Consider the following 115,343-nt stretch of genomic DNA (forward strand, 5'->3'; position numbering starts at 1 on the left):
ACTTTGGCGTGGACCGGGTATTTCACAATTGGTCAGACTTTTCGCTTCCCGATGGGCCGCGCGGCCCTCTGGCCTGATCGCACCTGCCTCGGTAAACGTATTGCTGGAAACAGGACGCCGAGTCCGCCCGCCGTCATCGTTTCAGGAGGTGTTCAATGAAGCCCGTCGCACTCGTCTTTGGCGCCAACAGCGCCATCGCCCAGGCGCTGATCCCCCATTTTTCCGAACATCATCGGGTGGTCGCGGTCACCCGCTCGGGGGATCACGACTTGCCCCGGGTAGAACAACAGCTTGCCTGTGATTACAGCGAAACGGCACTGGCCGAACTGGCGCAGACCATCGAGGATGAGTACGGGGAAGTTGAGCTGTTGTTCTGCGCGGTGGGAGTGCTGCACCGGAGCGATCCCGGTTCGGATAAACCGCAGATGCCGGAAAAGAAACTGTCGGAGTTGAGCGCCGAGCAACTGACGCACTATTTTACCGTCAACAGCATCGTCCCGGCGATGATTCTCAAACACCTGGTTCCGTTGATGCCCCGGGCGCGCGCCTCACGCGTGGTGCTGCTCAGCGCCAAAATTGCCGGCATCAGCGATAATCGCCTGGGTGGCTGGTATGGCTACCGCGCCTCCAAGGCCGCGCTCAATATGCTGGCAAAAACCGCCTCGGTGGAGTTGGCCCGCTCTCATCGCCAACTGTGCCTGGTGGCGCTGCACCCCGGCACCACCGATACCCCGCTCTCGCAACCCTTTACCCGCTCCCTGCCGGAGGATCGGTTGTTCAGCCCCGAGCTGACCGCCGAGCGTCTCTGGGGGGTGATGGAGCGCCTCCGCCCCGAGGATACCGGGCGTTTTCTGCACTGGGACGGGACCGATCTGCCCTGGTAAATTAGGCCATCTAAGTCAGCCCATCAGTTCGCGCAGATAACGCAAGAGCTTGCGCTGGGCACTGGCGGGTTTTTGTGCCTGTAGTTCTTTCTGTGTCTGGCGCAGCAGCTGGCGCAGGTGCTGAATATCGGTGGCCGGGTGGTCGTCGATGAACGCCTGGAGCGCGTCCGGCTCCTGTAGCAGGCGGTCGCGCCACTGCTCGGCCTGCTGCTGACGCTGAACCTGGACCCGACTGTTCTGGTTGAACTGTTCCATGGCCGTTTCCAGCGCGGGTTGATCGGCTTCGCGCATCAGCCGGCCGATAAACTGCATCTGCCTTCGACGGGCCTCTCGGTGGCGCAGGCGGCGCATTTCCAGCAGTGCCGCGTGCAGACGGGGCTCGAGCGGCAGGCGATTGAGCTGCTCTTCGCTCAGCTCCGTCAGGGCCTTGCCCAGATCCTGCAGTGCGTGCATTTCCCGTTTGAGCTGGGATTTGCTTTTGAAATCCTCGTCCTGTTCAAAATCGTCGTGGTTCATCGTCTCTGGTACTCGGTGCGGGACTGATGGTTGGCGTGATGTGGATGCCCGCCTGAGTGGCGGCGGTCCTGCTCTGGCAATGGCTCGACCAAAGGCATACCGGGCGCGGCGTGCACGCCAATGGCGGCGGGACTCAGGTTGGCGCACCACCCGAGGCCCTCTGTCAGTGGTTCGGGGTCGGGCAGGTTGGCCAGGTGGGTCTGCACATCGTTCTGATCGAGCAGTAATTGCAGGGCCAGAGTGGCTCGCGGCTTCAGTGAATCGTGCCCAACGCGGCCTCTCTGCCCCCAGCGAACGGTAAAGTCATTGCAACTGGCGTTATCACTGTCGGGACGGTCGGTAAAAGCCAGTTCGCGGGTCACGTCGAAGTGGTACTGCATCATGACCTCTTCAAACAGCATGGCGGTATCTTCCAGAAACAGCGTCCGGCTGGCGGTGACGTAGGAGTAAGAGTCGCTGGCCGTGTCTTGCGAAAAGTTCAGGCCGACTTCCTGCGCGGTCAGTTGTTGTTCCTGCTCAGTGGCATCGCGCCCCTGATACATGACTTCGGCCAGATCCATCATCAATTCGGAACTGAGCGGATAATCCCGGGCCAGGGCGGCGGAAATGCTCGCCGATTGCACCCGGCTCGCGGCCTGGGCCGGCGTGAGGCTCATGTCCAGGTTTGGTTGTTCGCTCGGGGGCAAGTAGTCGTTGGCGTGCGCCAGTTCGTGAAACAGCAGGGCGGCCAAAGGCGCGAGAATCTGTTCCAGCTCCCGGGACTGTCCCGGGCCGCTCAATGGCGCGTTGCGCCAGGCGTAATCGCCGTCGCGGACATAGCGCCAGAGCACATCGAAATCCAGTTCGCGATCAAAGTCACTGCGATAATCGGGAGCTTCGGATATGGTGTCGCGCTCGGCGATATTCAGCCAGAGTCGGGCCGGATCCAGGTAAATGGCCCCGGTGGACAGCCAGTAGTAGGAAGGACGGATGTCGGCGCCGATCACCACGGCGGTGACCCCCTTGAAGAGCTGGAGCAGCTCGTCAGGCTGGGCGCGCAGGGCCTGTTCAAAGCGTTGCGCCATCCAGTCGTCACTGACCAGCGTGCGCTCAAGTACCGCCTCCGGAGTCAGCGTCTCACGCTCCTGCCCCAGCAATGGCAGCCGCTCCAGAGTGCAGAAAGCGTGGTTGTTGTTGCCCCCGCGATTGAACACCCGGGCGCAGTCGATCAGCTCGGAAGCGTAAGTGGAGCCGGGGCGGGCAGGCCGCAATTCAGCTTGGGGGGCGACCACATCCAGCCGCCCCGGGCCGCCATCGCCCCCGCAGGCCTGCAGGATCAAAAGCAGCAGTGCCAGTGCGATCAGCGAACCCGAACGCGCCAGGGCAGGGCGCAAATCCTCAATCGGCATCGTTTACTCGCCTTCTTCAAAACGATTGGCAATCAGCTCGCGAATGGCTTCCAGTGCGTTGGATTCATCTTCGCCTTCGGCGTGGATTTCCAGTTCCGAGCCATGACCGGCGGCGAGCAGCATGAGCGACATGACACTCTTGCCATCCACCCACTGTTGACTGCCGGGGCAGCGCGCCTGCACCTGGCAGCCAAAATTGGCGGCGGTGGTCGCAAACTTGGCGGCAGCCCGGGCATGCAGGCCCTTCTTGTTGACGATCTTGACGGTGGTCGACGGCATGGTGATTAGGGTTCTTCCCGTTGACTCAGTTCCCGGTGGCGCACCTGGACATTGTCGTAGTGTTGGACAAAGTGGCTCTGCAGTTTTTCGGCCAGGTAAACCGACCGGTGCTGGCCCCCGGTACAACCGATGGCCACGGTAATGTAGCTGCGACTGTTGGCTTTGTAGTGGGGCAACCAGCGCGTCAGGAAGTGTTCAATGTCCCCGTACATCTGTCGGACTTTCTCTTCCTGCTCGAGAAACTCCACCACGGCCTGATCCTGGCCGGTCTGGGAGCGCAGATTGGGCTTCCAGTGCGGGTTGGGCAGACAGCGGGCGTCGAACACCAGGTCGGCGTTGACCGGTACCCCGTGCTTGAAACCGAACGACTCGAATTGGATGGCCATGCTTGCCTCGTGCCGGCCGACCACGCGCTCTTTGACCAGATCGCGCAGCTCGTGCAGGTTGAGGTGACTGGTGTCCAGCACCTGATCGGCGGTATCGCGAATCGGCTCGAGCAGCGTCTGTTCCTTGGTGATGGCCTCCTGAAGATTGGTGTCCAGATCGCTCAGAGGATGTTTGCGCCGGGTTTCGCTGAAACGCTGCATCAGTACCGGGATGCGGGTGTCGAGAAACATCACATGGAAGGGAATGTGGGCGTCTTTCAGGGTGCTGATCATATCCGGGAAGATACTCAGGTCCTGCCAGGCGTTGCGCACGTCGATGCCGATCGCGAACTTCTGGTCGTCGGTGTCCCGGTGAATCTGGATCTGGGCCACCAGGGCGGGCAGCAGGCTGACCGGCAGATTGTCGATACAGTTGTACCCCACGTCTTCCAGGACGTGCAGGGCGGTACTTTTACCGGAGCCGGAGAGGCCACTGACAATGATCAAATGCATGGAGTTTCAATTCCTGGGGTGCTGCCGTTCGAATGACGCTGACGTTGTTTGATCCCGGCCGTGCGGAGGCGCCGGGCCTGGTCCTACTGCCCGTCGACGGCGACCTGATACAGGTCCCGGTCGCTTTGTGCCTGACGCAGGCTGTCCCGGTAGTTGGCGTCGTTGAGCATGCTGGCCAGGGAGGCGAGCGTCTGCAGATGCTCATCCTGGGCGTGCTCGGGTACCAACATGGCAAAGAGTACGTCCACCGGCTCGGAATCGATCGCGTCGAACTCGATTGGCTCTTTCAGGGTGATCAGGGCCCCCAGAGTGCCATCGCAGTTGCTCACCCGGCAGTGGGGGATGGCAATGCCATGGCCGATGCCGGTTGAGCCCAGGCGCTCACGGGCGATCAGACGGCGAAACAGATCGTCGGCATCAATGGCCGGGACGTCTTCAGCGATGGTGGTGGCCAGAATCTCCAACGCCCGTTTCTTGCTGACACCCTCAATGCCGCACAGGGTGCGGCTGGGGCTGATAATTGACTGAATATCCATAGGTTATCTGTGGCTGCGTAGCTTTTCTTTGTGTTTGATCAGCTGTCGATCCAACTTGTCGGTGAGCTGATCGATAGCGGCGTACATGTCCAGGTCCACGGCGTCGGCGAACAGGTCTTTGCCACTGACATGCAGCATGGCTTCGGCTTTCTGTTCGAGCTTTTCAACCGTCAGAGTGACATTGGTAGTGGTGATTTTATCGTGATGGTGAGTCAAGCGCTCCAGTTTATTGTTCACGTAATCCTTGAGTGCGTCGGTCAGATCCAGGTGGTGCCCGCTGATATTGATTTGCATAGCAACTTCCTCTTGCGCATGGCGATAGCCTGACAACATACCGGGCCCGCACCAACGGCGGCACTGTCCCTGTACCTGGGCGGGCCCGCCCTTCAAATTCGGCGCTCTCAACCGGTGCCAGAGACCAGCATAGCAGCGCTGGTACCCGGCGTCATCCAGCGCCGCGTCGGGTTTAAGCCGGCCCCAGCGTTTTGCGCTCGTTCGACGGCGGTATCCCCAGCGATTCGCGGTACTTGGCGATGGTCCGGCGGGCCACTTTGATGCCCTGATCGGCCAGCAAGGCGGTAATTTTGCTGTCACTGAGCGGCTTTTTGGGCGACTCCGAGGCCACCAGCTTCTTGATGATCGCCCGAATGGCCGTGGAGGAACACTCGCCCCCGGATTCGGTGCTGACATGGCTGGAGAAAAAGTACTTGAGCTCGAAGATGCCCTGGGGCGTATGCATGTATTTCTGGGTGGTGACCCGGGAGATGGTGGATTCGTGCATGTCCACCAGTTCGGCGATATCGTGCAGCACCAGAGGGCGCATGGCCTCGGCGCCGTGATCCAGGAAGCCGCGCTGTTTGTCGACGATACAGCTGGCGACCTTGAGCAGGGTTTCGTTGCGACTCTGCAGGCTTTTCAGAAACCAGCGGGCCTCCTGCAGATTGTCTTTCAGGAAGGTGTTGTCGGTGCTCGAATCGGCACGCTTGACCATGGAGGCATAGTCCGGGTTGATGCGCAGTCGCGGAGCGATGTCGGGGTTGAGCTCCACGGTCCAGCGGCCCTCACGCTTTTCCACAAACACGTCGGGCACTACGTACTCCACGTCACCGCTGGCGATCTGGTCGCCTGGGCGGGGGTTCAGGCTCTGGATCAGCTCAATGGCCTGACGCAGCTCCGGCTCCTTGAGTCGGGTGCGGCGCATCAACTGGCGGTAGTCGCGGCTACCCAGCTGGGGCAGGTAGCTGCGTACGATGGTTTTGGCTCCCTCCAGGCAGGGCGTGCTGGCGGGCAACTGCTGCAATTGCACCAGCAGGCATTCGGACAGATTCTGGCTGGCGACGCCGGAGGGGTCGAATTGCTGCAGCCGGTGCTGCACCGCCTCGACCTCGTCGAGCTCCAGCTCCTCCCAGTCCGCTTTCAGTCCCTCGTGGATTTCCTCCAGACTGCTGGAGAGCATGCCGCTGGGCTCGACCGCATCAATGATGGTCATGGCGATCACGCGGTCGCGGTCGGACATGGGGGTGAGGTTCAGTTGCCACATCAGGTGATCGTAGAGCGAGTCGGTGGTGCCGCGGCGGCTGTCGTAGTCGCTGTTCTCATCGCCCTCGAAATTGCTGGTGCCGGAGGAGGCCGGGGCGGACTGGTAGACATCGTCCCAGCTGGTGTCGACCGGAAGGTCGTTGGGGATGGATTCGTTCCAGTCGCCGTCGGGTTCGGCCACATCGCTGCTGGTACCGGTATCGTCCCGGCTTTCCCGGTTGTCGGTGCTGCCGTGCTTGCCGTCGTCGCTCTGGTCGCGGTTGTCGTTGGTTTTCTCTTCCGGGGCGTCCTGGGGCTCTTCCACGTCGAGCATGGGGTTGGAGTCCAGTGCCTCCTGGATTTCCTGTTGCAGGTCCAGAGTCGACAGCTGCAGCAGACGGATTGCCTGCTGCAGCTGAGGCGTCATGGTCAGCTGTTGGCCGAGTTTCAGTTGTAGTGATTGTTTCATGGGCAGACGGCGTTTAACCCCGTTAGAAACGACATTGACGGAATACCCAGAGTTTAGTCAGCCTGAGGCCGAGAGGCAATAACCTGACGCAAATTAATAAGCAATCTTTGTGCCTATTGTGCGTCCTGTTACGCACAATCGCGCAATTGTCAAGGGGTGTCGCGCAGATCGCGAGGAGGTGGCGGGCGCTTTACAACCTGAAATGCTCGCCCAGGTAGACTTCCCGCACCCGCTCGTTGCTCAGAACGGATTGAGCGTCGCCTTCGGCAATGATATGGCCCTCACTGACGATGTAGGCATTCTCGCAGATGTCCAGAGTCTCTCGCACATTGTGGTCGGTAATCAAGACGCCAATGCCCCGATCTTTCAGGTGGCGGACGATCTGTTTGATATCCGTGACCGAAATCGGATCCACCCCGGCGAAAGGCTCGTCCAGCAGGATGAATTGTGGCTCGGTGGCCAGTGCCCGGGCAATTTCAACCCGCCGGCGCTCGCCGCCCGAGAGCGACATGCCCAGGCTGTCCTTTATGTGGGTGATGTGAAACTCGCGCAGCAGCGAGTCCAGCTTGCCCAGCCGCTGCTTGCGGTTGAGCTCCTTGCGCGTTTCCAGGATGGCCATGATGTTGTCGGCCACGGTCAGCTTGCGGAACACCGAGGCTTCCTGGGGCAGATAGCCGATGCCGGCGCGCGCCCGGCCGTGGATGGGCAGGTGGGTGATGTCCCGGTCATCGATCAGGACGCGACCCTGATCGGCCCCCACCAGGCCCGCGATCATGTAGAAGCAGGTGGTCTTGCCCGCGCCATTGGGGCCGAGCAGGCCGACAATCTGTCCGCTGGTGACCGACAGCGATACGTCGATGACCACTTTGCGGGTCTTGTAGCTTTTGGCCAGGTTGAGAGCGTGCAGGCTGGGCATGGATCAATCCTGTTCCGGGCGTTCGTTCTTGGGCGGTAAGACCATTCTGATCCGGGGACTGTCGGTTTCGGCGTCGCCCTCCGCTTTCACCAGTTCTTTGGCGATGTCGTAGTCGATGCGGTTGCCCCGCATGCTGGCATCACCCTGTTCCAGCAGAGCGCTGGTGGTCAGCTCGAGCATCTGCTGGTCGATCTGGTAATGGATACGGTAGGCTTCGGCGCTTACCGGCGGCCCGTCCGCCTCCGGTTGTTGCTCGAAATGGGCGGGAGATCCCTCCGCCAGGACCCGCTGGACCTCGTCGTTCTCGTCGGTGTGAACGGTAATCCGCTCGGCCTCAATGCGCAGGCTGCCCTGGCGCAGGCGGACATCCCCCTCGTAGGTGGTGATGCCCTGGCGCCCGTCACGCTCGGCCCGGTCGGATTCAATGTAGATCGGCTGCTCCCGGTCCTCCGGTAGCGCCAGTGCCGGCAGAGCGGTGAAGCACAGCAGTGCGGTCAGCAGAAGGGGCCAGACGGCCCGAGCGTCAGGGTTCCCGGCTTTGAGCGTCATAGGTGCCTCGCACCTCCGAAAGTAGTTCAATGTGATCTTTTCCCAAGTCAGCGCGCATGCCCACAGCCCGGTTTCGGCCCTGAGGGGAGCGCATGTTAACAGCTTTATCGGTTTCCGCGAATTGGCGGTCCGGTTCAATGATGAGCTCGCTCGTGGTCAGCTCGGTGAGCCCCTCTTCACTCTGCTGCCAGACCCGCACTTGCTCCCGCAGATGGATGCGCGTGGCATTGGCATCGCTTCGTCCCTGCTCGGCTCTGACGCGCCAGGGAGCCTCGATCCCGGCTTCCGGTGAGCTTTCATCCTCCTGCTCCTCCCGGCCGTACAGAGTGATGTCCGGTTTTTGAATCAATGAGTAGTCCCGTTCGCTAGAGCGTTTGGGAAGGTACTGGAAGTGGTCGGCACGCTCGCTGACCATGTGGTGGTACAGCCGTCCTTCGGTGTCAAACCGGCGGGTTTCGGACCCGATCAGGTAGGCGTGGGGAAATTCAGCCTCGCGCTCGGGTACGGGGCGCAGAAGATCGTCGGGATTGAAGTCCCAGATGGCGACCAGCCCGATCAGCACGACCAGTCCCAGCCAAGCCAGCGGGTTCTTAAGCATGGCGTTCGTCTCCGGACGTGCTCGGCAGATACTCATTCAGCAGGCGGTCGAAATCGCCCCGGGCCTTGAGCAGCAGGTCGCAGGCCTCGCGCACCGCGCCGTCGCCACCGCAGCGATGGCTCTGCCAGTGGGCCCGCTCACTCACACTGGTGTGCGCATTGGCGACGGTCAACGCCAGGCCGACGCGGGTCATGATGGTCAGGTCGGGCCAGTCGTCGCCCATGAAAGCAATGCGATCGAGCGCCACCGGGTTTTCCCGACGCCAATCGGCCAGAGCCTGCCATTTGTCTTCCCGGCCCTGAATCACAAGATCCAGGCCCAGGTCGAGCGCGCGCCGGGCCACCAGGTCGGTGCGCCGGCCGCTGATGATGCCGACCTTCACCCCGCAGCGGCGCAGCAGTTTGATGCCCAGTCCGTCGAGGGTGCTGAACGCCTTGAGTTCGTCGCCGGTTTCGCTGAAGTACAGTCGACCGTCGGTGAGCACGCCGTCCACATCGAGCAGAAGCAGTTCGATGCGCTGGGCGCGCTCGTTCAAGCTGGTTGCCATAGTCTATCGCTCTACCGGTTGCGGGGTCAGATGATGCCGGCGCGCAGGATATCATGCATATGCAGGATCCCGTGGGGCTGGCGCTGCTCATCGAGCACCACGAGCGCCGTAATCTTGTTGTCTTCCATCACTTTGAGTGCCTCGGCTGCCAGCGTGTGGGCGCTCACGGTCTTGGGGTGGCGATTCATCAACTGGCTCATCAAAGTGGTGGTCAGATCGGTACCCAGATCGATGCTGCGGCGCAAGTCGCCATCCGTGTAGACACCCAATAACCCGCCTTGTTCATCCACCACTGTGGTCATTCCGAAGCCCTTGCGGGTCATCTCCAGGAGCGCATCGCTCAGAGGCGTGTCGGCCCCCACCCGGGGCACACTCTCGCCGCGGTGCATGATGTCATCGACTCTGAGCAGCAGCTTGCGCCCGAGCGTCCCCCCCGGGTGGGAGAACGCAAAGTCCTCGGCGGTAAAGCCGCGCGCCTCGAGCAGGGCGATGGCCAGTGCGTCCCCCATCACCAGGGTGGCGGTGGTGCTGGCCGTGGGAGCCAGCGCCAGAGGGCAGGCCTCGCAGGCGACACTGATGTCCAGATTGACTTCCGCCTCCTGGGCCAGCGGCGAGCGTGGCTTGCCGGTCATGCTGATGATGGGCACACCCAGGCGCTTGATCAGAGGCACAAGCGTCATGATCTCGTCGGAGTTACCCGAATAGGAGATGGCAATGACCGCATCGTCGCGGGTGATCATGCCCAGGTCGCCATGGTTGGCCTCACCCGGGTGGACAAAAAAGGCCGGTGTCCCGGTACTGGCCAGGGTCGCCGCTATTTTTTTGCCGATGTGGCCGGATTTGCCCATGCCGGTCACGATGACCCGGCCCGGGCTGTTCAGTAAGATTGAACAGGCCCGGTTGAAGCTCTCATCGATGCGCGTGCGCAGGGCATCCACCGCCTGCGCTTCGATTTCAACGGTGCGGCGCCCGGACTGAATGTAGTCAAATTGAGTCATGCTCGGTTCCGTTCAGGGTGCTGGTCAGGTTTCGGGTCAGAGCCCCCCTGGAGTTTTACACGCTGATAAACAGCCACACATAGTAACCAGCGTAGCTTAGCAGGAGAAGGGAGCCGATCCGGCGTCCCAGGTGCCCTTTGTGAGGGCTCCCGTCAGGCGTGTCATTGCGCCGGAGATGGTAATCCACCCAGATGGCCACGACCAGAATCGCGGTGATCAGCGCCATTGAAGCGTAGTCCCGGAAGAAGACGGCCGCCTCCATGGGCGGTTGCTGGATCAGGGCCGGAACGGCCATCACGGCCAGGATATTGAACAGATTGGAGCCGATGATGTTGCCCAGGGCGATATCCTGGTGACCTTTCAGGGCGCTCATGACCGAGGCCGCCAGCTCGGGCAGGCTGGTACCCACGGCAATGACGGTCAGGCCGACGACCAGCGGCGTCACGCCCATGGCCAGTGCCAGTTGCTCGGCGCCCCACACCAGTACCTCGGAGCTGCCGACCAGCACAACCAGGCCGATGACAAACCACAGCGAGGAGGCCAACCGTCCCATGGCCGGGATTTCGGGGTCAATTTCTTCGGGATCGTGCCGTTTGCTCCAGATCAACAGCCACATGACGGCGGGCAATACCAGCAGCAACACCCAGCCCTCCCAGGCTTGCAGCTGGCTATCGTACAGAAATACGCCCGCCAGAGCGGTAATAACGACCAGTGCGGGCACTTCTCGGATCAACAGGTGTCTCTGGATGGGAAGGGGCGCGATCAGAGCGGTGATGGCCAGCACCAGGCCGACATTGGCCAGGTTGGAGCCCAGCGCGTTACCCACCGCCAGTTCGCCCGCCTGGCGCAACGAGGCGCTGATGGACACGACCACTTCCGGCGCCGAAGTGCCGAAGGCCACGATGGTGAGGCCGATGATCAGCTTGGGAATACCGAACGTATTGGCCAGGGCGGCGCTGCCGGCCACAAACCGGTCGGCGCTCCAGATCAGCCCGATAAAGCCGGCGATGACACCCAGGATGGGCAGCCAGATTTGAGTCATAGGGATAGTGGCTTCATTAAGAGGTTGAAAGGGTCGGTTCCAGGCCGGCAATAACAATCTTTTACGCACGGCCATTAGGCCCGCTGTGGGTGCTAATGTTATAGTGTACCAGTTGCGTTGTCAGCCGCCGTGTGCTGGCGCCGGCAGAGTGTAACAAAGGTCGCTGGCCAATGTCGGTACTGTGATGAGTACCCGTGTTCTGGATGGCCACCCTGAGTGAAAACCGATTTTAAACCCTAAGGAATCTTGATTATGACCAGTGTGTTGAAGTTGAAATCCCGTCCGGTACGTTGGCTCGCGGCCGCTTTTGCGTGCTTGCTGGGCACAGCGGCGGTCGCAGCGGATGAGCCGGTGGACCCGAAGCAGGAAACGCCCCATGAGCTGGTAGAGGAAGTGACCGAGGTCATGTTCGATATCGTCAAGGAGTACGATGGCGGTGAAGATGATACGCAGGCCTATTACCAGGCAATTGAAGAGGTGCTGGACCCGGTGGTGGATTTCTCCTTCATCGCCCGTGCGGTCATGGGATCTCACCGAAAGGACGCAACGGATGAGCAGGTGGAGGAATTTACCAAGATTTTCAGGCGTGGTCTGGTTGAAACCTACGCCAAGGGGATCGCCAGCTACACTGACAGTGAAATCAGTATTGCGCCTCCCAAAGAGGGCGACAAAGACAGCCGGCGTGTCAGTGTCGATCAGGAGGTCAAGCACGACGGCTCAACCTACAAGCTCTCCTACACCATGGCGCAGAACCGCTCAGGGGAGTGGAAGCTGATCAACCTGGTGCTGGACGGCGTGAACCTGGGCCGGTCATTCCGCAGTCAGTTCAGTCAGGCGGCCAAGAAGTATGATGGCGATGTGGACAAGGTGATCGACAACTGGCTGGACGAGGTGTAACGACGCCAGACCGGCCCGGAGCGAATGCCGCCCTTGAAAGAGGGCGGCATTTTTGTCTGTAAAGGCCTTACAAAGTCCTTAACGGGTGCTTGTTGGGAGGCATTCAGGTAAGATTCGCCCCTGATAAATCCGTGTCCCAACCGGGGAGATAGTATGCAGCCCGATCAGATCAAAGCGTTGATTCAAGCCAACATACCCGAGAGCGAAGTCCAGGTGGGCGTTGACGGTAGTCACATCAACCTGGTGGTCGTCAGTGACGCCTTCCGGGGCATCACGCCCGTGAAAAAGCAGCAGATGGTGTATGCCGCCCTGTCCGAGCAGATTGCCGATGGCAGCATCCACGCGGTGCACATGAAAACCCTGACGCCGGAACAGTGGCAACAACAGCAGTGAATTCCGGTTCGCCGACAAGAAGACAGTGACGATCTATGGATAAATTAATGATTCAGGGCGGGCCGCCGCTCAATGGTGAGATCCGGATTTCCGGCTCCAAGAACTCGGCCCTGCCGATTCTGGCAGCGACCCTGCTGGCCGATGGCCCAGTGCGTGTCGGTAACATGCCGCACTTGAATGACATCACCACCATGTTGGCGCTTTTGCGGTGCATGGGGGTGGGTGTCACCATCGATGAAAAAATGTGTGTGGAGATTGATCCGACGTCCATTGATGACCTCACGGCGCCTTACGAGCTGGTCAAGACCATGCGCGCCTCCATTCTGGTGCTGGGGCCCCTGTTGGCCCGCTATGGCGAGGCCAATGTGTCCTTTCCCGGAGGTTGTGCCATTGGTAGCCGGCCGGTCGACATTCACCTGCGCGGCCTGGAAGCCATGGGGGCCGAGATTGAGGTGGACGAGGGCTACATCCGCGCCCGCAGCAAGGGGCGCCTCAAGGGGGCGCATATCCTGATGGATACCGTCACTGTGGGCGGTACCGAAAACCTGCTGATGGCGGCGGTTCTGGCCGAGGGCGTTACCGTCCTGGAGAACGCGGCGCGCGAGCCGGAAGTGGTGGATCTGGCGCACTGCCTGGTGGCGATGGGGGCCGACATCGAGGGCATCGGCACCGCCACCATGACCATTCGCGGGGTGGAGAAACTCCACTCATGCGCTTACGACGTCATGCCCGATCGTATCGAAACCGGCACCTATCTGGTGGCCGCCGCGGCCACCCGGGGTAAAGTCCGGCTCAAGGATACCCGCGCGGACATTCTCGAGGCGGTACTGTTGAAGCTGGGTGAAGCCGGCGCCGAGATCGAGATTGGCGATGACTGGATATCGCTGGACATGAAAGGGAAACGGCCCAAGGCCGTCAACCTGCGCACCGCGCCCTATCCGGCCTTTCCGACCGATATGCAGGCCCAGTTTACCGCCATGAACGCGGTGGCCGAAGGCTCGAGCTCGGTGACCGAAACCATTTTCGAGAACCGCCTGATTCAGGTGCACGAACTCAACCGCATGGGCGCCCGTATTACCCTGGAGAGCAACACCGCCCTGATTACCGGGGTGGAAAAGCTCAAAGGTGCCCCGGTAATGGCCACCGATCTGCGCGCTTCGGCCAGTCTGGTGATCGCGGGCCTGGTGGCCGAGGGAACCACTCTGGTCGACCGCATCTATCACATTGATCGCGGTTACGAGTGTATCGAGGAAAAACTGCAAATGCTGGGCGCCAATATTCGCCGCGTGCCCAACTGATTAGATGAGACCCATGAGCCAGACACTGACCATTGCCCTGACCAAGGGCCGGATTTTGGAAGAAACTCTGCCCCTGCTCTCGGCAGCGGGTATCGAACCGGCGGAAGACATCAGCAAGAGTCGCAAGCTGGTGTTCGAAACCAATCGCCCGGAGGTGCGCCTGCTGGTGCTGCGCGGGGCCGATGTGCCCACTTATGTGCAGTTCGGCGCGGCCGACATGGGGATTTCCGGCAAGGATACCCTGATGGAAAACGGGGCCGAGGGGTTGTACGAGCCGCTGGATCTGAACATCGCCCGCTGCCGCCTGATGACCGCGGCCATCAAGGGCGAGGCGCCGCGTCAGGGCCGCCTGCGGGTGGCGACCAAGTACGTCAATATTGCCAAACAGTATTACGCCACCTGCGGCCGGCAGACCGATATCATCAAGCTCTACGGAGCCATGGAGCTGGCGCCGATCATGCAGCTGGCCGATGAAATCGTGGATATTGTCGATACCGGCAACACCCTGCGGGCCAATGGCCTGGAGCCGCGCGAGCACATCGCCGATATCAGCTCCCGGCTGATCGTCAACAAGGCTTCCATGAAAATGAAGCACGTTTTGATTCAGGCCGTGATTGACGCCATCGGCGAAGCGGTAGAGGCCAAAGCCTGAACGGCCTTGAGCGGCTAAAGAGCAGCCCTGAGCGGCTAATAAATAGCCCTTGAGCGGTTAACGAAGCCCTGCGGAACTATTGAACCGAGACTGAGACTATGCCCGACCCAACCCCGTTGATTGCCCGTTTGAACGCCTCCGACAGCGATTTCAATGCGCGCCTGGACGCCCTGCTGGAATGGGACAGTGTCTCCGACAGCAAGGTCGGCGGCATCGTGGATGAGATCCTGCATGCGGTCAAAACCCGGGGCGATGCGGCGGTGGTGGAGTACACCAACCGTCTCGACCGGCGCGATGTCCGGGAGGCGAGCGAGCTGCTGGTACCGGTCTCCGAGCTCGATCGGGCGCTCAAGGCCATTCCCGCTGACCAGCGCCAGGCGCTGGAGACAGCCGCCGAGCGTATTCGCGGATACCACGCCCGACAGCGCCAGGAGTCCTGGGAGTACACCGAAGCCGACGGCACCCGCCTGGGCCAGAAGATCACCGCCATGAACCGCGTCGGTCTCTATGTCCCGGGGGGCAAGGCTTCCTACCCCTCCTCGGTATTGATGAACGCCATTCCCGCCAAGGTGGCCGGGGTCGCCGAACTGGTGATGGTGGTGCCGGCGCCCGATGGTCAGCTCAACGATATGGTCCTGGCGGCGGCGGCCGTGGCCGGAGTGGACAAGGTCATTACCATTGGCGGCGCTCAGGCGGTGGCGGCGCTGGCCTACGGCACCGAAACTCTCCCCAAGGTGGACAAAATCGTCGGGCCGGGCAATATCTTTGTGGCGACCGCCAAGCGGGCCGTTTTTGGTCTGGTGGATATCGACATGATCGCCGGGCCCTCGGAAATTCTGGTCATCTGCGATGGCCAGACAGATCCGGACTGGATCGCCATGGACCTGTTCAGTCAGGCCGAACACGACGAGCAGGCGCAGTCCATCCTGATCAGCCCCGACGCCGAGTTTCTGGGTAAGGTCGAAGCCGCCATGGAGCGCCTGCTGCCGACCCTGGAGCGGGCCGATATTGCCAGAACCTCGCTGGCCAATCGCGGCGCATTGATTCAGGTGGCGGACATGAAACAGGCGTTGGCGGTCAGCAACCGGGTGGCTCCCGAGCACCTGGAGCTGTCCGTGGCGGACCCGGAGGCACTGCTTCCCGAGGTGCAGCACGCCGGGGCGATTTTCATGGGGCGCTACACCCCCGAGGCGCTGGGCGACTACTGCGCCGGGCCCAATCACGTCCTGCCCACCTCCGGCACCGCGCGCTTTTCATCGCCCCTGGGCGTCTATGATTTCCAGAAGCGCAGCTCGATCATTCACTGCTCGGCGCAGGGAGCCTCGGAGTTGGCGCGCACGGCGTCGGTACTCGCGCGCGGAGAAGCGCTGGAGGCCCACGCCCGCTCGGCCGAGTATCGAATATTGAAAGACTGATATAGAGAGACGTGCCGACGGGCGATCTAGCTATTCGGGGCAGGGCGCTCGCCGATGGTGGTGGTCAGCTCCAGGCGCCGGCCGTCGCGCAGCACGCGCAGGGTGACTTCACTGCCGGGGGGCGTAGTGGCGATCTGATTCATGCCCTGCCGCCCCTGGCCCACCGACTGGTTGTCGATATGCGTCAACACATCGCCCGCCACCAGTCCGGCCTGCTCGGCCGGGCTGTCTTCAATGATGTTGGTGATGATCACGCCCTCGGTGGACTCCAGCTCCAGTGAGCTGGCCAGCTCGGGGGTCATGGGCCTCGCATCCAGCCCCAGCCAGCCGCGTACCACCCGCCCGTGCTCGATGATTTCCCGCAACGAGCGCATGGCCGAATCGGCGGGGATGGCAAAGCTCACACCCACGGAGGTATCGCCCTCGCCCAGAATGGCGGTGTTGATGCCCAGCAGCCGGCCCTGAATATCCACCAGAGCTCCCCCGGAGTTGCCGACATTGACCGCCGCGTCGGTCTGCAGGAAGTTCTCGTATTCGCTGATCCGCAGGTTGTAGCGACCGGTGGCGCTCAGGATGCCCTGAGTCACCGTCTGACCGACCCCGAAAGGATTGCCGATCGCCAGTACAATGTCACCCACCCGGGCCAGGGAGGGATCGGCCACTTCGATGGCGGTGAGCCCCTCCATGTCGATTTTCAGGACCGCCAGATCGCTCTCTGGGTCGGTTCCCACCAGCTCGGCCTGGGTTTCACGGCCATCCTGAAGCCAGACCAGAATTTCCTCGGCGCCCTTGATGACATGTTCGTTGGTCAGCAGGTAGCCCCGCTCGTCGATGATCACGCCTGAACCCAGTGCCGACTGCATGCGCTCCTGTTGCGGTGAGTCGGACTGGCGGAAAAAGCGTCGATAGAAGGGGTGATCGGCCAGGGGGTGGCGCTGGCGCTCCAGCGGTTTGCGGGTATAGATGTTGGCCACGGCGGGCGCGGCCCGCTCCACGGCGTTGGCGTAGGACAGGGAGCGGCCATCGGCTGGCGCTGGCTGTGAGAACATGGCCTCCGGGCGAAGGTCGGGGAATACCAGTAGAGCCAGCAGTGCAATCAGCAGGCCCGCTGCTATGGGCCAACCCAGAGACTGTAGCTGGCTCACCACTCGCTCTCTGACCATCAGGGTCTCCGGGTGCCGGCGTCTTGCACGTGCTCGGCCGTGCTGTCGGGCTCGAACTGCACCTGGGATTGCTCGGTATAATCGTAGGGGTTGTCGGGCAGGTCATTCTCCTCATGCAGCCCATACTCCTCGCTCAATTGGCCGGCCCCTTTCTTGGGCGCCCAATCGCGCGGTGCTTCGACCTGTTCCTCACTGAGGTAGGTGCGCTCGGTCCCTAGCATCTGGGTATTGGCCGACTCCAGAATCTGTCGGCTGATGGCGGGGGTGGTCAGTTTGAGAGCACTGTTGGCGAGGTACTCGTAGACTTCGCGGTAATTCTGGGTCAGGTTGTTGACCAGCTCCGAGGTCTTGGCGAAGTGCTCGGCGACATCCTGCTGGTAGCGCTTGAGCTCGTCTTCCGCCTTGAACAGCCGCTCTTCCAGCTCGCGGTTCGGGCCGCCGGGGCCGGCCAGGCGGTCGATCACGGCGCCCACCGCGGCGCCGGCCAGCAGGCAGAGCAGGCCAACAATGATTAGGGTACCCAGTGAAATCACAAACTTCTCCTCATCAATGATGCGATGCAAACTAATGGATTCTCGCGCTATTATACGGTCTTTTGCTCAATGCGGGCCGCTTCAGCGTGTCCGATGTCGAATTTTCTCGCTCCGTCTTTGCACGGGGCCAACCTCAAGAGGTCGTAGTGTCATTATTTTCTCAAACCGGGGACGCAATTACCATCCATGGGCCCGCCGGCATGCTCCAGGCCGCCGGAGTCGATGGTCGGGCTGATGGCCTCCTGGCCGACCGGTCGCGTGTCGCCGTGGTCTGTCATCCCCACCCGCAGCACGGTGGGAGCATGAACAACAAGGTCGTGACCTCCCTGGTGCGCACCTATCGGGATCTGGGCGTGCCCAGCCTGCGGTTCAACTTTCGCGGCGTCGAGAAGAGTGAAGGCGAGTACGGTCACGCAGTCGGTGAGGTGGAGGACCTGCTGGCGGTGCTCGACTGGCTCAAAGAGCGGGCGGGTGAGGCCGAGCTGCTGTTGGCGGGGTTTTCGTTTGGCTCGGCCATCGCCGCCCAGGTTACCCATCGCTCCCCCTGGCCGGTGCAGCAGCTGACCCTGGTGGCGCCACCGGTTGAGCGCTACGACTATGACCGGGATGGGCACTTTCCCTGTCCGGTCGCGGTAGCCCAGGGTGGCCGGGACGAGATCGTGGTGGCCGAAGGAGTCCATGACTGGTGCGAAAGCCGGTTGCAGTCGACCTGCGAGCTGCTCAGGTACGAGGATGCCGGCCACTTTTTTCACGGTCGGCTGACCGAACTCAAGGCGGATCTGTCCGCCGTCATTCCCCGGCAGCTGGGGGTCATCTCCTGATGAGTCAAGCGCTTGCCGACGACAGTCCCCAGGCCCGTTATGAGCGCGACCTGGGCCGGGAGGGGTTCACCCACGACGCCGCCCAGGCGCGGGCCGTGGCGCACCTGCAGGCGCTGTACGAGCAGCTCCTGGCCAGAGAGCGGAGCGACACCCGCTGGAAGCGGTGGTGGCGCCGGTTGTTCAGGCGCCCAACCGAACCGGTGACCGGACTCTATTTCTGGGGTGGTGTCGGGCGCGGCAAGACCTACCTGATGGACAACTTCTACGAGGCGCTGCCGTTCGAGCGCAAACTGCGGACCCACTTTCATCGGTTCATGCGCCGGGTGCACGCCGATCTGCGGCGGCTGGATCGGCAGAAGAACCCGCTCGAGCAGGTGGCTGATCAGATTGCCCGCGAGGCGCGGGTCATCTGCTTTGACGAGTTCTTCGTCTCGGACATCACCGACGCCATGATTCTGGGAACCCTGATGCGGGCGCTGTTTGCACGCGGAGTGACGCTGGTGGCCACCTCCAACATCCCCCCGGATGACCTCTACCGCGACGGCCTGCAGCGGGCGCGCTTTCTGCCGGCCATTGCCGAGCTGAAAAAGCACACGCGGGTGGTGGAAGTTGACGGCGGCCACGACTACCGGCTTCGTGCGCTGGAGCAGGCGGAGCTATACCACTCGCCCCTGGATGCGGCGGCCGACGAGAGCCTGATGGCGAGCTTTCGCAGTCTGGTGCCGGCTGAAGACGAGATCAGCGCCAATGAAACCCTGGAGGTGGAGGGGCGGAACCTACAGGCCCGCTATCTGGCCGAGGATGTGGTCTGGTTCGAGTTTGTCGCGCTGTGCGACGGCCCCCGTTCCCAGAATGACTACATCGAGCTCGCCCGGGAGTACCACGCCGTGGTGTTGAGCAACGTTCCGGCGCTGGGGCGCCACAATGACGACCAGGCCCGGCGCTTCATCAATCTGGTGGATGAGTTTTACGACCGGCGGGTCAAGCTGGTAGTCTCCGCCGCACGGCCGTTGACCGAGCTGTACGGGGAGGGACGCCTGGGGTTCGAGTTCCAGCGCACGGTGAGCCGTCTGCTGGAGATGCAGAGCCACGACTACCTCGCTCAGCCTCATAAGCCTTGAGCGGAACGTCAGTCTGGAGCGGAATGTCGGCCCCGGCCGCCGCCCGGCACGCCCCCGAGCCGTCGCCCCCGCCAAACGGGGCAAAAAACCCATGGGGCCTCTTGAAATAGGGGGCCATTTTCTATAGTATTCGCGCTCTTTTGTGGGAAGCACCTCCTGAGGCAGGAAATAACATGAAGACTTACAGTGCTAAACCTGAAACCGTCACGCGCGACTGGTTCGTCGTTGACGCCGAAGGCAAAACTCTGGGCCGTATGGCCACCGAGATTGCCCGGCGCCTGCGCGGCAAGCATAAGCCCGAGTACACGCCCCACGTGGACACGGGTGATTATATTGTCGTCATCAACGCTGAAAAAGTGCATGTGACCGGTAAGAAGGCGAGTGACAAGATCTATTATCATCACACCGGTTATATTGGTGGCATCAAATCCATCAGTTTCGAGAAGCTGATTGCGAAGGCCCCCGAGCGTACCATCCAGAGCGCCGTCAAGGGCATGCTGCCCCGCGGACCCCTGGGTCGTGCGATGTTCAAAAAACTGAAAGTTTATGCCGGCACTGAGCATCCGCACACCGCTCAGCAGCCGAAAGAACTGACTCTTTAACCGGGAAGCTGATTATGCCAGTCACTCAATATTACGGTACCGGTCGCCGCAAGACCTCCACCGCTCGGGTGTTCATCTCCTCGGGCAGCGGTGTCATCACAGTCAATGATCGTCCACTGAACGAGTATTTTGGTCGTGAAGTGGCGCAGATGATTGTGCGTCAGCCGCTTGAAAATGTGGAAATGACCGACAAGTTCGATGTCAACGTCACCGTTAAAGGCGGTGGCAGCTTTGGCCAGGCCGGCGCGATTCGCCACGGTCTGACCCGGGCTCTGATGGAATACGACGAGACCCTTCGTGGCTCACTGCGTGAAGCAGGTTACGTGACCCGTGACTCGCGCGCCGTTGAGCGTAAGAAGATTGGTCTGCGCAAAGCTCGTAAGCGGCCGCAATACTCCAAGCGTTAATGGGAGTGGTCTGCGCCATCTTCGGGTGGTGCGGGCACGGCATCTCCAAGCAAAAACGCCCAGGCCGGCTCTGGCCCGGGCGTTTTTTTATGCGCGCTCGGCACGCAAATTCGCATCGCCCCCGGGCGACGCCGGCGCTTGTTGTTGTAAGCAGCGCGCAATTTCTTTAAGATTGGCCAATTTTTGAATGTTCTAAAACTATCCTAAATCGTTGAATTTCAGTGATTTACTGGCCGTCGGAAGCTGTTAGGGGAGAAATTCGTCATGACCGATGACGTTGTAAACAAGACGCGTCGCCGCGTCCTGACCGCCGCCACCTCCGTTGTCGGAGCCGTGGGTGTGGTCGGGGCCGCTGTGCCGTTTGTGGGTTCCTGGAACCCGAGTGCCAAGGCCAAGGCGGCCGGGGCACCTGTTCGGGCCAATATCGGCAAAATGGATCCCGGACAGATGATCACCGTTGAGTGGCGCGGTAAACCGGTGTACATCGTTCGACGTACTCAAGAGACCATCGACAATCTCGACAAGGTCGACGATCTGGTCAGCGACCCGAACTCCGAGGATCCCCAGCAACCTGAATACGTGAGCAGCAAAACCCGCTCCATCAAGGATGAGTATCTGGTTCTGATCGGACTTTGCACCCATTTGGGTTGTGCCCCGCTGTTTCGCCCGGAAGTGGGTGCATCTGACCTGGGTGGCGATGAGTGGCAGGGCGGTTTTTTCTGCCCTTGTCACGGTTCAAAGTTCGATATGGCTGGCCGAGTCTACAAGGGGGTGCCGGCACCGACTAACCTGGAAGTTCCCCCATACCGTTACGAGACCGACACGCTGCTCGTGGTGGGTGAGGATCAGGAGGCATAAGAATGAGCAGACTGACTGGATTGTGGCATTGGATCGACGAGCGTCTCCCCGTTCAGCGTGCGTGGGATACGCACATGGGGAAGTATTACGCGCCAAAGAACTTTAATTTCTGGTACTTCTTCGGGGTGCTGTCCCTGCTGGTGCTGGTGAATCAGCTGATCACCGGTATCTGGCTCACCATGAACTATACCCCCACCGCCGAGGGCGCCTTCGCGTCGGTCGAATACATCATGCGCGATGTGGAGTATGGCTGGCTGTTGCGCTATATGCACTCTACGGGCGCTTCCGCGTTCTTTGTGGTGATCTACCTGCACATGTTCCGGGGCCTGATGTATGGCTCCTACAAGGCGCCGCGCGAGCTGGTGTGGATTTTCGGCATGACCATCTACCTGGTGCTGATGGCCGAAGCCTTCATGGGCTATGTGCTGCCCTGGGGCCAGATGTCCTATTGGGGGGCGCAGGTCATTGTTTCGCTGTTCGGGGCCATTCCCGGCATTGGCGATGAGCTGGTGCAGTGGATTCGCGGCGACTACCTGATCTCTGGTATCACGCTCAACCGCTTCTTTGCCCTGCACGTCGTGGCCATGCCCATTGTGCTGCTGGCACTGGTGGTGTTGCATATTCTGGCGCTGCATGAAGTGGGGTCCAACAACCCCGACGGTATCGACATCAAGAAGAACAAGGACGAGAACGGCATCCCCAAAGACGGGGTCGAGTTCCATCCCTATTACACGGTCCACGACCTGGTGGGCATCACCGTCTTCCTGTTTGTATTCTGTTTTGTGATGTTCTTCATGCCCGAGATGGGTGGCTTTTTCCTCGAGTACGCCAACTTTGAGGAAGCCAACAACCTGAAGACACCGGAGCATATTGCCCCGGTGTGGTACTTCACCCCGTTCTACGCCATCCTGCGGGCGGTGACCATCGAGATCGGGCCGCTGAATGCCAAATTCCTGGGTCTGATTGCCATGGGCTCGGCCATTGCCATCCTGTTTGTGCTGCCCTGGCTGGATCGAGCCAAGGCCCGGTCCATGCGCTACAAGGGCTGGATCCCTCGGGTAATGCTGATGGTGTTTGCCGCCATGTTTGTGGTGCTGGGTTACTTGGGGGTGCAATCACCCACCACGGGACGCACGCTTTTGTCTCAGATAGCGACCGTGTTCTACTTCGGTTACTTCATTACTATGCCCATCTGGACCAGCTATCGGCCCCGGGAAGCCCGTTCATCGATTGCGCGGATCATCTCCATTGTGATCTGCGCGATCTTTGCCCTGATTTTCCTGCGGCTGGCGCTGATTGGTATCACCGAGGGCGGTAGCGATGTTCCGGTATTCCTGCGGTTGTTCGGTCTGGTGCTCGCGGGTCTGTTCGCGGCGCTGCCCTGGCTGGCTGATCGGGATGGCGAGCGTCCGGTGCCCGAGCGGGTACAGATGAAAGGCCTGCCGCTGCGTATGGTGCTGGGCGGACTGGCGCTGTTTGCCGTACTGGTCGTGATTCCCATCAAGGCTGTGGGCGCCGGAGCCGCCGGTTGTGGCTCCATCCCCTGCGATGTCATGGAGCCTGACCTGAGCAACGAGGAATCCCTGCAGCGCGGTGCGAAGTATTTCGTCAACTACTGCATGGGCTGCCACTCCGCCAAGTTTTCCCGCTTCGAGCGCGTGGCGGACGACCTGGGCATTCCCCACGACGTGGCCCGGGAGACGCTGATTTTTGGTGACCAGGAGATCGGCTCACTGATGACCAACGCCATGACCGCCGATCAGGGTAAGCAGTGGTTCGGTGTTCAACCACCCGACCTGACACTGGTGGCGCGCTCGCGCAATCCCGAGTGGCTCTACACCTACCTGCGCAACTTTTACAAAGACGAGAGTCGCCCCTTTGGCGTCAATAACCGGGTGTTCGAGAATGTGGGCATGCCCCACGTGATGACCGATCTTCAGGGGTTGCCCGTGTGCGCTCCGGGACCCGAGAAGCGGGACGATGGCACCATCGTGCGCGATGGGGCCGGGAATCCGGTGATCGATGAAGAGTGTGGTAGTCTGGAGCCCGGTGAACTTGAAGGCAGCATGTCGGAAGAAGAGTTTGATCAGGCGATGTACGACCTGGTGAACTTCCTGGAGTACCTGGGCGAGCCCGCAGCGCTGGACCGCAAGCGGATGGGCGTGTTCGTTCTGTTGTTCCTGTCGGTGCTGTTTGTCTTTACTTACCTGCTCAATCGTGAGTACTGGAAAGGAATTCACTAAAATTTTAGGCAACTGAGGGGCGGGTTTTTACACCCGCCTCAGTTTGATAACTGGGTAAATTGAGGTAATGCTAATGGGTGTGGTGACTAAACGCTCATCCATGACTCTGTTTTCCGATGGCCAGGATCACTACAGTCATCGGGTACGTATTGTCTTGTCTGAAAAAGGCGTCACAGCGGATTTGGTGGATGTCGACCCAAAGCACAAGCCGGGAGAGCTGGCCGACCTCAACCCCTACAACAGTCTGCCGACGCTGGTGGATCGCGACCTGGCGTTGTACGAATCCAAGGTGATCATGGAGTACCTGGATGAGCGCTTTCCGCATCCGCCGCTGTTGCCGGTGTATCCGGTGGCGCGTGCCCAGAGTCGGCTCTGGATGTACCGACTGGAACGCGACTGGGCGCCACTGGTTGATACGGTTCTGCACAGTAAAAGCAAGGACTCGGTCGCCAAGGCCCGCAAGTCTCTGAAAGACAGCCTGCTGGCGATTGGCCCGATTTTTACTGAGATGCCGTATTTCATGAGCGAGGAGTTCACCATTGTGGACTGTTGTCTCGCTCCTATTCTCTGGCGCTTGCCCATGATGGAGATCGATCTGGGTAAGGGCCGACAGGTAGAGCCTCTGCTGAGCTACCAGAAACGGTTGTTCGAACGCGACGGTTTCCGCAAAAGCCTCACGGAAATAGAGCGGGATATGTCGTCCCACGTTTAGTGGGTCGACCTTCCGCCGTTCTCTTCACCGGGTTTCACCCCCCTTACCTCGCACAACGGGAGACAGTGTCTATGGCTATGTCGTCCAGCCGACCTTACATGATCCGGGCTCTGTACGAGTGGATTGTGGACAACGGTTGTACCCCCTATATTCTTGTCGACGCCCAGGGCCCCGGTGTGGAAGTCCCCCAGCAGCACGTCAACAAAGACGGTCAGATTGTTCTGAATATCAATCCGACCGCCGTCAAGGACCTGTATATAGGTCTGGATCAGATCAACTTCAACGCCCGGTTCGGTGGTATTCCCACGGATCTGGTCATTCCCTGTGGTTCGGTGCTGGGTATTTATGCGCGCGAGAACGGGCAGGGAATGGTCTTTGAGCCGGACCCCAACCCGGAGCCGCCCAAGCCGGATCCCGAGCCGGAGAAGAAGGACGGTCCCAAGCGTCCCAACCTTAAAGTCGTCAAGTAAGGCTATATCTTTACGTTAGCAAAAACTTTATTTTTAGATGCATTTCTTCTTTGCGACTGAACGTTGACTGCAGGATACTGGTCCCAAACCGGTTAATGGCACGTCCGCTAATAACAAATCCGCTAATAACAATCCTCTTATAACAGAGAGCATTCAGGAGTCACCTATGGCCATGTTGCAGCACACACTGGGGATTTTCATCAATCCCCATCGCGAGTGGGAGCGCATTCGCAGCGACAAAGAGTCTTTTCTGCGCGTTTACCTGCGACATATTCCACTGCTGGCGTTAATCCCGGTGGTGGCCGCCTATTTCGGTGTCACCCAGGTGGGCTGGAGCATCGGTAGCGGTGGTGTGGTCCGTCTGACCAGCGAAAGTGCTCTGCTGATGTGCGTGGCCGCTTATTTTGCGCAATTGGTGGCCGTCTATATGCTGGGTGAGTACATCAACTGGATGTCGCGCAGTTTTGGTGTCGAAGACGGAGCCGATGAGCGCCACTTCGAGGGTACGGCGTTGGCCGTCTATTCGGCCATACCGATCATGCTGGCCGGCGCTGTGCTGGTCTATCCTGAGCTGTGGCTGGTGGTGTCGGTCTATATTTTGGCTGGCGGCTACGGGGTCTACCTGATTTACGAGGGAATACCGATCCTGATGAATATCCCCAAGGAGCGTGGCTTTATCTACGCCAGCTCCGTGATCACGGTGGCCCTGGTGCTGGCGGTGGTGGTCATGGTGACTACGGTGATTGTCTGGAGTTCGGGTGCCGGGCCCGTCTACACCAATTAGACGTACGCATTTCGCTGGAGAACACCTGAAAAAAGCAGCCGTGAGGGCTGCTTTTCTGTATTTGTTACAAATTTCTGACAGATTGACCCTGTTCGTCACATAACTGTCATATTTCATCGTTAGAGTGCCGTCCAGGTAGAGATGATTCTGTTAAGGACATTTCACTTTCTCTGGTCATTTTCTCTGAAACGGTCATCAGACCTAAAGGAGCGCTCAATGAACGCAATCAAGCTTTTCAAGGGGCTGGCACTGGCCGGCTCTGTCATCTGTGCCACCGCCCAGGCCGATGTCGATCCCAATCTGCCCGAGTATGAAGCAGTGTCCGGTGTGTCGGGCAATATCAACAGCATCGGTTCCGATACCCTGAATAATCTGATGACGCTTTGGGCGGAAGAATTCGCCAAGTATTACCCCAATGTGAACATTCAGATCCAGGGTATGGGCTCCTCGACGGCGCCTCCCGCTCTGACTCAGGGAACCGCCAACTTCGGCCCCATGAGCCGGGAAATGAAAGGCTCCGAAATCCGCACCTTCGAAAAAGAGCAGGGCTACAAGCCCACCAAGGTACCGGTTGCCGTGGATGTTCTGGCGGTTTACGTCAACAAGGACAACCCGATTGAAGGCCTGACGCTGCCGCAGGTCGACGCGATGTACTCCGTGACCCGTCGCTGTGGCTATCCGGAAGGCATTACACGCTGGGGGCAATTGGGCCTGGAAGGTGACTGGGAGAATCGTGATATCGCGATGTACAGCCGCAACGCGGTTTCCGGTACCTACGGTTACTTCAAAGATAACGCCCTGTGTGGCGGTGACTACAAGCCGGGCATCAACGAGCAGCCGGGCTCCGCTTCAGTCGTGCAGGGCGTGAGTGAGTCGCGCAACGCCATCGGCTACTCCGGCATTGGCTACAACACCTCGGGCGTGCGCGCTGTACCTCTGGCGCGTGAAGAAGGCGGTGAGTTTGCCGAAGCCAACTCGGAGAACGCGTCCGACGGCTCCTACCCGCTGGCTCGGTTCCTTTATGTCTACGTCAACAAGCATCCCAATCGTCCGCTGGACCCCATGCAGGCGGAGTTCCTGAAAATGGTCATGTCCAAGCAGGGCCAGGAAGTGGTGGTGCGCGATGGTTATATTCCTCTACCGGCGTCGGTCTCCAAGCGCGTGATGGAAGAGCTCGACCTGTAATACCGCGCCGGTGGTCAATTTGACCGCCAGAGAAACACGGACGTTGAGGGATGTACCGCCCCATTGGGTTTGGGGGAGGTACATCCCTTTGTCATATTACTGTAACAAAAATGTCATATAACCTTGTTAGGATGCTCGCGCTTGCGCCCTACAGGGTTTTTTAACATCCGCGGTTGCGATTATCCGGCTCAGGATCCATGCATTATGTCAGAGCGACGTTCATCCCCGGGATCCCGGGACAGTTTGATGCCCAACGCCGAGCAGCGCGCTCGTCTGCGCAAAATCCGGCGATTCAAAGACGGTCTTTCGCGCTATGGTGTCGGTACGGCCGGCATGATGGTGGTCGGTGCGCTGGCTTTGATCTTCCTTTATCTGTTTTCCGAGGTGGCACCCCTGCTGCGAAGCAGCAGCCTGGATGTCACTACCGAGTATCACTCTCCCGTCACCAGCCCCGCTAACCCCTCTGAGCACTTGGTGCTTGAACGTTATGAAGAAATGGGCGCCAGCTTCAATCGATCGGGGCTGGTGTCATTTTTCAACGCCGATACGGGTCTTCTGATCGATAGCGTCAAGGTCCCCTCTCCGGAAGGTGCGGAGTTCTCTTCCCTGGCCACCAGTGTTCCCAGTGAGCAGCTGGTGGCTTATGGCTTCAGCGATGGCTCGGTCAGCCTGGTGCAGGAAGATTATAAGCTCAGTTATCCTGATGACACGCGTTTGGTGACGCCGGGACTGACCTTTCCTCTGGGAGAAGAGCCGATCGTACTCGACGAGGAGGGACAGGCACTGCGCAAGCTGGCCGTCCAGGAAGCCGACGCGGGTATCATGATGGCGGGCGTTGCCGAAGATGGCCGCTTGCTTCTGGGACGATTCAATTCCCGGGAGAACCTGTTTGGCGGCAATGCCGAGGTCACTGTTGATCGCTATGAGCTGCCCGGGTTGCCTGCGGGAGCGCAGGTTGAAGAACTTCTGGTGGATGATGTCGGTCGTTTTTTGATCGTGGCAGACGACCGGGAACAGTTGCATTTCTACAATATAGAGACACCGGCAAATGCCCGCTTGCTCGAAACGATACCTACCGAGCGCGGTCAGGTGACGTCCATGGAGTTTCTGGTGGGCACCAGTTCGGTGATCATCGGAACTGACACGGGCTCTGTCAGCCAATGGTACTTGATCCGGGATGACAACAATCGTTTTCATCTGACGCCGGTCAGGGATTTTGAGTCATTAGAGGGTCCGGTCACGGAGATCGCGCCGGAATACAGCCGCAAAGGCTTTGCGGCGGGCGACACACAGGGCAATGTGGGCCTGTTTTACGGCACCTCATCCCAGACACTGCTGATCAAGTCGGTGAGTGACAGTGCGATCAAGCAACTGGCGCTGTCCCCCATCAACGGTCGACTTCTGGCCCTGGATGAAAGCGGTCAGATATACGTTGCGTCAATCTGGAACGAACACCCGGAAATTTCGTTCAGCTCGCTCTGGCAGAAAGTCTGGTACGAGGGGCGCCAGCAACCGGAATACGTCTGGCAGGCATCATCCGGCCAGGACGCTTCCGAGGCCAAAATGAGTCTTGTGCCCCTGTCGATTGGTACCCTCAAAGCCGCGTTTTACGCCATGTTGTTTGCGATCCCTCTGGGCATTATGGGCGCGATCTACACCGCCTACTTCATGACGCCCAAGCTGCGCGGGGTAGTAAAGCCGACCATTGAAATCATGGAGGCGCTGCCTACCGTAATTCTGGGCTTTCTTGCCGGGCTCTGGCTGGCCCCTTTTCTGGAAAACCATCTGCCGGCGGTCTTCAGTATTCTGATCTTCCTGCCGGTCATGATGTTGCTGGTGGGATTGATCTGGAGCCGATTGCCCTCGTCGATCCGCGACGAGGTGCCCGAAGGCTGGGAGGCGGCGATACTGGTCCTGCCGATCATTCTGACCGCCTGGGCCTGTGTGGCGGCGAGCCCCCATGTGGAGGTGCTGTTCTTCGACGGCAGCATGCGCCAGTGGCTGACCAACAACAATATCGATTATGACCAGCGCAACGCCTTGGTCGTGGGGATTGCCATGGGCTTCGCCGTCATTCCCACCATCTTCTCCATTGCCGAAGATGCGGTGTTCAACGTGCCGCGTCACCTGACTCAGGGGTCACTGGCACTGGGGGCGACCCGCTGGCAGACGGTAATGGGTGTGGTGCTGCCCACGGCCAGCCCGGGCATCTTCTCGGCGGTGATGATGGGCTTTGGCCGCGCCGTGGGTGAAACCATGATCGTACTCATGGCCACCGGCAACAGCCCGGTTCTCAATTTCAATATCTTTGAGGGTATGCGCACCCTGTCGGCCAACGTGGCGGTGGAGCTGCCGGAGACAGCGATTGGCAGCAGTCACTTCCGGGTCCTGTTCCTGGCGGCCCTGGTGCTGCTGGCCATGACCTTCCTGGTCAATACCCTGGCCGAAGTCGTTCGCCAGCGTTTGCGCAAACGCTACAGCAACCTGTAAAAAGTGGGAGCCTGATTGATGAAATCCTGGTTTAAAAGTGGTGCCCCCTGGGTCTGGTTGAACGGCGGAGCGGTGGCATTGTGCATGATCATGGTGGTGGGCCTTCTGGGGCTGATCGCGGTTCGGGGCTTCAGCCATTTCTGGCCGTCCGACATACTGCAGACCACCGCCGTCGATCGCACCGGCGAGACCCAGCAGGTGCTGGGCGAGCTGATGCGCAAAGAAGTGATTCCCTCGCGGGTCGCGCGCACCAACGGTTACGTGGTGGGCGAGGATGTGCCTCTGGTTACCCGCTACCTGATTAAAGAGGGCAATAGGGACCTGGGCAGTGACTTTAACTGGTACCTGGATGTCGGCATGGGGGAGTGGACTTATCCCGACGATGCGGTTCAGATTGAACGGCGGGAATGGGGTAATTTCTATGGCTTCCCGGTTGCGTTGCGTGAAGATGGTGAGGTAATCAGCGAGTTGGGTGACGAGGACTTCTGGTCTGAGTTGCAGCAGCGAGTCGATCGCAGCGTCGAGTTGCACCACGAAATTCAGCACAAGGAGGCGGTGGAAATCGGCAGCATCAACCATAGCATGGAACGCCTGCGGCTGGATCGTCGCCGACTGGAGTTGAGGGGTGTCAGTGGCCAGGAGTTGGCCGAAGCTCAAGCCGAGCTGGATGCCAAGCGAGAAGAACTCAACGCCGATTATCGCGCCATCAAGGCGGAGCGGGATGCCATCTATGAGCAGAACACCCGAGATAGCCTGGACGTGCGCACGGTTGAAGGTCTGGAAAAAACCATTGGGCTGAACAACATCGTCCGGGTAACCCGCCCCAACGCGATGGGAGTGTGGGGTAAGTCGGTGCAGTACGTGGACCGTCTGTGGGAGTTCCTGACGGAAAAGCCACGCGAGGCCAACACCGAAGGCGGGATTTTCCCGGCGATTTTCGGCACGGTGACCATGGTGATGGTCATGTCGATCATGGTCACGCCGCTGGGTGTGCTGGCCGCCATCTATCTGCGCGAATACGCGCGGCAGGGCACCCTGCTGCGGCTGATACGGATCTCGGTGTACAACCTCGCCGGTGTTCCCTCCATTGTTTACGGGGTGTTTGGCCTGGGCTTTTTTGTCTACTTTCTCGGTGGCAATATCGATGAGCTGTTTTTCAAGGCCTCCATGCCGGCCCCCACGTTCGGGACGCCGGGCCTGTTCTGGGCCTCGCTGACGTTGGCTCTGCTCACCCTGCCGGTGGTGATTGTGTCTACCGAAGAGGGGCTGGCGCGCATTCCCAGCACCGTGCGTCAGGGCAGTCTGGCGCTGGGGGCGACCAAGTCGGAGACCCTGTGGAAGGTGGTCGTGCCCCTGGCAACGCCGGGGATGATGACCGGCCTGATTCTGGCGATCGCCCGGGCCGCGGGTGAAGTGGCCCCGCTGATGCTGGTGGGCGTGGTCAAGCTGGCCCCCAGTCTGCCCATCGACGGCAACTACCCCTATATTCACCTGGATCAGAAGATCATGCACCTGGGTTTTCATATTTACGATGTGGGCTTCCAGAGCCCCAACGTTGAGGCCGCACGGCCGCTGGTCTATGCCACGGCGTTGACCCTGGTGCTGTTGATCATTGTACTGAACCTGACAGCCATCAAAATTCGCAACAGCCTGCGGGAGAAGTACCGCAGTGCCTCCGATTGATCGCGGGAGCTCAACCATGCTAGAAGACACTACCATGCGCAACGGTGAGTCGGCGCGAGCGGCGTCTGCCGACCCGGGTCCGTCCGGGGCGGTCGGCTCAACTCCCCGTCCTCAAACACAGGGTAACAACATGACAATGGCCGATGAGTCCATCAAGCTCGAAGTGAATGACCTGAACCTTTTCTACGGTCAGGATCAGGCGTTGAAGAACATCAACCTGAAAATTCCCGAAAAGAAGGTGACGGCCTTCATCGGGCCATCCGGTTGCGGTAAGTCGACCTTGCTCCGTTGTTTCAACCGTATGAATGATCTGGTGGACATCTGCCGCATTCAGGGCAATATCTTGATGGACGGCAAAAACATCTACGACAAAAAGGTGGATGTGGCCGAGCTCCGCCGCCAGGTGGGCATGGTCTTCCAGAAGCCCAACCCCTTTCCCAAAAGCATTTATGAAAATGTGGCCTACGGGTTGCGCTTGCAGGGGGTGAAATCCCGGCGTACGTTGGACGAAGTGGTGGAAAGGTCGCTTCGTGGCGCCGCGCTTTGGGATGAGGTCAAGGATCGTCTGCACGACAATGCCTTCGGCCTGTCTGGTGGTCAGCAGCAGCGGTTGGTAATTGCCCGTGCCATTGCCATTGAGCCTGAGGTGATTCTGCTGGATGAGCCGGCCTCGGCATTGGATCCGATTTCCACGCTCAAAATTGAGGAACTGATTTACGAGCTGAAAAATCAGTATACGATTGTCATTGTGACCCACAATATGCAGCAAGCCGCCCGGGTTTCGGACTATACTGCTTTTATGTATATGGGGGATCTGGTCGAATATGATGATACCGATTCGCTGTTCACCAATCCGACCAACAAGCAGACCGAAGATTACATTACGGGTCGTTACGGTTAAGAGGAGATTGTTCCATGGTAATGGACATCAAGAGTCACACGCACCATATTTCCCAGCAGTACAACCTTGAGTTGGATGAAATCAAAACCAAGCTCTCGGAAATGGGCGGTCTGGCCCAGCGTCAGGTCAACGATGCGATTCAGGCACTGATTGACGCCGATGCAGAAACGGCGGAGCGCGTCGTCAGAGACGATGAGGAAGTCAATGCCATGGAAGTGGACATCGATGAAGAGTGCATTCACATCCTGGCGCGCCGCCAGCCGGCCGCCAGTGACCTGCGCTTGGTGATCGCTGTGACCAAGGCGATCACCGACCTGGAGCGGGTGGGGGATGAAGCCAGCAAGATCGCGCGCCAGGCCATTGCCCTGAGTCAGGAGGGAACGGCGTTGCACGGTTATGTGGAAGTTCGGCATATCGGCGGGCAGGTGTCGCGGATGCTGAACGACTCGCTGGACGCCTTTGCCCGTCTGGACCTGGATCTCGCCCTGCGCGTGGTCCAGACGGACGACAATGTGGACCTGGAGTACGCCTCGGCCATGCGCGAAATGATCACCTTCATGATGGAGGATCCCCGTCGCATCTCCCGGGCGCTGAATATCATGTGGACCCTGCGCTCGCTCGAGCGTATCGGTGATCACGCCCGTAACCTGGCCCAGTATGTGGTCTATCTGGTCAAGGGCGCCGACGTTCGCCATGAATCCTACAATGATATTCAGGAGCAGATTCAGGAAGACGGAGAGGCTTGATCAGAGGACGCAATGCTTACGCCGGGTGGTTGTCCTCGCGCCACCCGGCTCATTGCACACGGTGCGTCAAGCGCCGGTCATTGAACCATTGCCTGTAGCAGCCAGAGTCCCAGGGTCACGGTCACCAGCCCGAACAGAGTCGATTGCACCACCATGTTGGCCGCCAGTTGGGCATTGCCTCCCAGCCCCCGGACCATGACATAGCTGACTGTCGCCGTGGGCGCCGCCGACAGCAGGAACACCACGCCCAGTGCCTCCCCCGACAGCCCCAGCCACCCGGCCAGTCCCACGGCTATCAGCGGGCAGAGCAGCAGTTTCCACCCGCTGGCCACCAGGGCGCCGCCCCCGAGCTCCCGCAGAGAGGACAGTTTCAGGCTGCCGCCGACACACAGCAGTGCCAGAGGCAGGCTCATGTTGCCCAGATAACTGCCGGCCTTGCGCACTGGATCCGCCAATGGCAGGTTCAGCGAACCGTAGAGCAGTCCCGCCCCGATGCCCAGAATCAGGGGGTTGCGCGCCAGCCCCCGAAACAGTCCGTGAAAGCCGCGCCCGCTCTCCAGGTCGCGATTGAGCACATACACGGACAGGACGTTGTACAGCAGGATGGTCATGGCAATGGGCAGGGCCGCCATGGCGACACCGCTCTCGCCATAGGCATTGCTGCAGTAGGCCAGGCCGACAATCACCAGGTTGCCCCTGAAGGCGGCCTGGACCAGGACGCCCCGATCCCGACGGTCTCTGACAAAGTGCCCGGCGCTGAGCAGGCTCAGGGTAAAAATGAGCAGGGTCGCGCCCAGCACCGCCAGAAGGATCCGGGCATCGGCCGCCGCGCCGTAATCGGTGGTGGCACTGCCGATAAACAGCAGCACCGGCAGCCCGACATTGAACACCAGGCGCGAGGCGGTGTTGATGAAGGCCTCGTCGATCATTCCCAGGCGCCGCAACAGGGTCCCCAGCGCCACCATCAGAAAAATGGGGGTGGTGACGGACAGGGAAAAAATGAAGGTGGAGAGCAGCGCCGTGTCGCTCATGTGAAAATCCTGGTGTCGGCCGTTTTCGGCCCGCCGTTGTCATGGTTTGCGCGTGAATGTGCATAAAAAAGCCCGGCATTGGCCGGGCTTTCGCAAGTGCCGTGGGAGGCCGTCCCTACTTGGGCACGTCAAACGGGAAGTAGTCCCGCGCGTTGTTGAAGGCCACATCCTGCATCATGGAGCCGACCATGGCCAGGTCATCGGGTACCGTCCCCTTGGCCATGTCGTTCCCGAGGATACGGCACAGCAGGCGGCGGAAGTACTCGTGGCGGGAGTAGCTCAGGAAGCTGCGGCTATCGGTCAGCATCCCCACAAACCGGCTCAACAGGCCCAGCTGGCTGAGGGACTCGATCTGCCGGGTCATGCCATCGAGCTGATCCAGAAACCACCAGCCGCTGCCGAACTGCATCTTACCGGCCGCCGACCCGTCCTGGAAATTACCGATCATGGTGCCGATCATTTCATTGTCGCGCGGGTTCAGGTTGTACAGAATGGTCTTGGCCAGGCGGTCGTCATTGTCCAGTCGGCCCAGGAACTTCGCCAGCGGTTTGGCGTAGTTGTGGTCACCGATGGAGTCAAACCCGGTATCCGGCCCCAGTGACCGGAACAGGCGAGGGTTGTTATTGCGGATGGCGCCAATGTGGTACTGCTGAACCCAGCCCTTCTCGTGGTCCTGCCGGGCAAACTCCACCAGCATGGCCGAGTAGAACTTCTCCAGCTCCTCTTCCGACAGGTCGGTGCCACCGCGCACCTTGGTGAAAATCGCCTTGATCTCCGCCTCGGTGTAATCTTCCGCATGTACGGTTTCCAGACCGTGGTCGGACAGCCGGCAGCCCTGTTCGTGGAAGAAGTTGTGGCGCTTCTGCAGAGCACTCATCAGATCGTCAAAGGTGCTGATCTGGGTGTCGCTTACTTCCGCCAGACGGTCCAGGTACTGGTTGTAGGCCTGGGTGTCTTCGGCCGCCATGGCCTTGTCCGGACGCCAGGTGGGCAGCACGTTGGTATTGAATTGAGAGTTGGCGGCGATGCTCTGGTGGTGGCGCAGATCGTGGGTCGGGTCATCGGTGGTGCAGATGACCTTCACGTTGGCCTGGGTGATCAGCCCCTGGGTGCTGAACTCCGGGGTCGCCAGCAGCTCGTTGCACTGATCCCACACCTCTCTGGCATTGTTGCCATCGAGCAGTTTGTCGGTAATGCCGAAGGGCTTCTTCAGCTCCAGGTGGGTCCAGTGGTAGAGGGGGTTGCGCAGAGTGAAGGGGACCGTCTCCGCCCAGGCCTGGAATTTTTCCCAATCGCTGGCATCGCCGGTGCAGTAATGCTCTTTCACACCGTTGGAGCGCATCGCGCGCCATTTGTAGTGGTCGCCCGCCAGCCACACCTCGGACAGGTTCTTGAACTGCCGGTTTTCGGCAATCTGATCCGGGGGAAGGTGGCAATGGTAATCAATGATCGGCATGTCTTTGGCGTAGTCGTGGTACAACGCCTTGGCCTGCTCGGTGTCGAGCAAAAAATCGTCATGTATAAAAGTCATGCTCACAGTTCCTCTCAACGCACGAATGCCGCCACAGGGTGCGGAGCGCACCGAATGCCGGTTGTGCGACTGGTTTTGGGCAGCGCTCACAGCCGGCGCGCCGGGTGGTCCAGGCGCACTTGAAAACGAGCGTGTACATCTAACTGCCAGGGTTGATTATTGTGCAACGGCCGCCGTCTTCTGCGAGTCAGCTGGTACCGCCGCCTTTTGGTTCCCGGTTATTTTGTTGTGGCCGGGAGCCGCTTATAATGCGGCTTGCCAGCAGTTTAACCCCTGGGTGCGTAAATATAAACCGTTGTTCACGCGGCATCAGGCAGGCTGTAAGTGCTTGCTTACTTGGAGGCTCAATAATAACAGAGATATAGTCATAATGAAATAAAGGCAGCCTATTGCAGCGATAGTCTTTTATTTCGGCTCCTGCCTACTGCTTGATGTGCCTGTCACGGAATGAGAGGAGTGCTGGCAGCGACTCCGGCGTGGGATACCCGGTTTAACCGGGACCTCCCGCGGGTATACAATTGACAGTTCTACAGTTGCTCCAATGCCCTGATGGCTTTCACTGTCGGTGAGGGCCACACATTTCAACAGGAGGCGTTCCACCATGGCCCGCACACCATCCAACATGCTACCTCTGGGTACTCCGCTGCCCGATGCCACTCTGCCGGACCCGGCCGGTGAGACCTGGAAACTGTCGCAGCGTATGGGAGACAAGGGCTTACTGGTCATGTTCATCTGCAACCACTGTCCTTTTGTATTGCACATTGCCCCATTTCTGGAAGAGCTGAACGACAAACTCAATGCGCTGGGTATACGCTGTATTGCCATCAGTTCGAACGATGTCAACGAATACCCGGACGACTCCCCCGAAAAAATGGCGCAATTTGCCGCCACTTATAAACTGGCCTTCCCCTACCTGTACGACGAAAGCCAGAAGGTGGCCAGATCATTCGATGCGGCCTGTACGCCCGATTTCTTTCTTTTTGACCATGCCCGAAAACTCGCCTATCGCGGACAGCTGGACGAAAGCCGGCCTGGCAACGACATCCCCGTGACCGGCGAGGACCTTCTGGCCGCCGCCGAGCGGGTGGCCAAAGGTGAGCCCGTTCCAGAGGACAGCCAGAAACCGAGCATGGGCTGCAATATCAAATGGAAATAAAATGGGAGTAACGCCGCGCTTTTAAATACAAAAATTAATAGCATTTTTAAAAGTGGTCGATTTTTTCAAGCGTTTCACAAGGTCCCGGCCGGTGTTTCCAGCCAAGAGCGCTGGTCTGCCGGCCCGTTCACAAGTCGAGAATTACGCCACTTCTCATAGCCTACTGTCGTTACCGTTTTTTCCCTCCTCTCCATCGATCCAAAGTACCCCTGTCGCGTTATTCGTTTCGCCGGTACGTTCTTGCGCTGAAAACGCTATCCACATGAAAAATTTGTGACCGCTCTCTCGTTCTAATTTCGGTGAAGCATTTTTCCCCAACGAGGCAGGGATATAATTTTTCAAGGTTCGCCGGTCCTGTCAATGGCGCAAGCCGCCGGGGACGCCACGGGCCTGAAGTACAGGAATTGCGTTTCGCATTGCTTTGTCAAAGTGGTCAACAATAACGTTTTATCGCAAGGGTGTGGAGCGCTCCATAAATCGTAAATCATACCGTTAATAAACAACGATTGGAGAGCTTATCTCATGACGATTTCAACAGTAAAAAAATTCGGCTGGGCCTTTCTGCTCAGTGCGGGGCTTGTTTCGGCGCAGGGAGCGAGCGCGCAATCGGCAAGTTGTGAATACACCATCCAGAATGATTGGGGTGGCGGCGCGACGGCGGCGATTGAGATCACCAACACCGGTGACAGTGCACTCAATGGCTGGGACGTCAGCTGGAGCTACGAGGACAGTACCATTACCAACAGCTGGAATGCCGAGGTCAGTGGCGACAATCCCTATACGGCGACCGACATGGGGTGGAACGGAAACGTCGAACCGGGCCAGAGCGTGTCCTTTGGGGTGCAAGTGGATTCCGCCGCGGGCACTGAAACGCCGGAGGTGACGGGTGACATCTGTGGCGATGAGCCACGGGTAAGCTCGAGCTCGAGCTCGAGCTCCAGCTCTGAGGCATCCAGCAGCACCGAGTCATCGGCCAGCAGCGTGGCCTCCTCCGTATCGTCAAGCCGCTGCGCCGGGCAGGGAGAGGTCTGCAACTGGTATGGCTCTCACTATCCTCTGTGCAACGATTCCAACACTGGTTGGGGCTACGAAAATGGGCAAAGCTGCATTGGTGCCACTACCTGCAGTAATCAGCCGGCCGTTTACGGAATTGAGGAGAGCGGCTCCTGCCCGGACTCTTCGAGCAGCTCCAGTGTCGGGGAATCGTCCAGTTCGAGCGTCGCGGTTTCTTCCAGCTCGTCCGTCAGTTCCAGTGTCAGCTCCAGCGGTTCAAGCTCCAGCGCTTCCGCTCCGGATGGTCTGACCAGCGTCGAGCTCACCGAATTGATGGGTGTCGGTTGGAACCTCGGCAATTCGTTGGAAGCCGTCGGTGGTGAAACGGCCTGGGGCAACCCCGAAGTCACACAGGAGCTGATCGACGCGGTAAAAGCCGCCGGGTTCGATACCGTGCGTATCCCCGTTGCCTGGAGCAAATTCTCCGATGAAGAGAACTTCATCATTGAAAGCAGCTGGATGAACCGGGTCGAGGAAGTGGTGAATTATGCGCTCGATGCGGAACTGTACGTGATCATGAACATTCATTGGGACAACGGCTGGATGCAACCCACCTATGACCAGCAGGAGTATGTGAACAACCGCCTGGCCATCATGTGGGAGCAGATTGCCGGGCATTTCCAGGACTACGATCATGAGCTGCTGTTTGCCGGTACCAACGAAGTGATGGTGGAAGGTGAGTACGGTACGCCCACCGAAGAAAACTACACCGTGCAGAACAGCTTCAACCAGACCTTTGTCGACACGGTGCGTGCTACTGGCGGGCAGAACGACACCCGGCACCTGGTCGTACAGGGGTACAACACCAATATCGATCACACCCTGAACTTTGTCGAGATTCCGGATGATACCGTCAGCGACCGGTTGATGATGGAAGTGCATTACTACGATCCCTATAACTTCACCCTGAATGAGTCCAGCAACATCACTCAGTGGGGCTCCATTGCCACCGATCCCAATGCCACGGAAACCTGGGCCAACGAATCCTATGTGGACTCCCAGTTCCAGAGTATGCAGGCGGAGTTTGTTGAGCAGGGCATCGGTGTGATTCTGGGTGAGTATGGCGTGATTTCACGCGATAACGTCGAGGGCCACGATGTGTACCGTCGCTATTGGAACGAGTACATCACTGAATCGGCCATCGAGCATGACCTGGTGCCGGTCTATTGGGATAATGGCTATGCCGGTAACGGCGGCTTTGCCCTGTTTGACCGCTACAATGGCAGTGAGATCGAGCCCGAACTGATCGATATTCTGGTCGGTGCGGACGACTGATCACCGAGGCCAGATGCAAGCATAAAAAAGGCTCCCCGGGTGGGAGCCTTTTTTTATCATTTGGCAATGAGAGCGTTCTTGCTCAGCAGAACCTGTCAATTACAGATGTTATAGGATCCATTCTGTACGTTGACGTTGTTCCAGCTGATGTTGTTGCCGCAGGGGCTTTCGCGCACGCTGGTATCGAAAACGTTCAGGTTGCTGATGGTGATATCGCTGTTGTTGGGGAACTCGCTGCGGGCGGCCAGCCGGAATTCGCCTCCGCCGTTGATCTCGCCCCCGTTGATCTGGATGTTGTGGCAATTTTCAATGAGTACCGAATTGTTGCCATTGTTGGCCAGGTCGATCTCGTTGATTTGGGCTCCGCCGGAATTGGATACGCAGAAAAAGCCGCGACCGCCGCCCCGGGAGATGACCCGGTCCACATAGATGTTGGTGGGATAACTACCGCCGATGCGTCCATTTTCGTTGGCGAAGCGCAGGGTGGCGTAGCCGGTGCCGCTGCCGGTCCCTTCGCCATCAATCAGCCCGATGGTGGCATTGCGGGTGTTGTTGAGCAAAAGCCCCGCGTAGGCTGTGTTGCGAGCGATGACAGTGCCGATCTCGAGGCCATCCACATTCCAGGTCTCCACCCCGTGGTTGCCGGTGCCGGAGACATAGATATCGTCCATGCGCACGTTGGTGCTGCCGGGCATGTCGCGCTCAAAGCGAATCCCGATGCCGGAGCCCAGGCGCAGATCAATCTGCCCGAGGTGCAGGTCGTGAACATCGGCGAAGCGCATGCCAAAGTAGGGAGTACCGGTCATGTTCAGGTACGGAACCGAAACGTCCTGAACCCCGATCGCCTGCACGGCGCCGTTGCCGCCGGAGTTGCCGACATCCATCGTTCCGCAGACTTCAAAGGCGGTATGGCTGGGCAGATCAATGCGGTTGCCGCCGATGGAGCCGTCGGCGTAGACCGTGACCCGCTCCCGGGAAGTGCGCCCGGATGAGAGGCTGTTGATCGCCGAGTTGATCGCGTTCAGGTAATTGCTTCCCGCGTCGGAGCCGTTGACCTGGTAATCGCCGGGCGCGCCGGTGACGGTCGCATCGGGTGCGCCGGAGCCACACTGATCCGGGTCCGGATCAGAGCCGCCGCTGCCATCGACCTCAATGATTTCCCACTGCTGAACGGCCGCATCCGTCGGTGTGTATTGCGAGATGCGGGTACCGGGCTCGGTGGACCAGTCCCAGTTATCCAGGGCCTTTTCGCTGAAGTTGTTGACCAGCCGGTAATAGCCGCCCCCCATATCGTCGAGGCGGAATTGCTGGTTGGTACCGCCAACGTCTTCCCATTGCACGATATCCGCCCCGTTGTCGGCATTCCACTCAAACACGTCCAGGGCCTTGCCCGAATGTCGGGCCACAACGCGGTAGTAGCCGTTGCCGGCGTCAATGAACTGGAACTGTTGATTGTCAGCATCGGTGCGATTCCACTGTGTCAGCATGGCGCCGTCTTCGGTGGAATTACTGGCAATATCCATGGCCAGTCCCGAGTGCCGGTTGACCAGTACGTACCAGGTGTCGGGGCTGACCTGGGCGCTGGCGGCCGGTGCCCCGAGGGCGAAGGTCAGTGCAAGCAATGTGGATTGAAAGGTGATCAGAAGGTAACGCAGGTTTCGAACTATGAAGGGTTTCATGGTTATTATCATCTCCATGCGGGTGAATGAACACGCTCCTGTGAAGCCCCGGTCAGGCTCGATTCGCCCGGCCCGACGGTCCCTGTCACGCCTCTGGCGCTGGGGTACTGATCACGTTAGTGCATTGAATCGTTCAAATCCGCGCAATAATTGGCAAATTCGGGATTGTCTTAGATTTTATGGAAATATAATAATATAAGAAGCATTTCCATTGAGTAGGGCAGAGCGTTCGTCGAGCCGGAGGAGTGGCATCACGGGCGTGCCCCCATCAGAGAGGATGTCCTGGGAGAGCTATCCCGGGATAAGAGGCGAGAGGAGGCGATACAGGGAAGGAAGGAAAAGCGCCGGGCGGCCCCTGGGCCGCCCGGGAGCACTTTAGCCGGATTGCTGCTCGCGGGCAATCGCCCGGTAGGCGATATCCTTGCGATAGAAGACATCATTCCACTGGATGCGGTCGGCCAGTTGGTAGGCGCGCTTTTGCGCTTCGCTGACACTCCCGCCCAACGCTGTGGCGCACAGCACCCGGCCCCCGTTGGTGACGACCTTGCCATCGAGGGTCCTGGTGCCGGCGTGAAAGACGCGCTCGCCCGGGGTCTCTTCAGTGGGCAGGCCGGTGATCTCATCGCCTTTGCGGTAGCCGCCGGGATAGCCGCCAGCGGCCAGTACCACACCCACGGCTGCGCGCTCGTCCCAGTCAGTGCTCATTTCGTTCAGGCGGCCTTCCACGCCGGCCTGGCACAGCTCGGCCAGGTCGGACTTCAGACGCAGCACAATGGGTTGGGTTTCGGGGTCGCCGAAGCGGCAGTTGTATTCAATGACCTTGGGCTGTCCCTCCGGGGAGATCATCAGGCCGGCGTACAGAAAGCCGGTATAGGGATTGCCCTCGGCCGCCATGCCCTCGACGGTGGGAACAATCACCTGCTCCATGATCCGGTCGTGCACCGCCTGTGTGACCACGGGTGCCGGGGAATAGGCCCCCATACCGCCGGTGTTGGGGCCGGTATCGCCTTCGCCCACGCGCTTGTGGTCCTGGCTGGTGGCCATAGGCAGGATGTGCTTGCCGTCCACCATGACGATAAAACTGGCTTCCTCGCCGGTCAGAAACTCCTCAATCACCACGCGGCAACCGGCCTCGCCGAAGGCGTTGCCCGATAGCATGTCGCGCACCGCGTCTTTGGCCTGCTCCAGCGTCTCGGCAACGATCACGCCCTTGCCGGCGGCCAGGCCGTCGGCCTTGACCACAATGGGGGCGCCCATCTTGTCCAGATAGGCGAGAGCTGGCTCGACCTCGGTAAAGGTCTGGTAGTCCGCCGAGGGAATCTTGTGTCGTGCCAGAAAGTCTTTGGTGAAGGCTTTGGAGCCTTCCAGCTGAGCGGCGCCTTGGGTGGGGCCAAAGCAGGGCAACTTCCGCTCAGTGAAATAATCCACCACGCCTTCCACCAGTGGCGCTTCCGGGCCGACGATAGTGAGCGCAACGTCGTTCTTTTGGGCAAAATCCCCCAGCGCCGGGAAGTCGAGCACATCGATATCGACGTTTTCCAATTTGGCTTCCAGAGCGGTGCCGGCATTACCCGGCGCCACAAAGACGGTGGTGACCTTGTCGCTTTGAGCGGCTTTCCAGGCGAGGGCGTGTTCACGTCCGCCTCCGCCGATGACCAGTAGGTTCATGTTGACTCCTTAGTGCCGGAAGTGGCGCATGCCGGTGAAGACCATGGCGATGTTGTGCTCGTCAGCGGCGGCGATCACCTCTTCATCGCGCATGGAGCCGCCCGGTTGAATCACGGCGGTGATACCGGCGGCGCCCGCATTGTCCAGGCCATCGCGGAAGGGAAAAAACGCATCGGACGCCATGACCGAGCCCTTTACTTCCAGGCCCGCGTGCTCGGCCTTGATGCCGGCAATGCGCGCGGAGTTGACCCGGCTCATCTGACCGGCGCCCACGCCCACGGTCTGATTGTCTTTGGCGTAGACGATGGCGTTGGATTTGACGAACTTGGCGACTTTCCAGGCGAACAGCAGATCGCGGATTTCCTGTTCGGTGGGGGCGCGTTTGGTGGCGACCTTCAGCTCACTTTCGGTGACCATGCCGGTGTCTTTGTCCTGCACCAGCAGGCCGCCGGTGACGCGCTTGTAGTCGAGCCCGCCGATGCGCTCTTTGTTCCATTCGCCGCAGGCGAGCAGGCGCACGTTTTTCTTGGCCTTGACCGCCTGCACCGCCTCCTCGGAGATGCTCGGGGCGATGATCACCTCGACAAACTGGCGCTCGACAATGGCCTGGGCGGTGGCGGCATCCAACTCGCGGTTGAAGGCGATAATGCCGCCAAACGCCGATTCCGGATCGGTCGCGAACGCCAGATCATAGGCGCTTTTCAGGTCCGCGGCGCTGGCCACACCGCAGGGGTTGGCGTGCTTGACGATCACGCAGGCCGGCTCGTCAAAGCTCTTCACGCACTCGAGCGCGGCGTCGGTATCAGCCACGTTGTTATAGGACAGCTCTTTGCCCTGCAGCTGCTTGGCGGTGGCGATACTGGCTTCGGCGGGATTTTGCTCCACATAGAAAGCGGCTTTCTGGTGGGGATTTTCGCCGTAGCGCATTTCCTGGGTCTTGTGAAACTGGCGGTTGAAGGTGCGCGGGAAGTCTTCGCTGCCACCCTCGACCTTGCGCCCGAAATGGTTGGCAATGGCGCCGTCATAGGCGGCAGTGTGCTCGTAGGCCTTGATCGCCAGGTCGAAGCGCAGTTCGTAACTGGTCTGGCCGTCGTGGGCTTCCAGCTCGTTCAGAATGCGCCCGTAGTCGTTGGCATTGACCACGATATTGACGTGAGCATGGTTCTTGGCGGCCGCGCGCACCATGGTGGGCCCGCCGATGTCGATGTTTTCCACCGCGTCTTCCAGGCTACAGCCGGGCTTGGCCACGGTCTGCTCAAACGGGTAGAGGTTCACCACCACCATGTCGATGGCGTCGATGCCGTGCTCGGCCATGACCGCCTCGTCCTGACCGCGCCGCCCCAGAATGCCGCCATGGACTTTCGGGTGCAGGGTTTTCACCCGGCCGTCCATCATTTCCGGGAAGCCGGTGTAGTCGGAGACTTCCACGGCGGGAACGCCGTTCTCTTTGAGCAGGCGGAAGGTGCCGCCGGTGGAGAGAATCTCCACGCCGCGTTGGTGCAACGCCTGGGCAAACTCGACAATGCCGGTCTTGTCGGAGACGCTGACCAAAGCGCGGTTTACGGGGGCAAGTTGGGTAGCACTGGACATATCGGTGGGTTTTCCTCGGGTTAGTGGGTCAAAGCCTAATGGGTCAAAAAGCCGATGACGTTTACCAAAGCAAAGGGGGTGGCTTTGGGCCACCCCCCTGGATCAATCTGTGGGCCGTCGATCAGAGCAGATCGTATTGCTTGAGCTTCTTGCGTAGTGTCCCTCGATTCAGACCCAGCACGTGCGCGGCGCGGGTCTGATTGTGACGGGTGTACTTGAGTACGATTTCGAGCAGGGGGGCTTCCACTTCCGCCATGACCATGTTGTAGACATCGCTCACCGGTTGCCCGTCCAGGTTCTGGAAGTAGTTTTCCATGGCCTGCTCCACACAACCTCGCAGGGACCCTCCATGACTCGGGGTATGCTCTCCGTGTGTCAGAGTGTGCTGTCCGTGAGCCGGGGTGTGCTCTTGGCCGTTGGCGCCCTCCGTGGGAGCCGCCTCGGCCAGTAGATTTTCTGCTGTGCTCATGCCGCTTGATCCTCTCTAGCTATCAGCTGTCCAAAAAAATGTTGAACGCTGTCGTGTTGTTCTTGGGCGCTGTCCATACGGTTGAAAGCCTGGCGGAAGGACTCACTGTCGGAGACCGTCTGCAGGTACCACCCGAGGTGCTTACGGGCAATACGCGGTCCCATGAAATCGCCATAGAAACCGTAAAGTTCACGCAAATGACTGCAAAGAATATCCCTGACTTCCGTCAGGGAGGGTTCCGGGGTCCACTGACCGTAACGCAGGTAGTGGTCCACTTCCCGGAAAATCCAGGGGCGCCCCTGGGCGGCCCGGCCGATCATGACCGCCTGGGCGCCGGTATAATCGAGCACCCGACGCGCCTTGCGCGGTGTGTCGATATCGCCGTTGGCGAACACTGGCAGGTTCACAGCATCCACTACGGCGGCAATGGTATCGTATTCCGCCTCGCCCTGATAACGGCAGGCCCGGGTGCGGCCATGAACCGCCAGGGCGGCGATTCCGGTATCTTCGGCCATCCGGGCCACCCGCACCGCATTTCGGTGGTCGAGGTCCCAGCCGGTGCGGATTTTCAACGTGACCGGCAAATCGACGGCCTCGACCACGGCTTTGAGTATCTCCGCCACCAGGGGCTCGTCGCGTAACAACGCTGACCCGGCGGCCTTTTTGCACACTTTTTTGGCCGGGCAGCCCATATTGATGTCGATGATCTGGGCGCCGTTGTCGGCATTGAGTCGAGCGGCCTCAGCCATTGTTTCCGGATCACCGCCGGCGATCTGTACGGAGATCGGTTCGGCCTCTCCGGCATGATCCAGGCGCAACTGGCTTTTGCGGCTGCCCCAGAGGCTCGAGTCCGAGGTCACCATCTCCGAGACCACCAGCCCCGCGCCCAGGTTCCGGCACAGCTGGCGAAACGGCCGGTCGGTAACCCCCGCCATGGGGGCGAGAATGACCTGGCTGTCGATGCGATAGGGACCGATCTGGAACACGGATAAATGACCTTTAATCGAGGAAGCAATGAGCCCCGGAAAAGGTCCGACATGATACCCGTTTGGCTCGAAATTGGGAACGAGCAAATGCTCATAAGCGGTGTTTTTTTGACCACATTCCCAAAAATGAAAGCAGATTATGGCGCCACTCAATCAGGAATATAGGCGCGATAGTTTACCGCTTCTTCTCCGGGGTCGACCAGTTCCAGGGTCAGGTGAACGGGCTGATTGGGTGGCATGGACTCCCGGCCCGCCAGCTCGCCGGACAGGTACTCATCCGGGGAGAAGCGCCGGGCGGCCACAGCTTCGCCGTTGAGGTCGCTGAATTCCAGGATCAGGTCGGGAAAGGATTGGGCGAAGCCGGCATTGTTGAGCAGGATGGCATCGACCACCAGAGCGTTCTCCCGATCCGGGTGGTTGCGCACCACCAGGTTGTAGGCCCGGATGCGGCTGCGGTCTTCCAGGGTAGGCAGGGTGCAGCCGAGCACACCACAGGCCGTGGCGTAGACAGAGCGATAAGGCTCTATCCGGCTCAGGCGGTCAAACTGCAGCCAGGCCACCTGGACCAGAATCAACAGGAGCGCGACCAGAGCCAACCCTCCCCAGAGCCATTTGCGTCGCTGCTGACGGTGGTGCTGCCGGGTCCAGGTCATTTCCACCGGTTCCGGGTCGATGTTCATCAACAGTGCGCTGCGTTCGGGGTCGCGGGCACGCAGGTGCTCCCCTCGGTAGCCCGACTCTTCAGTGCTGTCGCTCGGCTCCATGTGAAAGTTCATGTGCTCACTGTCCCTGGACGCCTGCTCCAGTTCGGCGTCGGTGGGCTCTTCCACCAGTTCAAAGCTGGGGCGTGAAGGTTCCCCCGAGGGTTTGCTCAGTGAGACGTCGGCACTGGAGGACTCTTCCTCCTCCTCGAGCAGGCTCATGGCCCAGGATTCGTCGGTGTCGTCAGTGGGTTCCTGGTCCTGCTCGCTTTCGGGTTTCGGGGCCCGTTCGAACAGCGAGTGGCTGCTGGCGCGGGACTGCTTGCCGATGCCAAACGGGTCCTCTTCCTCGCTCGTCCTGCTTTCGCCCATGTCGTCGCTGATCAGAAAGTCATCGTCGTCCAGCTGGCTCCACTCCTCGTCGATGCGCTCCTGATCAAAACTCAGCTGTCGCTCTTTGGTTTCGGGCTTCGTCGTCGATGAGCGGCTCTCGGAGGGGGCTCGCGCGGGTTTGCGTTCTGACTGAGAGGCCGGTTTGCCGGTTTCCGTATTCGGCTGGCGGGGAGTGGCCTTCGGGCCGGCGGCTGGAGGCCGGGCACCCGCTGTGGTTTTGGTGGAGGGCCGGGTTGGCGTGGCGCTCCGGGCGGTATCGCCATTGGGCTTTCGCACCAGTGCCGAGCTCGTCTCGGCTTCGCTGGCCGCGCCTACCAGGTGATCCCGGGCTTTGAAGATATGCAGACAAGCACCACAGCGCACCGCCCCACGGGCGGATTGGAGCTGCGCCGGGGTAATCCGGAAGGAGGTTCCACACTGAGGGCAGCGGGTTACCATCTGGGTGCTGGTCATGGCTTTGGCGATCCTCTTCTTTTCGGTAACGCTACCGGCACTTAGTTTCGGTACCGCTCCCGGCTCTTTCGGTAACGCTTCCCGGCGATCGGTCAGGGGCGTACTTTTGTGCCGGTCAGGCGAACCCATTCTTCGCGTTGCGCAACCGGATCAAAATCGAACCAGGGGCGGTAGGCATCCATGACCGTGTCGGCCTGGGTAGCAAGGATGCCCGAGAGGCAGATTTTACCGCCATTGCGGGTCATTTGCTGAAGTTTCGGCGCCAGCTGTACCAGGGGGCCGGCCAGAATGTTGGCGAGCATGATATCGGCCGGCGCCTCGGGACACTTTGCCGGCAAGTAGACCGGCATGGCATCCTCGGGCAAGCCGTTGCGCCGGGCATTGTCCCGGGTGGCCAGCAGTGCCTGGGGGTCAATATCCACACCCACCACGTGGCGCGCGCCCAGCAGCAAAGCGGCCACACCCAGGATACCCGAGCCACACCCGTAATCCACCAGTTCGAGCCCCTCGACCGGCTGGGCGTCCAGCCATTCCAGGCAGAGGAAAGTGGTCGGATGGGTGCCGGTGCCAAAGGCGAGCCCCGGGTCCAGCATCAGGTTGACCTTGTCCGGCTCCGGAGGTTCCTGCCAGCTGGGGCAGACCCAGAGTCGCTCGCCGCAGCGAATCGCCTGGTAGTGGCTCATCCACTCCCGCTCCCAGTCCTTGTCCTCCAGCTGTTCCCAGTGATGCTCCGGCAGAGCCCGTCCCCAGGCGTCGGCGAGCCGACGCAGGACCGCACTCGTGCCTACTTCGGCGTCGTAGAGCCCGGTCAGGCGCACCTGGTCCCACAGGGGTGTCTCCCCCAGAGCGGGTTCCAGTATGGGCTGATCGGCGTTGTCTTCCAGGGTCACCGACACGGCACCGCTGGCGAGCAGCAGATCTTCGAGCGGCTCGGCGGCTTTGCGATCGGTAGTGATTTTGAGCTGTAGCCAGGGCATGGAGTCGGGTCTTTGTGGGTGCGTTCAGGCGATGGGCGCGACAATGGTTGGCGGGTGGGTCGACGCCAGATGACCGTCAATCTCCTGGCGTCGGGTAGGGCAGGTAAGCGCAAGCGCCACCTGCCTCTGTCCACTCTCTTAGCTCGCCAGCTTCTTTTCCAGGTAATGGATGTTGACCCCGCCTTTGCGGAACTCCTCGTCCCGCACCAGCCACTGGTGCAGGGAGATGTTGGTGCGGATGCCATCGATCACGGTTTCTTCCAGGGCGTGGCGCATGCGATTGAGCGCCTCCTCCCGGTTATCCCCATAGGTAATGATCTTGGCCACCATGGAGTCGTAGTTGGGAGGTACGGTATAGCCGCAGTACAGATGCGAATCCACACGCACACCCAGGCCGCCCGGTGGGTGGAAGGTCTTGACCTTGCCCGGGCAGGGCATGAACGTCTTCGGGTCCTCGGCATTGATCCGGCACTCGAACGAATGGCCGCGGATGACGATATCCTCCTGCGTGAGTGACAGCTTCTGCCCGGAACAGACGCGGATCTGCTCCTTGATGATGTCAACGCCGGTGACCATCTCCGATACCGGATGCTCCACCTGGATGCGGGTGTTCATCTCGATAAAGTAGAAGTGGCCGTCTTCGTACAGGAACTCGAAGGTGCCGGCACCCTTGTAGCCCATTTTGATACAGGCGTTGACGCAGGCCTCGGCCGTGGACTGGCGCACATCGTCGGGAATGCCCGGTGCCGGTGCCTCCTCGATCACCTTCTGGTGCCGACGCTGCAGAGAGCAGTCCCGGTCGCCCAGGTGGATGGCGTTGCCCTGGCCGTCGGACAATACCTGAATTTCCACATGGCGCGGATTCTGGAGAAACTTCTCCATATAGACGGTATCGTCGCCAAACGCCGACTTGGCTTCGTTCTGGGTGATGTGGATCGAGTTCATCAGTGAGGCTTCGGTATGCACCACGCGCATACCCCGTCCGCCGCCACCGGCGGCCGCCTTGATGATCACCGGGTAGCCGACCTCGCGCCCCATGGCGAGACACCGGTCCCGGTCCTGGGCCGGCAAGGGGCCATCGGAGCCGGGTACCGTGGGTACGCCCGCCTTTTTCATGGCGGCAATGGCGGCGACCTTGTCGCCCATCATGCGAATGGTTTCCGGGTCGGGCCCGATGAACACAAAGCCGCTTTTCTGTACCTGCTCGGCAAAGTCAGCGTTTTCCGCCAGAAAGCCGTAACCCGGGTGCACGGCCACCGAGTCGGTCACTTCCATGGCGCTGATGATGGCCGGAATGTTCAGGTAGCTCTTGGCAGAGGGGTTGGGGCCGATACACACGGACTCATCCGCCAGGCGCACATGCTTCAGGTCCCGGTCGACCTGTGAGTGAACCGCGACGGTCTTGATGCCCATCTCTTTGCAGGCGCGCAGGATGCGCAGGGCAATTTCGCCGCGATTGGCGATCAATACTTTCTCAAACATAAACCAAATCCTCGGCTCTGGATTTTAAACAATCGTTACCAGGGGTTGATCAAACTCAACCGGCTCGCCGTCGTCCACGAGTATGGCTTCGATCACGCCCGCCTTGTCGGCTTCGATTTGGTTCATCATCTTCATCGCTTCAATAATGCAGATAACATCGCCCGCCTTGACGTGTTTTCCGACTTCCACAAAGGTGGGGGAGCCGGGGCTGGGGGAGCGGTAGAAGGTGCCCACCATCGGGGACTTCACCACGTGGCCGCCGGGCTCTTCGGCCACTGGCGCGGCGCTGGCTTCGGGCGCGGGTGCCGGAGCGGCCGCTGGAGCTGCCTGGGCCGGAGCCTGCTGCATGGGCGCACTGGTAAAGTACTGTGCGTGGGGGTTATTGCGGCTGATACGGACGGATTCCTCGCCCTCTTTGATTTCCAGCTCGCCGACATCGGACTCTTCCAGCAGCTCGATCAGCTTTTTGATTTTGCGAATATCCATTGGGCCCTCTCTTTAATGCAACGGATGAATGAGTTTGGCTGCCAGGGGCAGCGGGTAAAGTATCAGTTGTCTGTTTCCAGCGCGCGCAGGGCAGCCTGCAGAGCCAGCTCGTAGCTGGTGGCGCCGAAGCCACAGATCACCCCCCGGGCGATGTCCGAGAAATAGGAGTGCTGGCGAAAGGCTTCGCGACTGTGCACGTTGGACAGGTGAACCTCAATAAAAGGAATGGCGACGGCCAGGAGTGCGTCCCGCAGCGCCACGCTGGTATGAGTGAAAGCGGCGGGGTTGAACAGGATGAAATCCACTCCGTCCCGGCTGGCCTCGTGAATGCGGTCAATCAGTTCATACTCGGCATTGCTCTGCAGGCTGAGCAGGTGGTGGCCGCTGGCCCGACACTGTTCGGTCAGCGCCTGATTGATGCTCTCCAGAGTCTGGGCCCCATAGATGCCGGGCTCACGTTGCCCGAGCATGTTCAGGTTGGGGCCGTGTAAAACCAGAATGGTTGCCATGATCAATCCCGTTATTGCCTCAAAGGATGCTGAACACCGTCAGATACCGCCCGGTGATCGGCCTCGGTGGCACATTATGGGGGCGAGTTTGCCGCAAAAAAGCAACAGTGTCCACGGTCAGCGCGGCTTTTTATCAAATTGGATTCAAATGTCGGCAAGATGCCGGACGTTCGGCCTGTTATTGAGTTTGTTAGCTTGTAGACCCCGCTGATCGACACACCCGGAGGCTGTTTTCGCAACAAAGCCCGCACACTTAGTTACAAGATAGCAGAGGATCGAGAAAAGTGTGCGAAAAATGGGTTAACGTCGGTAAATATTTCAGATATTGCCAGCTTCTTCGGACTCTATCGCTTGCAGCAGGTGTTTTTTGCGCAATAGCTGGGGTAACACCTCTCCAGGCCCGGAGTGTCCGGCCGGGAACCAGAGGTACAGAGGCACGCCGCTGCGATCGTAATCTTCCAGCAGTCGGGTAATGGCCGGGTCGCGGTTGGTCCAGTCGCCCTTGAGGGTGGCGACATTGTGCTGGTCGAAGGCCGCCTCGATCCTGTCCGTGTCCAGGGTGACCTGCTCGTTGGCGAGGCAGGTCAGGCACCAGTCGGCGGTGAGGTTGACGAACACCGGCCGGTCCTGAGCGCGCAGTTCGGCCAGCCGGTTGGCGGAATAGGGCTCCCAGCGGTCGGTTTCGGCCGACTCGTTGAGTGACTGCCAGGGCAAAAACAGAGCGGCGGCCCAGGCACTCAACACCAGCGCCCGTCGGCTCCAGAGCCCAAAGCCCGAGCTGAGCGAGCGAGTGCCCAGCCAGCCGGCAAAGGCAATGGCCAGGGCGCCGAGGCAGAGGGCAATGATGGCATCGGTGCCAGCCTGTCGCCCCAGGACCCACAACAGCCAGATGGCCGTGAGATAAAGGGGAAAGGCGAGAACCTGCTTGAGCGTCTCCATCCAGGGGCCGGGCCGGGGCAGGTGGCGGACCAGCGCGGGGACATAGCACAGCAGCAGCAGGGGCAGGGCCATGCCCAGGCCCAGGGCGACGAACACGCTCAGACTCACCAGCGGGGGCTGGGTCAGGGCGAAGCCCAGCGCGGCGCCCATAAAGGGAGCGGTGCAGGGGCTGGCGACCACGGCGGCCAGAACACCGGTAAAGAAAGAGCCGGTCAGCCCGGTGCGCTGGGTCAGGCTCTGCCCGACGCCCATCCAGCGAGTGCCCAGAGGCAGAAGCCCCGAGAGGCTCAGCCCCAACACAAAAAACAGGTAGGCGAGCGCCGCAATCAACAGAGGCGATTGCAGCTGGAAGCCCCAGCCAATGGCCTCGCCGCCGGCCCGGGCCAGCAGCAGGATACCGGCGAACACCAGAAAACAGGCGACAATGCCGGCCGTGTAGGCCCAACCGTGCAGTGGCAGTCGGGCGCGATCGGCCTGTGCCAGACTCATGACCTTGATGGAAAGCACCGGGAACACACAGGGCATGAGGTTGAGGATGATACCGCCCAATAGTGCCAGCAAGAGGATGTAGGGGAGCCAGGTGGTGGCCGTCTCGGGGGCGGCGGAGCCGGCGCTTGACCCGGGACCCGAGTCCGGGGTCGTGCCGGCGGCCGCGGCCTGAATGTCCACATCGCCACTGGCCGGGTCTACCGAGAGGGTATCGACTTGCGGGGGGTAGCAGAGCCCGGCATCGGCACAGCCCTGGGACTCGACCCGCAGAGTGAAGGTTTCGGCATCCTTGGGCAGGTCCATCCGGATGGTGGCACTGTCGTAGTAGACGTCCATGTCTTTTTCAAAGTACTCGTCGTACTTTTCGACGGTGTTGTCACTGAACGCCGGGTCAAACCCTTCGGGCTCGGGGGTGGCACTCAGGCGGAACCGCTCTTTATACAGATAGTAGTCGGGTGCGATCTCCCAGTGAACGACGAGCTGGCTGTCGTAAAGGCGGGCTTCGATCTGAAAGGCCTCGGTGACTGGCAGAAAGTCGTCCCCGCCGCCCAGCAGGCTGTCGTTCTGGTTGCTCTGCCCGGAGCTTATCGGGTCCTGGGCCAAAACAGGCGCGGTGCCGACGAGCAGTAGCAGGCCGAAAAAGCGAATCAACAAATTCTGGTGTAAAAGTGTCAGCATGGGTAGAGCCATTTTCCGCGTTGCGTGACTGATCTGGCGGCGGGAGCGTATCATACCCCCAGCCGCTGCAGGATTCGGCGCACCGGCCCCGCCCCACTGGGACCCCCGGTGGCTGGTGTAAGTTCGGGCATTGTAGCCGAAGTGGAGTGGAAAAACTGCCAACTGGCTCGCGCGCCCCCATGACATTGCAGGGCCGAAAGGCACTGCGAAACTGAAAAGAGAGACTGTGTATGCGATTGTTGACCCTGACTCTGCTGACCTTGCTCAGCGTTGCGGCCTGGGCCGAATCCAGGCCTGAAGCGGCCGCCACCATTGAAGTGATTGACGCCACGGTTCGGGTGCCGATCCCGGGTAAGGACAACAGCTCCGCCTACTTTCTGCTGCGCAATCCCGGTGATCGGGAGCACGTACTGGTGGACGTGCACGCCGAGTTCGCCGAGCGCGCCGAGTTGCACCGCCATGAAACCCGCGATGGCATGATGCGGATGCGTCGGGTGGATTCGGTCACTCTCGCTCCTGGGGCCGAGGTGCGCTTTCAGTCGGGGGGCTATCACGTCATGCTGTTCAAGCTCAATCGTCGCCCGCGCACCGGAGATCCGCTAGACTTGATTCTGGAGTTCGATGACGGCAGCCGCCAGACCGTCACCGCCCATGCGGTCAGCGTCTTTGACCGCCCTCACCACTAACGCGGCGTCTATTAATAAAGTAGGGAGTGCCAACATGCCTGTGTCCAGAACCAAACAACTGTGGATCACCACCCGTCGCAAACTGCGCGACACCTTTGCCAATACCCGTGAAGATGTGTCGCGTGCCGGAATCTGGTTGAAGCTGGCGGCCGCCGTTGTGGCTTTGTACCTGGTGCTGGCGCTGGGCCTGGGGGTCTACTGGAGCATGACGCCGGGCTTTTTCGATGTGCGCGACAATGTGGAGTCGGAGCTGGCGACCAGTGGCAGCGAGCCGAACCGCGGGGTGGTGATGACCGCGACTCTGGTCAAGGTGACCGAGACTCTGCTGGATAAACCCGGTGGTTTTCTCACCAACGATATCAGTCTGCCGGGTATCTGGCTGGACAATATGCCCAGCTGGGAGTACGGCGTGGTGATTCAGGTGCGCGATGCGGTCAAAGCCATGCGCGAGGCCTTCAGTCGCTCACAGTCCCAGTCGCGCGAAGATGAAGATCTGGCACTGGCCGAATCGCGGCTGAATTTCAACACTGACAGCTGGATCATGCCCGCCACAGAGCGCCAGTACCGCGAAGGCATTGATTTCATGCGCAACTACCTGGAGCGTTTGAGCGGTGCGAATGGCAGTAATGCGGAGTTCTATACCCGCGCGGATAACCTGCGCTACTGGTTGAGCACTGTCGAAACCCGCCTGGGCAGCCTGTCGCAGCGCCTGAGCGCCAGCGTTGGACAGCGTCGCCTCAATACCGACTTCCCGGTCCAGATGGGGGAAACCGAGGAGGTTTCACCCAGTGAGGTTGTGGTGAAAACGCCCTGGACGGCGCTGGATAATGTCTATTACGAGGCGCGAGGCTCGGCCTGGGCGCTGATCCATCTGCTCAAGGCGGCAGAAATCGAGTTTGCCGATGTGCTGGATGACAAAAACGCCCGCGTCAGCCTGGGCCAGATCGTGCGCGAACTGGAAGCCACCCAGCGTCCGGTGATGAGCCCCATGATTCTCAACGGCAGTGGCTTTGGCCTGCTCGCCAACCACTCGCTGGTCATGGCCTCCTATATTTCCCGGGCCAATGCGGCGCTGATCGATCTGCGCAGTCTGCTGGATCGGGGCTGATCACCCTGTTGCTCACTCCTCGTTGTGATCAACGCTCGGGGTAGGGCTTTTTATCCCGCATCAGAGTGGCGAATTCGCCCGGTCCCACCGGACGGCTGAAGTAGAAGCCCTGGGATTGGTCACAGGAATGATCCCGGAGGAAGGTCTCCTGCTCCACCGTCTCCACCCCCTCGGCCACAACGGTCAGGCTCAGCGTCCGACCCATGGCAATGATGGCCTGGGTGATGGCCTGGTCCTCCCGATCGGCGGGGATGTCACGAATGAATGACCGGTCCACCTTGAGGGTGTCAATCGGAAAGCGCTTGATCTGGGCGAGGGAGGAGTAGCCCACGCCAAAGTCGTCGATGGCCAGCCGGACGCCGAGCGCTTTGATGGCCGTGAGAATCCGGATCGCCCGCTCGGCGTCCTGCATCACCATGCCCTCGGTAATTTCCAGTTCGAGCAGTTCGGGCTTCATGCCCGACTCATTGAGTGCCGTGGCGATATCCTCGACCAGGTGTTCATCAAAAAACTGCCTCGCCGACAAGTTGACCGCCATGCAGATGGGAGGCAACCCCTCTTCCTGCCACGCCATATTCTGCTCGCACGCTGTTTTGAGTACCCAGCGACCGATGATGACGATCAGCCCTGTCTCTTCCGCCAGGGGAATGAACTGGGCCGGAGAGACGATGCCCAGGTCCGGGTGTTGCCAGCGTACCAGGGCCTCCACGCCGGCGATCTCGCCGCTTTTCAGGTTGCGCTTGGCCTGGTAATGGAGAAAGAACTGATTGCGCTCCAGGGCGAGGCGCAGGTTGTTTTCCAGCATCAGTCGCTCCAGCGAGCGCTCCTGGATGTCGGGGGAATAAAACTGGTAGGTGTTCTTGCCTTCCGCCTTGGCCCGATACATGGCGATATCGGCGTTTTTCATCAGCGTCTGCTCGTCGTCCGCATCGGTCGGGTACATGCAGATGCCGATGCTGGCGGTGACCCGGCATTCCTGTCCCAGAATCGTGACCGGCCTGACCGCCGCCGAGATCAGCTTCTGGGCGACGTTGCTGACCTTGTCGGGGGTCTCGACCTCCTGCAGCAGGATGACAAACTCGTCCCCGCCCAGTCGGGCAACGGTATCGCTGGAGCGCAGGCAGTCGGTAAAGCGGTGTGCCAATGCTTTCAACAGGGTGTCACCGGCGTCGTGGCCCAGGGTATCGTTGATGGTTTTGAAGCGATCCAGGTCCACGAACAACACCGCGAGTTTGCGCTGGTAGCGGCGCGCGGATTCGATCGCGATGTTCAGAATTTCGCTGAACATGAAGCGATTGGGAAGTCCGGTCAGGCTGTCGTGGGTTGCCAGATAGTGAACGTGTTCCTCCGAGCGTTTGCGCTCGGTAATATCCTGGCCGATACCGCGATACCCCTGAAAGTGGCCCAGGTCATCATACATGGGCAGTCCGCTGAGGCTCAGGTAAACGGTTTCCCCGTTGGAGGCGAGGCGACGCAGTTCGAGATCCCGAAAGGGTTCGCGCCTGGCGGTCAAGCTTTGGTGTTCCAGCCAGGCATGACCGAGCGGCTCAGTGCCGGGAAGTTCTTGCACTGTTTTGTCCAGAACGTCGGATTTCTGGAACCCGGAGCGGGCGTTGGCGTCGGTAAAATCGATAAATCGCAGCTGCTCGTCCTGTTCCCAGTACCAGTCCGAGGAAAGCTCGGTCAGGCTGCGAAACCGCTCTTCGCTGCGGCGTAGCGCCCGCTCGACTTCGCGCCGTTTGGAGATATCCCGCCCGATTCCGACCAGGCCGACAATCTGGCCGGCATCATTGCGCACCGGGACTTTACTGGTCAGCAACCAGCGGGTTTTCCCGGTTTCGGTGTTGACGCTGGGCTCTTCCCGATCGAGCAGAGGCTTCCCCGAGCGCAACAGCTGCTGCTCGTCATCGAAGTACTGCTGGGCCAGATCCTCCGGAAAGTAATTGAAGTCACTCGTGCCCAGGATTTCCGCCTGCGAGGTTCCCATGCTGTCGGTGACCGCCCGATTGGCGAGCAGAAACCGGCTCTGGTCGTCTTTGGCGTAGATGTTGTCGGGCATGGAGTCGATCAGTGTGCGCATCAGATGGCGCTCTTTTTCCAGCGTCTCGGCCAGTTTTTTCAGCTCCTCGGTGCGCTCATTGACGCGCTGTTCCAGCTCGGCATTCAGGCGGCGGGCTTCAAACTCCGCCTCTTTGGTTGTGGTGATGTCACGGCTGATGCCGATCACACCGATTACTTTGCCATTTTCGTCCTCTAGTGGCACCTTGGTGGTGGAGTACCAGCGGGGCCGGCCGGTGGCGGCATCATTGAGCCGCTCTTCCCGGTCAATCAGAGGCTGGCCCGACCGGATCACGTTCTGATCATCCTCGTAGTAGCCCCGGGCCATCTCCTCCGGATGGTAGTCAAAGTCCCACTTTCCCAGCACCTCTCTGGAGGATTGGACCCCGAACGCGCGCGCCAGGGCGGCATTGACGAACAGGAAGCGGCCCTCCCGGTCTTTGGCGTAAATCAGGTCCAGTGTGTGCTCGCCCAGGGTTCGCAGCAGCAGCGGCTCCAGATGGGCACTATCTTTTATGGGCATATGTGGGTCCGATATTATAGGGAAATCTGTTTGTAGTCGGATTCACCATTATAGGGAAAATACGGCCAGTGGGGGCTATGTCGGTAGAAACCGGCCGGTGCGCACATTGGTATCGACCGGCGGGCGGAAGCCCGGATGGCGTCGCTTCATGGACGATGGTCTATAACGTTTTGGTATTAAACATATTTGTCATAATAGTCCCAAGTGGGGATAATCGCCACCGGTCTTAACGGCCCTCAAACAGGGCCTCAATCGGGAGAACGCTGTGCCGGATATTGTCATTGCCTTTTTTGCCCTGGGCCTGTTGGCCGGGGTACTCAAGTCGGATCTGAAAGTTCCCGGCGCTGTTTACGAAACCCTGTCGATACTCCTGATGCTCACCCTGGGCCTGAAGGGTGGCCTCGCCCTGCACGGCAGCTCTGACAGTGGGGCGCTGCTTGATCTGGTGCTGATCGCCGCGCTCGGCCTGATGATTCCTGTGGTCCTCTACCCTCTGCTTCGGCGTCTGGTCCGGTTGGATACCGCCGACGCGGTGAGCATCGCGGCCCACTACGGGTCGGTCAGTGCCGGCACCTTTGCCGTGGCTCTGGCGTTGGCCGAGAAAGCCGACATGTCTCTGGCGCCTGAAACAACATTATATCTGGTGCTGCTGGAACTGCCAGCACTGATTGTGATGCTCTGGTGGTACCAGAAGCAGAAAGGCAGCTCTCACACCCAGATGGGCGTCTGGCATGAAGCCCTGACCAACCGCAACATCCTGCTGCTGGTGGGGGGCGTGGTGATCGGTTGGAGTTACGGTCCCGAGGGCCTGGCACCCATTACGCCGACCCTTATGGGCGGGTTCAAGACCTTTCTGGCGCTGTTTCTGCTGGAGATGGGCATCTGTACCGCCCGGGCCTGCATTCCTCTGCCGATCCAACAGTGGCGCCTGCTGTTGTTTGCGGCGGTCGCCCCCTTTGTGCTGGCCTGGGTCGGTCTGGGGCTTGGCGTCTGGCTGGGGCTGCCAGCGGGCAGTGTGCTGGTGTTGGCCGCCCTGGCGGCGAGTGCCTCCTACATCGCGGCGCCGGCGGCCATTCGCGCCGCCGTGCCTGAGGCCAACATCGGTCTGGCGATGTTGGCGTCGCTGGGGATCACTTTCCCCATCAATGTGCTGATCGGTCTGCCACTGTATCAGCAGTGGGTGCTCTGGCTGACCTGATTTTTGGCAGGTAGGGTCAATACGGGCTTGTCAGCCCCCGGGCGGGGCGCTAGCATTGGCCCGCCAAATTCATCACTCAAGAGCCTACAATGGAAGACACCCTGAGGCGCCTGCGCGCCGCCCATCAACCCATTCCCGTTCCTCTGGAACTGCCCAGCCACGAGGCGTTGGTGGATGTGGAAGAGGAATTGCTGCTGCCGATACCAAGGGAAATGCGCCGCTTCCTGATGGAAGCCAGCGATATCGTCACCGGTTCGCTGGAGCCGGTGACGGCCGCTGACCCGCACGCCCACACCCACTTGTCGGAAGTGGCGGCCACCGCCTGGTCCAGAGGGGTGCCGCGCTACCTCTTGCCTCTGTGCGAGGTGAACAGTAACTATTACTGCGTCGACCCCGATGGCGAAGTGGTTTATTGGCGCGACGGCGACCTGACCGACGAGACCTGGGATGACGTCTGGCAGTGGGCGAGTGAGGTCTGGCTGGAGAGTTGATCGGTGGGCCGGGCGCCTCGGCTCAATCAAAGCCGAGGCGTCCGGCCCGGGATCACCCGGTCAGTGCCCCTTGGGGCCGCTGGAGCCCTGGGGAAAGCGGATGCTCTCGACCAGGTCCTGAATATGAGGTGGTGCATCCGGTGTGTACCAGCGCACGGTCAGCGCCACCGCCAGGTTCAGCAACATCCCCACAAACCCGATGCCTTCCGGTGAGATGCCCAGCAGCCAGTATTCCGGGGTGTTGGGCAGCAATGGCTCGAAAAACACCCCCTTGAACACCAGAATATAGCCGGCGGTAAAGATCAGACCGCTGAGCATGCCACTGACCGCGCCCCACTGGTTCATGGGCTTGAAGAAAATACCCATGATGATGGCGGGAAAGAAGCTCGCCGCCGCCAGACCGAAGGCAAAGGCGACCACTTCCGCCACAAAGCCGGGCGGGTTGATCCCCAGATAGCCCGCCAGACCGATGGCGCCGGCCGCCGCCAGTCGGGCGAACAGCAGCTCCTGCTTCTCGGTGATCCGTGGCATCAGGTTGCGTTTGAGCAGGTCGTGAGACACCGAGGTGGAAATGACCAGCAACAGACCGGCCGCTGTGGACAGAGCCGCGGCCAGACCGCCGGCGGCCACCAGGGCGATTACCCAGTTGGGTAGCTCGGCAATTTCGGGATTGGCCAGCACCATGATATCCGGGTCGATGGTCATCTCGTTGCGCTCGTCGCCACTGTAAAACAGTCGGCCGTCCTGGTTTTTATCCTCCCAGCTGATCAGCCCGGTAGTCTCCCAGGTTTCCACCCATTCGGGCATGTTTTCGCGCGGCACGCCCTGGGCTTCCGGACCGTTGATGGTCTCGAACATATTGACCCGGGCGAACGCACCCACGGCTGGCGCCGTGGTATAGAGAATGGCGATGAACAGCAGGGCCCAGCCGGCGCTTTTGCGCGCATCCCGCACCTTGGGCACGGTAAAGAAGCGCACGATCACATGGGGCAGACCCGCGGTGCCCACCATCAGTGCCGCCGTAATACAGAACATATCAATGGTGGATTTCTTGCCCTCGGTGTAGGCGGTAAAGCCCAGCTCCCGAGTCAGGCCATCGAGCCGGTCCAGCAGGTAGGTGCCCGAGCCGTCGGCCATCTGACTGCCAAAACCCAGTTGGGGAATCGGGTTGCCGGTGATCAGCAGGCTGATGTAAATGGCCGGTACCGTGTAGGCAAAAATCATCACACAGTATTGCGCCACCTGGGTATAGGTGATGCCTTTCATGCCCCCCAGCACCGCGTAGAAAAAGACCACGCCCATGCCGATCAGCACGCCGGTGGTGACTTCCACTTCCAGAAAGCGCGAAAACACCACACCCACGCCACGCATCTGCCCGGCCACATAGGTGAAGGAGACAAAAATGGCGCAGATGACCGCCACGGTGCGGGCCATCTGGGAGTAGTAGCGGTCGCCGATAAAATCCGGGACGGTGAACTTGCCGAATTTGCGCAGGTAGGGCGCCAGACAGAGCGCCAACAGCACGTAACCGCCGGTCCAGCCCATGAGGTAGACACTGCCGTCGTAGCCCAGAAAGGCGATCAGCCCCGCCATGGAAATGAAGGAGGCGGCCGACATCCAGTCGGCGGCCGTGGCCATGCCGTTGGCGACCGGGTGTACCCCACCCCCGGCAATGTAAAAGTCGTTGGTGCTGCCGGCACGGGACCAGACGGCAATGCCGATATAAATTGCAAAGGTGGTGCCTACCACCAGATAGATCAGTGTTTGAGCTTCTATGGACTACTCCTCGTCTTCCCGGACACCAAAGCGGCGGTCGAGCTGATTCATTTTGTAGACATACACGAATATCAGGACCAGGAAGGTGTAGATGGAGCCCTGCTGGGCGAACCAGAAGCCGAGCTTGAAGCCGCCCATGCGGATTTCATTGAGTTGATCGACAAACAGAATGCCGGCACCAAAGGAGACGATGAACCAGATACTCAGCAATACCGCCAGCAGTTTGATGTTGGCACGCCAGTATTGCTTGGCGGCTTCTTTGGAAACAAAGGCCATACAACATCCTCGTTTTTTATTGGTTATATCATTCAGGGTAGTGAAGATTAAACGCGCCAACGTGGCAATGCAAGGTGAGCCGCTAAGCGCCAGTCCTCCGTTACCTTAAAGCGCACTGTGTACTTTTAAGCGCACCCCACCGACCTATCGTTGAGCCAAGCGTGATAAATGCCGTCATGCTCGCCTTGGGGCGCCTTCCTTGGGGCGCCCTGGCGTTACGACGTCTTCCAGTTGGCCAGAAAGCGGGTCAGCAGACGGGAGTAATCCGGGTCCGATACCCCGCCCAGGCTCAACCACTCCAGCAGCAACCCATCCCGGGAGTCTTCCTGCTGTCCCAGGCCCTGTTGCAGCTGCTGAATCTGATAGTCCATGCGCCGCGATTTGTCTTCTGCCGGTGTTTCCCGCTCGGTGAGAATTTCAGCCCGTATGCACAGCAGGTGCAGTGCCTCCAGGTTCTGCTGTTGTTGCTCGGCGCTGAGCTGTGTGGCCTCCTCCAGTCGCTGTTCGAGCCGGGCGCGGCTGTCGCCGGGCCACTGCTCAACGGCCTGGAGGGCGATGTCGGCCTCCTCCCGCGCAGCGGTGGTGCCACTGTTTTCCAGGCTGGCCAGCTCGAGGGCCCGCACGGCCTCGGCCGCATTGAGCAGCTGTTGTTCCTGGCGCGCCCTGGCCTGATGACGCACTTCGGCCTGGCGATGGTCGAGCGCTTTGAGGGCCTTGTGAAATTCGTCGTTGATCGCCTGAATGCGTTGGCGGGGCAATTCGCCCAGGTTGTGGAAGGCCGCTTTCAGCTCTGAGGTGCGCGTGCGCAGCGCGCCGGCGCTTTCCGGCCCATTGTCCAGCAGTCCGCGCAGCTGCTGGATGATCTTCTCCGCCTCTTCAGCGTGGGCGTTGCGCTCCTGATCGGCGGCCTGAAACTGCTCCTGGCGGCGCTCGAAAATGGCGTCGCAGTGCTGGCGAAACTGTTTCCACAGAGCCTGGTCATCCCGCGGCCGACATGACCCCACGGTTTTCCACTGAGCCTGCAGTTGTTTGGCTCCCTCGATGGCCTGATGCAGGTCGCTCTGCTCGGTCAGCTCGCGGGCGCGCGCCACCAGCGCTTCCTTGGCGGCGCGATGGGCCTCGTAGGCCTCGCTGAGCTTGCCGTGCAACTGGTCCATGAGGGGCTCAAAGCGCGCTTCCTGCTCCTTGATCGACTGGCGCGGCACCGGCCAGGCGTCGCGCCATTCGCGCCGGGCCTGTTTGAGGGTGTGCTCCACGTCTTTCCAGACAGGATGATCCCAGTCGTAACCCTCGAGGTACTGCTCGAGCTGTTCGATCAGGGTGTCTCGCTTGGCCTGATGGGCTTCGCGCTCGCGCGCCTGGGTTTCAAAAAACTCTTTGCAGGGCTCAAAGGCTTTGTGGGAGGCCTCCTGGAACAGATGCCAGAGCGACTCATCGTGGTGGGGCACGCCCTTGCTCACTTCGCGCCAGTCGTCCTGCAGCTGGTGGATCTTGCGGGCCAGCTCATCCGGGGGCAGGGTGCTGTTTTCCAGCTCGGTCATGGCGCGAATCAGCGTTTCTTTTTTGGGGGTGACGGCGAACTCATGCCAGTCACTCAGCCGCTCGATGGCCTCGTCCAGCTCGGTCAACTTGCCTGCCAGATGGTTGGACAGATGCTCGATCCCTTCGCGCTTCTCCAGCGTCGCCCGATGCAGACCGCGCGCGCGGCGCACCTGGCCTCGCTGGGCCGCCCCCAGCCCCTGGCGGGTCAGCCCTTCCAGTTCCCGAACCCGTTTGCGCTCGGTATGTTCGGCCGCTTTTTCGGCCTCTTCAATCTCTTTGAGCTCTTCCAGGGCGGCGGCCACCGGCTCCGGGTGCGGCTCACCCAGAGCATTTCGGGCGCCTTTGAGCAGCGGCTGCAACTGCTGCCGTGCCGCCGCTTTGCTCTCGTCGGTGTCAGCGAGCTTCAATTGCTCCAGCCAGTGGCTGACGCTGCCCCGTTCGCGCAGTTGCTCCAGCAGTTGCCGGGCCCGCTCTCTCTGGCGTTGCAGGCGGGCCTGTTGATTTTCATTGAGCGCGGCGAGCGCCTGGCCGAGCGCTTCGAGCTGGGCGGGGAAGGTCTCGCCGGCGAGGGTGTCGTTATCGGCTTCATACAGCGCACGCAATAGCGCCTGGGTCTGTGCCTCGGCCTCCTGTAAGCGCTCCTGGGCCCGATTTTTTTCGGCCTCCCGGGCCTGTTCTTCCGCCTGCACCTGAGCTTCGGCTTCACGCTCGGCGGCTTCCTGGTCGCGCAGCTGCTGCAGCGCCTGCTGATAGCGCTGGGCCGTGGCCTCCGGCGGTTCCACCGTCAGGGCAGCCCAGTCCTGGGCGAGTTTGTCCAGTTTGGCCTGGCGCAGAGGGTCCTGTTCGACCCGCGCCAGTTGCTCGAGCTTCTCGCAGAGCACCAGAGCCTGGGCCTCGGATTCGGCCCGGCGGGCATCCTCGGCTTTGTAGGCTTCCAGGCGGGTTTTGGCCAGTTTGTAGACGGTTTTGTCACGGCCCTGGGCGGACTTGTAGAGTTTCTCCAGCTCGCGGCGGGTGCTGATGCGCTCGGCCGCGGCGCGACGGATCTGGATGCTGGCGCCGTTGATGGCGAGTTCCAGTAGCAGTTCCGGCTCACTGATCTGGTCCAGTACCTGCTGGCCGGCGCGCGCGGAATAGCTGCTCAGTGAGAGTAACTGCGACTGGTCGGCGACCGCCTTGGTCAGCTCTTCCAGCGTCAGGTGCTCGGCTTCGAGCATCTGCCCGATGCGTTTGCGCGCGGCCTGCTGCAGACGGCCGCTGTTGTCGTTGAGCGCCAGGTTCAGCAGGGTCTGGTTGTAGCTCAGATAGTTGAGCGCCGCTTCGCGCAATGCCTCCTGGGCGTCGCTCTGTACCAGGGCGAGCAGATCCGCCTCCGGCTGGCCTTCCAGGGCCTCGATTTGCTCTTCCAGTGTGGGTTGGCGAGAGCGGGAGCCAAATAAACGCTTCAGTGGTGACATAGCAGTGGGGCTCGCTAAAGGAATTTATGGTTATTGTACCCCGCCGGGCGGCCTTGTGGCCCGTACCGGGGTAATTCTAATCGACCAGGCCGTACTGGTCGCGCAACAATTCGACAATGTCGGCGCGCGGGTTGTCAGACAGGGCCAGCTTCTGGCCGGTGATCTTTTCGGCGATGGAGGTGTAGGTGGCGGACACTTCCATCAGAACCTCGCGCGGCAGCTCGGTTTTTTCCGCCAGAGCGGTGCGCTCCTCCATGCGGCTCTTGTCCAGCAGGACGTCCGGGTCCGGGAAGTAGTGTAGCAACAACTGGCGAAACTGTTCTTTGGACTTCTCCACAACCTGGCCACTCCGGTAGGCCGGGCCGTCCCAGATGCGGGAGGAGTCGGGAGTGCCCACTTCGTCCATGTAGATCAGCTTCTCCCGGCCCTCGGCATCGGTCACGTAGCCAAACTCGAATTTGGTGTCGACAAAAATCTGATCGAGCGTCTCCAGCTCCCGGCTGATCACCCGGAAACCGTCCTTGAGCAGCTTCTCGTAGAGGGCAATGTCCTCTTTGCGACGGAAGTTGAACGCCTGGTAGTGCTTCTCCAGGTCGGCCCGGCTGACATTGACGTCGTCGGCCTCGGGCACGCCGTCCAGCCCTCTGAGAATGCCTTTGGTGGAGGGGGTGATCAACAGCTCGGGCAGTTTCTGGTCCTTTTTCAGGCCATCGGGCAGGGTGATGCCGCAGAACTGGCGCTCGCCCCGCTCGTAGGCGCGCCACATGGAGCCGGTGATGTACTGGCGGCAGATCGCTTCGATCATCACCGGCCGGGCCTTCTGTACGATCCAGACCAGCGGGTGGGGAATGTCCAGTATATGACTGTCGGCCAGGCCCTCTTCGCGAAACCGCTGGAACCAGTGATTGGAGATGGCATTGAGCGCGGCGCCCTTGCCGGGGACCCCCTCCAGGCCGCCTTCGCCTTTCCAGAGGCACTCAAAGGCGGAAATCCGGTCGCTGATCACCATGATGGCCAGCGGTGCGTCCGGGGTGACCGGGTAGCCACGCTCGCGTATCAGACGCTCGCTGTCGGCGGCGGTCAGCCAGTACACCGAGCGGACTTTGCCGCTGTGGACCGGCTGGTCGGTCCGGATCGGGAGGTCGTCATTTACCGCCAAAACTGTATCCGCAAGAGGCATCGTTGATTGTCCGCAATCTGGCTGCGCGGCTGGGGCGCAGGCAAGGAAAAAGGAGGGCGCCGGGTGCGCGCCAAACGCGGGATGATACCAGATTTAGTGGGTATAGGTAGGCAGCTCAGGCGGGCGATCAGAGTGAGGCGTTGCGGTGGAATGTGTGGCGGATTCCAGGGTTGGGCAAGAGGCTAAGTTGTGTGTAAAATACATCGACATTGGCGGAAAAATCAACATGCCGAAAATAATCGGCTAAAAAAATAGCCGAACAGGGCCTGCGCATTATGACGGTGAAGAATATGAGGTGGGCAGTGGTTCTGTTGGTACTGTCGGGTTGTGCGGTGCACTCACCCGAGCCAGGCGCAACGCGCGAACCTGTGCCCAGCGTCGCGCTAGAGGAGCCGACCTCAGCCGACTCGGCGACGTCTACGGCCCCGGAAGCCCCACCCCTGTTGCGTCTGCCCCCTCCACCGACCGATGAATCCCTAGAGCTGGAAACCGCCACACCCATCACCATTGAGCTGCCAATCACCGATGAAGACTGATGCAATGCGGATGGGCACGCCTTTGGGCTGGTCCGTGCTGATGGTGGGGTTGTTGGCGCTCTACCTGGTGCCGGAGCTGATTTTCAACGCCAAACTGGTAGCCGTGGTCGGTGGCCGGGGCGGTGTCGAAGATGCTCTGCGTGGTATTGAGCTGTTCGGTCGGGCAGTCTCCGGGGTGGGTGTTTCACTGCTATTGGCGGACCTGTGGATTCGCGGCCGCCGTGCTCAGGGATGGATCAAGCCCCTGGGGTGGCTGGCGCTGTGTGTGATCGTGGTCTGGCCCCTGGTGTTTTTTGGCCAAAAGTGGTTGATCGACCGTTGGTTGATTGACCCCTCGTCGCCCGAGCAGCGCCAGCAGGCGGTGGTCAGTCAACTGTTGCGAGCCAGTCTTGCGGACAACACCATTGCCATCGACGGCATTCCGCCCAACGGTGGCGCGGATGCTGCTCCCAGCGCTGCCGAAATGACTTTTCTGACAGTCTTCGGGGCGCTTGTCTACGCTGACCCGGATCTCGTTCGGAGGGTAGAAGATCAGCGCGGCACCATTGCCCGCCAGTTTGTCCGCAACCGCGCCTACCGGGATTTTGATCAACATTATGCACGCTACCGGCAACTGCGGGGCCAGGTGCGCGAGCGCTATCAAATCTATCTGACCCATTACGATACCTACACCCGAGAGCTGCAGGGCGCACCCGATAGAGCCGAGGCGCTCTGGGTACAGGCGGAGGAACGTGTGCGCGAGGGCTGGGGGGACTATCAACAGGGGGTCGCGCAGCTGGAAGGACGGTCGGCTGAGCTGGCGGAGCAAATGGGACCGCGGATTTATGAGTATTTTGACCGCCGCAGTGGCTGTAGCACGGAGGGCTGTCGCGAACGGCTCGACCAACGCTACGATCAGCAAATGCAGCGCAGCCCCCTGGGTTATGTCGAGCCATCTCATTGGCTGATTGAAACCGAGGTTTCCACCTCCCGTAACCTGGTCAATACCGGTCTCATGGCCGCGCTGACCGGAGGCGTTTCGCTTCTGGCGCAAGGGGTGAACAAAGTCGCCGGCGGGGACGGAGGCTGGCAAGATAAATCCTACCACTACACCAACGATCAGGCGCACTACCGCGAGCGAATTCGTCCGTTGTTGGAACCGGATTTTCTTGAGCAGTCCGGGTACCCCTCAACTCTGGGTTCCTTGCACGAGTTTCGTGGTCATCCGACGACCGGACGCGGTCTGGTTCGCTGGGGTGCCAATGAAGGGGTGGTGCTGCCTTCAGGTTGGACCATGGATCAACGAGCGGTGTTTAACCTGATCGCGCAAGAAGCGGTGCGCGAACGGATCAATGCCCGGTGGCATGAACAGTCAGGCGGCATTGAGCCCGGCCTGTCTTGGGATGCGTTCCAACGCCACTCCAGTGTGCAGCGTTCCATTAAAGCGGCCATGGGTGACTTCTATGTGTCGGGAGCACTTGCCGACTGGAACAACCGTCAGTTCAAACAACAGGTGGTGGACCCGATGGTTAACCGCGAGGCTCGCCGGCTGGTGGCCGAAGTGGAGGCCCAAGCCGAGACCTTTGCTGACGGCGCGGCCAACGAAGCGCTGGCGAAGCGGGCCCTGCGAGCCACGCTGGTGCCGCCGATTTCCATGACCTTGTCCCTGGCGCTGGTGCTGATGACGCTGGTCAAGCTGCCACTGAAAATAGTCAGCCTATGGCGCGAGCGTCGGGGCACTTCTGTGGTTTGTCGCCGGGGTCGGGGAATAGCGCTGCAGGTCGGATTAGTACTGGGCGTGCTGGCCGCACCCGTATTGCTGAGCACGTTCTTTTTCTCCAACCCCTATGTCGAGCAGAACCGGGCGACGCAGCATTTTTTGAGCCAGGTTCGGGCGCACAGTAGCCCTTTGAGTTCACTGGCTCTGGGTTGGGCCTTGCGAGCACAGCCGGTACTGCTGCCGTTTGGCCTCGGGCTGGAAAGTCAACTACATGTTTACCACCATCTCCAGGTTCTGGAGCCTCGCCTCGATGGCTGGGATGAAGCGCTCAAAGGTATCGTTCACCGTTATCAAACCCTTAAAGACCGCGGAGTTGCGCAATGACAATGACACACAAAAGCATGCTGCTGATTTGGGCCTTGGTGCTTGGCGCCACGCTGATGGTATACCACGAGTTCGGTAGCCCTCAGCGCCCGACGATGGCCTCTTTTCAGGAGTCAATCCGCAGTCTGGGACGCACAGTGCATTATGTGATAGGCGGTGAGCAGGCGGCGGGGGACGAGCAATGAGCGAATCACAGTCGTTGAATGACCGGATACAAGCCTCGGCAGACCAAGCACTGTGCGATCAGTTCAATGCAACCAGAAGTACGGTTCGTGTAGCCGATGCAACCCAGGAAGTGGTGACACTCGACATCAATAAAACCTGGCGGTTGCGGGCGGAATCCAGCAAGGAGCGTTTGGTTGGGGTTCACCGCGGCAATTCATTCAACTCAGACGGGGACTGTACACGCGCGGTGCGGGAGACCTGCAAGCGCATTGAGCAAGGTGACGTTACTAATTACGTTGAGCGGCTTGAAAAGTACGTGGGCAGCGGCCTTAAGACGGCCGTCTGGTCTTCCAATACGAGTCTGGGCAAACATCCGGAAACCTGGCTTTATACTTACAACTGCTCACGCTGCAACGGCCAGGGGAAAAATCGGTGCAGTGGCTGTGGCGGTGCAGGGAAGTGTCGCTGTACGGCCTGTGCTGGCGGCAAAGTTCGTTGCAGTAGCTGCGCGGGTAGCGGTTGGTCCGGCACCGCGCCCTCCCGATATGCGTGCGGTGCCTGCCATGGTCAAGGACAGCTCACGTGTAACCAGTGTCGGGGGAGCTCGCAAGTCACCTGTGGCCGCTGCGGTGGTCGTGGTACCGAGTCGTGCGATCCCTGCCGGGAAACCGGGCATTTTACCGATCGACATTCAATCACCGTCAGTGGTGAGGGCAAGTTGAATCTTCGCTCACAGTCAGAACTGTCGTCCTGGCAGCAGCGGTACCTCCAAGCCGGGATCAATGGCGAAGTGAACTGGGCACCACTGCGCGACACCTGTGAGCTTGATGAGCCGAGTGTCGTACGGGCCACACCGGCCTATCCGATCAGCTTCGAGCTTCGAGGTTCAGAAACCTTCTCCGAGGCGAATTTGACAATAGGGAGCGTGAGGGGACGCGGTCTGTTCGTCGGGGATGGCTGCCGCGCCTATCAATTGGGTGACGTCGGCGACGGCCTGCTGGAGGTGTGCACAATGGCGCTCTACTCCGAAGACGATCAAAGTGATCTCAAAATGGGATTGAACAACGGCGTGGCGAAGCGTCTGCTTTCCAAGCGGGAGAACCCGGGCAGCATTGAACACACTGTTCTGCGCCAGGCGAGGATGGTTAGTCATTCAGCGATAGACGAATTTCTCGAAACTTATCAGGCACTGCTGCACCGCCTGCACGTTCGTCGCTCCGAGCATTCGGTTCGCGACTGGTTGCGAAAAGGAATCAAAATTGCCGTGTTCTTTCTGGTCGCGGTCGCCTTTCTGGATATGATTTACGCCAATCAAATCATGTGGGAATACGCCGGCCTGCACGCCGTGGCGACCAAGCCGATGGTGTTTATCAATAGCCTTTGGACTTACACCAGTTATTTCTGGTTTTTCGGTTTTCTTCCCACCCTTGGATTGCCGGCCATAGTGATATTGGTTGTGTATCTGGTGATTCGACGCTGGTTATTACCTCGCCGGAAAAAGGGCAAGCTACGCTTCCTTCTGGGCCTGCTGATGACCACACTGGGATTGATTACCGCCTACTGGTTGCTGGGGCCGCTGATATGGATGGTGCTCAATCGCCTGCCATCGCTGCCCGGCCTGGCCGAAATTGTCACCGGTGTGGTGCATAGCTTCCTGCTTTTGCCAGAGGCACTGTTGTTCGGCTTGCTAGTGTCAGTGCTGCGTTTGCGCGCCACCAAAGATCAGGCTCTGGAAAGCCACGTCACTGCCGTCGGCTCGGCGTCGTTGTTGCAAGATTTGGGTTATCGTTAATCAACCAGGTATGGCGTCCGTGCGGCGCCGTTCCCTCTAGTTCCCATCTCGAAGCGCCGCCAATAATTCCAACGTGCGAATGCGCACCGCCGGGTCGTACACGTCGGTGGTGAACATGAATTCGTCGATGGGCAGCTCCCGGCACAGGGTTTCCAGCTGCTCTCGTACCGTCCTTGGCCCGCCGACCACGGCCAGTCCCAGAAAGTCTTTCACGGCCGCTTCCTCCTCGGGTGACCAGAGTGGAGTCATATCCTCCACGGGTGGCTTGAGCCACAGGGGCTGGCCGCGCAGCAGCGCCAGGATGCGCTGGTGACTGGTGGTGGCCAGGTGGCGCGCTTCGGCGTCGGTGTCGGCGGCGATCAGGGGAATGCCCAGCATGGCGTAGGGTTGGCTCAGTGCCTCCGAGGGCTGAAAGTTTTCCCGATAGACGTGCAGCGCTTCGCGCACCAACCGCGGCGCGAAGTGGCCGGCGAAGGCGTAGGGCAGGCCTTTCTGTGCCGCGAGCTGGGCGCTGAACAGGCTGGAACCGAGCAGCCAGATGGGCACTTCGGTGCCCGCGCCGGGGATGGCTTTGAGTTTTTGCCCGGGTTGGAGCGGGGCGAGCAGTTGTTGCAGTAGACCCACCTCCTGGGGAAAGTCGTCGGCGGCGCGCATGTCCCGGCGCAGGGCGCGCATGGTGATGGCGTCGGTCCCGGGCGCGCGGCCCAGGCCCAGGTCGATGCGGCCGGGGTAGAGGCTGGCGAGGGTGCCAAACTGTTCGGCGATGACCAGCGGCGGGTGGTTGGGCAGCATGATGCCGCCGGAGCCGACTTTGATACGCTCGGTGCCGCCGGCGATGTGGCCGATGAGCACGGAGGTGGCGGCGCTGGCGATGCCTTCCATGTTGTGGTGTTCGGCGAGCCAGAAGCGTTCGAAGCCGAGTTGGTCGGCTTTTTGGGCATACTCAAGTGTGTCTCGCAGTGTGTCGGTGATGGAGCCGTTTTCTCTGACCGAGGCGAGTTCGAGCAGGGAGAATTTCTTTTCCTGGAGCAGCATACTTCGGTCTCCAATTGCGTGGGGGTTTGGTTGGGCGTTTTGTGTTTTGACGGGTGGAGCTTCGTCGCTTAGCGCTCCGGTCGGGTATGCTGGTGTGAGACACGCCGTGAACCCATCCATGGGGGCTCGATCACCCGCCGTCCAGGCGGGTGACGGTCTCACACCAGCATACCCGACCTCCGCCGTGCCATCATCGAGTTTCGGGAAATAGCACCTCGAAACGGCGGATGCGCCTTAGGCTTATCCGCCCTACACAAAGTGCCGTGCTACCCGTAGGGCGGATAAGCGTCAAGCGCATCCGCCATCACCAAATCCGCACGCTACATCTGCGCCAACAAAACTTGCACCGGGTGCGGAATTGCAACGTCGTCGATGCGTTTCACTTGCGAGCGGCAGGAATAACCGGTCGCGGTCAGTTTCCCTTCGTGTTCCGGATTGGCCACCACCTCGGCCCAGGAGAGACCGTAGATTTTCTTTGAGGTTTCCACATTGGTTGCCTCGTGACCGTAGGTGCCTGCCATGCCGCAACACCCGGTGTCGATGACCTTCAGGGTCTGTCCCAAAGCGCTGAATACCGTCTGCCAATCCTTGATGGAAGCGGCGGCGTTGGTTTTTTCGGTGCAGTGGGCCAGCAGGGAATAGTCACCCGGCTCCAGCAAATCCGTTCGTGTTTCCAGATGGTCTTTCTGCTGCGCCAACCACTCCTGCAACAGTGCCACCTCCGGCGCGTCTTTGCCCAGCACTTTCTGATACTCGCTGCGGTAGGCCAGGGTCATGGACGGCTCCAGTCCCACCAGGGGAATGCCGCTGCGGGCCAGGTCGTTCAGGTGCTCGGCGTTTTTGACCGCCGCTTTGGCAAAGGGACCGAGGAAACCGTGCACGTGCAGCGGTTTGCCGTTGGGTTTGAAGGGGGCCACCAGCGGGGTGAAGCCCAGCGTGATGAGCAGATCCAGGCTGTCGAGCACCAGGCCGGTTTCAAAATAGCTGGTGAAGGCGTCCTGGACCAGGATCACCGCGTTGTCCCGCTGCTCCTGGGTAAGCGATGCGATGTTCTGCGCACTGGCGTAGCGGACTTTGCGCGTCTGCAGTTCGTTGTCCAGTGAGATGCCGGTGAGCAGCGGGCTGTCCACCATGCCGGCTGCTTTGGCCATGATCGCCTGCATAAAACGCGGCTTCATCAGGCCGTTATACAGCCAGGGTACCTTGGCCAGGGTGGGCACCATGAACTCCAGGCCGCCGATGAAGTAGTCTTTCAGCGGGCGCAGGTAGCGGCCGTAGTACAGCTCCAGAAATTTGCTGCGGAAGCTGGGTACGTCCACCTTGATCGGGCACTGACCGGTGCAGGATTTGCAGGCCAGACAGCCCATCATGGATTCATGCACTTCGTGGGAGAAGTCGTACTGGCCGCGCTTTTTGGCGACGGTGTTTTTGACGCGTGCGGGCAGGCTCAACAGGAATGACTGCCTGCGCGTCGCTTCGGTCTCCTCGACGGCGTTCACCTCCCGCTCGCTCAATTGTTTGAGCCACTCGCGCACCAGTGACGCCCGGCCCTTGGGGGTCTGGGTGCGCAGGCGGGTGCCTTTCCAGGAGGGGCACATGGCATCGTTCGGGTTCCAGTTGTGGCACTGGCCGTTGCCGTTGCAGTGCATGCCCTCGCTGTAGCCTTCCCAGACCTGCACCGGAATTTTCCGGTCCTGCTGACCGCGGGTGGGTACGCCGTCGATTTTCAGCAGTTCCAGCTCGGGTTTCGGGGTGGCGATTTTGCCCGGGTTCAACTGGTTGCGCGGGTCGAACGCGGCCTTGAGCCGTTGCAGCTGCGGGTAGAGCTCGCCGAAGAATTCCGGCGCGTATTCGGCGCGCACGCCCTTGCCGTGCTCGCCCCAGAGCAGCCCCTTGTACTTTTTGACCAGCGCGACCACCTGATCGGTGATCGGGCGGATCAGTGCTTCCTGCTGCGGGTCTTTCATGTCGATGGCGGGGCGCACATGCAGCACGCCCGCGTCCACATGGCCGAACATGCCGTAGGTCAGGCCGCGCTCGTCCAGGAGCTGACGGAATTCCTTAATGAAGTCCGCCAGGTTCTCCGGCGGCACGGCGGTATCCTCCACAAAAGGAATCGGGCGGGCCTCGCCCTCGGCATTGCCCAGCAGGCCCACGGATTTTTTGCGCATCGCCCAGATCTTGGCCACCGAGGCCGAGCCCCAGGCCAGGCTGTAACCCAGTCGGTCGTTGTCCTCGCCCGAGTCGGCATCGAGCCGGTCGGTCAGGCGCTTTACCGCCGCTTCCAGCTCTTCTTCGCTGTCGGCGGTGTACTCCACCAGGTTGATGCCCTGGATCGGCTCGCCGCTCTCCGCTGGCGGGAAAAACTCGGACACGCTGTGCCAGACGATGTCGTTCATCGCCAGATTGAGCACTTTTGAGTCCACGGTTTCGATGGCCGTGGGCTCGGCTTTCATCAGCTCGGTGGCATCGCGCAGGGCCGCGTTGAAGTCCCGGTAGTTAACGTTCACTAACGCGGAGACCTTCGGGATGGGCAGCAGGTTGAGCTTGGCCTCGGCGATAAAGCCCAGGGTGCCCTCACTGCCGCAGAGCACGCTGTTCAGGTCGAATCGGCCTTCGGGCGTGCGCACATGGGCCAGATCGTAGCCGGTCAGGCAGCGGTTGAGTTTGGGAAATTTGGCATCGATCAGCTCGGCGTGATCAGTCTGAATCTGGTTGAGCGCTGAGTGCACCTCGCCCACACGATCATCGCGCCGGCTCACTTCGGTCAGCTCGGCATCATCCAGGGGGCGGGACGTCCAATCGCTGCCATCGAGCAGCACGGTGCGCAGCTCCAGCACGTGATCCCGGGTCTTGCCGTAGCGGCAGGAGCCCTGGCCTGAGGCGTCGGTGTTGATCATGCCGCCGATGGTGGCCCGGTTGCTGGTGGACAGATCGGGGGCGAAAAACAGCCCATGGGGCTTGAGCGCGGCATTGAGCTGGTCTTTCACCACGCCCGACTGCACTCGCGCCCAGCGCTCCTCCACGTTGATTTCCACAATGGCGTTCATGTGCCGGGAGGTGTCCACCACCAGACCGTCGGTGAGCGACTGGCCATTGGTGCCGGTGCCGCCGCCCCGGGGGCTGATGACAATCTCCTCAAACACGGGCCGGTTGCTCAGCTGGGTGATCAGCACCAGGTCGCGGACATCGCGCGGGTAAATCACGCCCTGGGGCAGCATCTGGTAGATGGAGTTGTCCGTGGCCAGCACAGTGCGATTGGCGTAATCGGGGTTGAGGTCACCCTTGAAGCCAGCGTCGCGCAGGGCGTCGATAAACGCCAGATAGCGGGCCTGGACAGGGGAGGTGTGGCGAATACTCGGTATCATGAACGGCGTTACGTCTCTCGAATTGGGGGTGATATTCTACGGGTTTGGCCGGCATTCTCCAATTAGCCGCGGGCGCTCTCCAATTGGCTGCAGGCGCTCTCCAATTGGCCGCCGCCGGCGCTCTCACTCCTGCTGCAGGCGTTTACCAACCGCCGCGGGCGCTGTACTGCATCGCCAGAGTCACCCAGATGGCGATCAGCAGCAGGTTGCTGGCCATGAACGCCAGGAACCTGTGAAGTACGTTGTTGTAGCTCAGGTGGATGAGCGTATGGATCAGGCGCAGGGCCACAAAGCCCCAGGCCAGCGCCAGCGGGCCCTGTACCCCGAGCACCAGCGAGGTGATGCAGGCCAGGTAAAACAGCACCGGCACCTGGAACAGGTTGTCGTAGTGCCGGGAGGCGGCGATCAGCTTCGCCGGTGGCGGCTCGGCACTGTGGTACAGGCGGAAGTAGCTCATGGACACTTCGCGCCGGCGCACGGCCAGGGTGCGCAGGGTCAGCAGATAGATGGCAACGCCCAGGGTCAGCAGCATCAGGGCAAACATGGGGTAAAGCATGGGGGTCTCCTCAACCTTGGTCGGTTCGGTCTCGGCGCCAGTTCCGGGTGTTGGCGGCGGAACAAAGCGCTCAAATGGGGCATCAGCTGTTACAATAGCCCTATTTGCCCCACTGTGTGTGGGGATGGTAATCGACAATCAGAACGAGAGCATAGGACTTTACATGATTATCAAACCAAAAGTACGCGGTTTCATCTGCACCAACGCCCACCCGCTGGGCTGCGCCGCCAACGTGCAAGAGCAGATCGATTACACCAGACAACAGGGCGAGCTCAACAAAGGGCCCAAGAATGTCCTGGTCATCGGCTGCTCCACGGGCTACGGGCTGGCCTCGCGCATTACCGCCGCCTTTGGTTCCGGGGCCAAAACCCTGGGCGTGTGTTTTGAAAAGCCGCCCACCGAGAAGCGCACCGCCTCGGCCGGTTACTACAATACCGCCGCTTTTCATGAAGCGGCCGAAGCCGAGGGCCTGTACGCTCACACCATCAACGGCGATGCCTTCTCCGATGAGATCAAGGCCCAGACCGTTGAACAGATCAAAAAAGACATGGGTAAAGTCGACCTGGTGGTCTACAGCCTGGCCTCGCCCCGGCGCACCGACCCGAGAAGCGGAGAGACCTACAGCTCGGTGCTCAAGCCGATCGGCAAGGCCTACACCTCCAAGGGCCTGAACACCGATACCCTGAAAATCAGCGAGACCACCATTGAACCGGCCACCGATGAAGAAATTCACAACACCGTCAAGGTGATGGGTGGCGAAGACTGGGAGTGGTGGATTGACGCCCTGAAGGAAGCGGACGTGCTGGAAGAGAACTGCCAGACCACCGCCTACACCTATCTGGGCGACAAGCTGACCTGGCCGATCTACGGCAAGGCGACCATCGGCAAGGCCAAAGAGGATCTGGACCGGGCCTCCCTGGCCATCGACCAGAAGCTGGACGACCTCAATGGCACCGCCCACGTCTCGGTGCTCAAGGCGGTGGTCACCCAGGCCAGCTCCGCGATTCCGGTGATGCCGCTGTACCTGGCCATTCTGTTCAAGGTCATGAAAGAAGAGGGCACCCACGAGGACTGCATCGAGCAACTTCAGCGGTTGTTTGTGGAATGCCTGTACAGCGCGAACCCGCGCCTGGATGGCGACGACCGCTTCCGCGTGGACAATCTGGAGCTGGATCCCGCGACCCAGGCCAAGGTGGAAGAGATCTGGCCCCAGGTCACCGAGGACAACCTGTTCGAGCTGACCGACTACAAGGGCTACCACGAGAGCTTCCTCAAGCTCTTCGGTTTCGGATTCGAGGGCGTGGACTACGAGGCCGATATCAGTCCGGTGGTCAAAGCGCCGTTCTGATGCGCGGGTGGGCCTGGCCCACCCGGCGTCTTAGCCCTTAGCCCATGCCTGTCTTTCGCGTTTTCATCGGCCTGCTGAGCCTGTCCCTCTACGTGATCACCATCGTGGGGGCCTTTCTGTTGATCCTGCCTCCGGCGCTGGTGAAGCTGGTGGTGCCGGCCTGGCGCCGGCCCTGTAACACCCTGCTGGACTGGATCGCCAGTGGCTGGATCGAGCTCAACAGCTGGCATCAGCGCTGGCTGACCGGCACGCAGATTCGGGTCACGGGTGACCTTGAACAGTTGAGCCGGGACGAGTGGTACATGATGATCGCCAACCACCAGTCATGGGTCGATATCATGATCCTGGTGCGGGTGCTCAATGGTCGCATTCCCTACGTGAAATTCTTTTTCAAGAAAGAGCTGCTCTGGGTGCCCTTGCTGGGCCAGGCGCTCTGGGCGGTGGACTTTCCGGTGATGCACCGCCACAGCAAGGCGGAGCGGGCCCGCAACCCGGCGCTCGCCACCCAGGACATGGAGCGCACCCGCCGGGCCTGTGAAATGTACCGCGACAGTCCGGTGACCATCGTGAACTTTCTCGAGGGCACCCGTTTCACCCCCGCCAAGCATCGGGCGCAGGGGGCCAAATACCGCCACCTGCTGCAACCCAAGGCGGGGGGGCTGGCATTTACGTTGTCGGCCATGAGTGGCCAGTTGCGCCGTCTGGTGGATGTCACCCTCTACTACCCGGGCGGGCGACCCACGTTCTGGCAGTACGCCTGTCGGCAACTGCCCTGCGTCGATATGCATGTGCGTCTGCGCACGATTACCGATGATCTGCTGGGAGATTACCCGGAAGACCGCGCATTTCGCGCGCATTTTCAGGAGTGGGTCAACCAGTTGTGGCGGGAGAAAGACGAACAGCTTGAACGGATGGCACAAGAGGCTCGCCCCGATCCGGAATCGCCTTGAGCCCTGATTGCACCCTGATTGCATTAACCCAGAATTGAACAAACCTATGTCTGAACACGCTTTCCCTCGCGAACTCCTGTCCCCCCGTCACTGGCCGTCCTGGCTGGGGGCGGGCTTCTGGTTTCTGCTGGCCCAGTTGCCCTACCGCCTGCAATGGAGGTTGGCCCGGGCGCTGGCCCCGCTGCTGAAGCTCAACAAAAAACGCTACTACTACGCACGGCGCAACATCGAACTCTGTTTTCCGGAGATGACCGAGGCCGAGCGGAATAAGCTGGTAAAAGAAAACCTGGTCTCCACCGCCATGGTAGTGTTTGAAACCGGTATTGCCTGGTTCTGGCCCAAGTGGCGGTTGCGTCGACTCTTTCACGTCCGCGGGCTTGAACATGTTGAAGCGGCCCGCGAGGCGGGGGAGGGGGCGTTGCTGTTGGGGCTGCACTTGACGACGCTCGAAATTGGCGGTGCGCTGCTGGGGCAGAGAATTGACTTCGACGCTATGTACCGACCGCACAGCAACCCGGTTTACGACTATCTTCAGAAAAATCGCCGCGAGTCGTATGCGCCGGAAACGTTGGTGATTCCAAGAGACAGCGTCCGCACGATGGTTTCGCGGCTGCGCAAAGGGCGCTTTATCTGGTACGCGCCGGATCGGGACCTGGGGCCGAAGAACAGTCTGTTTGTGCCGTTTTTCGGCGTACCGGCGGCAACGGTCAGTGCGGCGGGTAAGCTGGTCAAAATGGGTAAGGCTCGGGTGATTCCGTTTACGCACTATCGACGGCCGAATGGCCGCGGCTATGAACTGGCACTACTTCCGCCGCTGGAGAATTTCCCGACGGGAGATGAGTATGAAGATACGTTGCGGGTCAGTCAGTTTATGGAGAGCGAGGTTCGCAAATGCCCGGAACAGTATTTCTGGGCACAGCCGCGCTTCAAATCCCGCCCGGAGGGCGAGCCGTCGTTGTATCAATGATGTGAGGTGCTCCAGTCCCGGAGCGCCCGTTTAACCGGTGCTGTCGGCGACGGCAATGGCGCCCTTGTTCAGCCCCTCGTAGGCCTGCACGCGGATCCGGCTGGTGGGGTACTCGGCCTGGGTTTCCCGGGCAATGTGGTCGGCAATCAGCTCGACCGTGGTGTCGGTGTCCATCAGGTAGCAGCAGCGCCGGGGCAGGGTGAGTTCGAATTCGCCCTGGGGGGCGCTGTACGCGAAACGGCAGTAGTCGCCACCTTCCGGCTCGTCCACCAGGTCCTCGCGCGTGCCCAGATAGATATCGCGCAGGCGGCTGGCCCACTCATTCTCCAGTGCCGGCGAGCCGATGTCGTCGGCCCAGATGGCGATCTTGGAGCGATGGCCGTGGGCGATACGCTGGCAGTTGCCTTCGTGTTTTTTCAGGCCGTGGCTGTAGTGATAGAAGGCGCTGTCGATATGCTCGGTGGTGAACGCCAGGTTCAACTGAGTGTGTGCGGGAAACAGGGAGGCCTGATCGAGGCGCTCAATACACCATTTGGCCACGCTCTCCCGGGTGAGCTCCTCGGCATCCACCAGAGCCACGGCCTGTCGCGGGCAGCGCAGGTGGATGGTTTCCTCCCGGTCGCCAAAACGCCAGTGCAGATCCAGTTGATCGCCGTTTTCCTTCAGTGTCAGTTGCGGTGAGCGCAGGGGCACGAGCAGCCGGTGATCCAGCTCTTCATCCAGCCAGACTTTCAGGCGTTTTTTGACGATGCCAAAGTCGCACACCATGCCCTGCTCATCCAGAGCCCCTTCCAGTTGAATGTCAGCCAGCCAGGTTTCCCCCAGCAGGCCGCGACGGGCGTCCAGAAAACTGAAATCCACGGTGGCGAGATTGTCGACAAAAAGCAGCATAGAAACGGAGCCATGGTTGAATATGTAAGCTCTATGATAGCAGTTGTGTTCTGTGCTGTGGAGGAGGGATGCTGCAGGGAAGGAAGTGCGGGGGCCGGTTCTGGCCCCCGCTGGGGTTCGAGTGCAGGCGGTAGCGGTCAATCAGTACAGATAAACCGCGCCTGAGTCCGAGGCGTCGTTGTCATCGCGCTCGCTCCCGATACCGGTGCCGCTGCCATCTTCACGGTGAGCGCCGATCGCCATCAGGTTGCCGTCGCCAGACAGGGCGGTGCTGATACCGAAGTTGTCACCAGCCCCGGTATTGGGCGCCTTGATATATCCCGTCTCCTGCCAGTTGCTCCCGCTGAGTTCAAACAGGTAGGTGGCGCCGGCGCGGGGTTCGGACCTGTCTTCTTTATCGCCGTCAAAACCGGTGTCGCCGCCGCTTTCACGCCGGGCGCCGATGGCCAGAGTGGCGCCATCCTGAGAGAGCGACAGACTCTGACCAAAGCGCAGGCTGGCCCGGGAGTTGGACGCTTTCAGGTAGTGGGTCTGGGCCCAGCCGCCGTCGCTCTGTTCAAACAGATAGACGGCGCCGCTGTAGAGCGCTACGGTCTGGGCATCGCCAAAGTCGTAATCATCGGGGCTGGCCTCTGTGCCTCGTGATGCACTCAGGTCGCCTTCGCTGCCGACAGCGAGGCGGGCGCCATCGCCGGACAGTGCCAGGCTGTTGCCGAAGCTCTGCCCGTAACCGCCCTGGCGCAGCTGGCGGGGCAGCTGAGTGTAGGTGTGGCTGGGTTTGATATAGGCCTGCTGGCTCCAGTCACTGCCGTCGCGGTTGAACAGATACACGGCGCCGGTGCCCGGCAGGCTGAAATCATCTTCGTCGTCGCTGTTGATGCCGGTGGCATCGCTGCGCTCGGCGGGCGAGCCCACGGCCAGGGTGTTGCCATCGGTGGAGATCGCCAGGCTGCTGCCAAAGAGCGACCCGGGCAGAGTGTTTGAGGCTTTGACGTAGGCCTGCTGAGCCCAGTCTGTCTCGCCTTTGGCAAAGACATACACCGCACCGGCGGCGGGCGCATTGTTGAGGCTCTCGTCGCCGTTGATGCCGGTCGCCGAGCTGGCCTCGAACAGGGCGCTGACGGCCACGGTCAGGCCATCACCGGAAACCGCGACCTTGTGGCCAAAGCGGTCACCGGTATTGGTGGGAATATCGACCTCTTCCTCTTCTTCCTCGCCGTCGGCCGGCTCCTCGTCCGTACCGTCTTCCACTTCGTCAGTCTCTTCCTCTTCCGCCGGGTTGGCATTGGAGGCTTTCAGAAACGCCGTCTGCGACCAGGCCGCCTCTTCATCGCGCTGGAAGAGATAGACCGCGCCGGTCTGGATGGCGCCATTGTCTTCCTGCTCCTCGGGGTTTACGCCGGTGCCGCTGCTGTCTTCCAGCATGGCACTGACGGCGAGCAGGTCGCCGTCATCAGAGAGTGACAGGTGGTAACCAAAGCGGTCATTGGTGCGGGTGATGTCTTCGCCGTCATCGGTGGTGGCGGGCGCTTCGGTATTGGAGGCCTTGACGTAGGCCTGCTGCTGCCAGTTGCCCTCTTCGAGCACAAAGACATAGACCGCCCCGGCGGCAAATACGCCATTGTCGGCTTCGTCGCCGTTAATGCCCCGGGCCTGACTGGCTTCGCGCGGCGCCCCCACAGCCAGGGTAGTGCCATCGGCCGAGAGTGCGAGGCTCCAGCCGAACCAGTCGGCCGCATCGGTGTTGGAAGCTTTGAAATAGCCGATGGCATCGAGCATGACCGAGCTGGTCAGTCTTGCCTTCGAGTCTTTCGAGTCGGAGCACTCAGCATTCATGCACGCTTCGACCATGTAGCGTGCCTCATGCCAATCATGTTTATGGGTGGCAATGGTGTCTTCGGCTGAGGGTTCGCTCAGCTCCTCCCCCACTGGGGAGAAGCCACTATTGCCATCCGGGTCCTTCATCAGGCGATAGTGGACGGCACCCTCCACCGGTGTCCAGGAAAACTGGAGCGTCCTGGGCGAGTCGGACTGAATGTTCAGTTCCGGCCACTCCGCGCCGCTGATGCCCCCGCTGTTGCCGGCGTTCAGATTGCCGCCGCTGCTGGAGGATGAGGAGGAAGAGCTGCTGCTACCACCATTGTCGTCATCACTGCCGCAGGCCGCCAGAAATACCGTGGAGAACAGCAGTGGTAGCCAGTAACGGCGTGCGGAGAAAGTGGAAAAAGTGTCGTTGTCTCGAGTTGTACTCATGCCTTCGTATACCTGAGATTTGTGTAAGCCCGCGATTCTCGGTGCCCGGGCGCTCTGTGTCAAATAAAGCGGTTGGCCACATCGACCGGTTCGTCATCGGCCCTCGGTAACCGGGGCGTATCGAATCCGGCCCGGCGCTGGCCGATTGGACCGCAACAACGAGGGGAAAATCCTGAGAGGGTCCAAATTGATCAAGATCAAGGCGACTGGATTCATCTGCCAGAAATGTGACACTGACATGATGAGTTTGATGCCGGGAATGTTAAGATGGCGGGAGTTTGACGTTCGGGTTTATCCATCTAACCGGAGTCGGAATTGGAGCGGTGGGGGCCGGTTTCGACGGAGTCTGCGATGATTACCGTGCAAAATATCATGACCCCCGTGAAAACGGTGGTGCAAGCGGGTGATGCCCTTTCCCGGACGCTGACCCTGATGCAGCGCAACCGGCATTCCTGTGCGCTGGTTGTGGACGCCGGGCGGGTCATCGGTCTGTTGACCGAACGCGACCTGTCCGATGTCCTGACCCGCTCTCTGGAGCGGGGGTGCCTGGACGATCGTCCGGTCAGCGAGGTCATGACCCCTGAGCCGGTGTGCCTGGCCGAGCAGACGTTACTGCTCGATGCCCTGAAGCTGGCGCGCGACCTCCATATTCGGCACTTCCCGGTATTGGACGAGGGCGAGGCGCTGGTGGGCATCGTGACCCAGACCGATATGGCCAATGCGTATATTCGCATCCTGGAGCACCAGGCGGAGCTGGTGCAGACCAATCAGACCCTGGAATTGGCCTCCCTACGCGATCCGCTCCTGTCGGTGAGAAACCGTCGTGCCATGGACCTGGATCTGGGCCGGATGCTGTCCCAGGCTCAGATTCAGGGCCAGTCAATGGCGGTGGGCCTGCTCGATCTCGACCGGTTCAAAAGTTACAACGATTACTACGGTCATCTGGCGGGGGACCGGGCGCTGAGGAGCGTCGCCCGGGCGGTGGAAGAGAATTTGCGCCAGGGCGACACCCTCTACCGATACGGCGGAGAAGAGTTATTGCTGTTGATGCCCGACACTGACCTGGAGGGAGCCTGGCAGGGAGCGGATCGGGCCCGGCAGGCGGTGGAGCGGCTGAATATCGAGCATGTGGTGAGTCCGCTGGGGCGTCTGACCCTCAGTGGCGGCGTCGCGGCGGGTCGCGGTGTCGGTGCCGAGGGGTTGATCGCCGCCGCGGACCGGGCGATGTATCAGGCCAAAAGGGACGGGCGCAACCAGGTGCGCGCCGCCCGCCAGGCGCCGGTGATTGCCCGGGATGATTGTGCCGGTTCGGTGCCGAGCGAGTAGCCGAGGCCATCGATGGAAGAGCCGGGCGTCGGACGTCGGCCGGCAATCGGTTACAGAACGATCTGGATCAAATTTCGATCAATTCATGTAATTTTCACTTGTACTCCCCGACATTATCCGTAAACTTCGCGCCGTTGTAGGCTATCGAGGCACGTCGCCTCCCGGATATCGAACGTTATGCCCCATCCCGCTGTAGATCCCCTGACTCTGACCAACCGGTTGGGTCAACCCGTCACCCTGGGCGTCAAGCTCCTTCGTGGTGAACATCGTGACACCCTGTTTGTCAGTGCTCCTCGCCAGCAGGCATCCAGTTTTTTTGGCAAGAACGCCGAACCCTTTCTGGCGCAGTTGCTCAAGCGGCTGCCGCTCAACCCCGCCCGCCTGAGTGTGATCGAGCTGCGCGGGGACCAGGACCGACCGGAATTCTGGCGCTGGCGCTTTGAGTGGGTGGGGCGTTCCCCCATGGCGCCCCGCAGTGAGCAGGTGGCGAGCGAGGGGTCGCGCTCGGCCCTGCAGTCGATGCTTGATGGCGACGCCTCCGAGAGCAAGGCCGCGCGCGAGCCGCGGGCGCGTTACGGTTAAGCTCCCGCCACAGTCAAAACCCTGCCCGAGTTAACCTCCCGCCACTGTTAGCGCGCTTCCCGGCTCAGGCGCGGCGCTGCTTCGCCCGTTCTGCGGCGGTTTTGCCGTAGGCCTGGCGCAGCTGCTGCGCGGCCGCCACCATGTTGGCCAGGGCGGCTTCGGTTTCGGGCCAGCCGCGGGTTTTCAGGCCACAATCCGGATTGACCCAGATCCGCTCGACCGGCAGGTGTTGTGCCGCCCGCTCCAGCAGCGTAACCATGGCTTCCACACTGGGCACATTGGGGGAGTGGATGTCATACACGCCCGGACCAATGTCGTTGGGGTAGTCAAAATCCTCAAACACCTGGAGCAGTTCGCCCTGGGAGCGGGAGGTTTCGATGGTGATCACATCCGCATCCAGCGCGGCAATGGCGCCGATAATGTCATTGAACTCCGAATAGCACATATGGGTGTGGATCTGGGTTTCATCGTTCACGCCACTGACACTCAGGCGGAAGGCTTCCACCGCCCAGTCCAGATAGCCCTGCCATCGGCTCTGGCGCAGCGGCAGTCCCTCGCGCAGCGCCGGCTCATCCACCTGAATGATCTGAATGCCGGCCGCTTCCAGGTCTTTGACTTCATCGCGCAGGGCCAGGGCAATCTGGCGTGCGGTTTCCGCCATGGGCTGGTCGTTGCGCTCAAACGACCAGAACAGCATGGTGATCGGGCCGGTGAGCATGCCCTTGACCGGCTTGTTGCTCAGTGACTGGGCATAACGGGCCCACTGCACGGTCATGGCCCGGGGCCGCTGGACATCGCCGTAGATGATGGGCGGTTTGACGCAGCGGGAGCCGTAGCTCTGTACCCAGCCGAACTGGGTGAAGGCGTAGCCATCCAGTTGCTCGCCAAAGTACTCCACCATGTCGTTGCGCTCCGCTTCGCCGTGCACCAGCACATCCAGGCCCAGCTGCTCCTGGCGGGCAATGGCATCGGCGATCTCCCCGCGCATCCGGTTCTGGTACTCCACCTCGGAGATCTGCCCGAGCTTGAAGGCGCGCCGGGTCTGGCGAATGTCCCGGGTCTGGGGAAAGGAGCCGATGGTAGTGGTGGGCAACAGGGGCAGCTGCAGCAGCGACTGCTGACGCCGGATGCGCTCGACAAAGGGACTCTGGCGCTGGCTGTCCTCGCGGGTGACCGCCTCCAGGCGTGCCCGGACCCGGGGATTGTGAATGCGCTCGGATTGTTGCCGGGAGGCCTGGGCCCGGTCACTCTGCTCCAGGGCTTCGCGCGCTCGCTCGTCCGGTTCCGGCGTCAGTAGTTGGGCCAGCGCCACCACCTCGGTCACTTTCTGACGGGCGAAAGCCAGCCAGCTTTTCAGTTCCGCATCCAGTTTCTGCTCCCGCTCCAGATCGACGGGCACATGCAGCAGTGAGCAGGAGGGGGCCAACCACAAACGCTCACCCAGCCGCTCGGGCAGATCGCCCAGCTGCTCCAGCGAGGCGCGCAGGTCGTTGCGCCAGATATTGCGGCCATCCACCAGGCCGATGGAGAGAACCTTGTGGGTCGGCAAGCGGTCGACGACACTCAGCAGTTGCTCGGGCGCCCGCACGGCGTCAATATGCAGGCCCGCCACCGGCAACTGCACGGCGGTGGAGAGATTGTCCTCCAGAGCGCCAAAATAGGTGGCCAGAAGCAACTTCAGTGTCGGCGTCTGCAACTGATGGTAGGCGCGCTCGAACGCCTGGCGCCAGGCCTGGGGCAGGTCCAGTACCAGGATCGGCTCGTCAATCTGCACCCACTCGGCGCCCACTTCAGCCAGCTGCGCGAGCAGGGTCTGATAGGCCGGCAGGAGGTTCTCCAACAGGTCGAGCCGATCGAAGTCCGGCGCCTTTTCTTTGCCCAGCCACAAATAACTCAGGGGACCGAGGATCACGGGCTTCGCCCGGTAGCCCTGCGCGATGGCTTCTCGGGTCTCGTCGATGATCTGGGTGTAGCTCAATTCAAAGTGCTGCTCCGGGTGAAACTCCGGTACCAGGTAGTGGTAGTTGGTGTCGAACCACTTGGTCATTTCGCAGGCGCTGGTCGCCTCACCACTGGGCGCGCGGCCGCGCGCCATGCGAAAGAGGGTGTCCAGGTCGGCCTGGGTGCAGGGGCCGTCCGGCGCCTCCGGGGTTTCCTCCAGGCCGGTGTGGGTGCACTGGTGGTCGGTATCGGTGGCGGTTTCTCCCTGATTCTCATACCCGAGGCGATGGCGCACCGGTACGTTCCCCAGTGTGGCCGAGAGGGCCAGCACCTGGTCGTACCAGGCGAAATCGCCGGTGGGGATCACATCCAGGCCGGCCGCCGCCTGCAGCTCCCAGTGGGCGCGGCGCAGCCGCTGACCCTCGGCCTGCAGCTGTGCCCGATCAATGTCGCCGGCCCAGTAGGCTTCCACGGCTTTCTTCAGCTCGCGGCCGGCCCCAATACGGGGGAAACCGAGAGAGTGGGTGGTGATCTGTGTCATGTTGATATCCCTGATAGTCAGAATTGAGTGAATTGGTATGAGACTTATTCTGAGGCCGCTGGTAACATGAATCAAACTGAGTTTATTCAGATTGGTCATGAAAAATATTAATGTTTATGTCTGGACGCGTTTCGTCTCTGAGGCGCCGCCGTCAAAACGGGCGAGGCCGAACCGGCCCAGGAGAGAGCACCGAACATGCTGGATATTCGACATCTGAAAACACTGGTGGCACTGCGCGAGACCGGCTCGCTGGTGGAGGCCGCGCAACGGGTGCACCTGACCCAGTCGGCGCTGTCGCATCAACTCAAGGACCTGGAGGGACGTCTCGGGGGCGATCTGTTTGTGCGCAAGAGTCGCCCTCTGCGATTTACCGCCGCCGGTCAGCGGCTTCTCACGTTGGCGGATCAGGTGCTGGGGCAGGTGGAGGAGGCCGAGCGCGACCTGCAACAATTGCTGCATGGGGAGGCCGGGCGACTCTATATGGCCATCGAGTGTCACAGCTGTTTCAACTGGCTGATGCCCACAGTGGAGGTCTATCGCAACCACTGGCCGGCGGTGGAGCTGGACTTTTCCGGCGGTTTTACCTTTGAGCCTCTGCCGGCCCTGACCCAGGGGGATATCGATCTGGTGATCACCGCCGATCCGCGGCCTCTGCGCGGAGTGGACTATGTGCCCCTGTTCTCCTACGAGATGCAGTTCGCCCTGGCGCGCGATCACGCCCTGCTCAATCGGCCCCACCTCAGACCGGAGGATCTGAGGGACCAGACACTGATTACCTACCCGGTCGAGCGCAATCGGCTGGATGTGTTCACCCAGTTTCTGGAACCGGCGGGGTGTGAGCCGGCGGCGGTCAGAACTTCGGAGCTGACGCTGATGATGGTGCAGCTGGTGGCCAGCGGGCGGGGCATCACCGCGCTGCCCAACTGGGTGTTGGCCGAATACGCCGACCAGGAGCTGATCGCCGTGCGCTCGGCCGGCGCCGAGGGGGTCTGGCCGACGCTCTACGCCGCTGTGCGCTCCGCCGAGCGGGAGGCCCCTTTTATCCGGGATTTTCTGTCGTTGGCGCGCGATCATTGCCTGAAACACTTGCAGGGTGTGCAGCGGGTCGGGTAACTGATCCAGCGCTCCGTCTGGCGCGTAATTCCCCCATCATCAAACAATGGGGAATTGAACATGGTTGGATCCTACAGCCTGATGCTGGTTGCGGCATCGTACTGCGTCGCGGTGATTGCCTCCTATACCGCCATCTACTTCGGAACTCGGGTCTTTGAACTCGAAGGGAACAAGCGCCAGTGGTGGTTGCTGGCCGGTGCTCTCTGTCTGGGTTCGGGCATCTGGTCCATGCACTTTGTCGGGATGAGCGCCTACGATATGCCGATGGGCATGGAAATGACCTTCAGCGCCGGTCTGACCGCGCTGTCCTGGTTGCCGGCGATGCTCGCCTCCGCCCTGGCCCTGTACATCATCACCCTGCCGGAAGTCTCCGGGCGCGGCATCGCCGGTGGTGCCCTGGTGATGGGGGCGGGTATTTTCTGCATGCACTATCTGGGAATGCACGCCATGCAGATGCAGCCGGCGATCCAGTACGATCCGGTGTGGGTGTCCATTTCCGGTGCGATTGCGGTGCTGGCTTCCGGGGCAGCGCTACTGATCTGCCGCAAGATCCGCGAAGTGCCCCGGGACTGGTCGGTCTGGGTCAAAGCCATCGCCGCGCTGGTGATGGGGGCGGCCATCTGCGGTATGCACTACTCGGGCATGGCGGCTGCGATCTATCCCATGGGAGCCGAGGCGGCGGCGGGTAATACGCTGCGCGGCGACTGGATGGGGGTGCCCACCGCCATTGCGGCCAGTGTGCTCCTCTTGCTTGCCATTTTTGTGGCCTACAGCGATGTCCGCGATCTGGAGCGGGCGCGCAGACAGCAGGCGGTAGCACAGGACAAGGCGCACAAGGCGGCGTTCTACGATCGGGTGACCGGACTGGGCAATCGCAGCCTGCTTGAAGCCCGGATCCTTGAGACCCTGACCGTGACCGACGCGGATGCGACGCCGCCCCCCTTTGGTCTGGCCTATTTTGAAGTGGGGGACAGTCGGGACCTGGCCCAGGCGGGGCGCCACGACGAGGCGCAAGAGAAGCTGCAATGGTTCTCCCGGCAGCTGCAGTCGAGCTTCCCCAAGGCGGAGCTGATCGTGCGCTACAGTAGCGCCAGTTTCATGGTACTGGGGCATGATCTGGACGAGAATTCGTTGGCAAAACGGATCGCCCGCCTGCGCTCGGCGCTCAAAGTGGACGGAGGCATCGACACCTGGGGCTGGGGCGCGAGCTACCATCCGGAGTCGGCGAGTAACACCCGCGGTCTGATACTGGTGGCGCAGCGGGACCTCGAATGGGAGCGGAGCGATTCCGCCCGGGAGTCGCTCAGCGTGGCCTGATCGGATCAGTCACAAGCATCCGAGCCGCTGTTTAGACAAACAAAAAAGCCGAAGCGTTTTCCGCTTCGGCTTTTTTGTTTGGATGACCCGACATTTCAGTCGCTGGCCACCCCATCCTACTGGCTATTTCAATTCAGGGCTTTGAGTGCCGAGTCGTAATCCGGCTCATCGGCCACTTCATCCACCAGCTGGGTGTAGATCACCTTGCCCTGTTCGTCGATAATGACCACCGAGCGGGCGTTCAGGCCGGTGAGGGGGCCTTCAACCATGCGCACGCCGTAATCTTCGGCGAAGGTGGAGCGGAAGGCCGAGGCCGGGATGACCTGATCCAGACCTTCGGCGCCGCAGAAGCGGGCCTGGGCGAAGGGCAGATCCTGAGACACGCAAAGCACCACAGTATTGTCCAGGGAACTGGCCTTGTCGTTGAATTCGCGTACCGACTGGGCGCAGGTGGGGGTGTCAACGCTCGGGAAGATATTGAGCACTACTCGCTTGCCTTTGAAGTCACCCAGGCTGACTTCGGACAGGTCTGATTTGACCAGAGTGAAATCCGGGGCCTGGCTGCCTTTGGCGGGCAGTTCACCATTGGTTTTGAATGGGTTACCTTTGAGTGTGACCGTTGCCATGCTCTGCTCCTGATGGATGGATGAGTAATAAACCCCCACGCAACCGGCTCGTTCGGAAGCGCCGCTCAGTGAGGTTATGATGTTGTATATGGAGCCTAATATTCGCATTACAACGCTCTGGCGCGGCTAATGCAAGTATCGGATGAAAGTAGCACAAAAGTACTGCAGTGAATTCCCGGGAGGGTGAATGAACGAATCGGTTGAATCGAGCGGCCGCGGCATGCGCTGGTTGAGCGGGCTGGAGCGTCTGGGCAACCGCCTGCCATCGCCCGCGCTGCTGTTTTTGTGGTTGTGCCTGGCGCTGATGCTGATTTCTGCCCTCTGCGCCGGGCTGGGGCTGCAGGCCCGCCTGCCCGGTCAGGATGAAACCATCGCCGCCCGCAGTCTGCTCAGCGGCGAGGGCCTGCGCTGGATCCTGACCCATACCGTGGACAACTTCACCGGCTTTGCGCCGGTAGGGCCGGTACTGGTGGCCATGCTCGGTCTGGGGGTGGCGGAGCACTCGGGTCTGCTGCGTGTGCTGCTGGAACGGTTGGTGATGCGCACGCCGCGCGCGCTGCTGACCTGGATGGTGGTCTTTGCCGGCATACTCTCCAATATCGCCCTGGATGCGGGCTACGTTGTGTTGATACCGCTGGCCGGGATGCTCTTCGCGGCGGCGGGGAGGCCGCCACTGGCGGGCATTGCCGCCGCTTTTGCCGGGGTCTCGGCCGGCTACAGTGCCAATCTTCTGCTCGGCCCCGTGGATGCCATTCTCGCCGGAATCTCCACTGAAGCGGTGGCGCTGGTGGCCTCGGAGTACGAGGTGGGGATTGCCGGCAACTATTATTTCACGGCCGCCTCCACACTGCTGCTGAGTCTGGTTGGAGCCTGGGTCACCGAGCGGTGGGTTCTGCCCCATCTGGCGGCTGAACAGTCTCTGGACAAAGTGCACCGGGAGAGCTTCGCCGAGTTCTCCCGGGCCGATCGTCTCGGTCTCTGGGCGGTCGCCGGCTGGACGCTGGTGTTTGCTGCACTGCTGCTCTGGGCCACCCTGCCCGAATGGGGGCTTCTGCGCTATCCGGAGGACCCTGCGGTGCTCAACTCGGCTCTGATACAGGGGATTATCGTCCTGATCGCCTTTTACGCGGCCGTCGCCGGTTGGGTGTTTGGCCGGGTGAGCGGGCGGTTTGGTCGTGGTGGGCGGGAGCTGGTCGGGGCCATGGAGTCGACCATGGGGACCATGGCGGGTTATCTGGTGCTGATGTTTTTCGCCGCCCAGTTTGTCAATTATTTTGCCTGGAGCCAGCTGGGCACATTGCTGGCCGTGGCCGGCGCCGAGGGCCTGCGCGGCCTGGCTCTGCCCAGCAGTCTGTTGCTGGTGGTGTTTGTCTTTGTCGCCGCGTTCATCAATCTGTTTGTGGGCAGTGCCTCAGCCAAGTGGGGCCTGCTGGCGCCGGTGTTTGTGCCCATGCTGTTTCTGTTGGGCATCAGCCCCGAGGCGACCCAGGTGGCCTACCGCATTGGCGACAGCAGCACCAACATCATCACACCGCTGATGCCTTATTTTGGTGTTGTGGTCGCGTTTGCCCAGCGCTACCGGGATAACCTGGGCATTGGCACCCTGATCGCCATGATGCTGCCCTACAGCATCGCCTTTCTGTTTTCCTGGAGCGCTCTGCTGTTGTTGTGGTTCATGCTGGGCTGGCCTTTGGGGCCGGGCGCGGGGATGGCGCCGTGATGGAGTTTGCGGGTAACAGCACCGCATCGGGAGCGAAGCGCTATGGTCGCCAAGCTGCTACAGTACGAGCATTGAACTGAGAGGGTAGTGGTCGTTAATGGAGCCAGGGCTTAGCAGTGTATTGACCGCCGAGCGGGAGCTGACGGTGACATTGAGCGGGGATTGGTCACTCCTCGCCGAGGAGGTGTCTCTGGACGAGGTGCTGGACGCGCTGGCGTCAGACTCTGTCATCGAGCGAGTGTCGTTTGACGCCTCCGGACTGGGGCAGTGGGACAGTGCCCTGATCATCGCGCTGGTGGCCATCCGCAAAACCGCCGAAGAACAGGGTCGGGAGGTGGATGAGACCGGTCTGCCCCGCGGCGCCCGCCAGTTGCTTGAGCTGGCCTTCGCAGTCCCGGATCGGGCTGAAACCGAACACCGGGAGCCGGACAACCGGTTTCTCTACGAAGTGGGAGAAAGCACGCTCTCGGTGCTGCACGAAGGGCGGCTGTTTTTCGCCTTTACCGGTCGGGTGACCCACGCGTTCGGGCGACTGCTGCGCGGTAAAGCGGCCTATTCGGGACGGGACTTCGGGCAGTACGTGCAGGAAGCCGGGGTGGAGGCACTGCCCATTGTCAGTCTGATCAGCCTGCTGATCGGCATGATATTCGCGTTTGTCGGGGCGATGCAGCTGCAGTACTTCGGGGCGGGCATTTATACCGCCGATCTGGTCGGCGTCGCCATGGTCAGGGAAATGGCCCCGATCATGACCGGCATCATCATGGCCGGGCGCACCGGCGCTTCTTACGCCGCGCAGATCGGCACCATGAAAGTCAATGAAGAGATCGATGCGCTGACCACCCTGGGCATCAATGCCATCGACTATCTGGTCCTGCCCCGCATCATGGCGCTGGTACTGATGATGCCCCTGCTGACGCTCTACGCCGACTTCATGGGGATTGTCGGTGGCCTGCTGGTCGGGGTGGTCATGCTCGACATCAGTCCCATGCAGTATCTGCAGCAGACGCTCAATGCCATTACTCTCAGTCATCTGTTCGGCGGTCTGTTCAAAGCCACAGTCTACGGCAGTCTGGTCGCGATGGCCGGGTGCCAGCAGGGCATGGCCTGTGGCGGCAGTGCACTGGCCGTGGGGCAGTGCACCACCCGCGCGGTGGTGATGGGTATTGTGGCCATCGTGATCAGCGCCTCGCTTCTGACCATCATCTACATCAATCTGGGGATCTGAATGTCGGAGCCGGAGACGCATATCCTGGTCGAGAATCTCTCCCTGAGCTTTGGCGATATGCTGGTTCAGCAGGACCTGAATTTCAGCATCAACCGGGGCGAAATCTTTGTGATCATGGGTGGCTCGGGCTGCGGTAAAAGCACCCTGATGAAAGCGATGATTGGCCTCAAGCGGCCCTCGTGCGGGGAGGTGTTTCTGGATGGTGAGCCGGTCTGGGGTGTCAGCAAAGGCGAGGGCGGTAGCCGGGGTGGAGAAGGAGAAAGTAACCGCCTGGCCCGAAAGTATGGCACTCTGTTCCAATCGGGGGCGTTGTGGAGTTCCATGACGCTGGCCGAGAATGTGACACTGGCGCTGAAGCAGTTTACGGATCTGTCCGATGCGCGGGTACGGGAAATTGCCGAGTACAAATTGATGCTCGTGGGGTTGGCCGGATTTGAAGATTTTTACCCGAGTGAAATCTCGGGCGGCATGAAAAAACGCGCCGGCCTGGCACGTGCCATGGCGTTGGATCCGGAGATTCTTTTTTGCGATGAGCCCTCGGCCGGGCTGGACCCGCTGTCCGCCAAACGGCTCGACGATCTGATGCTCCAGCTGCGCGACAGTCTCAATACCACCTTTGTGATCGTGACCCATGAGCTGGACAGTATTTTTTCCATTGCCGACAGAGCGCTCTTTCTGGATGCCGAGAGCAAAACCCAGCTCGGGGTGGGGTCACCCGATGAACTCAGGCACGATCACCCCAGCGCTCGGGTTCGGGCTTTCATGAACCGGGGCGAAGTCTCCTGACAGGATGAGTAGGACAGCATGAGCAAACAGACCAATCCAACGGTTGTCGGTGCCTTTGTTATCGGTGCCGTGGTGTTTCTGGCCCTGGGGTTTGCGCTCTTTGGCGGTTCCGAGCTATTGGCCAAGAAAGTGCGTTTTACCACCTATTTTGAGGGGTCCGTTCAGGGGTTGCGGGTCGGTTCCAACATTCTCTTTCGCGGCGTCCGGGTGGGCTCGGTCAACAATATTGAGTTGCTCACAGAGGTGGAAACACTGGAGCCGGTGGTACGGGTGACCATGCAGCTCGATCCCGAATCGGTCAAAACCTTGAGAGGGAATAAAGTGGTCGAAGGTAGCCTCCAGAGTCTGATCGGCATTGAGCGGCTGCTGGAGGCGGGGTTGAGCGCGCAGCTGGCGAGCGAAAGTTTTGTCACCGGCCAGCTCGCGGTCGAGCTGGACTTCCGGCCCGATCGCGAGCTCAAACTGCGCGGGACTGACTCGAAATACCCGGAGATTCCGGGCATTCAGTCGGACGTGCAGCAGGTACTGGATCAGTTCCAGCGGGCGATTGTCAGTATCCAGGAAAATGTCGACCTGGGAGAGCTGGCCCGGGATGTACACGGCGCGGCCTCCGGCCTGAATGAACTCGCCAACTCCACCGAGCTGCGCGAGACGATCAGCGGTGTCAACCGGCTGGTGAACAGCGATGAGGCCCAGAGGCTGGCAGGGGAGCTGATGGCGTCCCTGGTCGAGGTGCGCGAGGCGGCAATCTCGGCGGAAGAGGCGTTCGAGGCGATGGAACGGGACACGGGCGAGTTGGCCGGTTCGCTCAAACCGGCGGCGGAACGACTCAATGGCGCTCTGACCGAGGCCGAGCGGATGCTGCAGGCGGTTCAGAAACAGCTCAAAGGCAATACCGGCCAGGCGCACCAACTGCAATCGACCCTGGCGGAGCTGGAGGCCACGGCGCAGTCGGCCCGCACCCTGTTCGACTATCTGCAGCGCCACCCGGAAGCACTGCTGAAAGGCAAATCACAATAGCGAGGAATCCCCTTTGTTGATTCGACACCTCATACCACTGAGCGCCAGTATGTTGCTGGCCTTCGTCCTGACGGGTTGCGGAACGACCCCGCCCGCGCAGTTCTATCATCTGGAACCGATGGAGCTGAACGCCGGGCGCGAAACGGCGGAGACGAAACTCCTGGGGGTGGGGCCCCTGCACTTCCCCAAATATCTGGACCGCCCGCAGATTGTCACCCGCACGAATTCGGCGCAGATGTCGATCGATGACTACAGCCGCTGGGCGGAGCCGTTGAATGAGGCGACGCCGCGCATTATTGCGGCCAACCTGAGCGGGCTGACCGATTCGGTCTCGGCCATCGGCCACGGGCACTACAACTTTCTGGCGTTTGATTATCGTCTGGTGGGCAATGTGCTGCAGTTCGATGCGGATTCCCGGGGCCGGGTCCAGTTGGTGGTTCAATGGTGGTTGCAGGACACGGACGGCAATAGCGTGATCCCCCGGACCACCGGCCGCTATCAGGGCGAAGCGGAAGACCCCGGCCGTGTCAGCTCGGTGGTGGAGGCGATGAATGGGGTGTTGCTCGCTTTCAGTGAGGATATCGCCGGGGTTCTGGAGGAGCAGCTGTAGCGCACCGCCGGATTCGGACGATTGGCCGGCGAGGCGCTTGCATTGGCCGGACAAACTGCGGATAATGCGCCCCACTCGAGCGGGGTATCCCACGGATCCGCCCACGCCGAGCTGCAATGGTGGCCTTTCCGGTCCCCTCGCAATGATAAGCTGTGAACCCCGCCAGGCCCGGAAGGGAGCAACGGTAGCAGTGATTCATGTGCCGAGGTGTGGCTGGTTAGGTCACCTCCATATTCCCCCTCCTGTTTTCCTGTTCCGTAGACACTTTTGTGTATTCTGGAGCGTATTGGTGGTTGCCTGTACGTCCGGCCCGCTCAGGGGTAGGGTCTTCCCGGACACGGCGTAAACCCGTCCCTGGGGCCTCTCCACCGACATCCTGTCGGTGACGGTCCGGGAAGACCCTACCCCAGATCGGTCCTCCGAACTCCGTAGAACCCACCGTGCGTTCCTGTAGGGCGGATAAGCGTCAAGCGCATCCGCCACAGAGAGTATCCATTTCCAACAATATCTCTGGAGAATCCGGTTCTACTACAGTCCACCCCGAAGCGGGCCGGACGTGATGTAACCCCTGAGGCGAAACCACCACCCAAGAAACTCAAACCACACAGGCTGCTTAAGCGGTCGATATTCCGGTATACTTCCGCTTTGAATGAACGCACCGACCCCCTGAGGAAGGCATGAGCTACCAAGTCCTGGCCCGCAAATACCGTCCCCGCACCTTTCGCGAAACCGTGGGACAGGAGCACGTGCTTCAGGCACTGGTCAACGCCCTCGATCACAACCGGCTGCACCACGCCTACCTCTTTACCGGCACCCGGGGCGTGGGCAAAACCACCATCGCCCGGATTCTGGCCAAATGCCTCAACTGCGAAACCGGAGTGAGCTCCGAGCCCTGCGGCCAGTGCTCCGCCTGCGTGGAAATCGCCGAAAACCGCTTCGTTGACCTCATTGAAGTGGACGCCGCCTCGCGCACCAAGGTCGAAGATACCCGCGAGCTGCTGGAAAACGTCCAGTACGCGCCCACAAGAGGCCGCTACAAGGTCTACCTGATTGACGAAGTGCACATGCTCTCCGGGCACAGCTTCAACGCGCTGCTCAAAACCCTGGAAGAGCCGCCGCCGCACGTCAAATTCCTGCTCGCCACTACTGATCCGCACAAGCTGCCGGTGACCATCCTGTCCCGCTGCCTGCAGTTCAACCTGAAAAACATGAACCCCGAGCGGATCGTTCAGCACCTGCAGGAAATCCTGGAGAAAGAGCTGGTGCCCTTTGAGGAGAGCGCCCTCTGGCTGCTGGGGCGCTCCGCCGACGGCAGCATGCGCGATGCCATGAGCCTGGCCGACCAAGCCATCGCCTACGGCTCGGGCAAGATTACCGAAGCCGAAGTGCGCACCATGCTTGGCACCATTGACCAGCGGGCCATCTACGAGATGGTCAACGCCCTGGCCGCGCAGGACAGCAAGGCGCTGCTGAACGCCGTCGAGCAGATGGCCGAGCAGGCGCCGGATTTTGCCGCCGCTCTGGGCGAAATGCTGGCGCTGCTGCACCGGATCGCCATTGCCCAGGCGCTGCCCGAAGCGGCGGACAACAGCCACGGCGATCGCGACAAGGTGCTGGAGCTGGCGCAACAACTGGCGCCGGAAGACGTGCAACTGTTTTACCAGACGGCGCTGCTCGGGCGCCGGGACCTGCCGCTGGCACCGGACCCCCGCGCCGGGCTCGAGATGGTGCTGCTGCGCATGCTCGCGTTCAAGCCCCAGGGCCTGGTGGAACCTCCCAAGCAACCGCTGCCCGGAGCCGGCAACAAGGCGTCGGAATCAGCACCTGACAGCCCGGCCCAGCGGCTGGCCAACCAGATTCCCGAGCCTGCCGAACCGGTAGAGCCTAGAGAATCCGGTTCAGTCTCAGGCGCCGATAGCGCCCCAGACTCAAACAGTGAGAACGCGGCCGCGCCGGCCGGGGAGCTGACCGACGACGCAAAAAAGCCGTCAACTGAGCCGGTCTCCGCGCCCGAGCCGGCGCCGGAGGCTTCTGCAGAACCCTCGTCGGAGCCATCACCTGAACCTTTGTCTCAGGCTCAAACGTCCCAACCGGAACCAGCGCTCGAGTCCGCCGGGTCGGCCCCCGTTGATCCGCCGGCCCATGACCGGGAGGCGCCGCCTTTTGACGGGCCTTATCAGGAGTGGTCTCAGGCATCTGACCGGGTACCAGAGGCACCCACTCCCCAGCCGCAGGCTCCTGCACCGAGGCCCGAAGCCCCCGCTCGTCCTGCGGCCGGTACTCAACCGCCGGCGCCAGAGCCCGAGCCGGCCACCGAGCAAGCGCCCGCCAAACGCCCGCGCGCTTCCGTTGCGAAGGTCCCTCTGGCAGAGTGTCAACCGGGCAACTGGGCGCAGGTCTATCTGGGCCTGGATGCCGGCGGGCTCTTGCAGAGCACAGCGGCCAACTGCGTGTTGGTCGGGCGGCAGGAAAACGAACTGAATTTTGTGCTGGACGAGAGCCACAGTGCGATTTACGACGAGGGTCAACAGCAGCGCCTGGCCGATGTGCTGAGTGACTATTTTGGCGAGCCGGTTCGGGTGCGCATCCAGCCCGGGCAGGTCGAGGGCGAGACCCCGGCCGCCCAGGCGTTGCGGCTGAAAGCCGAAAGTCGGGCCGAGGCGCTTGAAGCCATGAAAAGCGACCCCATCGTACAACAACTGGTCGAACACTTCGGCGCAACCCTGCGCGAAGAGACCGTACAGCCCCTCAACTGAAAGTCGGGCACAGCCAATACAGAGGTGTGATATGAAAGGTTTGGGCGATATGATGAAGCAGGCCCAGGAAATGCAGGCCAACATGCAGAAAGTTCAGGAAGAGCTGGCGCAGACAGAGGTGACCGGTGAAGCCGGCGCGGGACTGGTCGCGGTCACCATGACCGGTCGGCACGACGTGCGCAACGTCAATATTGATGACAGCCTGATGAGCGAAGAAAAGGAAGTGCTTGAAGACCTGCTGGCGGCGGCCGTCAACGATGCGGTGCGCAAGGTCGAAGCCAACAGCAAGGAAAAAATGTCCGGTATGGCCGCGGGCATGGGCATTCCCCCCGATTTCAAGATGCCGTTCTGAACGCGCGCAACGGCCAGTCTATGTTCAGTCCCCTGATTGATGATCTGATATCGGCGCTTCGCTGCCTGCCGGGCGTGGGCCCCAAGTCGGCCCAGCGGATGGTGTTGCATCTGCTCGAGCACGACCGGGAGGGCGCCGCGCGTCTGGCCCGCAGTCTCGACAAAGCGATCGAGGGCGTGGGTCGCTGTCAGCGCTGCCGCACACTCACCGAGCAGACAGTGTGTGGTATCTGCAGCAATCCGCGCCGGGATGGCTCCATTCTGTGTGTGGTGGAAACCCCGGCGGATGTCATCGCCATCGAGCAGGCGGGCGGTTACCAGGGTAAGTATTTTGTGCTCCTCGGCAGGCTCTCGCCCATCGACGGCATCGGCCCGGCGGAGATCGGCATCGATCAGCTCGAGCACCAGCTGCAGGAAGGTGACGTCAGGGAAGTGATCCTGGCCACCAATCCCACCATGGAGGGGGAGACCACCGCCTTTTATATCAGTGAGCGCGCGCGCAAACTGGGCGTGACCGTGTCGCGCATTGCCCATGGCGTGCCGCTGGGGGGCGAGCTCGAATACGTCGACGGCGGCACCCTGGCCCACGCCTTCTCCAGCCGCAAAGTGTTTTAGGATCTTATGGCTACCATCCCCACTGACCCCATCTGGATTGACGACGATGCGCAGCTGGCGACGCTCTGTGAGCGCTGGCGCGAACAGGGTTCCATCGCCGTCGACACCGAATTCATGCGCTCGGAAACCTTCTACCCCATTGCCGCCCTGCTGCAGATCGGCGACGGTCAGGGCTGCTACCTGATTGATCCGCTGGCGATCGAAGATCTGGAGCCGCTGCGTCAGCTGTTTGCCGAGCCAGGCGTGACCAAGGTACTGCACGCCTGCTCGGAAGATCTGGAAGTCTTTCAACGCTGGCTGGGAGTGGTGCCCGCGCCAGTGTTCGACACCCAGATTGGCGCTGCCTTTGCCGGATACGGTTTTTCCATCGGCTATGCTGGCCTGGTAAAAGCGGTACTGGGCGTCGAGATACCCAAAGGCGAAACCCGATCCGACTGGCTTCAGCGGCCGCTATCCGTGGCCCAGAAAAAATACGCCGCTCTGGATGTGGCCCATATGCTGGTGGTGTACGGCAAATTGCTGCAGACGCTGCGCGAGAGCGAGCGTCTGGAATGGGTCAGGGCCGACTGCGCCGAGCTGGTGGCCAATGCCAAAAAAAGCCTGGAGCCGAACGAATACTATCTCAAGCTGGGCTCGGCCTGGAAGCTGCACCGGCGCGAATTGGCGGTGCTGCGTCGGCTCTGTGCCTGGCGCGAAACCCGGGCCCGGGAACGGGATCGACCGCGCAATCGCCTGATCAAGGAGGCCGGCCTCTGGGAGCTGGCGCGCAGCCAGCCCGCGGACCTGGGGCAGCTGCAGAAACTGAAAGAAGTCCCCGCCCGCACCCAGGCCGATGACGGCGAAGCGCTGCTGGCCGAAATCCGGGCGGGACGGGAAGAGCCCGAGGAGCTCTGGCCGGAGCGTTTGCCGCCACCGTTGGGCCGGGCCGAAGCGCCGATGATGAAAGCGCTCAAGCGCCATGTGCGCGAGCTGGCCGAGGAGCTGGAGTTGCCGCCCGAGTTGCTGGTGCGCAAGCGCGAGTACGAAGCCATCGTCCGCTCCGGCCTGAACGGCGATGACCATCAGTTGCCCGAGCGTCTCAAAGGTTGGCGCTACGCGCTGTTGGGTGAAGGGCTGTTGGCGGTCGCCGAGGCCGAGCGTCGCCGGTTGGAAGTCGATCCGGAGGGCGAGGCATGACGGTTCTGTGCGAGATTTTCCGCAGCCCGAAAGAAGAGGGTATGTACCTTTACGTCAAGCGTGAAGAGGGCCTGGAGCGGGTACCCGAGGCGCTGCTCAAACGCTTTGGCCGGCCGCAGACGGCCATGGTTCTGGCGCTGACGCCCGAGCGCAAGCTCGCCCGGGTCAGTACCGAGCGGATTCTGGCCTGTCTCGAGGATCCCGGCTACTACCTCCAGATGCCGCCGCGACCGGAGCTGGAAGCCGAGGCCGAGCGTATCGGCACCCACAACACCAAGCTGGGACGCTGAGGCGTGGCGGCTTTCTGGGAGGTCAAATCGCTCGAGCAGATGAGCGCTTCCGAGTGGGAGTCCCTGTGTGACGGCTGCGGCAAATGCTGCCTGCACAAACTTGAAGATGAGGACAGCGGCGATATCCACTACACTAATGTGGCCTGCCGCTATCTTGATGACAACAACTGTCGCTGCCAGGCCTACGCTGAGCGACAGCGGCTGGTTCCTGACTGTATTGTATTGCGGCCCGAAGATGTGGCCGAATTTCACTGGTTGCCCGACACCTGCGCCTATCGGCTGCTGGCCGAGGGCAATCCGCTGCCCGACTGGCACCCCCTGCGCTCCGGCGACCCGGCCAGTGTGCATCGCGCCGGTATTTCCGCCCGGGGCCGCACGGTCTCGGAAGCCGAAGTGGCAGAAGAAGACTGGGAAGACTGCATTGTTCATTGGGTGTGAGTTCATCGGGTGTAATTTCACTGGGTTTAAGTTCATTGGGTTTAAGTTCACTGGGTTTGATCAAATGGGGAGGCAGGCTCACGCATGCTGACAGGAACACTTTTGGCCTGGCTGGCCTATGTTATCGGGGCGCTGGGGCTGGTTATTGTCACCTGGCGTATCACGCGCTCACTGCGGCGCGAATGGAGCCACCTGCTTATCGTTTCGGTCGCGGTGTTGCTGCTGACGCCTGCCGGTATGGCGGTGGAGGAGACCACCTTTCTGGCGCCCGCGCTGTTTGTGCTGGTGCTCGATGGCCTGTTTGAGACGCTGGGCAACGCCTCGCGTGCCGGACTGCTGCTGCTCGGGACCTGGTTGTTGGCACTTGTGCTTTCTCTGGTCTACCAACTGGTGGTTCACCCCCGGCTGCAGCGCCGTCAATGAGCGTGCGGCCAGCCGCCGATTAGACAAAACCGGCAAAGCTGCTATAACTGATGGTAATTAAAACGCAGGCTTAAACCCTGTGTTATGACAATAAACGTTATTAGACTGAATCTTGGCGTCCGGGCTCCGTCCTGACGTCGCGACGGGAGAAATGCATGGCGAATCATATCTTCATTCTGGCGGCCGTGATGAGCATTGCCGGGGTTTTCGGCGGCTTGATCAACTACTACCAGATGACCCAGGAGCGAGAAGACGAGGCCGCGTTGCCGCGCTGCATCGTGCTTGGGATCGGCGCGGCCTTTCTGGTGCCGGTCATTCTGTTTTTTGTCCAGAGCGATCTGATTGTTGAAATCCAGAGTGATCCCTCGCGCCTGCTGATCTACACCGGCTTCTGCCTGATTGTGGCGATCGCGTCGCGGCTGGTTCTGACCAGCACGCCCAAGCGCATTCTGCGCGAGGCCCAGGTCGCCCGTCAGAAAGTGGAAGAAATGCAGCATGAACTGCGCGTCATGCAGGAAGAGCTGGTACCGCTGCTCGATACCGAAACCGAGCAGGAGGTGGATGTCGACGATAACGCCGGCCCCATGGACCCGAATGAAGAGCTGGACATTGCCTCCAGCAAGGTGCTCAAAACCCTGGGTGTCGGTCGTCACATCTACCGCTCCATGGCCGGACTCTGCCGGGAGGCGGAAGCTGATGAAACCACCCTGCAGAAGTCCCTCAATGTGCTGGTCAATCGCCAACTCGCGGGTAAACTCAATACCCGCAAGGGCGTGCGCTGGTATCTGACCGAAAAGGGCCGGCGCGCCACGGAGCTGCTGGCGTAGGAGGATGAGCATGCGCGCTTGCGGCCTGACACTGATCTGGTTTGTGCTGTGGGTCGCGCTGAGTCCCGCTCTGGCTCAGGAAGCCGCCGGCGCACAGAATACCGGGAGCGCCCAACCCCGCACCCCCGATCAGGCCGATATCCGGCTGGTGATCGATATTTCCGGCAGTATGCGCCGCACCGATCCCGACAACCTCCGACGTCCGGCCCTTTCCCTGTTGGTGCGCCTGCTGCCCTCCGATAGCCGGGCGGGAGTCTGGACCTTCGGCCAACAGGTCAATGAGCTGATTCCTCACGCCCGCGTCGATGACGCCTGGCGAGCCCGGGCCCAGGGCGAGGTCGACGCGGTCAATTCCGTGGCTCTGTACACCAATATCGGTGCCGCTCTGGAGCGGGCCGCCTATGATCGCGATCGGCTTGATCCCAATCGGCCGGCCGACATCATTCTGCTGACCGATGGTGTCGTGGATGTCAGCCCCGACCAGGAGGTCAACCGCCGGGAACAGGCGCGGGTCATCAATGAGCTGGTTCCCGGGCTCAAGGCCAGTGGCTATCGGGTGCACACCATCGCTCTGTCCGATGAAGCGGATGAAGCGCTGCTGCGGGAGATGGCACAGGCCTCCGATGGCATGTTCAGTCGGGCGCGCAATGCCGATGAGCTGATGGACAGCCTTTTGCGGATTTTCCAGCAGACGGTCCCCGCCGAACGCCTCCCCATTGAGGAGGGCGAGTTCCTGGTGGACGACAGCGTTGAGGAGTTTACCGCTCTCATCCGGCGCGACGAAGATCAGCCCGCCGCCGTGTTGACCGACCCCGACGGCCGGTCCTATCAACGGGATGTCAGCGCCCCGAACCTCAACTGGCACCACACCGAGCACTACGATCTGGTGACCATCAAGGGACCTGAAGTCGGCCGATGGTCGCTGGATACCGAGTTGCAGCCGCGCAGCCGGCTGACGGTGGTCAGCAATCTGCAGCTGGTGGTGGAGCCCCTGCCCAACAACGTCGCCGTCGGCCAGCCGCTGTCGCTGGCGTTCCATCTGCGGGATGAAAATGGGCGCCTGTCCGATCCGGAGCTGCTGTCACTTCTGGACATCGACGTGCAGCTTCGCAGTCCTTCAGCGGAAGCTCCGCGGGCCTTGCGCTGGGAGCACGAACCGCCCGACGAGGGGCGCTACCGAATGAACCTCCCCGCTCCCAGAAGCCCGGGAGAGTATCAACTGGAGCTGACTGTGGATGGCCGGACTTTTGAGCGGCTGTTCAGTCATCGGCTGGCGGTGGCCTCGCAGTTTTCAGTGCAGTTGAACAAGCAGCGCGCGGAAGGTGAAACGGAAGGCGAGACGGCGGGAGAAGTGCAATGGCACTTGAGCGTGACCGCCCGGGAGTCAGTCAATATTGAGCGTACCGATGTGGTGGCTCACCTGCGCCATTCGGGGGGATTTTCCTCTGTGGAGCCGATGGACAGCCCGGAACCCGGCGTCTGGCACAAAGTGATTACGCCCGAACAGCAGGCCAATTATCGCATCGGCCTGCAGGCGAGTGGGGAGACAACCGGGGGAGTGCGCTTTGAAGAAAAGCTGCCCACCCAGTACTTCAGCTATCCGGAGCCGGACGATCCTCAGCCGGCGCCGTTTGAAGACGAACTGTCGCAGGTGCGCTCGGAGTTGGATGAGCGCGAGCTGGCGGCCGCAAGTGCGCGCGAGGGCGAGCAGAGCGAGAAACCGGCCTCGGAGGTTCGTCTGGAACGTCAGCCGGAGCCGGAAGCGTCGCCCCCTCAACCGGCTGAAGCGACCGAGCCCGAAGAGAGTGTGCATCCGGCGCTGCTTTACGCCAGCCTGATTCTCGCCAACAGTCTGCTTCTGGTGGTGGCCTATGTCGGTTATCGGGTGATCATGGGCGGGAAGGTTAGCGACTCCGTGGACGAGGATGAAGTCGAAGAGGCGATTGATATTCCACCCATGCAGCAGATCGAGTCCGAGCCGGAAGTCGGGCTGGCCGGCGAGCCCGAACCGGCTCCCGATAAAAAGGCCCAGGCGAAAAACCTGGAGTCCGATGAGGATGAACCCCTGTTTCCGCTGTCGGATGACGATGAGGCCAACACCTATGACGATGATTCACCGGATAAGCGCTGAGGGTGATTGCGCTTCGCTATGGAGGCGATAGGAAAGCACTCCGGTGAACCGCTCTTGAAAAGCGGTCGTATCGAGGCAATATACCGCTACGTAATGTTGTTACTCTTAATTTCAGGAGCACGTTAATGGATATTGATATCGGTATTAAGCAGAGTGATCGTCAACAGATTGCCGAGGGGCTCTCGCGCCTCCTGGCGGACAGTTACACTCTGTATCTGAAAACGCACAACTTCCATTGGAATGTGACCGGCCCGATGTTCCAGACGCTTCACATCATGTTTGAGGAGCATTACACGGAGCTGGCCGAAGCGGTGGATGTGATTGCCGAGCGTATCCGTTCCATCGGTTTTCCGGCGCCGGGCACTTACAAGGAGTTTGCGGAGTTGAGCAGTATCAAAGAGGAGCCGGGCGTTCCCAAGGCAACCGATATGATCCGGCTGTCGGTGGAAGGTCACGAGGCAGTGGTCCGCACGGCCCGTTCCCTGTTCCCCGCAGTGGAAGCGGCCAGCGACGAAGCCACGGCCGACCTGCTGACCCAACGCATCCAGCTGCACGAAAAAACCGCCTGGATGCTGCGTAGTTTGTTGGAGTAAATTGCTTGAAAGCGGTTCGGTGATTGCTTCAAGTCCACCCCAAATCGGTCCTACGAGCCTTGTAGAACCGGTATCTCCAGAGATATTGTTGGAAATTGATACGCTCTGTGGCGGATGCGCTTGACGCTTATTCGCCCTACGGGCTTGCTCGTCAGATTCTACAGGGTGCGGAGGACCGATCTGGGGTAGGGTCTTCCCGGACCGTCACTGACAGGATGTCAGTGGAGAGGCCCCAGGGAGGGGTTCACGCCGTGTCCGGGAAGACCCTACCCCTGAGCGGGCCGGACGTGATGCAACCACTCACGGTATTCAAGACAAGACGCTACCTACACCCCTGCCGAGCCCCTGCGAACCAACCCCTCCCTCTGCTATCATGCGGCGCTCAACCAAGAGAGCTCAAATGTCTGAATCCGATACCGCCACCGCGACCGCCACCGAACTGCCGCCATCGCTCGACCTGAGCCGGGTCCTGAGCCTGGACCGGTTTCGCCTGACAAAAGGGTGGGAAGCGCTGCAGGAGCGGATCAAGGCCGGCAAACCGGTGGAAAAAGATCAGGCCAAATGGCTACAGCAGTGGCAGCGTTCTCAAGAGCAATTTGCCCAGCGCGAACAGAAACTGCCAAGCTCCATTGCCTACCCCGACCTGCCCATCAGCGACAAGCGCGAAGAGATTGCCGAGCAGATCCGCGACAATCAGGTCGTGGTGCTCGCCGGTGAGACCGGTTCGGGCAAAACCACCCAGCTGCCCAAAATCTGCCTGGAGCTGGGCCGGGGCGTGAGCGGATTGATCGGCCACACCCAGCCGCGTCGGGTGGCGGCGCAGACGGTGGCAGGGCGGATCGCCGAGGAGCTCGACAGCCCCCTCGGGGGCCTGGTGGGCTCCCAGGTGCGCTTCAGCGACCAGACCAGCGACGACACCCTGGTCAAAGTGATGACCGACGGTATCCTGCTGGCCGAAATCCAGAACGACCGGTTTCTCAACCGTTACGATACCCTCATCATCGATGAGGCCCACGAGCGCAGCCTCAATATCGATTTTTTGCTGGGCTACCTGAAGCAGCTCCTGCCCAAACGCCCGGACCTGAAAGTCATCATCACCTCCGCCACCATCGACCTGGAGCGTTTCTCCCAACACTTCAACGATGCCCCGATCATCGAAGTGTCCGGGCGCACCTATCCGGTGGATGTCTGGTATCGGCCGCCGCTCGATAGCGACAGTGACAGCGACGATACCTATCAGCCAGTGCTGGACGCCATCGCCGAGATTGAAGAGCATGAGCGCGGTCTGGGCAAGGATAAAGGTGGGACCCCGCGCGGCGGCGATATACTGGTCTTTTTAAGTGGGGAACGGGAGATTCGGGAGGCCGCCCGCAGCATCCGCCAGGCCGGTTTCCGCCACCTGGAGGTGCTGCCGTTCTACGCCCGCCTGAGTATGGCCGAGCAGCAGAAAGTGTTCGCCCCCCATAAGGGCCGGCGTGTGGTGCTGGCCACCAATGTGGCGGAAACCTCCATCACCGTGCCCGGCATCCGCTATGTGATCGACCCGGGCTATGCCCGCCTGAGCCGCTACAGCTATCGTACCAAGGTCCAGCGCCTGCCCGTCGAGCCCATCTCCCAGGCCAGCGCCAACCAGCGCAAAGGGCGCTGCGGGCGTATTGCCGAAGGCATCTGCATCCGGCTCTACAGCGAGGAGGACTTTCTCGCCCGGCCCGAGTTTACCGATGCCGAAATCCTGCGCACCAACCTCGGCGCCGTGATCCTGCAGATGCTGCAGTTGCGCATGGGCGATATTCACAAGTTTCCCTTTATTGACCCGCCCGATGGGCGCCTGATCAATGACGGCTTCAAGCTGCTGGAGGAACTGCAGGCGGTCAATCCCAAAGGACGGCTGACGCCCACGGGCAAGCAACTGACCCGCCTGCCGCTGGATCCGCGCCTGGGGCGCATGTTGCTCGCGGGGCAGGAGCACGAAAGCCTGCGTGAGCTGCTGATCATCACCAGCGCTCTGTCGGTACAGGACCCGCGCGAGCGGCCGGCGGACAAACAGCAGGCGGCGGATCAGATGCATCGGCGCTTCTGGCACGAGCAGTCGGACTTTCTGGGTTTCGTCAAACTCTGGGACTATTTCGAGCAGCTGCGTCAGGACCTGTCGCAGAACCAGATGCGCAAGCAGTGCAAAAAAGAGTTTCTGAACTACCGGCGCTGGCGCGAGTGGCGCGACATTCACCATCAGTTGAAGCTGAGTCTGCGCGACCTGAAGCTCAAGGAAAACGCCGAGGCCGCCGAGTACGAGCCGGTGCATCGGGCGCTGGTAACCGGGCTGCTGGGGAATCTGGGTTTCAATATCGAGGATCGGGAATACCTGGGCGCGCGCAACCGCAAGTTCAATATTTTCCCCGGTTCGTCCCAGTTCAAGAAAACCCCCAAATGGATTGTCGCGGCCGAGTTGCTGGAGACCTCCAAACTCTACGCCCACACGGTGGCGAAGATCGATCCGCAGTGGGCCCTGTCGGCCGCCGGTCATCTGGTCAAACGGCATCATTTTGAGCCGCATTACGACCCCCGTAGCGGCCGGGTCAAAGCGTTTGAAAAAGTCACGCTCTACGGGCTGGTGTTGGTCGAGAAACAGCGGGTGGATTACACCGATCTCGATCCGGTGGCCTGCCGGGAGGTGTTCATCCGCTCGGCGCTGGTGGAGGGGCGCTACGCTCGCAAACAGGCGCGCGGCAAGCCCCCGGCGTTTTTCACCCACAATCAGAAACTGATTGCCGATCTGGATGAGCTGGAAGCCAAGAGCCGTCGGCGGGATATCCTCGCGGACGACCAGGCGCTGTACGAGTTTTACGATGAGCGTATCCCCGAGTCGGTGGTCAGCCGGGGAAGCTTTGAAAAATGGCGTCAGGAGGCCGAGAACGACAACCCGCGTCTGCTGTTTATCGGGCGCGAGCAGCTGATGCAGCGCGAGGCGGGTGAGGTGACCGAAGCGCAATTTCCGGATGAGCTGGAATGGCGCGGTACGGCCTTCCCGCTGAAATACCAGTTTGAGCCCGGCAGTGAGGATGATGGCGTCAACCTGAAGGTGCCGGTCAGCCTGCTGCACCAGGTACCGGAGAAGCGGCTGGAGTGGCTGGTGCCGGGCCTGCTGCGGGACAAATGCATCAACCTGATCAAGAGTCTGCCCAAACAGTGGCGCAAACACTTTGTGCCGGTACCCGATGTGGTCGACCGCGCCCTGGCCGGCATGACCCCCGACAATACCCCACTGACCGAGGCGCTGGCCCATCAGCTCAAGCGCCAGACCCTGGTGGAGGTGCCGGCCGAGGCCTGGGATGAGACCCGGATTGATGACTTCTACCGGATCAACATCCAGGTGCTGGATGAGCGCGGTCGCTGCATCGCCCGCGGGCGCGATCTCAGTGAGTTGCGCGACCGCTACCGGGAGCAGGCCCAGGAGAACATTCAATCCGCCGCCGTGGGGATTGAGCGCGATGGCATCACCCAGTGGGACTTCGGTGAGCTGCCCGAGCAGGTCCGGCTCAAGCGCGGGGGGATCGACATCCGGGCCTATCCGGCCCTGGAGGATCGGGGCGATTCGGTCTCACTGGTGGTGCTCGATGAAGCCGCCGACGCCGAGCATCAGACCCGCCGGGGACTGGCCCGGTTACTCTTGCTGGAAAACGCCCAGGCCACCAAGTATCTGCACAAGGAGCTGCTCAAACGCGATGAGCTGGCGCTCTCGGTCGCCGAGATGGGCAAGCGGGCAGCGGTGGTGGATGACATCCTGCTCGCGGCGGCGGCCCAGTGGATCGAAACCCTGCCGCGCACCGAGAGCGAGTTCAAGCCGCTCAACGCGCAGGTGCGCGAAGGGCTGGTGGCCAAGGCCCAGGATCTGGCGGCGGTGCTGGCGACCAGCTTCAAACAGCTGGTCGGGATCCGCAAGCAGCTGAAGCAGCTGCGCACCCAGTTACCCCTGGCGTTTACCCTCAGCGATATTCGCACCCAGCTCGATTACCTGTTCTTTTCGGGTATGGTCTACCAGACACCGGAAGAGTGGTTGCGCCAGTACCCACGCTACCTTCAGGCGTTGGAAATCCGTCTGGAAAAGGCGCCGCTGGACCCGCTCAAAGACCGGCGCCTGCTGGAGGAAATCGCGCCGCACTGGGAGCGTCTGCAGTCCTATCTGGACGAGCCGGGCACACCCACGCTGGCGCGCAGCGAGGTGTTGCGACACTATCGCTGGAGTCTGGAGGAATTCCGGGTCTCGCTGTTTGCGCAGACGCTCAAGACCCGGGTGCCGGTTTCCGACAAGCGGCTCAACCGGCAGTGGCAGGAGTTTCAGGCGAGCTGAGGGCGCTCATCATGAGGGACCGTCTTTGGGAAAGGTGTTGGATTTCAGCCAATAGCGGCTGACCTGCTGCAACAGGTCGGCAAAGCTCTCGAAGTCCACCGGCTTGCACAGATAGCTGTTGACCCCGAGCTGATACCCCCGAAGGATGTCGGACTGCTCGTCCGAGGTGGTCAGAATAACCACCGGGGTATACCGGTACTCGGGATCCTGGCGCAGCTGTTTGAGCACCTCAAAGCCGTTGACTCTGGGCAGGTCGATGTCCAGGATCACCAGATCCGGCTTGCGCTCCCTGGGCCGATCGGCATGCTGACCTCGGGCGAACAGGAAATCCAGCGCCTCCTCCCCGTTGGGGACCAGCTGAATATCGTAGTCACCGTCAATTTCACCAAAACCGAGTAAAGCCAGTTCCGCCTCATCCGGGTTGTCCTCGACCAACAAGATGGTTTCCCTGCTCACGGTCCGTGTTCCTCTCCCAAAGGGTGAAGTAAAAAATGGCCCCTTCTCCAGGGCGGGATTCCGCCCAGATTCGACCACCGTGTCTGTTGATAATACGCTGAACGGTCGCCAGTCCGATACCGACGCCGTCAAATTCCGAGTGACTATGCAGGCGGCTGAAGGGGGCAAACAACCGGTCGGCATACTGCATGTCAAAGCCATCCCCGTTATCGGCGAGGTAGTAGATGCGCTCCCCATCCTCCTCCTTGAATCCGAAGCGGATGACCGCGTGGTCACAATGCTCCGAATACTTCCAGGCGTTATCCAGCAGGTTACTCAGTAGCATATTGAACAAGTGCCGATCAACCGGTGCGCTGATGCCGTCGTTGATGACAAGCTCAACCTTCCGGTGCGGGTCGCGTTCGCGATACTCGGCGAAAATTCGCTGGACACTGGCGGATAAATCTACAATCTCGACATTGAGTTCTCCCTGAGTCGCCCGGGACAGTCGCAGGAAGCTGTCGATCATGTCGGCCATCTCCCGGGTGCCGGCGGCGATCCGGTCCAGGTAGTGTCGCCCTTTATCGTCCAGCTTGGTGTGATAGCTGTCGTTCAGGATGCGCCTGAAACCCTCGATGCGGCGCAGGGGCGCGCGCAGGTCATGGGACACCGAGTAGCAGAAACTGGCCAGCTCGCGGTTGGCGGCCTCCAGCTCCGCGGTGCGCTGCCGTACCCGCTGCTCCAGTACCGCGTTGAGATGCTTGACCTCCTCCTCGGCCTGACGGCGGGCAATAATGTCCTGTGCCAGGGCCTGGTTGACTTCCTGCATATGCTCATAGGCCTGACGCAGGTTCCGGCTCAGGGTGTTGAAGGCGTTGACCACATGATCCAGCTCATCAGGCTGCTCTGGAGGCGAGCGGTCCAACGTCAGGGGCGGCTGCGGTTGGCTGATTTCGAACCGGCTGACGCGCTCCGAGATTCGGGCCAGGTGCGCTGTGATCATCCGGTAGACAATGTAGAGGATAAACAGCGATACCAGAAAGGTTTTTACCCCCTGGCTCAGCAATATGACCACCACTTTCTCCTGTAACCGGGCGTAGACCTGCGACAGCGACGCCTGCACTGTGAGGGTCCCGATCTGGCGCGAGCCGGAAGACAGATGGTGGACAATCGGGTAGTGGCGGGTGATGACGTTATTGCCGCCGGTTTTGCCCCGGCTGATTCGAAGGGGGCTGGTGACATTCTCCGGACTCTCCTGCACCGTCACAGACTTGATGTCGGGCAGCTGCGCAATACCATCGAGTTGAAGCTGCAGCTGCTGGATGTCCAGATTCCACAGGCTCGCACTGATACTGCCCAGATAACTGCCTTCAATATCATCCATGCGCGTCTTGATCAGGCCGACGTCCCGCTGGTAGTCGGTGTACAGCTGGAAGGCGGTTGCCACCAGAGTGATCAGGGAGCTGAACAGGATGATCTGAAACAGCAGGCGCTGACCGATTCCCGGCGTTTTGAGCGCCCGCAGGGAGCGCAGTGGTGTCGGCAACTCGGGCATAGGAATTAAAAATGAAATTCGTCAGTGATCGCCTGCATTCGGCCATCGGATTTCATCGCTTCAATGGCGCGGTTGATGGCCGGCATCGCCTCCAGGTGTTCAGAGTTGCGTGAACATTGAAAAGTCAAAGGGACATCGGTCAATTTCAGGGGCGGGGCGAGTTGGTCACTGATACCGCTGAGCTCGGCCAAGTATAGCAGTGTGGGAATGGCACCGGCGATACCGTCGACCCGGTGTCGCTCAAGCTTGCGCAGCGCTATCAGGTAGTCGGTCTCGAACACACGCTCGAAATTTTCGTCCTGATCAAACTGCTCAGAAAGTGCCGACCCCCGCAGCAGCGAAATACGCTGGCCCTCCAGATCCCCGTATTCTTCGAGGGGTTTCTCTCGGTGGGAGATGACCCCGATATCGTGGTCCGCCACTTCGGCCCCCGGGATCACGATTGTGTTACTGCGTGGCACCAGGATGGTGCAGTCGTGATCACCGGATTCCAGTTCGCGATCGACCCTGGCAAAGGGCGTCAGGGTGGTGTGAATGCGAAACCCGGTGCGCTGCTCCAGCTCACGCACGATTTCCACAAAGGCGCCTTCGGGTTTGCCGGTTTCGGGGTTGATTGAAGCCCAGGGTGCGACATCGATGGTGATGAATGCCAGCTCCCGTGACTCCACCTCCGGCTCCTGGGCCTGCGCAACGGCCAGGGGCAGGGCGGTCATCAGCATCAGGGCTGCCGTGCGGAGCCCTCGTGTCAAACAAAAAAGTGGCGTTGTGTTCAAAAGTCTCCCCTTTAACTCTGTGTACTTACTGTTAAGTGCGGCCGGAAGTCGGTTTTCTGTAGCGTCAATAATCGGTGGTTTGTTCGTTAAGCGACAGAGAGCGTCGGTTAATTGACTAAAATCTGACCAGCTCTGACACCCGGCCCCTTGAGTCGAGTGTGTAGCGTCTTTGAATGCTAGCACAGGAGCGCCTTGCCTGGCGGTTGTTGCCAGAATCGTCATGTTTACTTGGACGACACAAGGATTCCAATCATCTCATTAAATCAGTCATTTAGGTTTTTGAATTGGCGGGTGGCCCCCTGAGGGCCTATCGGCGGGTAGCGGGAATTTCATTTCCGAGGCCTGCCAGGGACGCTTTTTTGCAGGACCTCTTTTGCCTGGGGGCGTGTGCCTCACAGGGCTTTCCTTTTGATCTGACTTTAATCGAGGTGTTTTATGAGCAATCGCATTCTGCTTGTTGTAGGTGATAAGTTTTCTTCTTATGTTCAAGGCAAAGACGCCATTACGCTGTCCAATCTGCGCGGTCTGTTGACGCTTTCAATCCCGCTGCTGCCCAACCAGGGAAAGACCGTTCTAGTTCCCGGTCAGGGGCTGAGTGACGCCAGTATCCAATCACTCCTGGAGGAGGCGGGCCGTTCGCCCAACCGGGGCTATTTTGATTTCAGCCTCTGGCACGATCTCCCCAGTCGGGCGCCGGCGTCGCTCACCCACAAACAGCGCCCCGAGAATACCCTGGTCTCCACGCCTCAACGCTTGAACGCGGAGTGTTTCTCCGTGCACCTGTTGATTGATGAACAGGGCGAGCTGATGCAGGACCATCAGACCGGCCAGCACGTGCAGGGGATGATCCTGATTGAGGCGGCCCGCCAGGGGATGTTGGCGGTGGTTGAGCAGTACTTCATGCCCGACAACGATATTGATTACGCCTTTGTGCTGAACGACATGTCGGTCAAGTACAACAATTTTGCCTTTCCTCTGGCCGCCAGGGTCGAGTGCCGGATTCTGGAGCAGAACATGGACAACCCGCGTCGGCTGACTTTTTTTACGGAGGCGGTGGTCAAGCAGTGCGGGATGGAGGTCTCGTTGATGACCTTCTCCTTCTCGGCGATGGACAGGACCCGTATCAGCAAACGCGAGTCGTCTTTGGCCCAGAAAGCGCAGAGAAACCACCTGGAGCACATTGAGGCGCAGTGGCAGGCACAGCATGAATCGGCTGAGGGAGGGGTCAGGCATGTTGACAGCATCTGATTCGGCCCGACTGATCCAGTCGCTATCCTTTTGGAAGTGTTTAAGGAGGTTCTTATGAATCCGACCACACAGCAACCGCTATCGACGACCTTGGGCTATGCCTTTTTCGATGTCGATGACACTCTGATATCGGTAAAAAGCATGCTCAGTTTCCAGAACTTCTGGTACGAGCAGACTGGTGACCTCGACGGTGAGTCCGTCTATCGTGAGGATCTGCGTCGCCACCTTCACCCAGGTGCCTCCTGGGAGCTTCTCAACCGTCTCTACTATCGCCACTTTGCCGGACGGGTGCCGGAGCAGGTGGCGGCTCTCGGGCGACAGTGGCTGCGGCGGGAGAAGCAAAACCGCGCGGCCTTCTATCACCCTCGACCGCTCGCCGAGCTGCGGGAGCATCAACGCTTGGGGAGGGAGATTGTATTTGTCTCCGGCTCCTTTCCGGCCCTGCTCAACCCCATTGCCGAAGAGCTCGGTGTCGAGCATGTGCTCGCCACCGAGTTGGAAGTCTGCAAAGGCCTTTACACGGGCGAGATCCATCCGCCCCAGACGATCGGTGAAGGGAAGGCCGAGGCGATCCGGTGCTTCCTGCAGGCACGCCAGGTAGCGCCAGCGCTGTGCTTCGCCTACGGCGACGATGTGTCGGATCGACCGATGCTCGAAGCGGTGGGTCAGCCGACCGTTGTCAGTGGGGGCCGGGAGTTGGAGCAATGGGCCCGCCGACAGGGCTGGCGGGTGATTTCACGAGGGTAATCCCGTGGCCGTTGAACAATAAATGAATCCTTTCCTTGCTCCCGTCTTCACGGGAGTTTTTTTATTGGCCCGGGTCGGCCGCATCCTCGGCTACCAGCTTCAGGTCCTGCTCCACGCTGAACCGCAACTGCTCCAGGGGGACCGGGCGGCTGAACAGGTAGCCCTGAGCCAGGTCACAGCCGTGCGCCCGCAGGAATTGTCGTTCGGTGTCGGATTCGATCCCCTCTCCCACGACCTCCATACCGAGACCGTGCCCCATGGTGATAATGGTGTCGATGAGCCGCGCCGTATTGGTATTGACGCCGATATTGGAGACAAAGCTCCGGTCAATCTTGAGCGTGTGAAAGGGGTAGTTCTGCAGATACCCCAGTGAAGAGTAGCCGGTGCCGAAGTCGTCAATCGAGAGCCGGACACCCAGGCGACAGAGCGCCTCGATGTTGGCATGAGTTTCCGAGGCGTCGTTGACCAGAACCCGCTCGGTGACTTCCAGTTCAAGCTGCTCGGGCGAGATGCCATTGGCGGCCAACTGCTCCTCGACCTGGGTACTGAAACCGGGGACCTGCAATTGATGAGGGGATATGTTCAGGGCCAGACGCAGCCGCCCCGAGCTGGCGGTCAACCAGGGGGCCGTTTCCCGGCAGGCTGTGCGCATGACCCAGGTATCGATGGCCTGAATCATGCCGATCTCTTCGGCCAGCCCGATAAACTGGCCGGGTGCCCAGAGGCTGCCGTCGGGCTGGCGCCAGCGCACCAGGGCTTCAAAGCCGGCCAACCGGCCATCAGCCAACGCGTAAATGGGCTGATAGTGCAACATCAGCTCATTGAGCTCGACCACGCGGCGCAGGCGCTCTTCCAGCTCCAGCCGCTCGATCAGTTGGCGGTTGATGTCCTCGGTAAAGAAGTGGTACTGATTGCGGCCCAGGTCTTTGGCCTTGTACATCGCCAGATCGGCGTTGCGCAGCACCAGGTGAGGGTTTTTGCCGTCATCGGGGTAAAAGGCAATGCCGACGCTGGCGGTCACACGGTAGTTCTTGCCGATGATGGTGAAGGGGCGCTCGAACTGCTGCACGATCTTTTCGGCGACCTGCTGGGCGTCGCGCGCGGTGTCAATTTTGGGCAGGATTACGACAAATTCGTCGCCCCCCATGCGAACCAGAGTGTCGCCTCCGCGAATGCAGCCCGTCAGGCGTCCCGCCGACTCCTTCAACAGATTGTCGCCAATGCTGTGGCCCAGACTGTCGTTGACGTTCTTGAAGTGATCCAGGTCGATGACCAGCAGCGCACATTTGTGGTGGTTGCGGTTGGCGCTTTCCAGGGCGACGTTGAGGCGGTCAAGCATCAGTACCCGATTGGCGAGCCCGGTCAACTGGTCGTAGTGCGCCTGGCGCAGCAGCTGCTCCTCATAGCTGCGGCGCACCGTCACGTCCTCCTTGATCACCACATAGTGGGTGATCTGGCCGTCGGCATCGGTCAGCGGCGATACGCTGACCTGTTCCCACAGCAGCTGCCCGTCGCGTTTGGCACTGCAGAACTCGCCACTCCACTCCCGTCCGCTGCTTACGGTGGACCAGAGTTCGGCCATGGCGCTGGCGCTCTCCTGATCCAGAAGCGTAAAGCCCAGATTGCGCCCGGAGGCCTCATTGAAGGTATAGCCGGTGAGCTGTTCAAACCGCGGGTTGACGTACTCGATGTTGCCCTGCGGGTCGGTGATGACCACGGAGACCGGGCTCTGCTCCACGGCACGAGACAGAACCCGTACCCGCTCCTCGGCTTTGCGCCGCTTGCGCCGGATTTCGGCCTCTCGCAGTTCGCGCTCGATGGCCGGGATCAATCGCGCCAGAGCGAACTTGTCCATGAAGTCGTGCGCGCCCTGCTTGAGCAGACTCACGGTCTGTTCGGCCTGAACCGCACCCGAGGTGATGATGAAGGGGATATCCTGCCCGCTGCGCTTGAGCGTCGCCAACGCCTCTTCGGCGCTGAAGCGCGGCAGCCGGTAATCGCAGATGATCAGATCCCAGGAGGATTCGAGCGCGGACTCCAGCTCGTCGCGGGTCTCGACCCGGTGGATTTCGGGCCGGAACCCGCCTCTGACCAGCTCGGCAGTCGTGAGCTCGGCGTCGGCTTCGGAGTCTTCGACAAATAGTACTTTCAGCGACGTTTCCATAATGATCCGTTGAGTGCGACGGAGGCTGGCTTTTAGCGTAAGTCAATCGGCACAGAGGCGCCCAGCCCGGGCGCCTCTGTGCTTATACTATTACTGTAGCGGTTTGTCCGGAAAAAAGCGAAGCTGTGTCCTGCCTGTCGCGTGTTACCGCGAAGGGGCGGATAAAACGCAAAAATTTTCATTTTGTCATGCACCTGTCACAAAAATGTCATCTTCTGCGGTTATTGTCACCAAAATTTCATTTTACTGACATGAAATGGACATAACCCGGGCGTCTTGCGATAGAATTGCGCCCGTTTACGGGTGCACAAGCGCCGAAACTTGCGTTGAAACAGAGGAATATTCCATGAAACGACTTTCCGTGCCATTGCTGGCTTTCGCGATATTTCCGCTCCAGAGTCTGGCCGACGTCCAGGTCTACGGCAAAGCGAATGTCTCACTCCAGCATGCCGATGAAACGGGAGACAGCAAAGTGGAGCTGGTAAGCAATGCGTCCCGCCTGGGCGTCAAGGGCTCCGAAGAGCTGGGCGAAGGGCTTGAGGCCATCTATCAGTTCGAGTACCAGACCTTTGTTGACGACGGCGAGGGTGGGGGCCAGACCTTTACCCAGCGCGACATCTATGTGGGCGTGCGCGGCGAGTTTGGCACCCTCATGGCCGGCAAGGCGAACACCCCCGTCAAATCGGCCCAGGGCAAGATCGACCTGTTCAATGATCTGGAAGGCGATATCAATTACCTGTTCGCGGGTGATGTGCGCGCCAACAATATCGTTCAGTACAAATCGCCCCGGGTGGCGGATTACTTCTCGGGCTCGGTCGCCTATATCGCCAGCGAAGTCGATGGTGTCGATGCCGGCATCTCGGCCGCCGGTCACTACCAGAGCGACGACCAGAACCTGTATCTGTCGGTGGGGCTGGATCAGGACGTCCAGCAGCCGGGCGCCGACCTGGTCCGCCTGGTGGCCCGCTACTCGCTGAACAACGTTCACATCGGGGCACTGGTGGAGAGCTACGACGACGGCGCGATTGATGAGGACGGTATGCTGATGTCTGTGCTCTGGGAGGCGAGCGAACTGTGGTCGTTCAAGGCGCAGGCCGGTAGCTCGGACGTCAATTTCGGAGGCGGCGAGCAGCTGAGTCTGGGAGCCGACTACAAGCTCAGTGACCGGGCCAAATTGTTCGGTTATTATACCAATGAGCGCAATGACTTTGGTTGCGGCGGTGAAGGCTGCGATGACCAGTACCTGGGTGCGGGTATCAGCCTGTCATTCTGAGGTAGCGTGGGTGACCCGACGGGGAGTCACGTCGACACCGGCCCGGGGCGCTCCCCCGGGCCGGTTGTCTATTGGCTCCCCTAACAAATTTTTACAGATTGGCGCAGGCGAGGCGGT

At 60.8% G+C, this 115,343-nt stretch carries 101 protein-coding genes and 1 other RNA gene (1 of these 102 cut by a window edge); 58 read left to right on the plus strand and 44 right to left on the minus strand.

The genetic code is table 11. From position 1 onward, the window contains the following. Nucleotides 1–77, plus strand: partial view of an HAD family hydrolase gene (locus tag AAE484_RS07690; protein ID WP_341937780.1) — the 3' end only. It extends 586 nt beyond the left edge of the window; the window shows 77 of its 663 coding nt (coding positions 587–663); the start codon falls outside the window, past its left edge; its stop codon occupies nt 75–77. A gap of 78 nt (nt 78–155) precedes the next feature. After that, nucleotides 156–884: an SDR family NAD(P)-dependent oxidoreductase gene (locus AAE484_RS07695; protein WP_341937781.1), complete on the plus strand. Its 729-nt coding sequence runs from the start codon at nt 156–158 to the stop codon at nt 882–884. 15 nt (nt 885–899) lie between these two features. Here AAE484_RS07695 and yjgA read toward each other — a convergent pair whose 3' ends face one another. The 13 genes from yjgA to AAE484_RS07760 form a co-directional block, all read right to left on the minus strand. Then, nucleotides 900–1,400 carry a ribosome biogenesis factor YjgA gene (gene yjgA / locus AAE484_RS07700; protein WP_341937782.1) on the minus strand — a complete coding sequence of 167 codons (501 nt, stop codon included), beginning with the start codon at nt 1,398–1,400 and terminating at the stop codon, nt 900–902. Beyond that, nucleotides 1,397–2,788, minus strand: coding sequence for a hypothetical protein (locus tag AAE484_RS07705; protein WP_341937783.1), 1,392 nt, complete (start codon nt 2,786–2,788; stop codon nt 1,397–1,399). The genes yjgA and AAE484_RS07705 overlap by 4 nt, the downstream gene beginning before the upstream one ends. A gap of 3 nt (nt 2,789–2,791) precedes the next feature. Further along, nucleotides 2,792–3,067: an HPr family phosphocarrier protein gene (locus tag AAE484_RS07710; protein ID WP_341937784.1), complete on the minus strand. Its 276-nt coding sequence runs from the start codon at nt 3,065–3,067 to the stop codon at nt 2,792–2,794. Nucleotides 3,068–3,072: 5 nt separating this feature from the next. After that, nucleotides 3,073–3,945 (minus strand): RNase adapter RapZ, encoded by an 873-nt coding sequence (gene rapZ / locus AAE484_RS07715; protein ID WP_341937785.1) that lies wholly within the window; start codon nt 3,943–3,945, stop codon nt 3,073–3,075. A gap of 83 nt (nt 3,946–4,028) precedes the next feature. Further along, nucleotides 4,029–4,481 carry a PTS IIA-like nitrogen regulatory protein PtsN gene (gene ptsN / locus AAE484_RS07720; RefSeq protein WP_341937786.1) on the minus strand — a complete coding sequence of 151 codons (453 nt, stop codon included), beginning with the start codon at nt 4,479–4,481 and terminating at the stop codon, nt 4,029–4,031. A 3-nt stretch (nt 4,482–4,484) separates the two neighbouring features. Further along, complete coding sequence (gene hpf / locus AAE484_RS07725) at nt 4,485–4,775, minus strand: ribosome hibernation-promoting factor, HPF/YfiA family (protein ID WP_341937787.1); 291 nt, start codon at nt 4,773–4,775, stop codon at nt 4,485–4,487. 172 nt (nt 4,776–4,947) lie between these two features. Then, nucleotides 4,948–6,468, minus strand: coding sequence for an RNA polymerase factor sigma-54 (locus tag AAE484_RS07730; RefSeq protein WP_341937788.1), 1,521 nt, complete (start codon nt 6,466–6,468; stop codon nt 4,948–4,950). Between the two features lie 190 nt (nt 6,469–6,658). Beyond that, entirely contained in the window at nt 6,659–7,384 is a 726-nt protein-coding gene (gene lptB, locus AAE484_RS07735) for an LPS export ABC transporter ATP-binding protein (protein WP_341937789.1), read from the minus strand. Between the two features lie 3 nt (nt 7,385–7,387). Beyond that, complete coding sequence (lptA, locus tag AAE484_RS07740) at nt 7,388–7,933, minus strand: lipopolysaccharide transport periplasmic protein LptA (RefSeq protein ID WP_341937790.1); 546 nt, start codon at nt 7,931–7,933, stop codon at nt 7,388–7,390. Beyond that, entirely contained in the window at nt 7,908–8,531 is a 624-nt protein-coding gene (lptC, locus tag AAE484_RS07745; protein ID WP_341937791.1) for an LPS export ABC transporter periplasmic protein LptC, read from the minus strand. The genes lptA and lptC overlap by 26 nt, the downstream gene beginning before the upstream one ends. Then, nucleotides 8,524–9,078, minus strand: a complete 555-nt coding sequence (locus AAE484_RS07750; protein ID WP_341937792.1) for a KdsC family phosphatase — start codon at nt 9,076–9,078, stop codon at nt 8,524–8,526. Before AAE484_RS07750 ends, lptC begins: the two co-directional genes overlap by 8 nt. A 26-nt stretch (nt 9,079–9,104) precedes the next feature. Continuing rightward, on the minus strand, nt 9,105–10,076 hold the full coding sequence (locus AAE484_RS07755) for a KpsF/GutQ family sugar-phosphate isomerase (protein ID WP_341937793.1): 972 nt from the start codon (nt 10,074–10,076) through the stop codon (nt 9,105–9,107). A 55-nt stretch (nt 10,077–10,131) separates the two neighbouring features. Continuing rightward, nucleotides 10,132–11,118 (minus strand): calcium/sodium antiporter, encoded by a 987-nt coding sequence (locus AAE484_RS07760; protein WP_341937794.1) that lies wholly within the window; start codon nt 11,116–11,118, stop codon nt 10,132–10,134. Between the two features lie 252 nt (nt 11,119–11,370). Between AAE484_RS07760 and AAE484_RS07765 the strand changes: the two genes are divergently transcribed. From AAE484_RS07765 to hisD, 5 genes are all read left to right on the plus strand, one after another. Then, entirely contained in the window at nt 11,371–12,015 is a 645-nt protein-coding gene (locus AAE484_RS07765; RefSeq protein ID WP_341937795.1) for an MlaC/ttg2D family ABC transporter substrate-binding protein, read from the plus strand. Nucleotides 12,016–12,168: 153 nt separating this feature from the next. Next, nucleotides 12,169–12,408, plus strand: coding sequence for a BolA family protein (locus AAE484_RS07770; RefSeq protein ID WP_341937796.1), 240 nt, complete (start codon nt 12,169–12,171; stop codon nt 12,406–12,408). Nucleotides 12,409–12,443: 35 nt separating this feature from the next. Next, nucleotides 12,444–13,706, plus strand: a complete 1,263-nt coding sequence (murA, locus tag AAE484_RS07775; RefSeq protein WP_341937797.1) for a UDP-N-acetylglucosamine 1-carboxyvinyltransferase — start codon at nt 12,444–12,446, stop codon at nt 13,704–13,706. Between the two features lie 13 nt (nt 13,707–13,719). Continuing rightward, nucleotides 13,720–14,358, plus strand: coding sequence for an ATP phosphoribosyltransferase (gene hisG / locus AAE484_RS07780; RefSeq protein WP_341937798.1), 639 nt, complete (start codon nt 13,720–13,722; stop codon nt 14,356–14,358). A 98-nt stretch (nt 14,359–14,456) separates the two neighbouring features. Then, on the plus strand, nt 14,457–15,773 hold the full coding sequence (gene hisD / locus AAE484_RS07785) for a histidinol dehydrogenase (RefSeq protein ID WP_341937799.1): 1,317 nt from the start codon (nt 14,457–14,459) through the stop codon (nt 15,771–15,773). Nucleotides 15,774–15,799: 26 nt separating this feature from the next. Here the strand turns inward: hisD and AAE484_RS07790 are convergent, their stop codons facing one another. Next, nucleotides 15,800–16,936 (minus strand): trypsin-like peptidase domain-containing protein, encoded by a 1,137-nt coding sequence (locus tag AAE484_RS07790; RefSeq protein ID WP_341937800.1) that lies wholly within the window; start codon nt 16,934–16,936, stop codon nt 15,800–15,802. Next, nucleotides 16,936–17,469 carry a YhcB family protein gene (locus tag AAE484_RS07795; protein WP_341937801.1) on the minus strand — a complete coding sequence of 178 codons (534 nt, stop codon included), beginning with the start codon at nt 17,467–17,469 and terminating at the stop codon, nt 16,936–16,938. The genes AAE484_RS07790 and AAE484_RS07795 overlap by 1 nt, the downstream gene beginning before the upstream one ends. A 146-nt stretch (nt 17,470–17,615) precedes the next feature. Between AAE484_RS07795 and AAE484_RS07800 the strand changes: the two genes are divergently transcribed. The 14 genes from AAE484_RS07800 to phoU all read left to right on the plus strand — a co-directional run bounded on the left by AAE484_RS07800 (nt 17,616) and on the right by phoU (nt 32,492). Further along, entirely contained in the window at nt 17,616–18,290 is a 675-nt protein-coding gene (locus AAE484_RS07800) for an alpha/beta hydrolase (protein WP_341937802.1), read from the plus strand. Next, the gene (gene zapE / locus AAE484_RS07805) at nt 18,290–19,411 is read left to right on the plus strand and encodes a cell division protein ZapE (RefSeq protein WP_341937803.1); all 1,122 of its coding nucleotides are present in this window, start codon (nt 18,290–18,292) and stop codon (nt 19,409–19,411) included. Before AAE484_RS07800 ends, zapE begins: the two co-directional genes overlap by 1 nt. Nucleotides 19,412–19,584: 173 nt before the next feature. Next, a complete protein-coding gene (gene rplM, locus AAE484_RS07810) occupies nt 19,585–20,013 on the plus strand; it encodes a 50S ribosomal protein L13 (protein ID WP_341937804.1) in 429 nt (142 codons plus the stop codon). Between the two features lie 14 nt (nt 20,014–20,027). Further along, the gene (rpsI, locus tag AAE484_RS07815; protein ID WP_341937805.1) at nt 20,028–20,420 is read left to right on the plus strand and encodes a 30S ribosomal protein S9; all 393 of its coding nucleotides are present in this window, start codon (nt 20,028–20,030) and stop codon (nt 20,418–20,420) included. Between the two features lie 264 nt (nt 20,421–20,684). Continuing rightward, nucleotides 20,685–21,278, plus strand: coding sequence for a ubiquinol-cytochrome c reductase iron-sulfur subunit (gene petA, locus AAE484_RS07820; protein ID WP_341937806.1), 594 nt, complete (start codon nt 20,685–20,687; stop codon nt 21,276–21,278). A gap of 2 nt (nt 21,279–21,280) precedes the next feature. Next, the gene (locus tag AAE484_RS07825) at nt 21,281–23,521 is read left to right on the plus strand and encodes a ubiquinol-cytochrome c reductase (protein ID WP_341937807.1); all 2,241 of its coding nucleotides are present in this window, start codon (nt 21,281–21,283) and stop codon (nt 23,519–23,521) included. A 73-nt stretch (nt 23,522–23,594) separates the two neighbouring features. Next, on the plus strand, nt 23,595–24,233 hold the full coding sequence (locus AAE484_RS07830; protein WP_341937808.1) for a glutathione S-transferase N-terminal domain-containing protein: 639 nt from the start codon (nt 23,595–23,597) through the stop codon (nt 24,231–24,233). Nucleotides 24,234–24,304: 71 nt separating this feature from the next. Further along, on the plus strand, nt 24,305–24,703 hold the full coding sequence (locus tag AAE484_RS07835) for a ClpXP protease specificity-enhancing factor (RefSeq protein WP_341937809.1): 399 nt from the start codon (nt 24,305–24,307) through the stop codon (nt 24,701–24,703). A gap of 166 nt (nt 24,704–24,869) precedes the next feature. Further along, nucleotides 24,870–25,487, plus strand: coding sequence for a Yip1 family protein (locus AAE484_RS07840; protein ID WP_341937810.1), 618 nt, complete (start codon nt 24,870–24,872; stop codon nt 25,485–25,487). A 216-nt stretch (nt 25,488–25,703) separates the two neighbouring features. Further along, on the plus strand, nt 25,704–26,672 hold the full coding sequence (locus AAE484_RS07845; RefSeq protein WP_341937811.1) for a PstS family phosphate ABC transporter substrate-binding protein: 969 nt from the start codon (nt 25,704–25,706) through the stop codon (nt 26,670–26,672). A gap of 204 nt (nt 26,673–26,876) precedes the next feature. Next, nucleotides 26,877–29,162 (plus strand): ABC transporter permease subunit, encoded by a 2,286-nt coding sequence (locus tag AAE484_RS07850; protein WP_341937812.1) that lies wholly within the window; start codon nt 26,877–26,879, stop codon nt 29,160–29,162. 18 nt (nt 29,163–29,180) lie between these two features. Then, nucleotides 29,181–30,845, plus strand: coding sequence for a phosphate ABC transporter permease PstA (pstA, locus tag AAE484_RS07855; protein ID WP_341937813.1), 1,665 nt, complete (start codon nt 29,181–29,183; stop codon nt 30,843–30,845). A 130-nt stretch (nt 30,846–30,975) separates the two neighbouring features. Continuing rightward, nucleotides 30,976–31,746 (plus strand): phosphate ABC transporter ATP-binding protein PstB, encoded by a 771-nt coding sequence (pstB, locus tag AAE484_RS07860; protein ID WP_341937888.1) that lies wholly within the window; start codon nt 30,976–30,978, stop codon nt 31,744–31,746. Nucleotides 31,747–31,766: 20 nt separating this feature from the next. After that, entirely contained in the window at nt 31,767–32,492 is a 726-nt protein-coding gene (phoU, locus tag AAE484_RS07865; protein ID WP_341937889.1) for a phosphate signaling complex protein PhoU, read from the plus strand. Nucleotides 32,493–32,569: 77 nt separating this feature from the next. Here phoU and AAE484_RS07870 read toward each other — a convergent pair whose 3' ends face one another. Together AAE484_RS07870 and uxaC are read right to left on the minus strand one after the other, a co-directional pair. Continuing rightward, nucleotides 32,570–33,523 (minus strand): AEC family transporter, encoded by a 954-nt coding sequence (locus AAE484_RS07870; RefSeq protein ID WP_341937814.1) that lies wholly within the window; start codon nt 33,521–33,523, stop codon nt 32,570–32,572. A gap of 115 nt (nt 33,524–33,638) precedes the next feature. Continuing rightward, on the minus strand, nt 33,639–35,054 hold the full coding sequence (gene uxaC / locus AAE484_RS07875; protein ID WP_341937815.1) for a glucuronate isomerase: 1,416 nt from the start codon (nt 35,052–35,054) through the stop codon (nt 33,639–33,641). A 601-nt stretch (nt 35,055–35,655) separates the two neighbouring features. Between uxaC and AAE484_RS07880 the strand changes: the two genes are divergently transcribed. Together AAE484_RS07880 and AAE484_RS07885 are read left to right on the plus strand one after the other, a co-directional pair. After that, nucleotides 35,656–36,210: a thioredoxin family protein gene (locus AAE484_RS07880; protein ID WP_341937816.1), complete on the plus strand. Its 555-nt coding sequence runs from the start codon at nt 35,656–35,658 to the stop codon at nt 36,208–36,210. Nucleotides 36,211–36,732: 522 nt separating this feature from the next. After that, a complete protein-coding gene (locus AAE484_RS07885) occupies nt 36,733–38,538 on the plus strand; it encodes a cellulase family glycosylhydrolase (protein WP_341937817.1) in 1,806 nt (601 codons plus the stop codon). Nucleotides 38,539–38,633: 95 nt separating this feature from the next. Here AAE484_RS07885 and AAE484_RS07890 read toward each other — a convergent pair whose 3' ends face one another. The 11 genes from AAE484_RS07890 to AAE484_RS07940 form a co-directional block, all read right to left on the minus strand. Next, complete coding sequence (locus tag AAE484_RS07890; protein WP_341937818.1) at nt 38,634–40,217, minus strand: RICIN domain-containing protein; 1,584 nt, start codon at nt 40,215–40,217, stop codon at nt 38,634–38,636. Between the two features lie 375 nt (nt 40,218–40,592). Then, nucleotides 40,593–41,885 carry a phosphoribosylamine--glycine ligase gene (purD, locus tag AAE484_RS07895; protein WP_341937819.1) on the minus strand — a complete coding sequence of 431 codons (1,293 nt, stop codon included), beginning with the start codon at nt 41,883–41,885 and terminating at the stop codon, nt 40,593–40,595. Nucleotides 41,886–41,894: 9 nt separating this feature from the next. After that, nucleotides 41,895–43,475 carry a bifunctional phosphoribosylaminoimidazolecarboxamide formyltransferase/IMP cyclohydrolase gene (purH, locus tag AAE484_RS07900; RefSeq protein ID WP_341937820.1) on the minus strand — a complete coding sequence of 527 codons (1,581 nt, stop codon included), beginning with the start codon at nt 43,473–43,475 and terminating at the stop codon, nt 41,895–41,897. 121 nt (nt 43,476–43,596) lie between these two features. Continuing rightward, nucleotides 43,597–43,944 carry a DNA-binding transcriptional regulator Fis gene (fis, locus tag AAE484_RS07905; protein ID WP_445928839.1) on the minus strand — a complete coding sequence of 116 codons (348 nt, stop codon included), beginning with the start codon at nt 43,942–43,944 and terminating at the stop codon, nt 43,597–43,599. After that, nucleotides 43,941–44,930, minus strand: coding sequence for a tRNA dihydrouridine synthase DusB (gene dusB / locus AAE484_RS07910; RefSeq protein ID WP_341937822.1), 990 nt, complete (start codon nt 44,928–44,930; stop codon nt 43,941–43,943). Before dusB ends, fis begins: the two co-directional genes overlap by 4 nt. Before the next feature lie 149 nt (nt 44,931–45,079). Beyond that, nucleotides 45,080–46,477, minus strand: coding sequence for a DUF3426 domain-containing protein (locus tag AAE484_RS07915; protein ID WP_341937823.1), 1,398 nt, complete (start codon nt 46,475–46,477; stop codon nt 45,080–45,082). 92 nt (nt 46,478–46,569) lie between these two features. Beyond that, nucleotides 46,570–47,454, minus strand: a complete 885-nt coding sequence (gene prmA, locus AAE484_RS07920) for a 50S ribosomal protein L11 methyltransferase (RefSeq protein WP_341937824.1) — start codon at nt 47,452–47,454, stop codon at nt 46,570–46,572. 138 nt (nt 47,455–47,592) lie between these two features. Then, on the minus strand, nt 47,593–48,936 hold the full coding sequence (gene accC, locus AAE484_RS07925; protein ID WP_341937825.1) for an acetyl-CoA carboxylase biotin carboxylase subunit: 1,344 nt from the start codon (nt 48,934–48,936) through the stop codon (nt 47,593–47,595). A 24-nt stretch (nt 48,937–48,960) separates the two neighbouring features. Then, on the minus strand, nt 48,961–49,422 hold the full coding sequence (gene accB / locus AAE484_RS07930; protein WP_341937826.1) for an acetyl-CoA carboxylase biotin carboxyl carrier protein: 462 nt from the start codon (nt 49,420–49,422) through the stop codon (nt 48,961–48,963). Between the two features lie 62 nt (nt 49,423–49,484). Next, on the minus strand, nt 49,485–49,931 hold the full coding sequence (gene aroQ / locus AAE484_RS07935) for a type II 3-dehydroquinate dehydratase (protein ID WP_341937827.1): 447 nt from the start codon (nt 49,929–49,931) through the stop codon (nt 49,485–49,487). 318 nt (nt 49,932–50,249) lie between these two features. Then, the gene (locus AAE484_RS07940) at nt 50,250–52,037 is read right to left on the minus strand and encodes a protein-disulfide reductase DsbD family protein (protein WP_341937828.1); all 1,788 of its coding nucleotides are present in this window, start codon (nt 52,035–52,037) and stop codon (nt 50,250–50,252) included. 230 nt (nt 52,038–52,267) lie between these two features. Here AAE484_RS07940 and AAE484_RS07945 point away from each other — a divergent pair, with 230 nt between their 5' ends. Both AAE484_RS07945 and AAE484_RS07950 read left to right on the plus strand, forming a co-directional pair. Then, complete coding sequence (locus AAE484_RS07945; RefSeq protein ID WP_341937829.1) at nt 52,268–52,723, plus strand: copper chaperone PCu(A)C; 456 nt, start codon at nt 52,268–52,270, stop codon at nt 52,721–52,723. 34 nt (nt 52,724–52,757) lie between these two features. Beyond that, nucleotides 52,758–53,831 (plus strand): DUF2333 family protein, encoded by a 1,074-nt coding sequence (locus AAE484_RS07950; protein ID WP_341937830.1) that lies wholly within the window; start codon nt 52,758–52,760, stop codon nt 53,829–53,831. 28 nt (nt 53,832–53,859) lie between these two features. Here the strand turns inward: AAE484_RS07950 and AAE484_RS07955 are convergent, their stop codons facing one another. After that, nucleotides 53,860–56,412, minus strand: a complete 2,553-nt coding sequence (locus tag AAE484_RS07955; protein ID WP_341937831.1) for a sensor domain-containing protein — start codon at nt 56,410–56,412, stop codon at nt 53,860–53,862. 265 nt (nt 56,413–56,677) lie between these two features. On the opposite strand from AAE484_RS07955, the gene AAE484_RS07960 reads away from it, so the two are divergent. Next, complete coding sequence (locus AAE484_RS07960) at nt 56,678–57,610, plus strand: sodium-dependent bicarbonate transport family permease (RefSeq protein ID WP_341937832.1); 933 nt, start codon at nt 56,678–56,680, stop codon at nt 57,608–57,610. Between the two features lie 89 nt (nt 57,611–57,699). Further along, nucleotides 57,700–58,101 (plus strand): SMI1/KNR4 family protein, encoded by a 402-nt coding sequence (locus AAE484_RS07965; RefSeq protein ID WP_341937833.1) that lies wholly within the window; start codon nt 57,700–57,702, stop codon nt 58,099–58,101. A 60-nt stretch (nt 58,102–58,161) separates the two neighbouring features. Here the strand turns inward: AAE484_RS07965 and AAE484_RS07970 are convergent, their stop codons facing one another. From AAE484_RS07970 to AAE484_RS07985, 4 genes are all read right to left on the minus strand, one after another. Next, nucleotides 58,162–59,877, minus strand: a complete 1,716-nt coding sequence (locus tag AAE484_RS07970; RefSeq protein ID WP_341937891.1) for a sodium:solute symporter family protein — start codon at nt 59,875–59,877, stop codon at nt 58,162–58,164. Between the two features lie 3 nt (nt 59,878–59,880). Then, nucleotides 59,881–60,153, minus strand: coding sequence for a DUF4212 domain-containing protein (locus AAE484_RS07975; RefSeq protein ID WP_341937834.1), 273 nt, complete (start codon nt 60,151–60,153; stop codon nt 59,881–59,883). 215 nt (nt 60,154–60,368) lie between these two features. Beyond that, on the minus strand, nt 60,369–63,152 hold the full coding sequence (locus tag AAE484_RS07980) for a DUF349 domain-containing protein (RefSeq protein ID WP_341937835.1): 2,784 nt from the start codon (nt 63,150–63,152) through the stop codon (nt 60,369–60,371). Nucleotides 63,153–63,228: 76 nt separating this feature from the next. Further along, entirely contained in the window at nt 63,229–64,332 is a 1,104-nt protein-coding gene (locus AAE484_RS07985; RefSeq protein ID WP_341937836.1) for a phosphoribosylaminoimidazolesuccinocarboxamide synthase, read from the minus strand. Nucleotides 64,333–64,622: 290 nt separating this feature from the next. Here AAE484_RS07985 and AAE484_RS07990 point away from each other — a divergent pair, with 290 nt between their 5' ends. From AAE484_RS07990 to AAE484_RS08005, 4 genes are read left to right on the plus strand one after another with little or no spacing between them, the layout of a single operon-like run. Then, complete coding sequence (locus AAE484_RS07990; RefSeq protein WP_341937837.1) at nt 64,623–64,868, plus strand: hypothetical protein; 246 nt, start codon at nt 64,623–64,625, stop codon at nt 64,866–64,868. Then, the gene (locus AAE484_RS07995) at nt 64,858–66,951 is read left to right on the plus strand and encodes a hypothetical protein (RefSeq protein ID WP_341937838.1); all 2,094 of its coding nucleotides are present in this window, start codon (nt 64,858–64,860) and stop codon (nt 66,949–66,951) included. Before AAE484_RS07990 ends, AAE484_RS07995 begins: the two co-directional genes overlap by 11 nt. After that, the gene (locus tag AAE484_RS08000) at nt 66,948–67,136 is read left to right on the plus strand and encodes a hypothetical protein (RefSeq protein WP_341937839.1); all 189 of its coding nucleotides are present in this window, start codon (nt 66,948–66,950) and stop codon (nt 67,134–67,136) included. The genes AAE484_RS07995 and AAE484_RS08000 overlap by 4 nt, the downstream gene beginning before the upstream one ends. Next, nucleotides 67,133–68,908: a hypothetical protein gene (locus AAE484_RS08005; RefSeq protein WP_341937840.1), complete on the plus strand. Its 1,776-nt coding sequence runs from the start codon at nt 67,133–67,135 to the stop codon at nt 68,906–68,908. The genes AAE484_RS08000 and AAE484_RS08005 overlap by 4 nt, the downstream gene beginning before the upstream one ends. 36 nt (nt 68,909–68,944) lie before the next feature. On the opposite strand, the gene AAE484_RS08010 is transcribed toward AAE484_RS08005, so the two are convergent. From AAE484_RS08010 to AAE484_RS08020, 3 genes are all read right to left on the minus strand, one after another. After that, the gene (locus AAE484_RS08010) at nt 68,945–69,943 is read right to left on the minus strand and encodes an LLM class flavin-dependent oxidoreductase (RefSeq protein WP_341937841.1); all 999 of its coding nucleotides are present in this window, start codon (nt 69,941–69,943) and stop codon (nt 68,945–68,947) included. A gap of 320 nt (nt 69,944–70,263) precedes the next feature. Then, a complete protein-coding gene (ydiJ, locus tag AAE484_RS08015) occupies nt 70,264–73,311 on the minus strand; it encodes a D-2-hydroxyglutarate dehydrogenase YdiJ (RefSeq protein ID WP_341937842.1) in 3,048 nt (1,015 codons plus the stop codon). Between the two features lie 142 nt (nt 73,312–73,453). Continuing rightward, nucleotides 73,454–73,867 (minus strand): MAPEG family protein, encoded by a 414-nt coding sequence (locus tag AAE484_RS08020; protein WP_341937843.1) that lies wholly within the window; start codon nt 73,865–73,867, stop codon nt 73,454–73,456. A 163-nt stretch (nt 73,868–74,030) separates the two neighbouring features. On the opposite strand from AAE484_RS08020, the gene fabV reads away from it, so the two are divergent. Genes fabV through lpxL form a run of 3 tightly spaced genes read left to right on the plus strand, consistent with a single transcriptional unit; the run spans nt 74,031 to nt 77,132 of the window. After that, on the plus strand, nt 74,031–75,215 hold the full coding sequence (fabV, locus tag AAE484_RS08025; protein WP_341937844.1) for an enoyl-ACP reductase FabV: 1,185 nt from the start codon (nt 74,031–74,033) through the stop codon (nt 75,213–75,215). Between the two features lie 44 nt (nt 75,216–75,259). Further along, nucleotides 75,260–76,165, plus strand: a complete 906-nt coding sequence (locus tag AAE484_RS08030) for an acyltransferase (protein ID WP_341937845.1) — start codon at nt 75,260–75,262, stop codon at nt 76,163–76,165. Between the two features lie 46 nt (nt 76,166–76,211). Next, a complete protein-coding gene (gene lpxL / locus AAE484_RS08035) occupies nt 76,212–77,132 on the plus strand; it encodes an LpxL/LpxP family Kdo(2)-lipid IV(A) lauroyl/palmitoleoyl acyltransferase (RefSeq protein WP_341937846.1) in 921 nt (306 codons plus the stop codon). A gap of 30 nt (nt 77,133–77,162) precedes the next feature. Here the strand turns inward: lpxL and AAE484_RS08040 are convergent, their stop codons facing one another. Together AAE484_RS08040 and AAE484_RS08045 are read right to left on the minus strand one after the other, a co-directional pair. Beyond that, nucleotides 77,163–78,023: a 6-pyruvoyl trahydropterin synthase family protein gene (locus AAE484_RS08040; RefSeq protein WP_341937847.1), complete on the minus strand. Its 861-nt coding sequence runs from the start codon at nt 78,021–78,023 to the stop codon at nt 77,163–77,165. A 141-nt stretch (nt 78,024–78,164) separates the two neighbouring features. Continuing rightward, on the minus strand, nt 78,165–80,276 hold the full coding sequence (locus AAE484_RS08045) for a hypothetical protein (RefSeq protein WP_341937848.1): 2,112 nt from the start codon (nt 80,274–80,276) through the stop codon (nt 78,165–78,167). Nucleotides 80,277–80,627: 351 nt separating this feature from the next. Here AAE484_RS08045 and AAE484_RS08050 point away from each other — a divergent pair, with 351 nt between their 5' ends. Continuing rightward, the gene (locus AAE484_RS08050; RefSeq protein WP_341937849.1) at nt 80,628–81,602 is read left to right on the plus strand and encodes a diguanylate cyclase; all 975 of its coding nucleotides are present in this window, start codon (nt 80,628–80,630) and stop codon (nt 81,600–81,602) included. Between the two features lie 177 nt (nt 81,603–81,779). Continuing rightward, entirely contained in the window at nt 81,780–82,184 is a 405-nt protein-coding gene (locus AAE484_RS08055) for a hypothetical protein (protein ID WP_341937850.1), read from the plus strand. A 64-nt stretch (nt 82,185–82,248) separates the two neighbouring features. On the opposite strand, the gene metE is transcribed toward AAE484_RS08055, so the two are convergent. Further along, on the minus strand, nt 82,249–84,666 hold the full coding sequence (gene metE / locus AAE484_RS08060) for a 5-methyltetrahydropteroyltriglutamate--homocysteine S-methyltransferase (RefSeq protein ID WP_341937851.1): 2,418 nt from the start codon (nt 84,664–84,666) through the stop codon (nt 82,249–82,251). A gap of 195 nt (nt 84,667–84,861) precedes the next feature. Here metE and AAE484_RS08065 point away from each other — a divergent pair, with 195 nt between their 5' ends. Both AAE484_RS08065 and AAE484_RS08070 read left to right on the plus strand, forming a co-directional pair. Beyond that, nucleotides 84,862–85,779, plus strand: a complete 918-nt coding sequence (locus AAE484_RS08065; protein WP_341937852.1) for a LysR family transcriptional regulator — start codon at nt 84,862–84,864, stop codon at nt 85,777–85,779. Between the two features lie 60 nt (nt 85,780–85,839). Further along, nucleotides 85,840–87,096, plus strand: a complete 1,257-nt coding sequence (locus AAE484_RS08070; protein ID WP_341937853.1) for an MHYT domain-containing protein — start codon at nt 85,840–85,842, stop codon at nt 87,094–87,096. Between the two features lie 128 nt (nt 87,097–87,224). On the opposite strand, the gene tpx is transcribed toward AAE484_RS08070, so the two are convergent. Next, entirely contained in the window at nt 87,225–87,722 is a 498-nt protein-coding gene (gene tpx, locus AAE484_RS08075; protein ID WP_341937854.1) for a thiol peroxidase, read from the minus strand. A 187-nt stretch (nt 87,723–87,909) separates the two neighbouring features. Between tpx and AAE484_RS08080 the strand changes: the two genes are divergently transcribed. From AAE484_RS08080 to hrpA, 17 genes are all read left to right on the plus strand, one after another. Next, the gene (locus AAE484_RS08080) at nt 87,910–89,442 is read left to right on the plus strand and encodes an AbgT family transporter (RefSeq protein WP_341937855.1); all 1,533 of its coding nucleotides are present in this window, start codon (nt 87,910–87,912) and stop codon (nt 89,440–89,442) included. A 97-nt stretch (nt 89,443–89,539) separates the two neighbouring features. Continuing rightward, entirely contained in the window at nt 89,540–90,667 is a 1,128-nt protein-coding gene (locus tag AAE484_RS08085) for an ABC transporter permease (protein WP_341937856.1), read from the plus strand. Next, nucleotides 90,668–91,453, plus strand: coding sequence for an ABC transporter ATP-binding protein (locus AAE484_RS08090; protein WP_341937857.1), 786 nt, complete (start codon nt 90,668–90,670; stop codon nt 91,451–91,453). Nucleotides 91,454–91,471: 18 nt separating this feature from the next. Then, entirely contained in the window at nt 91,472–92,473 is a 1,002-nt protein-coding gene (locus tag AAE484_RS08095) for an MlaD family protein (RefSeq protein WP_341937858.1), read from the plus strand. 13 nt (nt 92,474–92,486) lie between these two features. Next, nucleotides 92,487–93,083: a PqiC family protein gene (locus AAE484_RS08100; RefSeq protein WP_341937859.1), complete on the plus strand. Its 597-nt coding sequence runs from the start codon at nt 92,487–92,489 to the stop codon at nt 93,081–93,083. A gap of 126 nt (nt 93,084–93,209) precedes the next feature. After that, nucleotides 93,210–93,305: signal recognition particle sRNA small type (gene ffs / locus AAE484_RS08105), an RNA gene on the plus strand. Between the two features lie 455 nt (nt 93,306–93,760). Beyond that, nucleotides 93,761–95,839 carry a DNA polymerase III subunit gamma/tau gene (gene dnaX, locus AAE484_RS08110; protein ID WP_341937860.1) on the plus strand — a complete coding sequence of 693 codons (2,079 nt, stop codon included), beginning with the start codon at nt 93,761–93,763 and terminating at the stop codon, nt 95,837–95,839. Nucleotides 95,840–95,870: 31 nt separating this feature from the next. Then, nucleotides 95,871–96,191 (plus strand): YbaB/EbfC family nucleoid-associated protein, encoded by a 321-nt coding sequence (locus AAE484_RS08115; protein WP_341937861.1) that lies wholly within the window; start codon nt 95,871–95,873, stop codon nt 96,189–96,191. A gap of 20 nt (nt 96,192–96,211) precedes the next feature. Further along, a complete protein-coding gene (gene recR / locus AAE484_RS08120; RefSeq protein ID WP_341937862.1) occupies nt 96,212–96,805 on the plus strand; it encodes a recombination mediator RecR in 594 nt (197 codons plus the stop codon). Nucleotides 96,806–96,811: 6 nt separating this feature from the next. Further along, nucleotides 96,812–97,981 carry a ribonuclease D gene (gene rnd / locus AAE484_RS08125; RefSeq protein WP_341937863.1) on the plus strand — a complete coding sequence of 390 codons (1,170 nt, stop codon included), beginning with the start codon at nt 96,812–96,814 and terminating at the stop codon, nt 97,979–97,981. Next, a complete protein-coding gene (locus tag AAE484_RS08130) occupies nt 97,978–98,271 on the plus strand; it encodes a YcgL domain-containing protein (RefSeq protein WP_341937864.1) in 294 nt (97 codons plus the stop codon). Before rnd ends, AAE484_RS08130 begins: the two co-directional genes overlap by 4 nt. A 3-nt stretch (nt 98,272–98,274) precedes the next feature. Next, nucleotides 98,275–98,709, plus strand: coding sequence for a YcgN family cysteine cluster protein (locus AAE484_RS08135; RefSeq protein WP_341937865.1), 435 nt, complete (start codon nt 98,275–98,277; stop codon nt 98,707–98,709). A gap of 84 nt (nt 98,710–98,793) precedes the next feature. Further along, nucleotides 98,794–99,132 carry a hypothetical protein gene (locus AAE484_RS08140; RefSeq protein ID WP_341937866.1) on the plus strand — a complete coding sequence of 113 codons (339 nt, stop codon included), beginning with the start codon at nt 98,794–98,796 and terminating at the stop codon, nt 99,130–99,132. 155 nt (nt 99,133–99,287) lie between these two features. Then, entirely contained in the window at nt 99,288–99,959 is a 672-nt protein-coding gene (locus tag AAE484_RS08145; protein WP_341937867.1) for a YEATS-associated helix-containing protein, read from the plus strand. Between the two features lie 10 nt (nt 99,960–99,969). Continuing rightward, nucleotides 99,970–102,090, plus strand: coding sequence for a vWA domain-containing protein (locus AAE484_RS08150; RefSeq protein WP_341937868.1), 2,121 nt, complete (start codon nt 99,970–99,972; stop codon nt 102,088–102,090). A 125-nt stretch (nt 102,091–102,215) separates the two neighbouring features. Then, entirely contained in the window at nt 102,216–102,683 is a 468-nt protein-coding gene (locus tag AAE484_RS08155) for a Dps family protein (protein WP_341937869.1), read from the plus strand. Between the two features lie 400 nt (nt 102,684–103,083). Continuing rightward, nucleotides 103,084–107,031 (plus strand): ATP-dependent RNA helicase HrpA, encoded by a 3,948-nt coding sequence (gene hrpA, locus AAE484_RS08160; RefSeq protein WP_341937870.1) that lies wholly within the window; start codon nt 103,084–103,086, stop codon nt 107,029–107,031. 9 nt (nt 107,032–107,040) lie between these two features. Here hrpA and AAE484_RS08165 read toward each other — a convergent pair whose 3' ends face one another. Genes AAE484_RS08165 through AAE484_RS08175 form a run of 3 tightly spaced genes read right to left on the minus strand, consistent with a single transcriptional unit; the run spans nt 107,041 to nt 109,740 of the window. Next, nucleotides 107,041–107,487, minus strand: coding sequence for a response regulator (locus AAE484_RS08165; RefSeq protein WP_341937871.1), 447 nt, complete (start codon nt 107,485–107,487; stop codon nt 107,041–107,043). After that, nucleotides 107,444–109,021 carry an ATP-binding protein gene (locus AAE484_RS08170; RefSeq protein WP_341937872.1) on the minus strand — a complete coding sequence of 526 codons (1,578 nt, stop codon included), beginning with the start codon at nt 109,019–109,021 and terminating at the stop codon, nt 107,444–107,446. The genes AAE484_RS08165 and AAE484_RS08170 overlap by 44 nt, the downstream gene beginning before the upstream one ends. 5 nt (nt 109,022–109,026) lie before the next feature. Then, nucleotides 109,027–109,740, minus strand: coding sequence for a substrate-binding periplasmic protein (locus AAE484_RS08175; protein WP_341937873.1), 714 nt, complete (start codon nt 109,738–109,740; stop codon nt 109,027–109,029). A 489-nt stretch (nt 109,741–110,229) separates the two neighbouring features. Here AAE484_RS08175 and AAE484_RS08180 point away from each other — a divergent pair, with 489 nt between their 5' ends. Next, complete coding sequence (locus AAE484_RS08180) at nt 110,230–111,042, plus strand: AfsA-related hotdog domain-containing protein (protein ID WP_341937874.1); 813 nt, start codon at nt 110,230–110,232, stop codon at nt 111,040–111,042. A gap of 54 nt (nt 111,043–111,096) precedes the next feature. Beyond that, a complete protein-coding gene (locus AAE484_RS08185) occupies nt 111,097–111,789 on the plus strand; it encodes an HAD family hydrolase (protein ID WP_341937875.1) in 693 nt (230 codons plus the stop codon). Nucleotides 111,790–111,850: 61 nt separating this feature from the next. On the opposite strand, the gene AAE484_RS08190 is transcribed toward AAE484_RS08185, so the two are convergent. Beyond that, entirely contained in the window at nt 111,851–113,953 is a 2,103-nt protein-coding gene (locus tag AAE484_RS08190; RefSeq protein ID WP_341937876.1) for a putative bifunctional diguanylate cyclase/phosphodiesterase, read from the minus strand. A 346-nt stretch (nt 113,954–114,299) separates the two neighbouring features. Here AAE484_RS08190 and AAE484_RS08195 point away from each other — a divergent pair, with 346 nt between their 5' ends. Beyond that, nucleotides 114,300–115,226, plus strand: coding sequence for a porin (locus AAE484_RS08195; protein WP_341937877.1), 927 nt, complete (start codon nt 114,300–114,302; stop codon nt 115,224–115,226). Nucleotides 115,227–115,343: the final 117 nt, after the last annotated feature.

The sequence above is a fragment of the Marinimicrobium sp. C2-29 genome (genome assembly GCF_038419845.1).
Lineage (GTDB): Bacteria > Pseudomonadota > Gammaproteobacteria > Pseudomonadales > Cellvibrionaceae > Marinimicrobium.

Bases quoted from the DNA above. Each gene is read 5' to 3' on its own strand.
- ydiJ (WP_341937842.1), bottom strand. From the start codon at position 73,311: ATGATACCGAGTATTCGCCACACCTCCCCTGTCCAGGCCCGCTATCTG.
- lptA (WP_341937790.1), bottom strand. From the start codon at position 7,933: ATGACGCTCAAAGCCGGGAACCCTGACGCTCGGGCCGTCTGGCCCCTT.
- AAE484_RS08010 (WP_341937841.1), bottom strand. From the start codon at position 69,943: ATGCTGCTCCAGGAAAAGAAATTCTCCCTGCTCGAACTCGCCTCGGTC.
- fis (WP_445928839.1), bottom strand. From the start codon at position 43,944: ATGAGCACAGCAGAAAATCTACTGGCCGAGGCGGCTCCCACGGAGGGC.
- tpx (WP_341937854.1), bottom strand. From the start codon at position 87,722: ATGGCAACGGTCACACTCAAAGGTAACCCATTCAAAACCAATGGTGAA.
- AAE484_RS07755 (WP_341937793.1), bottom strand. From the start codon at position 10,076: ATGACTCAATTTGACTACATTCAGTCCGGGCGCCGCACCGTTGAAATC.
- aroQ (WP_341937827.1), bottom strand. From the start codon at position 49,931: ATGGCAACCATTCTGGTTTTACACGGCCCCAACCTGAACATGCTCGGG.
- AAE484_RS08090 (WP_341937857.1), top strand. From the start codon at position 90,668: ATGTCGGAGCCGGAGACGCATATCCTGGTCGAGAATCTCTCCCTGAGC.
- AAE484_RS07835 (WP_341937809.1), top strand. From the start codon at position 24,305: ATGGCTATGTCGTCCAGCCGACCTTACATGATCCGGGCTCTGTACGAG.
- AAE484_RS08045 (WP_341937848.1), bottom strand. From the start codon at position 80,276: ATGAGTACAACTCGAGACAACGACACTTTTTCCACTTTCTCCGCACGC.
- AAE484_RS07955 (WP_341937831.1), bottom strand. From the start codon at position 56,412: ATGCCCATAAAAGATAGTGCCCATCTGGAGCCGCTGCTGCTGCGAACC.
- AAE484_RS07980 (WP_341937835.1), bottom strand. From the start codon at position 63,152: ATGTCACCACTGAAGCGTTTATTTGGCTCCCGCTCTCGCCAACCCACA.
- AAE484_RS08020 (WP_341937843.1), bottom strand. From the start codon at position 73,867: ATGCTTTACCCCATGTTTGCCCTGATGCTGCTGACCCTGGGCGTTGCC.
- AAE484_RS08065 (WP_341937852.1), top strand. From the start codon at position 84,862: ATGCTGGATATTCGACATCTGAAAACACTGGTGGCACTGCGCGAGACC.
- AAE484_RS08190 (WP_341937876.1), bottom strand. From the start codon at position 113,953: ATGGAAACGTCGCTGAAAGTACTATTTGTCGAAGACTCCGAAGCCGAC.
- AAE484_RS08195 (WP_341937877.1), top strand. From the start codon at position 114,300: ATGAAACGACTTTCCGTGCCATTGCTGGCTTTCGCGATATTTCCGCTC.
- AAE484_RS07695 (WP_341937781.1), top strand. From the start codon at position 156: ATGAAGCCCGTCGCACTCGTCTTTGGCGCCAACAGCGCCATCGCCCAG.
- hisG (WP_341937798.1), top strand. From the start codon at position 13,720: ATGAGCCAGACACTGACCATTGCCCTGACCAAGGGCCGGATTTTGGAA.
- hisD (WP_341937799.1), top strand. From the start codon at position 14,457: ATGCCCGACCCAACCCCGTTGATTGCCCGTTTGAACGCCTCCGACAGC.
- AAE484_RS07945 (WP_341937829.1), top strand. From the start codon at position 52,268: ATGCGATTGTTGACCCTGACTCTGCTGACCTTGCTCAGCGTTGCGGCC.
- hpf (WP_341937787.1), bottom strand. From the start codon at position 4,775: ATGCAAATCAATATCAGCGGGCACCACCTGGATCTGACCGACGCACTC.
- ptsN (WP_341937786.1), bottom strand. From the start codon at position 4,481: ATGGATATTCAGTCAATTATCAGCCCCAGCCGCACCCTGTGCGGCATT.
- AAE484_RS08150 (WP_341937868.1), top strand. From the start codon at position 99,970: ATGCGCGCTTGCGGCCTGACACTGATCTGGTTTGTGCTGTGGGTCGCG.
- AAE484_RS07950 (WP_341937830.1), top strand. From the start codon at position 52,758: ATGCCTGTGTCCAGAACCAAACAACTGTGGATCACCACCCGTCGCAAA.
- AAE484_RS07710 (WP_341937784.1), bottom strand. From the start codon at position 3,067: ATGCCGTCGACCACCGTCAAGATCGTCAACAAGAAGGGCCTGCATGCC.
- murA (WP_341937797.1), top strand. From the start codon at position 12,444: ATGGATAAATTAATGATTCAGGGCGGGCCGCCGCTCAATGGTGAGATC.
- AAE484_RS08180 (WP_341937874.1), top strand. From the start codon at position 110,230: ATGAGCAATCGCATTCTGCTTGTTGTAGGTGATAAGTTTTCTTCTTAT.
- zapE (WP_341937803.1), top strand. From the start codon at position 18,290: ATGAGTCAAGCGCTTGCCGACGACAGTCCCCAGGCCCGTTATGAGCGC.
- AAE484_RS08040 (WP_341937847.1), bottom strand. From the start codon at position 78,023: ATGCTGCTTTTTGTCGACAATCTCGCCACCGTGGATTTCAGTTTTCTG.
- AAE484_RS08085 (WP_341937856.1), top strand. From the start codon at position 89,540: ATGGAGCCAGGGCTTAGCAGTGTATTGACCGCCGAGCGGGAGCTGACG.
- AAE484_RS07770 (WP_341937796.1), top strand. From the start codon at position 12,169: ATGCAGCCCGATCAGATCAAAGCGTTGATTCAAGCCAACATACCCGAG.
- AAE484_RS07790 (WP_341937800.1), bottom strand. From the start codon at position 16,936: ATGGTCAGAGAGCGAGTGGTGAGCCAGCTACAGTCTCTGGGTTGGCCC.
- AAE484_RS07880 (WP_341937816.1), top strand. From the start codon at position 35,656: ATGGCCCGCACACCATCCAACATGCTACCTCTGGGTACTCCGCTGCCC.
- petA (WP_341937806.1), top strand. From the start codon at position 20,685: ATGACCGATGACGTTGTAAACAAGACGCGTCGCCGCGTCCTGACCGCC.
- lptB (WP_341937789.1), bottom strand. From the start codon at position 7,384: ATGCCCAGCCTGCACGCTCTCAACCTGGCCAAAAGCTACAAGACCCGC.
- accB (WP_341937826.1), bottom strand. From the start codon at position 49,422: ATGGATATTCGCAAAATCAAAAAGCTGATCGAGCTGCTGGAAGAGTCC.
- yjgA (WP_341937782.1), bottom strand. From the start codon at position 1,400: ATGAACCACGACGATTTTGAACAGGACGAGGATTTCAAAAGCAAATCC.
- lpxL (WP_341937846.1), top strand. From the start codon at position 76,212: ATGTCTGAACACGCTTTCCCTCGCGAACTCCTGTCCCCCCGTCACTGG.
- AAE484_RS07890 (WP_341937818.1), bottom strand. From the start codon at position 40,217: ATGAAACCCTTCATAGTTCGAAACCTGCGTTACCTTCTGATCACCTTT.
- AAE484_RS07940 (WP_341937828.1), bottom strand. From the start codon at position 52,037: ATGCTGACACTTTTACACCAGAATTTGTTGATTCGCTTTTTCGGCCTG.
- AAE484_RS08175 (WP_341937873.1), bottom strand. From the start codon at position 109,740: ATGCTGATGACCGCCCTGCCCCTGGCCGTTGCGCAGGCCCAGGAGCCG.
- pstB (WP_341937888.1), top strand. From the start codon at position 30,976: ATGACAATGGCCGATGAGTCCATCAAGCTCGAAGTGAATGACCTGAAC.
- pstA (WP_341937813.1), top strand. From the start codon at position 29,181: ATGAAATCCTGGTTTAAAAGTGGTGCCCCCTGGGTCTGGTTGAACGGC.
- uxaC (WP_341937815.1), bottom strand. From the start codon at position 35,054: ATGACTTTTATACATGACGATTTTTTGCTCGACACCGAGCAGGCCAAG.
- AAE484_RS08155 (WP_341937869.1), top strand. From the start codon at position 102,216: ATGGATATTGATATCGGTATTAAGCAGAGTGATCGTCAACAGATTGCC.
- AAE484_RS07995 (WP_341937838.1), top strand. From the start codon at position 64,858: ATGAAGACTGATGCAATGCGGATGGGCACGCCTTTGGGCTGGTCCGTG.
- AAE484_RS08130 (WP_341937864.1), top strand. From the start codon at position 97,978: ATGACGGTTCTGTGCGAGATTTTCCGCAGCCCGAAAGAAGAGGGTATG.
- dnaX (WP_341937860.1), top strand. From the start codon at position 93,761: ATGAGCTACCAAGTCCTGGCCCGCAAATACCGTCCCCGCACCTTTCGC.
- AAE484_RS07915 (WP_341937823.1), bottom strand. From the start codon at position 46,477: ATGACCAGCACCCAGATGGTAACCCGCTGCCCTCAGTGTGGAACCTCC.
- AAE484_RS08080 (WP_341937855.1), top strand. From the start codon at position 87,910: ATGAACGAATCGGTTGAATCGAGCGGCCGCGGCATGCGCTGGTTGAGC.
- AAE484_RS07730 (WP_341937788.1), bottom strand. From the start codon at position 6,468: ATGAAACAATCACTACAACTGAAACTCGGCCAACAGCTGACCATGACG.
- phoU (WP_341937889.1), top strand. From the start codon at position 31,767: ATGGACATCAAGAGTCACACGCACCATATTTCCCAGCAGTACAACCTT.
- AAE484_RS07870 (WP_341937814.1), bottom strand. From the start codon at position 33,523: ATGAGCGACACGGCGCTGCTCTCCACCTTCATTTTTTCCCTGTCCGTC.
- AAE484_RS07990 (WP_341937837.1), top strand. From the start codon at position 64,623: ATGAGGTGGGCAGTGGTTCTGTTGGTACTGTCGGGTTGTGCGGTGCAC.
- purD (WP_341937819.1), bottom strand. From the start codon at position 41,885: ATGAACCTACTGGTCATCGGCGGAGGCGGACGTGAACACGCCCTCGCC.
- AAE484_RS07845 (WP_341937811.1), top strand. From the start codon at position 25,704: ATGAACGCAATCAAGCTTTTCAAGGGGCTGGCACTGGCCGGCTCTGTC.
- AAE484_RS07985 (WP_341937836.1), bottom strand. From the start codon at position 64,332: ATGCCTCTTGCGGATACAGTTTTGGCGGTAAATGACGACCTCCCGATC.
- AAE484_RS08050 (WP_341937849.1), top strand. From the start codon at position 80,628: ATGATTACCGTGCAAAATATCATGACCCCCGTGAAAACGGTGGTGCAA.
- accC (WP_341937825.1), bottom strand. From the start codon at position 48,936: ATGTTTGAGAAAGTATTGATCGCCAATCGCGGCGAAATTGCCCTGCGC.
- AAE484_RS08055 (WP_341937850.1), top strand. From the start codon at position 81,780: ATGCCCCATCCCGCTGTAGATCCCCTGACTCTGACCAACCGGTTGGGT.
- AAE484_RS07965 (WP_341937833.1), top strand. From the start codon at position 57,700: ATGGAAGACACCCTGAGGCGCCTGCGCGCCGCCCATCAACCCATTCCC.
- lptC (WP_341937791.1), bottom strand. From the start codon at position 8,531: ATGCTTAAGAACCCGCTGGCTTGGCTGGGACTGGTCGTGCTGATCGGG.
- AAE484_RS07825 (WP_341937807.1), top strand. From the start codon at position 21,281: ATGAGCAGACTGACTGGATTGTGGCATTGGATCGACGAGCGTCTCCCC.
- AAE484_RS08095 (WP_341937858.1), top strand. From the start codon at position 91,472: ATGAGCAAACAGACCAATCCAACGGTTGTCGGTGCCTTTGTTATCGGT.
- AAE484_RS07885 (WP_341937817.1), top strand. From the start codon at position 36,733: ATGACGATTTCAACAGTAAAAAAATTCGGCTGGGCCTTTCTGCTCAGT.
- AAE484_RS08145 (WP_341937867.1), top strand. From the start codon at position 99,288: ATGGCGAATCATATCTTCATTCTGGCGGCCGTGATGAGCATTGCCGGG.
- AAE484_RS08030 (WP_341937845.1), top strand. From the start codon at position 75,260: ATGCCTGTCTTTCGCGTTTTCATCGGCCTGCTGAGCCTGTCCCTCTAC.
- AAE484_RS07750 (WP_341937792.1), bottom strand. From the start codon at position 9,078: ATGGCAACCAGCTTGAACGAGCGCGCCCAGCGCATCGAACTGCTTCTG.
- AAE484_RS07705 (WP_341937783.1), bottom strand. From the start codon at position 2,788: ATGCCGATTGAGGATTTGCGCCCTGCCCTGGCGCGTTCGGGTTCGCTG.
- AAE484_RS08000 (WP_341937839.1), top strand. From the start codon at position 66,948: ATGACAATGACACACAAAAGCATGCTGCTGATTTGGGCCTTGGTGCTT.
- AAE484_RS07850 (WP_341937812.1), top strand. From the start codon at position 26,877: ATGTCAGAGCGACGTTCATCCCCGGGATCCCGGGACAGTTTGATGCCC.
- AAE484_RS08185 (WP_341937875.1), top strand. From the start codon at position 111,097: ATGAATCCGACCACACAGCAACCGCTATCGACGACCTTGGGCTATGCC.
- AAE484_RS08140 (WP_341937866.1), top strand. From the start codon at position 98,794: ATGCTGACAGGAACACTTTTGGCCTGGCTGGCCTATGTTATCGGGGCG.
- AAE484_RS08170 (WP_341937872.1), bottom strand. From the start codon at position 109,021: ATGCCCGAGTTGCCGACACCACTGCGCTCCCTGCGGGCGCTCAAAACG.
- AAE484_RS07765 (WP_341937795.1), top strand. From the start codon at position 11,371: ATGACCAGTGTGTTGAAGTTGAAATCCCGTCCGGTACGTTGGCTCGCG.
- AAE484_RS07975 (WP_341937834.1), bottom strand. From the start codon at position 60,153: ATGGCCTTTGTTTCCAAAGAAGCCGCCAAGCAATACTGGCGTGCCAAC.
- recR (WP_341937862.1), top strand. From the start codon at position 96,212: ATGTTCAGTCCCCTGATTGATGATCTGATATCGGCGCTTCGCTGCCTG.
- AAE484_RS08115 (WP_341937861.1), top strand. From the start codon at position 95,871: ATGAAAGGTTTGGGCGATATGATGAAGCAGGCCCAGGAAATGCAGGCC.
- metE (WP_341937851.1), bottom strand. From the start codon at position 84,666: ATGACACAGATCACCACCCACTCTCTCGGTTTCCCCCGTATTGGGGCC.
- rplM (WP_341937804.1), top strand. From the start codon at position 19,585: ATGAAGACTTACAGTGCTAAACCTGAAACCGTCACGCGCGACTGGTTC.
- purH (WP_341937820.1), bottom strand. From the start codon at position 43,475: ATGTCCAGTGCTACCCAACTTGCCCCCGTAAACCGCGCTTTGGTCAGC.
- AAE484_RS07760 (WP_341937794.1), bottom strand. From the start codon at position 11,118: ATGACTCAAATCTGGCTGCCCATCCTGGGTGTCATCGCCGGCTTTATC.
- AAE484_RS07830 (WP_341937808.1), top strand. From the start codon at position 23,595: ATGGGTGTGGTGACTAAACGCTCATCCATGACTCTGTTTTCCGATGGC.
- hrpA (WP_341937870.1), top strand. From the start codon at position 103,084: ATGTCTGAATCCGATACCGCCACCGCGACCGCCACCGAACTGCCGCCA.
- AAE484_RS07840 (WP_341937810.1), top strand. From the start codon at position 24,870: ATGGCCATGTTGCAGCACACACTGGGGATTTTCATCAATCCCCATCGC.
- rnd (WP_341937863.1), top strand. From the start codon at position 96,812: ATGGCTACCATCCCCACTGACCCCATCTGGATTGACGACGATGCGCAG.
- AAE484_RS08005 (WP_341937840.1), top strand. From the start codon at position 67,133: ATGAGCGAATCACAGTCGTTGAATGACCGGATACAAGCCTCGGCAGAC.
- fabV (WP_341937844.1), top strand. From the start codon at position 74,031: ATGATTATCAAACCAAAAGTACGCGGTTTCATCTGCACCAACGCCCAC.
- rapZ (WP_341937785.1), bottom strand. From the start codon at position 3,945: ATGCATTTGATCATTGTCAGTGGCCTCTCCGGCTCCGGTAAAAGTACC.
- AAE484_RS08070 (WP_341937853.1), top strand. From the start codon at position 85,840: ATGGTTGGATCCTACAGCCTGATGCTGGTTGCGGCATCGTACTGCGTC.
- rpsI (WP_341937805.1), top strand. From the start codon at position 20,028: ATGCCAGTCACTCAATATTACGGTACCGGTCGCCGCAAGACCTCCACC.
- prmA (WP_341937824.1), bottom strand. From the start codon at position 47,454: ATGCCCTGGCTACAGCTCAAAATCACTACCGATCGCAAAGCCGCCGAG.